Raw genomic sequence first — 103,913 nt, 5'->3', positions numbered from 1 at the left:
GCGCATCAACGACACCCCCAGAAAATGTCTCGACTTCCAAACCCCCGCCGAGGCATTCCTGCGCATCTCAACCGGTGCACTTCAAACGTGAATCCACATTCCCGCCTGCGCGGGAGTGACGAAATTCCATGGTGATCGCTGAATGTCGATCGGTCCTAGTTGTCAGACGAATCTCAGCCGTTGCCTGCAGGACGATGACGGTGCGGCAACTTGATCGAAAACCGCGCTAACTTCGTATACCGCTGCTTGACAAGCGGTAGAGCGGGAACGAGCCTGTGGCCATGTCCGGATTGGCCCTGCTCCTGCTCGCCCAGATCGCCCCGCCTCCGGCAGCGGCCCCCGATGAAATCGTGGTCGTCGGCCACCGTGCCGAAGACGCGCTCGCCGCCTGCCTCGCGCGCGGCTGCCCGCCCGCCGAGGAGGTGGAGGCGTCACTCCAGGCGTCGGTCGAACAATTTGCCGGCGGCCGCTACGGCGTCGCGCGCAAGACGTTGCGGGCGGCGATCCGGCGCAACCGCGACCATGCGGCGGAGCTCCCCGGCCCGGTGTCCAGCCTGTATGCGACGCTGGCCACCGTCGCCGAACATGAGGGCGACCGCGAACTATGGACCGCATCGGCCCGCAACAACCTGCTGATCCTGCGTCGCCATCTCGGCAATGCCAACCTCGCGACCATGACCGAGCAACTGACGTTCGGCGATACGATGCTGGGTATCGGGCAGAGCCACGCGGCCGACGACGCGTATCACACGGTTCAGCGGCTCGCGCTTGCCGCCAACCAACCGGCGTTGGCCGCCGGTGCAGCGCTCCGCCGCGCGGTCGTGGCCTCGACCCGCGGCGATTACCGGACGGCACGCCGCCTCGCCGACGACGCCGTGGCGTTGGCCAGGCCCGGTGACCAGCGGATGGCCGACCTGCGCGCGATGCTCGACGCGCGTATCGCCGTGGCCAAGGGCGATGACGGCGCGATCGACGCGCTGGCCGCCCGGTTGCGTCAGTCGGCCGACGAACAACCGCGCCTGCTCTTTTCCAAACCGGTTTTCGACATCAACTTCGTCGCCAGCGCAAATCCGTGGCATGATTCGGAAATCCGCTTTGCCGATGTCGGATACTGGATTCGCCCAGACGGCCGTACGGCGGGCGTGGAGGTGCTGCGCGACGCCGGTCTGGGCCAATGGCGTTCGGGCATCGCCAAGCAGGTCGCCGAGCGCCGCTATGTACCGCTTAGCGTCGCTCCCGGTCATCCCGGCCTGTATCGCATCGACCGCTTCACGGTACGCGCGACCATTGGCACGCCCACGGGATCGCGGGTCCGGCGCCGCACCGGCACGCTCACCACCCATATCGTCGACCTTACCGAGACCGAGGCGTTGAGCGACCTGCACAAACGTCGCGCGGCACAGGAAACCACGACTGGTTGATCCATCGGCCGTCACCCCGATAATTCCGTCTTTTCGGGGCGACCGCCACCCGCTACCCCGGCATCGGGGAGTGGCAGGCGATGGGTTCGATCAACAGTACCTTGTCCGACCGGCAGGCCGTCTGGGCGTTCGTGCTCGGCTGTGTCGCGGTGACGATCGGGGTCGTCGCGCATCTGCCGATGTTCGCGATGGCGCGGTCGATGGGCTATCGTCTGGCGGGCATGCCGATGGACGGCATGATGATCGGCGGCATGGTGCTGATCGTGCTCGGCACGCTGGTCGCCGCCTATGGCCTGCTTCCGCGCAACCTTGCCGCGCAGCGCGCCGCTGCTGCCGACATCGTCGTCGCCGCGCCCGAGGATGCCGCATTGAGCCCCGCCCATTGGGGCCTGATGGCGGTTCTGGTCGTGGCGCTCGTCATCGACGTGATGAAGCCCGCCTCGCTGGGCTTCACCGTGCCCGGCATGATTTCCGAATATGGCGTGCCCAAACGCACCGTGTCGCTGGTGCCGTTCTTCGCGCTCGCCGGCACCGTCACCGGATCGGTGCTGTGGGGCTGGATCGCCGACGTCTATGGGCGAAAGGCATCGATCCTGTTGTCGGCGGTGATGTTCGTCGGCACCTCGATCTGCGGCGCGATGCCCAGCCTCGCGTGGAACATCGCCATGTGCTTCATGATGGGCGCGGCGGCGGGCGGCATGTTGCCGGTCACCTATGCGCTGCTCGCCGAGATGATGCCCAACCGCCATCGTGGCTGGAGCCTCGTGCTGGTCGGTGGTCTCGGCGCGGTCGGCGGCTATTTCGCCGCCAGCGGCATTTCGGCGATCCTGCAACCGGTCTTCGGCTGGCGCATCCTGTGGCTGGCCAACCTGCCGACCGGGCTGACGCTGGTCCTGCTCGGCGCGCTGATCCCCGAATCCGCCAAGTTCCTGCTGGCACGCGGTCGGGTGCAGGAGGCGGAGGCGGTGATGCGCCGCTTCGGCGCGACCGCCACCCGCGCATCCGTCCGCATCACCGGCCCGCGCGCAGCCGCGCTGACCGGGGTCAAACTCTATGGCAAGCTCGCCGCGCTCAGCATCTGTGCGCTGTCATGGGGCCTCGTCAATTTCGGCCTGTTGCTGTGGCTCCCCGCCGATCTGGTCGCGAAGGGGTATTCGGTCGGCGTGTCGAGCCGGTTGCTGGCCGAAAGCGCGCTGGTCGCCTTTCCCACCGTCTTCCTCGCCGCCTTTCTCTACAGCCGGTGGAGCACGAAATGGTCGCTCGCCGTCATGATCGCGCTGACTCTTGCCGGGTTGCTGCTGGTGTTGCAGCTGGAACTGGCGGGCAGCGGCAGTCCGGTCCTGCCGGTCGCGCTGCTGATCGTCGGCACCAACGGCATCATCGCCATCGTCCTGCCCTATGCCGCCGAAAGTTTCCCGATGCGGGTGCGCGGCCGCGCTACCGGCTGGGTCGCCGCCTGTACCAAGGCCGGCGGCCTGATCGCGCAGGGGCTGACCATCGCCGGCATCGCGCTGTCGATGGGGGCGTCGTCGCTGATGGTCATGGTCCCGACCGCCTTGTCGCTGGTGCTGGTCGCATGGTTCGGCCGCGAAACCCGCGGGCGTGATTTGCGCGATCTGGATGCCGACAACGGCCAGATCGGCCATGCGGGGTAGGGGGGTGCTCAACCAGAGTACCGTCACCCCGGACTTGATCCGGGGTCCCGCTTCTTCTTCGTTAGCGCGCCCCCGAGCTTGGCAACGCGGTTCACCCCCCACAACCTGAATCGCCGCCACGATCACCACACCGCTTGCGGAATGGGAACAAAACGAATACATGCAAATCCAACAGACGCGTTGAACCCTCGACGCGGTTGCTCTACGCGAAAGGCTGGACATGGCGGCAAATCTGAAGGCGGTCGATAGCAAGATGGCGGCGGCAAACGACAAGGCGGCAGGCGAACGGCAAAAGGCGCTCGACGCCGCGCTGGCGCAGATCGATCGTGCATTCGGCAAGGGTTCGGCGATGAAGCTGGGCCAGAAGGAAGCGATGCAGGTCGAGGCGATCTCGACCGGGTCGCTCGGCCTCGACATTGCGCTCGGCGTCGGCGGCCTGCCGCGCGGGCGCGTGATCGAAGTGTACGGCCCGGAAAGCTCAGGGAAAACCACGCTGGCGCTGCATGTGCTGGCAGAGGCGCAGAAGGGCGGCGGCACCGTCGCCTTTGTCGACGCCGAACACGCGCTCGACCCGGTCTATGCGAAGAAGCTGGGCGTCAACATCGACGAACTGATCGTGTCGCAGCCCGATACCGGTGAACAGGCGCTGGAAATCGTCGATACGCTAGTCCGCTCGAACGCGATCGACGTGCTGGTGGTGGATTCGGTCGCGGCGCTGGTGCCGCGGGCCGAAATCGAGGGCGAGATGGGCGACAGCCATGTCGGCCTGCAGGCGCGGCTGATGTCGCAGTCCTTGCGCAAGCTGACCGGATCGATCAGCCGCTCGCGCTGCATGGTGATCTTCATCAACCAGCTGCGCATGAAGATCGGAGTGATGTATGGCAATCCGGAGACGACGACGGGCGGCAACGCGCTGAAATTCTACGCATCGGTCCGCCTCGACATCCGTCGCACCGGACAGATCAAGGATCGCGACGAGATCATCGGCAACACCACCCGCGTGAAGGTTGTGAAGAACAAGGTCGCACCGCCGTTCAAGCAGGTCGAATTCGACATCATGTACGGGCAGGGCATTTCGAAGATCGGCGAGATCCTCGATCTGGGCGTGAAGGCCGGATTGGTCGAGAAATCGGGCGCGTGGTTCAGCTATGACAGCGTTCGGATCGGGCAGGGGCGTGAGAACGCGAAGAACTTCCTGACCGAACATCCCGAACTGCGCGACAAGCTGGAGGCGGCGATCCGCCAGCGCACCGAAAAGGTCGCGGAAGAGATGATGGCCGGTCCCGACGCCGACGATGGTGACGACGATATGTGATCGGGCAGATCGACCGGGCGGCACGGTGCTGCCCGGTCGATCGCTTGTCGTCGATCCATCACCGGGGGAGCGGCGCGTTGGTGAACACGTGGCAAGTGTGACCTTTGTGACTTTTGTGCCGTTGCTTCGATCGCGTGCAACCGACGCCCGCCACCGGCATTGCAGTAGCAATCCGCTGAACCCGTGCAGGAATGTCGCTGATGATCGTCGTCCATCACCTCGAAAACTCCCGCTCGCAACGCGTCCTCTGGCTGCTCGAGGAATTGCGGCTTCCCTATGAGGTGAAGCGCTATGAGCGGAACAAGGCGACGATGCTGGCACCGCCGGAGCTGCGCCGTATTCACCCCTTGGGCAAGTCGCCGGTGATCGAGGATGGCAACGCCGGCAGCAGCGGCGGTCCGCTGGTCGTCGCCGAAACCGGCGCGATCGTCGAATATCTGGTCGAGCGGGCCGATGGCCGATTGGGCACGCCCGCCCATCGCCGCGCCGCGCTCCACTACCGCCACTTCCTCCATTATGCCGAAGGCTCGCTGATGCCGCCGTTGCTGGTGAAGCTCGTGCTCGGTCGCGTGCCGCTGCTGGGAAAGGCGGCGCAGAAGAAGATTCAGCCGATGATCGACGTCCATCTCGACTATGTCGAATCGCATCTCGCCGCGAACGAATGGTTCGCCGGCGACGAGATGACCGCCGCCGACATCATGATGAGCTTTCCCCTCGAAGCCGCACGCAGCCGCGCCGGCCTCGACGCTTCCCGCTCCCGCACCATCGCGTGGCTCGATCGCATCCACGCCCGTCCCGCCTATCAGGCAGCACTGAAGGCGGGCGGCACCTACGCCTATGCCTGACCGATCACGGTAACGCGGCGACCGATCGGGACACCCGCCGGCCGCCCGCGAACGGCAGGCGGGTGTCCGTTCGTCAGAACTTCACCCGCGCGCCGAAATTATACCGCGCGCCCGTCTCCTGCAGCAGCAGGAAGCGGTCTTCGATCGCCGACCATTCGTGGATCCGCTGGTTGGTGACGTTCACCCCCTGCACATAGACCTGCACGTTCGACGTGACGTCATAGCCGACGTTGAAATCGAGCTGCCCATAGGCCGAACGATTGCGCGGGCGACCCTGGTCCGAACGACATGCGCGGAGATATTCGGAGCGCCAATTGTAGGACGTCCGTGCCGAAATGCCGTATTTCTCGAAGAACACGCTGCCATTCGCCGAATGTGGCGACAGGCCGTTATAACCGCATTCGTAATCCGCCAGCGCGGAGTCACGCTCGGCCTTGCTGTCGACATAAGTATAGTTGCCGGCCACACCGAAGCCCGACAACACACTCGGCAACCAGTCGAACGTGTACTGGCCCCCGACTTCGATACCGCGGATATAGCCGGTCTGCCCGTTACGGGTCCGGGTATCCTGGAACGTCCGCCCGAACCGCTGGATCGGCAGCGTCTGGAGTTCGAGGAAGTTATCGAGCTTCTTGTAGAACGCGCCGGCGCTGACATAGCTGATGGAGTTCAGATAATATTCGACCGAGATATCGTAGTTGGTCGACTTGAACGGTTCCAGCGTCGGGTTGCCGCCGCTCGACTGCGGCACGGAAATGCGGCCGCCGAACGAGTTGTCGACGCCAAGGTCAGTCAGCGTCGGCCGCGTCACCGTTTGGGAGAAGGCGGCACGGGTGATAAGCTTGTCGGTGACATTGAACTTGATGTTGGCCGACGGCAGCGCGTTGACATAGCTGTTGCCGACCGAGACCGGCGTCGACGCACCATAGGTGAAGACCAGCGTATCGTCGCCGCGGGTGTTGGTGATGTCGAGTACGGGCTGCGCGAAGCCGCGCGACTCCGTCTGGGTCCGCACGACGCGGACACCGGCATTGCCGCTCCAGTTATCGCCACCGAACGACATGGCGATGTACGTCGCGAGCAGCCGTTCGTTGACGTTCAACTGGCTGCCGGGATTCTCGCGGACCCCGTATGGACCGCCGGGCAATGCCAGCAGCCGTGCAGCCTCCGCAGCCTGTTCGGCCGCCGTCCGCCCCTGACGCGCCCGGGCGAGGTTCGTCGGATTCGACAGGAACGCGATCACCGCATTCGGATCGTAGGTGAAGAATTGCTGCGGCACGTTCTGGCTGCCCGATACGCCGGGCAGGAAGTTGTCGAGCTTGAACGGCGACAGCAGCGACGTATCCATCGGAATGTCGTAGCCGCAGTACGCGCAACCGCCGTCGGAGTTGTTGAAGAAGCGCCGCTGCTTCGTCCGGTCCGAATAGGCCATGCCGATCCGGACCGTCTTCAGGATGCTGTTCTGGATCTGATAGTCGGTATCGAGGTGGAATTCGGAACTGCGGTCGCTGACCCGGTTGTTTTCGACGCCGGTGTAATGCGCCCGCATCAGCGACGCATCGGTGATGTTGCCGAAGTTGGATGCGGTCGGCAGGTCCTCGCCCTTGTTCAGGTCGAAACGCGGGCTGGTCTGTGCGAGCGACCCGACGACGACGAACTGGGTCGGGTTGCGCTGTTTCGCCTTCGACGTCGACGCGTCGAACCGAACCTCGACATCGTCCGCCGGGTTCCATTTCAGGTTGCCGCCGACCTGATAGGTTTCGGTACGGCGATCGTTGTTGTTGACGATATTATCGTTCTGCGACAGCGACACCCGCTGCGACAGCAACGGATTGGCGGCAAGGAACTGCTGTCCGGGGCGGTTGAACCCGGTCGCCGTACCGGTATCGTCGACCTGCAACCCGATATAGGGCGACGAATAAAAATTCGCGAAGATGTTGCGGTGGGTGAAGACGTCGAACTTCGAAAAGATGCCGTCGACGGTCAGCAGCAACTGGTCGCCGAGCTTCGCCTGCAACGCACCGGCCAGATTGATCCGCCTACGCCGGTCCTCCTGCCGTGCGAAGGCGAGGTTCTGGGGGACGTTGACCGTCGCGCCGGTATTGCCGAGCGCGGCGGTGGTCAGCCCGGTCGAATTCGCATTGCCGTTGACGACGTTCTGCGGCCCGAACAGCCAGCCATCGGTCTGCACATAGTCCAGCTGGCTGCGACGGTCGGTGTATGATCCCGACAGGACGATGCCGATCGTCTTGGCATCGTTGGTGAGCGACGTGACCGCCGACAGGTCGGGGCTCAGCTTCTCGCGCAGCGTGTCGTAAATGCCACCGGCCGACGCGGCGAGGTGGAAGCCGCTGCGCCCATCGAGCGGCCGGGCGGTGATGATGTTGACCGTCGCGCCGATGCCGCCTTCCTGCAATTCGGGAACGCTCGACTTGTACACGTCGGTGCGCTGAATCATGTTCGACGACAGGACGTCGAACGAGAATTCACGACCCGGATTGTCGGTCGCCATCACCCGGCCGTTGACCAGCACGGTGTTGAATTCCGGCCCGAGGCCGCGAACGGTGATGAACTGGCCTTCGCCGCCCGACCGGTCGATCGCGACGCCGGTGATCCGTTGCAGCGATTCCGCGATGTTCGCATCGGGGAATTTGCCGACATCCTCGGCGGAGATCGTATCGACGATCTGTTGCGACTCCCGCTTCACCCGTGCCGACGACGCGAGGCTGCTGCGGATGCCGGTAACGACGATATCGTCGGCGACCTCGGGGGTGTCAGGGCCGACCTGTGCGGCAACGGGTGTCGGTTCCTGCACGGTGCCGGCGGGACTGGTCTGCGGTGCGCCCGCTTCGGGCTGCGTGGCGTCCTGCGCGAACACGGGTCCGGCCAGCAGCATTCCGCCTGCGAGCAATACGGTCTTGAATGACATACGCATAGATATCCTCCCCTTGAGAATGATGGTGATCGGGGAGGGGCGAGCCTTCTGGATGGGCTCTGTCCCCTCGGTAGTATCGACTATGTCACGGCGTCGAACACGAAAGCGGACCCCACGAAGTCGCCCCTGAGCGGTGCGCGCAGACCGCGCTCCATCCAGTAGGCACCACTGGCCCGCGCCGGCACACCTTCGGGCAGCTTGCCGCCACCAAGGATGCGGACGGTATAGGTCTGTGCCGGGTCCAGCCCCAGCGGATGTTCGGCGACCGGATTGTCGCGCCACATCGACGAATGCAGCATTTGGAACATCACGCCCTGCCTCCGGTCCTGTCCGACATACATCGTCGCGGACGATGCGTTATCCTTGGTCGGCGGATCGATGCGATAGAGTTGCCCGCGCTGCACGGTCTGACGGATGGTCTTGTAGGCCGCGACCCATTTGGCGGCGGTGGTGAAATCCTCGGCCTGCCATTTGTCGAGATTGGCCCCGATGCCGAGCCCGCCCTGCATCGACGACAGGAAGCGATAGTCGAGCGAGGTCGCGCGGGTGTTCGCCCAGTTCGGACTGTCGGTCACCCACGCCATCATCACCGATACCGGATAGGCCTGGGTAAAGCCGTCCTGGATCATCAACCGGTCGGCCGGATCGGTATTATCCGACGGCCATACTTCGTCGGAAAAACCGAGGATGCCCAGATCGACACGACCGCCGCCGCCCGAGCAGCCTTCGATCTCCAGCTTCGGGTGACGTCGCCGCAGTTCGGACAGGATGTGGTACAGGTTGCGGACATATTCGACATATACGCGCTGTTGATCCTGCACCGGCACCGCCGGCCATCCGGCTTCGGTCCAGTTGCGGTTGTAATCCCATTTCAGGAAGGCGATGTCGTTCTCCGCGACCAGCCTGTCGAGCACTGCCAGCAGATGATCGCGGACATCGGTCCGCGCGAGGTTGAGCACCAGCTGGTTGCGGCCCTCGGTCCGGGGACGATCGGGATACTGCAGCACCCAGTCGGGGTGGGCGCGGTACAGGTCGCTGTCGACATTGACCATTTCCGGTTCGACCCACAGACCGAAATCCATACCGAGCGAATGGACCTTGTCGATCAACGGCTTCAGACCATTGGGGAATTTCGTGCGGTTGACGGTCCAGTCGCCCAACCCTGCCTTGTCGCTGTTGCGCGCACCGAACCAGCCGTCATCAACGACGAAGCGTTCGACGCCGATCTTGGCTGCCTTCTCCGCCAACGCTTCCTGTCCCGCCTCGGTCACGTCGAACGCGGTCGCTTCCCAGCTGTTGTAAACGACCGGGCGCGGCTTGGCGCGTTCGCCACCGGGCAGGATGTGCGCGTTCTGGAAACGGTGGAAGGTGCGGGATGCGCCTCCCATACCGCCGTCCGAATAGCCCGCGTAGAAGACGGGGGTGTCGAGCGTCTCGCCGGGCTTCAGCGACCACGAGAAGTCATAGGGGTTGTAGCCGCCCATGACCCGGACACGACCCAGATTGTCCTGCCCCACGCTGATCCGGAACGATCCCGACCATGCCAGCGCGCCGTACCATACCGGCCCGGCGTCCTCGCTGGTGATCCCTTCGCGACCGATCGCGAAATACGGATTGTTGCCGTGGCCGGTCGAACCGCGCCGGCTTTCCAGCAGTGTCAGCGCCGGCGTGATCGCCACGTCCTTCCTGGTCCATTCCGCAGCATGACGACCGGTCAGATAGTGCAGCCGGTAATCGTCGCCGACCGGCAGGGTGAACACCGCCGAGGCGATCTGGTCGACGCGCACCGCACGCCGATCGCCGTTGCGGACCGATGCCGATCGCGCCAGCACGCCGGTTTCAGGATCGATCGTGTAGCGCAACGTAATGCCGAGCGGCCGCCGGATATCGACCAGTTCGACCAGCAGCGTCTCGCCCTGCACCCGGTGCGACTTGTATTTGAGCACGAGGTCGCGATTGCCGTCGGCAAAAATGGTCTTGATGCCCGGATCGCTGACCAGCCCTTCGCCCTGACCCGGATATTCCTGTAACGTCACCGAACCGGCGGGATCGAAGCCGGACAGTTCGCCAGGGGCCTTTACCAGCACGGGATCGCCGGTCTTCACCGGATCGGTCGCAACCAGCGGATCGCCCGCCGCGAGCGTTGCCCCCCAATAGAGCGGCTGCAGATATCCCTTGTCGTCGACACCGAGCGCATAGGTCACGCCGCCGCCATCGAGGCGAAAAACGCGGGCATCCTGCGGGGCCGTCACCTTCGCAACGGCAGGCGTCGTTGCGGAAACCCCGATCAGTCCGGTGAGAAGCACACGGCTCAGCTTCATCGCAACCCCCTCCTGCCGACCGCCTCGCGTGCAATCGTTTGTTCGTAAATATATGATAATTGTTTCCGAGCAAGGCAATATTGAATTTATTTAATGCCTTGTGCTGTTCGATTCGAATTGTGCGGTGCTGGCAGGGTGTCAGCCAATCTTGGTGTCCAAGCCGCCACGTCAGCGAACGGATTGCCGTACAAGCCTGTCCGATCGGCAACGTCACCCTTGCCACGTTCGGGGATGATGGGTCCGCTCGATGATCGTTGGGGCAGGTCAGTGGGTGTCACCGCGGTCCACCACGTCGGACGAAATGCCGGTCGGTTGTGGCAAAGGACATATGAAAATGGCGCACCCGGAGGGATTCGAACCCCCGACCAAGGAGGTAGAAGCTCCTTGCTCTATCCAGCTGAGCTACGGGTGCCCGCCGCTTCGTTAGCGTGCATTGCGGCAAAGCGGAACCGCTATCATAACGCGGCCATGCCCGAACTGTCCGATACCGCGTTGCCCCGAATCGACGCCGCTACGCTTCCGGCGCGGGGGTTCCGCCATTTCGATATCGTGATGGCGGCGTTCGTCGCCATCCTGTTGCTGTCGAACATCATCGGCGCGGGCAAGGTGGCGGCGATCGACATTGCCGGTACGCCGTTCGTGTTCGGCGCGGGCATCCTGTTCTTTCCGGTATCCTATGTCATCGGTGACGTGCTGACCGAAGTCTATGGCTATGCCCGGGCGCGGCGGTGCATCTGGGTCGGCTTTGCGGCATTGTTGTTCATGGCGTTCATGGCGGCGGTCGTCGTCGCGATGCCGCCCGCGGCCGGTTGGATGGGGCAGGGTGCCTATGAAGCGGTCTTCGGACAGGTGCCGCGCATCGTCTTCGCCTCGATCACCGCGTTCTGGGCGGGGGAATTCGTCAACGCCTATGTCCTCGCCCGCATGAAGATCTGGACCGGCGGGCGGGCGCTGTGGACGCGGACGGTCGGGTCGACCGTGGTGGGCCAGGCGGTCGACAGCGCGATCTTCTACCCGCTGGCGTTCCTAGGCGTCTGGCCGGCCGGGCAGGTGCTGACCGTCCTGGTCACCAACTGGGCGATGAAGGTCGGCTGGGAAATCGTGCTGACGCCGGTCACCTATGCCGTGGTCGGCTGGCTGAAGCGGCGCGAGGGGGTCGATGTGTTCGATGCCGCGACCGACTTCTCCCCCTTCGCGGGAAGCAGGCGGTCGCGCTAGATCAGGCACCGACGCGTGCCAGCAATCCTTCGAACAGGGCGCGACCATCGCGGCCGCCATGTGCCGTTTCGATGCGGCGTTCGGGGTGGGGCATCATGCCGAGCACATTGCCCCCTGCATTGACCAGTCCGGCAATGTCGCGTGCCGAGCCGTTGACCGGCTCCGCATAGCGGAACGCCACCTGACCCTCACCCTCCAGCCGGTCGAGCGTCGCGTCGTCGGCGACGTAATTGCCGTCGTGATGCGCAACGGGCACGCGGATCGTGTCGCCCGCGCGATATCCGCTGGTGAAGGCCGACCTGGCCTCCCCCACGCGCAGCGCCACGTCGCGGCAGACGAAGGACAGGCCCCGGTTGCGCATCAATGCGCCCGGCAGCAGTCCTGCTTCGGTCAGGATCTGGAACCCGTTGCAGATGCCGAGCACCGGCAGGCCCTTGCCCGCCGCATCGACCACGGCGCGCATCACCGGCGACCGTGCGGCAATCGCACCCGATCGCAGATAGTCGCCATAGGAAAAGCCGCCGGGCACGGCGACCAGACCGATATCGTCGGGCAGGTCGGTTTCGCGATGCCAGACCATGGTCGGCGCGGTACCGGTGACCGATTCCAGCGCCACCGCGATGTCGCGGTCGCAGTTCGACCCCGGAAAGACGATGACGGCGGTCTTCATGCGCGTTCGACCCGATAGTTTTCGATGACCGTATTGGCGAGCAGCTTGCGGCACATCGCGTCGATCGTTTCGTCATCGGTGCCGTCGGCGACGTCCAGCTCGATCAGCTTGCCGACCCGTGCCTCGCCGACGCCCGCGAAGCCGAGCGAGGCCAGCGCGTGTTCGATCGCCTTGCCCTGCGGATCGAGTACGCCGTTCTTGAGCGTCACGACGATGCGGAGTTTCATGCAGCTTGCCTCAAGTCCGAATGGGGTTTGTCGCGGGCGCTATGGCCCCGCCCGCGCCCGCGCACAAGAGGCGCGGGGCGATCGCATCGGGATTCGCTTGAGTGCGCCGTATTGCCTGCCTATCACACTGCCATGGACCCTATGCCCCTTTCGCTCGCGCCGCTCGACCGTCGGTTCGTTACCGTGCTGCGCTGGCGGGCGGCGGTCGTCGCGCTGGTCGTGCTGCTGTTGGCGGGCGTGGGTGAGGCGATCCTGTACGGTCAGGATCTGCCGAACGGCATCGCCGCGGGCCTCGCGGTGCTGATCGCAATCTGGCTGGTCGCCATCGCCCCGCCGCGCCGCTTCGCGCATTGGGGCTTCGCACTCGACGAGCGCGAACTGCACATCGGTCATGGCTGGCTGACGCGGGTACATACCATCGTGCCGATCGGCCGCGTCCAGCATATCGACCTGACACAGGGGCCGATCGAGCGCGGCTGCAGCGTCGCGACGCTGGTGCTGCACACCGCCGGCACTGACCATAGTCGGGTCACGGTGCCGGGCCTCGCCCGCGATCAGGCCGAAGCGGTGCGTGACCGTATCCGTGGCGCGATCGAGGCGTCGCCATGGTGACCGAAGGTCCGCGCCGGCTGCACCCCGGCACCATCGCCCTGCGGATCGTCTCGGGCGCGCCACAGCAAATCGCCGGGCTGGTCGCGCTCGCCGCCGCCACATCGCGTAGCGGGGTGTGGCCGATGATCGGCATCGTTTCGGTGCTGATCGTGGGGGCGGCGCTGTTCGCGTGGATACGGTGGCGGGCGTTCACGTACACGATCGGCGACGGCGAACTGGTGATTGCGGACGGGGTGCTGAACCGCAAGCGGCGATCGATCCCGTTCGACCGCATTCAGGACGTTTCGATCGACCAGAAGCTGCTGGCCCGCCCGTTCGGTCTGGCGCGGGTGCGGGTCGAGACCGGTGGTGGCGAGGCGGACGAGGCGAAGCTCGACAGCGTGACGCTGGCCGAGGCGGCCCGGCTGCGCGCGATCTTGCGCGGGGCAGTTCCGCAGACGGGCCCGACCGACGCGGGGCCCCGCGAACCGGCGCGCGACATCGTCTTCGCCATGTCGCCCGGCCGCGTATTGACGATGGGCCTGTTCGGCTTTTCGCTGGTCTGGGTCGGGGTGTTGTTCGCCGGCCTCAATCAGGTCGGCGATCTGATCGGGTGGAACTGGGTCGATGTCCGCGACTGGGCCGGCGTCGCGCGGCGCGAGGCGATCGCATGGGCCACGCCGTTGTTCGCGGCCATGGCGGCCGTCGTCGCGCTGCTGGTCGGCGCGATCAGCGGCGTCCTGCGCACGCTGCTGGTCGAGCATGGATTTCGGTTGGAGCGCGAAGGCGACCGGTTGCGCCGCGTGCGCGGGCTGGCCACCCGGACCGAAATCGCGCTCAGCCTGCGCCGTGTCCAGCTGGCACTGATCGAACGCGGCATGGTCAGCGGACGGCTGGGCTGGGCGGGCCTGCGGTTGCAGACGCTGGGCGGCAGCGACGATGTCGGCGGGCGGCAGAGCGTCGCGCCGTTCGCCCGCGAAGCGGAGATTGCGCAGGTGCTCGCGGCTGCAGGCTACGCGCCGTTCGATCCGCTTCCGCTGCGTCCGGTTGCGTTCGGGCATGTCGTGCGGACCGGCATCGTGCGGGGCGGGGTGCCGCTGATCGCGGTGACCGTCGCCGCGTTCTTCGTGCCGCTGGCGGGGCTGGCGTTGCTGCTGGTCCCGATCCCGGTGGTGCTGGCGATCCTCGCGCGGCGGCGACACCGCTATGCGATCGTCGGCGACACGTTGCAGGTGATGCGCGGGGTGCTGGCCAAGCAGGTGTGGATCGTGCCGCTGGCCCGTATCCAGGCGGTGTCGGTGCGCCGCTCGCCGCTCCAGCGCCTGTTGGGGCTGGCGACGGTGCATGTCGATACCGCCGGTGCCAAGGGGATGGGCCGACCCAACGTCGTCGATGTCGCGGTCGAGGATGCCGACCGACTGTCGGCCGCCCTACTGCGCTGACGGGGCGGGGGCAGGGGCCGGATCACCGCTACGCCGGACGCCGGTGAGCGGCGGCGTATCGCCGCGGACGGTCGCGGCGGGCATTGGCGGCGCGGGGATCGCGCGACGCATGCACGACGAAGCGGGCCGCGATACGAGCTGGCAATTCCACAACTGCTTTTCGACGCCCGCGCCCCGGTCGCGCAGATAGCTGAACGACATCGCGTTCAGCGCGGCCGGTTCCCATGCCAGCCCCGCGCGGGCCGGGACTGCCGCCGGATCGCGCCAGCCGAGGAACTTGCACCGCGTCCGTTCGCCGCAGGTGGCTTGCGCGAAGGCCGGCCATTTGTCGGGCGTCAGCGTATCGAGGGGCACGAGGAAGGTGACCGGATCGTCGCTGCTCGGACGCGGCAGCGCGGCGGACGCGAAATTGCCGGTCAGCACGCCGGCCTCCTGCTCGACCGCCAGTACCTCGGGCAGTTTGTGCGCGGCGGAATAGGGAGCGAGCTGTTCGATGTGCGGTTCGACCGTGCCGACGACGCGGCGGAACGCACCGGGCGTGCCCCACCATCCGGCCCAGCGGAAAAACAGGTGCGTATCGACCGCCGCGATCTTGTCGAGGCTGGACTGCCAATAGGGGACGACCCAGTCGGTATGATAGTGCGTCGCATAGCCGACCGGCGCGAACACGTTGCCCGCCAGTGCCGCCGCCGCGACCTTGCGCGCCCGGTCCCAATAGGCTTGCGGATAGGCGCGCGCCAACGCCCCGTCGCAGGTGAAGGTGAACTGGCAACCGGTGGTGCGTTCCGACCCCTGAAACACCACGCCGCACACGCTTTTGGGAAAGGCCGGGTGGCGCAGTCGGTTCAGCACGACCTGTGCGACGGCGCGCTGCCCCTTCGCATCGTCGCCGGCCTCGTACAGCACGGCGGCGGCGAGGCAGTCGGTCGCGCGGGACCGATTGTCGAGGTCGCCAGCAAAGCGGAACGGTCGCGCCGCCGGGTTGGGGCCGGTAACGAACGGCACCTTGGCATTGAAGGCGCGGGCGTCCTCCGGTTCCAGCGCGCGATACTCGATCGGCTCCACCGGGGGCGGCGGCGCTTCCGGGGCCTGCGCAACGCTCTGGCGGCCCGGTCCGGCGGAATGCGCCGCCGGCCGGATCGGCGGGGTCGACCGGATCAGGATCGCAGGCACGGCGACGGCCGCGACCGACAGTGCCACCAGGACGCCGTCGATCGCGATCGATCCGCTGCCGATCCTGTTCCGTTCGACCACCGCCGGCTCGCTCATTGTTCGGGCAGGAAGTCGGGAACCGACAGATAACGCTCGCCGGTGTCGTAGTTGAAGCCGAGCACGCGCACGCCATCGGGCAGGTCGGGCAGCTTTTGCAGGATCGCCGCCAGCGTCGCGCCCGACGAGATGCCAACCAGCATCCCTTCCTCGCTCGCCGAACGCCGGGCCATGTCCTTGGCAACCGCCGCATCGACCTTGATCACGCCGTCGATCGCGCGGGTGTGCAGGTTGGCGGGGACGAAGCCGGCACCGATCCCCTGGATCGGGTGCGGCCCCGGCTGCCCGCCGGAAATCACCGGCGAGAGGTCGGGTTCGACCGCATAGACCTTCAGCTCCGGCCATTTCTCCTTCAGCGTTTCGGCGACGCCGGTAATGTGACCGCCGGTGCCGACGCCGGTGATGATGACGTCGATCGGCGTATCGGCGAAGTCGTTCAGGATTTCCTGTGCGGTCGTGCGGACATGGACGTCGATGTTCGCGGGGTTTTCGAACTGCTGGGGAATCCACGCATCGGCGGTTTGCGCCGCCAGTTCATGCGCGCGCTCGATCGCGCCCTTCATGCCCTTTTCGCGGGGCGTCAGGTCGAAGGTCGCGCCATAGGCGAGCATCAGCCGGCGACGCTCGATGCTCATGCTTTCGGGCATGACCAGCACCAGCCTGTATCCCTTGACCGCTGCGACCATCGCCAGACCGACGCCGGTATTGCCGCTGGTCGGTTCGATGATCGTGCCGCCGGGCTTCAGGTCGCCCGATGCCTCGGCCGCCTCGATCATGGCAAGGGCAATGCGGTCCTTGATCGACCCGCCGGGGTTGGAACGCTCGGACTTGATCCACACCTCGGCATCGCCGAACAGCCGCTTCACGCGGATATGCGGCGTATTCCCGATCGTTTGCAGGATGGTATCGGCCTTCATGGCTGGGTCTCCTTTGGGATGACTTCGAGGTCTTTGGGCGGCGTGAAGCTACGCGCGGCCCGCAATTCGGGGAACAGGCGCGACCAGAGCATGGTGACGCCGATCGCAAGGATGCCGCCGCCGGCAACCGCGACGACTGGCCCGACCAGCGCGGCGAGGAAGCCCGAGCGTGCCTCGCCCAGTTCGTTCGATCCCGACACGAACAGCGTCGACACCGCGCCGACCCGCCCGCGCATCGCGTCGGGCGTATGCAACTGGATCAGCGACTGGCGGACATAGACCGACACCATGTCGGTCGCACCGACGACGAACAGGGCGGCGAGCGCCAGCAGCACGGCCGGCGCGAAGTCGCTGCCGATCGCGGCTTGCCCGAATATTGGCAGCAGCAGCGGCGCGGACAGCCCGAACAGCGCGGTCGCCGCCCCGAAGCCCATCACCGACAACAGCATCTTGGCACCGACATCCTTCGACAGCGGCTTGACCGCGAACACGGCGGCAACGACCACCGCGCCCAGCGCCGGCGCGGCGCGGAGATGGCCGAGGCCGTCCGCGCCGATTTGGAGAATGTCGCGGGCATAGATCGGCAGCATCGCCGTCGCGCCGCCCAGCAACACCGCGAACAGATCGAGCGAAATCGCGCCGAACACCAATCGGTTGCGGCGGACATAGGATAATCCGTCGAGCATCTGCCGCCACGGATTGGCCTTCCCCGCGATCACCGCACGCGGGATCGGCGGGATCAGGAACAGCATGATCAGCCCGAACAGGAACAGCCCCGCCGACACGGCATAGGGAATGTAATGACCCGCCGCGTACAGATAGCCGCCCATCGCCGGCCCGAGCACCGATCCGCCCTGCCACGCGATCGAACTCATCGCGATCGCGGTGGGCAGGACGGCTGCGGGGACGAGATTGGGGGCGAGCGCCTGCAACGCCGGCCCGGCAAAGGCGCGCGCGACGCCCAGCATCGCCGCGACGAAGAACAGCCATGGCAGGGTGATCGCGCCGCTATAGGTCAGCCATGCCAGCAGCAGCGCGCAGCTACCCTCCAGCGCGACCGACCCGCGCGCGATCCAGCGCCGGTCGATCCGGTCGGCGACCCATCCCGCGACCAGCGACAGGACCAGCAGCGGCAGGAACTGCGCGACGCCGATCAGCCCCAACTGAAACGCAGACTGCCGGATCGTCATCGTCTCGCGCGCGATGTCGTACACCTGCCAGCCGATGACGACGACCATCGCGATCTGCGCCAGCGTGTTCGACAGCCGGGCAAGGAAATAGGCGCGGAACGCGGGGATGGAAAAGGGATGCGGAGAAGCGGACATGAGGTGGGGGTTTAGGTCCGCTGTTGGGCTGGGGCAATGCAGATCGGCTTGGGGGGTATTGTGAAGCGACTTCATGCCGTCCCCCGCGTCACCCCCGCGAAGGCGGGGGTCCATAAACGCTGCGTTGTCGATCGATCGCGACCACGGTGTCTATGGATTCCCGCCTGCGCGGGAATGACGGGGGTAGAGACGTACTGGCTTACCGCCGACCGAGGAACGCCAGCAGGTCGTCGGTCAGCCGGTCGCTCTCGGTCGCGAACAGGCCGTGCGGCGCGCCGTCATATTCGATCAGATCGGCGTTCGGCAGCGCCCTGGCCAAAGCCCGCCCGGTCGCGTCGATCGGCACGGTCTGGTCCGACGTGCCGTGGATGATGAGCGTCGGCACGGTGATCGACGGCAGGTCCGGCCGGAAATCGGTGGTCCCGAACGACTCCGCGCAGGCCAGCGTCGGCTTGAGCCCCGCCAGCATCGCCGTGTTCCACGACAGGTCGAGCACTTCCTCGCTCACCGGGCTGGTGATGAAGCCGACGCCATAGAACTGGTCGAAGAAGGTACGGAAGAACTTCGCGCGATCCGCCTTGATATTGTCGGCGATCTCCTGAAGCTGGTCCTGCGGCACGCCATCGGGATTGTCGTCGGTCTGGAGCATGTACGGCACGACCGACCCGATGAAGCCGACGCGGGTCACGCCCTTGCCGCCATGGCGCGACATGTAGCGCGCGACCTCGCCACCCCCCATCGAGAAACCGATAAGCGCGGCATCGTCGGTCACGCCGGTTTCGGCCATGACATCGGCCAGATCGTCCGACAGCGTGTCATAGTCATAGCCCGACCAGGGCTGGTCCGACCGCCCGAAACCGCGCCGGTCATAGGCAATGACGCGATAGCCAGCATCGGCCAATGCCATCGCCTGCGGGTCCCAGCTGTCGGCTGACAGTGGCCAGCCATGGATCAGTACGACCGGGCGACCCTGTCCCCAATCCTTCACGAACAGGCTGGTACCGTCGCGGGTCTTTACATAGGGCATCGATCGATCCTCGTCGGGAAATTGTCCGACCTGAACGACCGACACGCACGGCGGTTGCCTGCGCTTCGCGACCGTCGGCGCAACCGGTCAATCGCGCGGGACGATGCCCAGCGTCGGGCGGGGCATGCCGCCGTGTTCGGCATCGCGCAGCATGACCGAATAGCGGTCCGCCATCTCGCGATGCACCCGCCGCACTTCGGGCAGTTGCGCGGTTTCCGCCCGCGTGCGCGCCTCGCCCAACCGGCGGCGGTAATATTCGGCGTTGTCGACGATCGACATCTGGTCCTCCTTCCCGTCCGTACGTGGTGGACCTTTCCATACACCGAACCGGTTATCCGGTCGCTGACATACGTTAAGCACAGGTTCAGTCGCGGCGTCTCTTCAGCCCGGCGTGACAAAGCTGTCCAGTACCCGCTTCTGACCGGCGGTTTCGAACAATACCTCCAGCTTGTTGCCTTCGATCGTCTCGATCGTGCCATACCCGAACTTCTGATGGAAGACGCGCTGCCCGGTCGACAGGTCGCTGCGGCCCTTGTTGCCCAGACTGATCGCGCTCGCCCGCGCCTCGACGACGCGTGCCGGGGTCGTGGTGAAGGTCGACCCCTGCGATGCGGCGCGCTGCCAGCCCGGACCCCGCCCGGTACCGCGCGCGACATCGGCGAACGGATCGGCGCGCTCGCTCCAATTCGCCCGCCACAGGCTTTCGCCCCCCGCCATCGTCGTTTCCGTATCGATATGCTCGGCGGGCAATTCGCCGACGAAGCGCGACGGCAGCGAGGAATTCCACTGGCCATAGATGCGGCGATTGGCGGCATGGAACACAACGGCCAGCCGCCGAGCGCGGGTGATCGCGACATAGGCGAGGCGGCGTTCCTCCTCCAACGACGCGGTGCCACCCTCATCGAGCGAGCGTTGTGACGGGAACAATCCTTCCTCCCAGCCTACGCAAAACACCGTGTCGAATTCCAGCCCCTTGGCGGCGTGGATGGTCATGATCGTGACCTTCGGCTCTTCCGCCGACGCCTCGTTGTCCATGACCAGCGACACGTGTTCTAGGAACGCGCCGAGCGACTCATATTCCTCCATCGCCCGGACCAGTTCGGTCAGGTTTTCCAGCCGCCCGGCCGCTTCCGCCGTCTTTTCCGCCTGATACATCGCGGTATAGCCGCTTTCGTCGAGCAACTGCCGCGCCAGCTCGGCATGGGGCAGGCCCTGCGCCATGTCGCGCCAGCGAGCGAAGTCGCCGACCAGCCGCCCGAGCGACTTGCGCGCGGCCCCGGTCAATTCGTCGGTATCGAGGATGCGCGCGGCGGCAGTCATCAACGACGATCCCGTCGCGCGGGCGTATCGATGGATCGTCTGCACCGCCTTGTCGCCCAGACCCCGTTTGGGCACGTTGACGATCCGTTCGAACGCGAGGTCGTCGGAAGGCTGGTTGACGACGCGCAGATAGGCGAGCGCATCGCGGATTTCGGCGCGTTCGTAGAAGCGGAACCCGCCGACGATGCGATACGGCATGCCGATGCCGATGAAGCGTTCCTCGAACTCGCGCGTCTGGTGCTGCGCGCGGACGAGGATCGCACAGTCGTCGAGCGTCTTGCCCGCCCGCTGCACCTGTTCGATCGTGTCGCCGACGCGGCGGGCCTCCTCGGGACCGTCCCACACGCCGATGACGCGGACCTTCTCGCCGACATCGCATTCGGTCCACAGCGTTTTACCCAGCCGTCCGCCATTATGCGCGATCACGCCCGATGCCGCGCCGAGGATATGGGGCGTCGACCGGTAATTCTGTTCGAGGCGGACGATCTTCGCGCCGGGAAAGTCGCGTTCGAAACGCAGGATATTCTCGACCTGCGCGCCCCGCCACGAATAGATCGACTGGTCGTCGTCGCCGACGCAGCACAAATTGCGCCGTTCCTGCGCCAGCAACCGCAGCCACAGATACTGGACACTGTTGGTGTCCTGATATTCGTCGACCATGATGTAGCGGAACCGCTGCTGATACTGCGCCAGCACTTCGCGGTCGGTGCGCAGGATCGTCAGCACGTGCAGCAACAGGTCGCCGAAATCGCAGGCGTTCACCGCCTTCAACCGGTCCTGATATTGCTGATACATCTCGCCGCCGCGGCCATTGGCGAAGCGTTCGCTTTCCCCCGCATCGACATCGGCGGGGGTCATCCCCTTGTTCTTCCATCCGTCGATCAGCCCGGCAAGGCTCCGCGCTGGCCACCTTTTCTCATCGAGATCGGCGGCAAGGATCAGCTGTTTCAGCAGGCGCAACTGATCGTCGGTATCGAGGATGGTGAAATTGGATTGCAGCCCGACCAGTTCGGCATGCCGCCGCAGCATCTTCGCGCCGATCGCGTGGAACGTGCCCAGCCACGGCATCCCCTCGACCAGATCGCCGACCAGCCGCCCGACGCGCTCGCGCATCTCCTTCGCCGCCTTGTTGGTGAAGGTCACCGACAGGATTTCGGATGGATAGGCTTTGCGCGTATACAGGAGATGCGCCAGCCGCGCGGTCAGCGCCGCCGTCTTGCCGGTACCCGCACCCGCCAGCACCAGCACCGGGCCGTCGGTGGTCAGCACCGCGTCACGCTGCGGTTCGTTCAGCCCGCGCAGATAGGGCGGATCGGCAGGGGTAGGGGCAAGCGACATCGTCGAACAGGTAGGGAACGAAGCGTAAAGCGACAAGCAAGGAAATTGTTTCGGAGCCGTCATCGTCCTGCCATCGCCGCTTCGCTGCGTTGCAATAATCGCGCAGTACCAGCGCGGTGCCGGTAGACGGCGGCACCCGAACCGCGGGCGACCGCCGCTGCGACGGGCACCGATTTCGCAGGAGCTACCATCATGAACATCCGTATCATCGCCCTTGCGGCGACCGCTTTCGCGTGCCTGTCGTCGGCCGCGAACGCCGAAGTGCGTGAGCCGGTGTCGGTCCATGTGTCCTATGCCGGGCTGGACCTGACCAAGATCGAACATCGTCGCGTCCTCGACGCCCGCATCGACCGTGCCGCAACGACGGCCTGCCGTTCGGGCGCGTCCGGCCTGCGCCGCTACGCCGACGAAAACCGCTGCCGTGCCGAAATGCGCCGGGACGGCCAGGTTCAGGTCGCACAGCTCCAGCCGGTGGCGGTCGCCAGCGTCAAGTAAGCACGGACGGTACGACGGAAGCAACGCACCTCTGCCGGGGCAGGGGTGCGTTTGCCGTTCGTGGCGATAGTTGCGTCGTAGCGGGCGTCAACGAAACCTTCTTGCGCCCCGGCGGCAACCCGCTAGGCGGGCGCATGGCCCAACCACATCCCATGCGCGCCCATCGCCGTATCCTAATCGCCAGCCTGATCGGCACCTCGGTCGAATTCTACGACTTCTATATCTATGCCACCGCCGCGACGTTGGTGTTCGGGTCGCTGTTCTTTCCACTCGAAAGCACGTCGGCACAGTTGATGGCGAGCTACCTGTCGATCGGCCTCGCTTTCATCGCCCGGCCGCTCGGCGCGGTGGTGTTCGGCCATTTCGGCGACCGGTTGGGCCGGAAATCGACGCTGGTCGCGTCGTTGATGCTGATGGGCGGCTCGACGCTGCTGATCGCGTTCCTGCCGACCTATGCGCAAGTCGGCTGGGTCGCGCCGCTGCTGCTCTGCACCTTGCGGTTCGCGCAGGGGCTGGGGCTGGGTGGCGAATGGGGCGGGGCGGCGTTGCTCGCCGTGGAGAATGCGCCGCCGGGCTGGCGCGGTCGGTTCGGCATGGTGCCGCAACTGGGCGCGCCGGTCGGCTTCATCGCCGCCAACGGGTTGTTCCTGCTGCTGGGGCTGACCCTGTCGGAGGCGGATTTTCTCGCCTGGGGCTGGCGGCTGCCGTTCCTGTTCAGCGTCGCGCTGGTCGGGCTGGGGCTCTGGGTGCGGGTAAAGCTGACCGAAACCCCCGCCTTCGCTAAGGCGCTGGCGCACGAAGCGCCGCCGAGCGTGCCGATCGCCGAACTGGCGGGCAGTCATTTGCGGGCGACGCTGGCCGGGACCTTCGGGGTCGTCGCATGCTTCGCGCTCTATTACATCGCGACGACCTTCGTGCTGGGATATGGCACGAACACGCTCGGCTATACTCGCGGCGCGTTCCTGCAAACCCAATTGATCGCGATCCTGTTCATGGCCGCCGGCATCGCGCTGGCGGGCTGGCTGTCCGACCGGTCGACCCCGGCGCGGGTGCTGGCGGGCGGGTGCATCGGCGTCGTCGTCGCCGGTGGTCTGCTAGGGCCGATGGTCGGGGCGGGGTCGCTGTTTGTCATCGGCGCATGGCTCTCGTTCGCGCTGCTGATGATGGGGTTCGTCTACGGCCCGCTCGGCGCATGGTTGCCGGCGCTGTTCCCGGCGCGGGTCCGCTACACGGGTGCGTCGATGGGCTTCAACGTCGGCGGCGTGATCGGTGGCGGCCTGACCCCCAGCATCGCGCAGGCGCTGTCGATCGATTACGGCCTGTGGTCGGTCGGCGTGGTGCTGGCCGGGGCGGGGGTGGCGAGCCTGATCGGGCTGGCACTGGTTCCGCGCGACCGCTAGAGCGGTTTTCGACCATGTTGCACCATCGTCATCGCCCTGCGGGCGACCGCTACGCGGCGGGCTGCTTCCAGTCCGTGGCAGCGTTGCTCGTCGGTCACGATGCTTTCGCATCGTGCCCTCCCTCGCGCCTTGCCAAGAACCGAAATCGCCACCGTGACGATGATCCAACCTGATCGAAAAACGCTCTAAGCGTTATTCGGCGGTGTTGGCCCACGCGCTGACCGGATCGGGCACCGGCAGGATGCGGTTGCGACCGGCGCGCTTGGCATCATAGGTAGCGCGATCGGCGCGTTCGAGCAGACGGTCGAGATCGTCGTCGGCCGACAATTCCGCCAGTCCGGCACTGATCGTGATCGCCGGCAGGTGGCTGGCAATTTCGGGCAGCGTCGCGCGCACCGACTGTGCGCCCAGCCACGCCCCGCGCAACGTCGTCCGGTCGAGCAGCGCAACGAATTCCTCGCCCCCCAGCCGCGCGATCGCCGCCGATCGCGGCAGGCGGTCGACCAGCAGCCGGGCAAAGGCACGCAGCACCGCATCGCCGGTGGCGTGCCCGTACTGATCGTTGACCCGTTTGAAATGGTCGAGGTCGAACAGGATCGCCGCCAAGGGCTGGTCCCCGGTGCGCGCGTCGGCGATCATCGCCTTCGCCCGCCGGTCGAACCCGCGCCGGTTCGCGATCCCGGTCAGCGGGTCGGTCTCCGCCTCCGCGATCGACCGGCCCAGCGCGGTCTGCACGACCAGCAACAGCGTCAGCAGCCCGACGGACACGATCAGCATCCCGCCGATCGATTGCGAGAACAGTGCATAGCTGCTCGCGGCATATTCCTTTGCCGACGCCCCCGATCCGAACAGCACGGCGAACAGCGGCTTGATCAGGAAATGCAGCGTCATCAATCCGGTGGCGATGCCGAGCGCCAGCCACAATCGCCCACGCCGCCGCCGGACCGCATCGACCGCCAGCGCCGTCGCCAGCGCCGACCCGATCGCGAACGGGGCCTGATAGGCAAATTCATACCAAAGTTCGTTGCGCGGTCCGTTCCAGATCGCGGCGCGTACCCCGATCCCGAACAGCACCAGCAGCGCCGCCCACCGCCATGGCCGCCGTCGCCCCGCCATCGCTGCCATCCCCAATGGCAACAACGCGATACTGCACAGGAACGAGCCATAGCTCAACAGCATGAACGGCGTGGTGAACGGCGTCAGCCGCACGCCGATCTCGCTGATCGGCGTCAGCCCGCCGATCAGATAGGTCAGCACGAACCACGTCACATGACGCTGTCCGGGATAGGACAGGCGGATGATCGCAAAGGCGACTGCGAACAGCCCCGCGACCACGGCATTGACGATCAGAGCGTAGAGCGCGCTGTCCATCGATCCGTTTCCATTCGTTCCGCCATGGCTTCGACCTAGCGAAGCTTCACCGCTAAAAGGTTAATCGTCACTCGGTTTCGTCGGCCAGCCGCAACAGGGTGATCCGCGCCTTGCCATAGACGCGCTCGGCATCGACGGTGAAGCGCGGCAGATCGAGCACCTCGGCCTTCGCGGTCTCGATGCTGACCCAGGTCGCCGGCCCGATCCAGCCGAGCCGCGCCAGCTTGTCCGCCGCCACCGCGCCAGCGCCGCTGCCATAAGGCGGATCCATCATCACGATGTCGAGCGGACGCGGCGCCGGTCCCAGCGCCAGCACCGACGTTGCCCGCACGTCGCCGCCCGCCGCGTCCAGCTTGGTCAGATTGGCACGCAGCGCATCCAGCGCGGCGCGGTCCTGTTCGACGAACAGGCAGGTCGCGGCACCGCGCGACAATGCCTCGATCCCCAGCGCGCCCGATCCGGCGAACAGGTCGGCGACCGCCAGTTCGTCGAAGCTGCCGACCCGGCTGGCCAGCATCGAAAACAATGCCTCGCGTGTGCGATCGGCGGTAGGACGGGTGGCGTCCCCCTTGGGCGCGACGATCGGCCGACCGCGCCACAGCCCCGAAATGACTCGCATCAGCGCTTGCCCCCGCCGGGACGGCCACCGCCCTTCGGCTTGCCCTTGACCGGTTTGGTCGTTGGCGTGGCCTTGGCCCAGCCGGTCGGCTTGCGTTTCGGCCGCTCGACGAAGCTTGCCCGGTCGACATCGGACGCCTGTTCGCGCGTCATCCGCTTTTCGACCGGACCGCGCGGGCCTTCGGTCGTGCGTTCGACCTGCGGCCGGCGCGCGACCCCGTCATAGCCCGGCCGTTCGGCATGGGCCGAGGCGCGGCGGGTGCGCGCATTGTCAGGCCGATCGCCATAGGCGCGGCGGTCGCCCAGCCCCGGTTGCCGCCGCTCGGCAGGCGTCTGCCCGGCCTGCGCCAGCGGATCGAAGCCGTCGCGGCGGTCGACCGGCCGCTCGGTGGCATGGGTGCGGGGGCCGACGCGACGCGCATCGGCGCGCTGCGGACGGTCGCCAAAGCCGGGCCGATCGCCGCCGCCCTGCGGTCGCGCGCCGAAGCTCCGGCGTTCGCCATCGCCCTGTGGCCGTGCGCCGAAGCTGCGTCGTTCGCCATCGGCCTGCGGTCGTGCGCCGAAGCTGCGTCGTTCGCCATCGGCCTGCGGTCGTGCGCCGAAGCTGCGCCGCTCACCATCGCCCTGCGGCCGTGCGCCGAAGCTGCGTCGTTCGCCATCGGCCTGCGGCCGTGCGCCGAAGCTGCGCCGCTCGCCATCGCCCTGCGGCCGCGCGCCGAAGCTGCGCCGTTCGCCATCGCCCTGTGGTCGCGCCCCGAAGCTGCGCCGCTCGCCATCGCCCTGCGGCCGCGCGTCGAAGCTGCGCCGCTCGCCATCGCCCTGTGGTCGCGCCCCGAAACTGTGCCGCTCGCCATCACCCTGCGGGCGTGCGCCGAAGCTGCGCCGCTCACCGTCGCCCTGCGCCCGGTTCGGACCGTCGCGATCGGGACGGCGACCGCTGAAGCCCGAACGCTGCCCGTCCCGCTCGGTGCGCGGACGGCGTTCGTCGAAGCGCGACGTCGCGACCGGTTCGGGACGCGGCAGCGGCGTCGCGCGCCTCCACGCCTTGAGCGCCGCCGGATCGGCGCCTTCCGGCGCAGGCTTGCTGGTCGGCTTGTTGGTCAGCGTCTTGCGGAACGCGACCAGTTCATGCTGCTTGATTTCGTCGACCTCCCCCTCTGGCAGGTCTTCGAGATAGAAGGGGCCATAGCGGGTACGGATCAGGCGCGACACCTTCAGCCCCAGATGTTCGAGAACACGGCGAACCTCGCGGTTCTTGCCCTCGGTCAGCGTCATCTCGATCCACGTATTGGTACCGGTGCGCCGTTCGAGATTGGCGTTGATCGGGCCATAGCGCACCCCCTCGATCTCGATGCCCATCATCAGGTCTTCGAGCTGCTGCTGGCTGATTTCGCCATAGGCGCGCGCGCGATAGGTTCGCTCGACACCCGTAGCGGGCAGTTCCAGACGGCGTTTGAACTCGCCGTCGGTCGTCATCAGCAACAACCCCTCGGTATTCAGATCGAGCCGCCCGACCGGGATCAGCCGCGGCAACCCCTTGGGCAGCCGGTCATAGATCGTCTCGCGCCCGGCACCGTCGCGCTCGGCGGTCAGCGTGCCGGCGGGCTTGTGGAACCGGAACAGCCGGGTCGGTTCAGGGGCGGCGACCGGCGCACCGTCGACGGTCACGCCCTTCAGATTGGGCAGGATGGTCGCGGGCGTTTCGAGGACGACGCCGTCCAGCGCGACGCGCCCGGCGGCGATCATGCGTTCGACATCGCGGCGGGAGGCAACGCCGGCACGCGCCAGCAACTTGGCGATTCGCTGGCCTTCGCGGGGGGATTCGGTCGTGGATTCGGGTGGGGTAACGATGGTCAGGGTTTCCGTTTGCGGCGATGCGACGAAAGTTTCAGCCGAAGCGGTACCTTCGTCGCCTTCGCGAGTTTGTGGGTTCGTATAAGCTGTATGCATCCCGGTGGAAAGCGAGTGGGGCAATGTTGTTCGGGCGCAAGAAGCGGCACATCAACCGGATCCTCGTCGTCGAGGACGAACCCTTGGTCGCGTTCGACACCGAACACTTCCTCGGGGCGTCGGGTTTCGAGATCGCGGCGACGGTCGATACCGTCGCCGGCGCGCTGGCGACGCTACAATCCGGGGTCGACCTCGATCTGGTACTGGTCGACATCAACCTGTCGGACGGCAGCGGGCTGGACGTCGCGCGCGCGGCGCATGAACGCGGCATGCCGGTCCTGTTGGTGACCGGTGCCTGCCCGCTGGACGCCCAGGTATTCGCGGCCGGCTGTCTCGCCAAACCCTACCCGCAAAAGGACCTGCTGAGCGCGATCGAAGCGATCGACGCGGTCATCGGCGGGGCGAAACTGCCGCGGCGCCTGCCGAGCGGGTTCAACCTGTTCCGAACCGCGGCGTAGCTTTCGCCGGCCGATACCTACCCCACACTCCCGCATGGTTCGAGCAGCTTCGAGCCTGTCGAGAAGCATCCGTCGAGAACGTCTGGCCCCAGGCGGTCCAGTCATAGGTCACCCCAGCGGAACCCCGTTCTCGATACGCGCTCTTGACAGGCTCGATCGCTACTCGAACCAAACGGATCGGGTCGGCGGAGGGGTGTAGCCCCCGCCTTGCCGCCATCGCCAACCCCATCTACGGTCGCGCCCCTTCCGGGAGGACTTGAATGACCGAAGCCGCGCCCAAGGGGCTGGCGCTGATCCGTATGGGGCTGGGCAATCGCAAGACGGCGGCGATGTTCGCGTTCGGCCTTGCCGCCGGGCTGCCGTTCACGTTGCTGCTCGGCACGCTCAACGCCTGGCTGGCGGAGGCGAAGATCAACCTCGCCACCATCGGCCTGTTGTCGTGGATCGGGCTGATCGCGGCGTTCAAATTCCTGTGGTCGCCGGTCGTCGACCGGCTGCGCCTGCCGCTGTTCGAACGCTTCGGGCGGCGCAAGTCGTGGCTGCTGCTGTGTCAGGCGGTGCTGGTCGCGACGTTCCTCACCCTGTCGCTCAGCGATCCGGCGGTTGCGATCGGCTGGTTCGCGCTGGTCGCCGTCGTCGGCGCGTTCGCCGCCGCGACGCAGGACACCGTGATCGATGCGTGGCGGATCGACGTCGCCGACGAACGCGCGACGCTCGGCATCCTGTCGTCGATCTATCAGCTTGGCTACCGCCTTGCGACGCTGATCGGCGGGGCGCTGGCGCTGGTGCTGGCCGATGCGATCACATGGCCGATGGTCTATGCGGTGATGGGCCTGTTCATGGCCGCGCTGCTGGTCGCGACGCTGTTCGCCCCCGACACGCCCCGCCCGGTCGTCGAGCAGGCCGTCGAAGGTGCGATCGGCCCCAGCGCCCGCGACAAGCGCACCGGTCTCATCATCGTTGGCCTGTGCTGGGGCTGGGCGATCCTCACCATCGGCGCGTTCATGGTGCGGGTGCTGAACGTCACGCCCGGTGAAACCCCGCCCAGCGTCGGCGATTTCACCCGCCTGACCGGTCCGTGGATCATCGTCATCACCGTCGTCGTGCCCGCGCTGGTTGCGGCATGGCTGAACCGGCAGGCGCAACTGGCCGAATGGCTCGGCTGGAACCGGGACGGGGCGGCGGCACCGACGTCCGGCTTCATCGAACATGGCTATCGCGCGCTGATCCTGCCGCTGTCCGAACTGGTCGGGCGGCTGGGGTTCGGTGCGGTCATCGTGCTGGGGCTAATCCTCAGCTACCGGCTGTGCGATTCGATCTGGGGGCCGTTCGCCTATCCCTTCTATCTGGAGGAACTCCACTACACGAATGCCGAGGTCGCCTTCGCCTCCAAGATCTTCGGCGTCGGCATGACCATCCTCGGCGTGTCGCTGGGTGGCATCCTGTTCGCGGTGCTCGGGCGGATGCCGACGCTGTTGATCGGCGCGATCGTCGCGGCGGCCAGCAACCTGCTCTATGCCGATCTCGCGGCGGGCGCGCCGGTGATCGATGCGGTGGCGGGCGCGACCGGGCTGCTGAACCTCGGCGTCGATGCGCGGATGATGCGGTTGATGGTCGCGATCTCGGGGGAGAATATCGCCGGCGGCTTGGCCGGTGCGGCCTTCGTCGCCTATCTCTCCTCGATCGCCAGCAAGGAACATAGCGCTGTCCAATATGCGCTGCTGTCATCGCTCACCCTGCTGGTCGGCTCGCTCGGCCGGGCGGGGCTGGGCGAGGCGGTCGAACAGATGGGATATGCCCCGGTGTTCCGTTTCACCGCCGCGCTGGGGTTGGTGGCGGTGGTGTTCGTGCTGCTCGAATGGGTGCGGTGGCGGCGCGAGCTTCGGAAGGGTTGATTCACGCGAAGGCGCGGAGACGCGGAGAAGGTTTTTAGCGCGCAAAGGCGCAAAGGACGCTGAGAAGGTGTGTTCCGGGCCGGCGTCATGGTCCCGGCGAAGCCTTTTCGCGCAGGAAAGTATGGGCGAGCCGCTATCGCGGCAAACACTGTTTCTTAGCGTCCTCTGCGCCTCTGCGCGAAAATATCTTCTTCTCCGCGTCTCCGCGCCTCCGCGTGAACAAACCTAAACCGGCACCTCGTCATTCGCCGACAGCACGGTTCCAGCGAGATACAGCGACCCCGCGATCAACACCGCCTCCGGTTCAGACCGCGCCAACAGATCGAGCGCCGCCGCCGGATCGGTCGCGACATTGGCCTGCAACCCCATCGCCCGCGCTTGCCGCGCCAGATCGGCCGGCGCATGATGCGCATGACCCGGCACCGGCACCGCAACGACATGGTCGACCACCTCGCCCAGATGCCGCAGCACCGCGCCGGCATCCTTGTTGGCGAGCATCCCCAGCACCAGCGCCGATCGCTCGCCCCGGCTGATCCGGGGCCAGCCCCGCGCGACTTCGATCGCGGCGGACTCGTTGTGCGCCCCGTCGAGCCACACGCCATGGCGCGGATCGACCCGCCCGGTCAGCGGCCCGCGCGGGCGCAGGCGCTGCATCCGCGCCGGCCAGCGCGCGGTACTGGCGGCGGTGCGGATCGCCGCATCGGAGACCGCCAGCGCCGACTGATGTCGCACCATCGCCGCCGCCAGTGCCAGATTGTCGCGCTGATGCACCCCGGCCAGCGCGGGTTCGGGCAGGTCGAGCGTGCCCATCGCATCCCGGTACCGCCCGTCGATCGATTCCCATGCCGACCCCCGCGCAAGCAGCGTCGCGCCCGCGGCATCGACCGTCGCCTCGATCCGCGCTGCGATCTCGGGCGGATAGGCGAGGGTAACGACCGGCACACCGCGCTTGGCGATCCCCGCCTTCTCGCCGGCAATGTCGACCAGCGACGACCCCAGAAACGCCTCGTGATCGATCCCCAGCGCCGCAATGCCGCAGACGGCCGGTGCCGGCAGGACGTTGGTCGCATCCAGCCGCCCGCCAAGGCCGACCTCGAACACGCACGCATCGGCTGGTGTCCGGGCAAAGGCAAGAAACGCAGCGGCGGTGGTGATCTCGAAGAAACTCGCCCCGATCCCGTCGGCGGCATCGAGCACCTCGCCCAGCAGCGCCGCCAGCGCGACATCGTCGATCAGCGTACCCGCCAGCCGGATGCGTTCGTTGAAGCGCACCAGATGCGGGCTGGCATAGACATGCGCCCGCAACCCCGCCGCCTCGATCGCCGCGCGCAGATAGGCGCAGGTCGAACCCTTCCCATTGGTGCCCGCGACATGGAACACCGGCGGCAAATGGCGATGCGGATCGCCCAGCCGCGCCAGCAGCCGGGTGATGCGGTCGAGGCCGAGAATATCCGCCCCCGGCGACAGCAACGTCAGCCGGTCGAGCTGCGTCTGTACCGCAGGATCGGTCGAGACAGCGAAATCGGGCACTTGCAACTCCTCCCCGCTATGCGGGGAGGGGGACCGCCGCGAAGCGGTGGTGGAGGGTCGTCGCCGCACACGCTCCGCCCATGGCAACCCCCCTCCACCATGCTGCGCATGGTCCCCCTCCCCGCGGAGCGGGGAGGAACGAAAACGTCAAGCCGCGTCTTTGCGCCCCAGAAACTCGATCAACTGCGCCAGTTCGGCCGGCAGGTCGCGCCGGTGCGTCACGCGGTCGATCAACCCATGGTCGCGATAATATTCCGACGTCTGGAAATCGTCGGGCAGCTTTTCGCGGATCGTGCTCTCGATCACGCGCCGTCCGGTGAACGCCAGCGTCGCCTTCGGCTCGGCGATCTGCACGTCGCCCAGCATCGCGTACGCCGCCATCACCCCGCCCGACGTCGGATCGGTCAGCACCACCAGATAGGGCAGTCCGGCATCGTGCAGCATCTCGATCGCCACGGTCGTGCGTGGCATCTGCATCAGGCTCAAAATGCCCTCCTGCATCCGCGCCCCGCCGCTGGCGGTGAAGACGATGTACGGCACGCCGCGTGCGATCGCCGCCTCGACCCCGGCGATGAACGCCTCGCCCACGAACTGGCCCATCGACCCGCCCATGAACGCGAAATTCTGCACGCCGATCACGCACGCCCGGCCGGCGATCGTGCCATAGGCGTTCTGAAAGGCGTCCTGTTCGCCGGTATCGGTCCGTGCCGCCTTCAACCGATCGACATAGCGTTTGCTGTCGCGGAACTTCAGCGGGTCTTCGGCGACCTTCGGATTGGGCAGGATCTCGACGCTGCCGTCATCGAACAACTGCTGGAACCGCTCCCTCGGCCCGATGCGGCCATGATGGTCGCATTGCGGGCAGACATGCAGATTCTCTTCCCATTCCTTGTTGAAGATCATCTGCCCGCACCCCTTGCACTTATGCCAGAGGTGATCGGGCGTTTCCTTGCGCGCGACGAAGGGCAGGGCGTTGCGGACGCGATTGAGCCAGCTCATGCGGGTTCCCTGCTCGCCGTGCGGATCGCAGCGGCGAGGCTTTCGATATAGGATTGGACGGGGGCGGCGGCGGCTGCACCGTGCTGCGCGACGATCTCGACGATCGCCGATCCGACGACGACACCGTCGGCGACGCGGGCGATATTCGCCGCCTGTTCGGGCGTGCGCACGCCGAAGCCGACCGCGATCGGCAGGTCGGTTGCGGCCTTCAGCCGGGCGACGGCATCGTCGATCGATCCCTGCACCGCCTGCTGCTTGCCGGTGATCCCGGCGACCGAGACATAATAGAGAAAGCCGCCGGCCCCCGCCAATACCTGCGGCAGCCGCGCCGCGTCGGTCGTCGGCGTGGCCAGCCGGATCGCGGCGACGCCGTGCTCACGCAACTGTTGGCCAAGGCTGTCGTCTTCCTCGGGTGGGATGTCGACGCAGATCACCCCGTCGACGCCAGCGGCGGCGCAGGCTTGCGCGAACCAGTCGGCCCCGCGCCGGACCATCGGATTGGCATAGCCCATCAGCACCAGCGGTACGTCGGGATGGCGCGTCCGGAAATCCGTGGCGATCCGCAACACATCGGCGGTCCGCGTTCCCGCCGCCAGCGACCGGATATTCGCCGACTGGATCGCGGGGCCATCGGCCATCGGATCGGTGAACGGCATACCCAGTTCGATCACGTCCGCACCCCCCGCGACCAGCGCGTCGAGAATGGCGGGCGTCGCGTCAGGCGTAGGATCGCCGGCGGTGACGAAGCACACGAGCGCGGGCCGGCCTTTCGCGAAGGCAGCAGCAAGGCGGACGGTCAAAGCCCTCTCCCCTTCAGGGGAGAGGGTTGGGAGAGGGGATTGTTCACAACGTCTTCCAACTGTCTCAACACGCCGTCGAGATTGTACATCACATCGGCATTGGTAAACCGCACTACCCGATAGCCGGCTTGCGTCAAATAGGCGGTGCGTTCGGCGTCGTAAGCGGCGGTGTCGCCGTGCAAGTGGCCGTCGAGTTCCAACACCAGCTTCGGAGAGTTAGCCGCAAAGTCTGCTATATACGGCCCGATCACCTTCTGCCGCCGGAACTTCACGCCCGCGAACCCCTCGGCCCGCAACGCGAACCACAGCTTCTGCTCGGCGGGGGTAGGTGCCTTGCGCGCAGCGTTCGCCCGCTCAATCAACAAAGCGTCGCGCAAGACCCCTCTCCCAACCCTCTCCCCTGAAGGGGGAGGGCTTTTAGATCTCTACCCCCAGCGCGCTCGCCACCGTGAAGATATCCTTGTCCCCCCGCCCACACAGGTTGGCGAGGATGATCTGATCCGACCGCATGGTCTTCGCCCGCCGCGCCACCGCCGCGATCGCGTGCGCGGGTTCCAGCGCGGGAATGATCCCCTCGGTCCGGCACAGCATCTGGAACGCATCCAACGCATCGACATCGGTAGCGCTGTCATATTCGACCCGCCCGATATCGCGCAGCCATGCATGTTCCGGTCCGATCCCCGGATAATCGAGGCCCGCAGAGATCGAATGCCCCTCGGCGATCTGCCCGTCCTCATCCTGCAACAGGTACGTCTTGTTCCCATGCAGAATACCCGGGAACCCGCCGGCCAGCGAAGCGGCATGGTCCTTGTCCAGCCCATGGCCCGCCGCCTCGACGCCCAGCATCGCGACGTCCGGATCGTCGAGGAACGGATGGAACAGCCCGATCGCATTCGATCCGCCGCCGATCGCCGCGACCAGCAGGTCGGGCAGGCGGCCGGTCCGCTCCAGCATCTGCGCGCGCGCCTCGCGCCCGATGATGCTCTGGAAGTCGCGCACCATCTCCGGGTAGGGGTGCGGCCCCGCCGCCGTGCCGATGATGTAGAAGGTGTCGTGGACGTTCGCGACCCAGTCGCGCAGACCCTCGTTCATCGCGTCCGACAGCGTCGCCGCACCGCTCGTCACCGGACGCACCTCGGCCCCCAGCAGCTTCATGCGGAACACGTTGGGCTGCTGCCGCTCGACGTCCTTCGCGCCCATGTAAATGACACAGGGCAGGCCGAAACGCGCACAGACCGCCGCCGTCGCCACGCCATGCTGGCCGGCGCCCGTCTCGGCGATGATCCGGGTCTTGCCCATGCGGATCGCCAGCAGGATCTGCCCGATGCAGTTGTTGATCTTGTGCGCGCCGGTATGGTTCAGCTCGTCGCGCTTGAACCACACCTGCGCCCCCATGCCCGGCTCGGCCGATGCGCGCAGCGTCTCCGACAGCCGTTCGGCATGATAGAGCGGGCTGGGCCGGCCGACATAATGCGTCATCAGGTCGTCGAACTGCGCGGCGAACGCCGGATCGACCTTCGCCGCCTTATATTCGCGGTCGAGGTCGAGGATCAGCGGCATCAGCGTCTCGGCGACATACCGGCCGCCAAAGGCTCCGAAATGACCACGATCGTCGGGCTGGGCGCGATAGCTGTTGGGAGCGTTCATACGCCGCTCGTTACGCCCGGCGGCGGGCGCTGTCGAGTATCAGCCGCCGGTCACGCTGCGCACGAACGCCGCGATCCGGCCGGCGTCCTTGACCCCCGGGGCGCTCTCGACGCCCGACGATACATCGACCAGCGGCGCACGCGTCACCCGGATCGCCTCCACGACATTGCCGGCATCCAGCCCGCCCGACAACGCCCATGGCAGCGGATGGACGAACCCGTCGAGCAGGCCCCAGTCGAACCGCAATCCCATGCCTCCGGGGAGCGCCGCCCCCGGCGGCGTCTTCGCATCGTACAGCACCCGGTCGGTGGCCCCGACCAGCGTCCGTGCGGCGTTCAGATCGGCACGCGTCTTGACCGCGACCGCGCCCCAGACCTCCTTGCCGGTCCGCGCCCGGATCGCGGCGATCCGCTGCGGCGCGGTCTTGTGCAGCTGGATCGCGTCGAGCCGCGCCGCCGCCAGCGCCGCATCGATCAGCGCGTCGTCGGGATCGACGAACACGCCGACCTTCGCGACCTGTCCCGGCACCTGCCGCGCCAGGCCCGCCGCCGCATCGAACGCCAGATTGCGGGGGGAGGGGGCAAAGAACACGAAACCGACATGGCTCGCCCCGGCGGTCAGCGCGGCGGCCAGCGTTTCGGGCGTCGACAGGCCGCAGATCTTGATGAGCGTCATGCCGCGCGGCTTAGCGGGCGATCGGGCACGGCGATAGGGGATGCGGTACGCCCCATGTTCGTCTGGAGGGCCGGCCGGGTTTCGTCTACAGCACGAGCATGTATTTCAACCTGATTCAATCGCTCGGCCTGTGCGGCGATCCGGCGGTTCCGAACGACGACCGCGCCGGGGTACGGGCGCGCCACGCCTGGGTGATCGACGGCGCGACCGACCTGTCGCCGCCGGGGCTGTTGGGGGCACAGGGCGGGGCGGCGTGGCTTGCGGCGACGGCCGACGCCGCCTTCGCCGCGATCGAGGGTGGCGACCTGCGTGACACCTGTCATCGGGTGTTCGCCACGGTCGAGGCGGCCTATGCCCGACAGCGGCAGCGCGAACCGCAGGGGCCATGGGAATTGCCCCGCGCCTCCTTTGCCGCCATCCAACTGGTCGATTCCGGATTGGACGTGGCATGGGCCAGCGACTGTTCGATCCTCCACGCCTCAGGTGACAGGGTGGCGTGGCGCACCCCGGTACCCAGCCGAACCAGCGAACGCGCACAGGCCGCCGCGCTCGGCCCCGGCATCGGCGCGGTGAAGCTGCGCAGCGCCGACGTGCTGGCCGATCGGCGCGCATCGCGCTCGCGCGCCGGCCAGCGCGTGCTCGGGGTCGATGCTGCCGCCAGCGCGGCGGTAATGGCCACGGCCCGGTTCGACATCGCGATCGGCGATGAATTGCTGCTGATGACCGACGGCTTCGTGGCGCTGGTCGATTCGTACGGCGTCCATGACGCGGACGGCCTGTTCGCGGCGGTCCGAACCGGCGGCCTCGCAAAGCTCGGCGTCGACCTGCGCCAGATCGAACAGGACGATGCCGCCTGCCTGCGCTTCGCCCGGTTCAAGGTCAGCGACGACGCCACCGCCCTGTGGGTGCGCGTCGGCGGCTGATCGGTTTCCTACAGGGCGGGGCGGTGGCATGGTCGGCGTCGACCGGATCGCCGGCTCGCGCTCTTTGAACCGTTCAAGCCCTTAGCCACGTCCTTGGACCTTACTCCCTCCCTTGTCAGGGAGGGGAGCAATCCGAACGACCGCTCTTATCCGTAACTATCGGCCCCGCATCCGGCAATTTCGTGCAAACTTTCACGACCGAAGTTTACACCGTTGCCCAGTAAGTAATTGGAGGCGAATGTTTTTCTCGAGCGACCACACCGCCCCAACAACTCGATCCGTGTCAACTTCGCAAACTTCGGGCGCGCCGCGGGCAAAGCCCGCGTCGTCGGTCGGCGCTTCTCGCGCCGCCGGCCGGACGCGCCTCGTGGGGCGCGGTCGTGCTTCGCTCGACCTCTGCCGGCGCGTCAGAGCGTCGCTTCGATCGCCCTCGCCGCCTGATCCGGGTTCTCGGCCTGGCTGATCGGTCGTCCGATCACCAGCACCGACGCCCCGCCGTCCAGCGCAGCACGCGGGGTCACCACCCGCTTCTGGTCGCCGACCGGTCCGTTTGCCGGTCGCACCCCCGGCACGACGAAGAACCCCTGCGGCCACGCCTTTTTCGCCGCCGCCACCTCGGCCCCCGAACAGACGACGCCGTCGATCCCGGCGCTCTTCGCCAGTTCGGTCAGCCGCACCACCTGCTCATGCGGATCGGGGGTGAGGCCGATCGACGACAGGTCGTGCGCGTCGAGGCTGGTCAGCATCGTCACCGCCACCACCTTGGTCCCCAGCGGCGCGGCGGCCTTCGCATCCTCCAGCATCGCCCGCCCGCCGGCGGCATGGACGGTCAGGATCGCGGGGTCGAGCGGTCCCAGCGCCTGGATCGCCTTGGCGACCGTGTTCGGAATATCGTGGAATTTCAGGTCGAGAAAGATCGGCAGGCCCAGATCGGCCATCGTCCGAACACCCGCCCGGCCATTGGCCATGAAGAATTCCAGCCCCAGTTTCAGCCCGCCGACATGCCCGCGCACCGCCTGCGCCAGCATCTTGGCCCGGTCCAGATCGGGCGTGTCGATCGCGACATAGATCGGCGAACGGCTCATACGATCCCTCCCGGCGTAACGGTCGGCGCGGGATCGACGGCATGCGTCGGCGTCGCCTCGACCCGGTGCAGGTCGGCCAGCGTCCGGTCGGTCGCCACGATCAGCTGCCGCAGCCGCCAGCGCGTCAGGTGGAGCGCGACGAAGGTCGGCAGGAACCCGGCCAGAAACGTGACGAGCAGCAGCAGCGGCAGGTTCACATCGGCATACAGCGTGCCCCACAGCTTCAGCGGCACCATCGTCATGTTGTTGAGCGCAAAGGCGACGATCACCCCCACCAGCAATGCCCAGAACAGGGTTTTCAGGAACTGCATCGCTCGGGCGGCCTTCGTCGTTGTCGTCGCCCCTTCCTTACGCCCGTCGCGGCGGCTTTTCCAATAGGCGACAGGGTCAGCCGATTTCGGCGCGCAATTCGTCGAACAGCGGCTGGATCGCCTGCAACCGCGGCTGTTCCTCGTCCAGAATGGCGAGGAACGCGGCGCGCTTGTGCCGCGTGATCCAGCCGGGCGGCAGGCGGACCTCGGCGGGCAGCGTCGACAGCGCGATGTCGATCATCCGTTCGGCCCCGTGCAGCCGCCCCCACAGATAGTCGTTCTCGCGGTAGGACCGGCTGAAGAACGCGCCGAAATTGTTGAAACGAATCCCTTTGAGCGTAGCCTCGGCCCCGCCCGCCCGGATCGACGGCGCGTCGTCGGGCGCGATCCGATCGACCCGCACCGGATCGAATTCGTCCAGCCCTTCGCCGCCGAGCAGCGGCAGGGTCGCGATGTCGAAGAACGGAAAGCCGAGATAGGCGAGCAGGATCGGCCGCCGGATGTCGCGCGGGGCGGCGGCCAGCGCCTCCGACAATCGCGCATCGGTCCGCGCGTCGAGCGTGGTCAGGTCCATCGCCTCGGCCATTGCCGCCAGCAATGCACCGGGATCGGCGCGTTTGTCCTCGACCAGCGTCCGCACCCCGGCGAAATGGTCGGCATTCTCGCACGCCAGATACGGCGTCAGGCTGGCAAAGATCGCCTCGCGCACCGGGGCCAGCGCCGCCGCATCCTGCTCGGGTTCCATCGCGGACAGGGTCCGCACCAGCAACCGCAACCGCCGGATGCGAAAAGCGAGGTCGTGCGATCGCAGAAAGGCAATGGCCGCTTCCGACGCGCCGTCGCCGTCGAACCGGCCGGCATCGCTGTCGGCGACGACCTGCGCAAATCCCTCACGCAACCGCCGGACCCGGTCGGGCGACGCATCCTCGGCCAGCGTCGCGACGCGATCGGCCAGCCGGTCGAGCACCTGATCGACCTTCGACAGGCCATAGGCGGCATGACCGTATCCGGCACGCTTCGCCGCCTGTACCTGCGCCCGCTGCCGCCAGCCGGCCAGCCGCGCCGGGGTCGGCCAGTCGAGGAACAGCGTATAGCCGAACAACTGCTCGACCTCCGCTTCGACCCCGGCACGCAGCTTGTCCACGATCGCCAGCATCCGTTCGATCCGTTCGGACCGCCGCTGGATCGCGTCCAGATTGTCGCGGATCGGTTGCTTGCGCGGCAGTTCGGACAGCGCGCCCAGAATCGTCTGGAAGAAGCCGGGTGGCCCGTCGGCGGCGGTGCCGATGCCGAATTTATGGTTGGGTGCCGGGTCGAGATAGACGAACCGCCGGTCGATCTGTCGCCGCGCCGGCCGTTCGCGCAGCGCATCGATCGCGGGCGCGAACGGCGCGTTGGCCAGCACCGACCCGTCGATCAGCGTCGCCTGATCCGCCATGCCCACCGCCGACTGGCGCGGTAGCACCCGCCGCAGAAACGCTTCGCGTCCCGGCCAGTCGACGTCGCGATCGGCCAGCGCCGCATCCAGTTCCCCGACCCGAAACGGCGGAAACGCACCGGGAAAGCTCGACGTCGCCCGTGCCGCGAACACCAGTTCGGCGGCATCGGCCAGCCGGTCGCCGCCATGGTCGTGAAACCCGATGACCAGCCGATGTTCGGTCTCGACCACTTCCTTCGGCGAATTGAGCCGCAGCACCTCGGGATGCCCGGCGAAGTCGGTAACCGTCACGAACAGGTCGAGCGGCTGGCCCGGCGGCAACAGCCGTGGCCCGGCAGGTGCCGCCGCCATAGCGGCAAAGGCATCGAGCAGCATGTCGACCATCGCCCGCCCGCCAAAGGGCGGCTGGAACCAGCGCGCCCGGACGAAGCGATCGAGCTTGGCGCGCAGTTCGTCGCGCGCGGCGATATCGACGCTCGACGCGTCCTCGCCCTCACGGCCCAGCGCCATCCACGCGATCGGCCGCGCCCATGGCCGCGACAAGGCGCTGGCCGGACCCTGTGCCGGATCGATCAGCGCCTCGATATCGGCACCGTTCAGCCACAGGTCGGTCAGCGGATCGAGCGACTGGCCGGTCGACACCGCCTGCGCCAGAAACACGCCGTTGATCCCGCCCGCGCTGGCCCCCGCGACGATATCGACCAGCACGCGCAGCCGGATGCCGGTCAACGCCGCCAGATCGGCCAGCATCGCCTGATACACCCCCGCACTGCCCGTCAGCGGATCGCCATCGTCCTGCACCGCCCGACTGGCGCGGGCGATGTGCCAGATTTCCTTGACCAGCCCATGCATATAGACGGCAAGGCTGATCCCCCCATAGCAGACCAGCGCAAGGCGCAGTTCGCGTTCGTGCAGCGGCGCGTCGCTCATGCCGGTGCGAGCGTCGCCCAGATCGGCAGATGGTCGGACGCCTTGCGCGCCGCCGCACTGTGATGGACGCCGGCATCGACGATCGTCAGTTCGCCCGACACCATGATCCGGTCGAGCCGCCCGACCGGATGGCGCGCGTGAAAGCTGGGGCCGGTCTCGGCAAAGCTATGCGTCCGTCCGAAATCGCGCAGGCAGCCCGACCGCGGCATCCATTCGTTCAGGTCGCCCATCAACACGCTCGGCAGTTTCGGCGTACAGCCATCGACCTCGCTCAGGATCGCATGCGCCTGCTTGCGCCGCCACAGCCCCGACAGGTCGAGATGCATGCCGACCACCCGCAGCGTCACGCCATGGGTGGTCACGTCGGCGCGCACCGCCCCGCGCGGTTCGAGTGCGGGGATCTCGATCCGTCGCTGCCCGCTGACGCTCGCGTCCTTGCGGACCAGCAAAGCGTTGCCATGCCATCCCATCGACTGCGCCCGGATCGCCAGCGGCACCGCGACCCATGGGCTGTGTTCGTCCAGCAGATGGGCCGTAATCACTCCGGCGCGTTCGCCCAGCCGGCGGTCGCATTCCTGCAAGGCGATGATATCGGCATCGATCTCACGCAGCACCTCCAGCGTCCGTTCGGGCATCCGGCGACGGTCGGTGCCGATCGCCTTGCGCATGTTGTAGCTGGCTACTTTGATCATCGTTCAGCGCACAACGTCGCGGTATCGTATTTCGTTTCTCGGGCGATCAGCGCGGCAACCGGATCGTCGCGTTCAGCCCGCCGCCGTCGCGGTTGGCCAGCGCGATCTCGCCACCGGCATCGCGAACGATCGCCCGCGCCAGTGCCAGCCCCAGACCGATCCCGCCGGTATCGCGGTTGCGCGACGTTTCCAGCCGGATGAACGGATCGAACACGGCGTCCAGCCGGTCGACCGGGATGCCCGGTCCCCGATCGGCGACGACGATCGTCACCGCGTGCGCGCCCGTTTCCACCCGCACCTCCGCTGCCCCGGCATATTTGATGGCGTTCTCGATCAGGTTGCGCACCGCCCGCCGCATCAGATTGGGGCGCAGGTGCAGCGGTACGCGCGCCGCCTCGACGAAATCGACGTCGTGGCCAAGGTCGCGGAAATCGTCGACCACCGCGTCGACCAGCGCCGCCATGTCGACATCGGTAGCGGCCTCGCTCGGTCGGCCGAGCCGCGCCAGCGACAGGATATCGTCGAGCGTCGCGTTCATCTCGTCGATCGTTTCCGCCATGCGCGCGCGGTCGGTATCGTCCTCGACCGATTCGATCCGGACGCGCAGCGCGGCCAGCGGCGTGCGCAGATCATGGCCGATCGCGCCCAGCATCCGGTCCTTCTCATCAACCATCGCATTCACCCGCTGCCCCAGATCGATGAAGGCGGAGATCAGCAGCCGCACGTCCTGCGGCCCGGACGGTTCGATCGCGGGCAGGGGGCGGCCCGGATGAAACGCCCGTGCCGCCACCGCCAACTGTCGCAGCGGCTTGGCGATGCGGCGTCCGATCCACAACACCGGCAGCAGGACGATGACGTAGAGGATGAAGGTCTGCGCCAGCAGCTGCCACAACAGCCCGCGCTCGGCCATCGGCCACGCCGTATGCGATACCAGCCAGCCGCGCCCAGGCAGTTCGACCGCCGCGTCGAGCACCGCGCCCATCCGCCGCAACCGATCTGCCCGCCGTCCGCCGATGCCGCGATCGCGGATTTCGGCTTCGTCGATCGGGCGGATGCGGGCGGCGATCCGGCCGACGCGGATGCCGGCTTCCGCGAAATTGCTGCGGATCGTTCGTTCGACATCGGTCTCGACCGCACCGCGCAGCGGCGGCACCCGGTCGGTGACCAGCCGAACGCCGCGCATCCGGTCGTCGCCGGTCCGGCGCGGCGCACCGGTCCGCTCCGCCGCATCGATCAGGCGGGTGACGGCGGGCAGGGTGATCTCGGCAAAGCGGAACGCGCGGCGTTCCCGCAGCAACAGCGTGAAATTGAGTGCCTGCGCCACGAACAGCGCGACCGCGACCAGCAGCGCGATCTGGCCGGGCAGGCTGGTCGGCCCCAAGCGCCTCACAGGCGGGTCACCTCGGCCGCCAGCGTATAGCCGCCGCCCCACACGGTCTTGATGATGTCGGGGTTGCGGACGTCGGTCTCGATCTTCTTGCGCAGCCGACTGACCTGATTGTCGATCGCCCGGTCGAAGGCGGCGGCCTCGCGCCCCTGGGTCAGGTCGAGCAACTGGTCGCGGGTCAACACCTGCCGCGGCCGCGTCACCAGCGCATGGAGCAGATTATATTCGCCGGTCGAAAGCGGCACCGACACGCCCTCACGATCGACCAGCGCCCGCTCGCCGGTCTTCAGCACCCAACCGGCAAAGGCGAACGATCCCGCCTCCGGGGCGTGTTGCCGGACCGTACCGCCGCCGGTCCGCCGCAGCACCACCTTGACCCGCGCCGCCAGTTCGCGCGGGGAAAAGGGTTTCACGACATAATCGTCGGCCCCCATTTCCAGCCCGACGATCCGGTCGGTCTCCTCCGTCCTTGCGGTCAGCAGGATGACCGGCGTCTCGCTGGTCTCGCGGATATGGCGGCACAGCGACAGCCCGTCCTCGCCCTGCATCATGATGTCGAGGATGGCGAGATCGATGGCATAGGCGTTGAGCCGCGCCCGCGCCCCCTCGGCATCGCCCGCCTGGGTCACGCGAAACCCCTGTTTCGTCAGATATTGGGCAAGTGGTTCGCGGATCGATCGTTCGTCGTCGACCAGCAGGAGGTGCGGGATATCGGCCATGTCGGACATGCTATGCGCGGAAGCTCCTGAAAGGAACGCCGGACGGCGGGCGACACCCGCCGTCCGGCGCGGGATCAGCCGGCGACATGCGGCGCGCGCCGCTGCATCCGCTTTTCCCGCACCATGAAGCGTTCGGCCGGATCGATCTGCCCGTCCTTGTTCACGTCCATGCGCTCGAACCGGGCGAGCGCGCGCGCCTGAAACGCGGCGCGGGTGATGGTGCCGCCCTGCTGCCCCCGCCGGCTCATCCGCTGTTCGCGCCCCTGACGGCGTTCGGCCGCATCGACCTTGCCGTCGCGATTGACGTCCTGCCGGTCGAAGCCGGCAGCGGCCATCGCGCGGAACTCGCCGCGGGTGACGACGCCGTCGCGGTTCGCATCGGCCCGTTCGAGCATCCGGCCACCGCCGCGGCGGCGCGGCCCGTCCTCACCCGCGGGACCTGCCGCGACGGCGCGTTCAGTCGCGCTGATTTTGCCATCGCGGTCGGTGTCGAGCGCGTCGAAGCGCTGGTCGGCGCGCGCCATCGCATCGGCGCGGGTGACGGCACGGTCGGGGCCGGGCGGCGGGGTCTGTGCGGCGAACGCCATGCCGGGCATGGCGATGGCGGCCAAAGAAGCGGCGACGATGAACGATCGCATGACGAACCTTTCAAAAACGGGGGCACCCCCGGTGAATGATGCCCCCATATCGCCGCGACTTGTCGTCAGCCTATGTCGCCGCCGCCCCTTTTTGTCGCAGTTTGTCGCACGTCCCGTTCAGCGCGGGGCGGGCGTTCCGAACAGCACGCGACGCTGCTCGTCGGTCATCGGCTGCTCGCGATAGCCGACCGCCTTGCCCTTCTCATAGGCGGCGATGGTCGCCGGACGCGCGCCGATCGTATCGAACCAGCGCTTCAGATGGGGGAAGTCGTCCAGCTTCTGCCCCTGCGCCTCGTGCGGGACGATCCAAGGATAGGCGGCCATGTCGGCGATCGAATAGTCGCCCGCGACGAACGCCCGATCGGCCAGCCGCTTGTCGAGCACCCCGTACAGCCGCGTCGTTTCGCGGATATAGCGGTCCTGTGCGTAGGGAATCTTCTCGGGCGCATAGACGTTGAAATGAAAATTCTGCCCGGCCATCGGCCCCAGCCCGCCCATCTGCCACATCAGCCACTGGATCGCGTCATACCGCCCCGGCAGATCGGCGGGCAGGAACCGGCCGGTCTTTTCCGCCAGATACAACAGGATCGCCCCCGATTCGAAGATCGCCAAAGGACCGCCGCCGCCCGCCGGTTCGTGATCGACGATCGCCGGCATCCGGTTATTGGGGGCAATGGCGAGGAATTCCGGTCGGAACTGCTCGCCATTGGCGATATCGACCGGGTGGATGGTATAGGGCAGCCCCGCTTCCTCAAGGAACAGCGTGATCTTGTGGCCATTGGGCGTCGGCCAGTAGTGCAGGTCGATCATGAAGCAGGCTCCGATTGGTTCGCGCCGCACATGGGGGCCGCTCCCGCCTGCGCCAAGGGTCAGACGCCCAGCCACGCCAACCCGCCGGGAAGCGGCTGCGCGGCGAAATCGACCTGCAACACCCGCCGCCGGGCCGGGCGTTCGGCAGCGTCCGACGCATGCACGATCGGCGTCGCATAGAGCCAGACATCGCCACGTTGGGCGAGAAAGGCATGGACACGGCTGGCACTGACGACCGCCTCCACTGCACTCTCCGCGATCCGTCCGAGCTTGTGCGACCCGAGCGCGACGAGCAGCGGCGCGTTATCGATCGGAACCGGGTCAAGATGAACCCGCAACGTCATCATGGTTTCGAGCAGCGCGAAGGGCGGGGCGACATGCTGCAACCCCTGTTTGACGGTCCACGGACCGAAACCCGGCGCGTCGCGCCGTTCGCGCACCACGATCGTCCGGTCCTGATGCCAGCCGAGCGCCCAGTTGGTCGCCGCCGACTTGTCGAACAGCAGGGCACGGACCGGCCGGGTTTCAGGCCCGAGCACGTCACCCGCAATCGCACCGATCGCGCCGCCCGGTGCCAGCAGGTCGCGCAGCGCCGCAACGCCGTGCAGCCGCACCCCCGCCCGTTCGATTGGTACCGTGCCCAGCGCCGCCTCGATCGTCGGCAGGACGCTCGCCACCGCGCCCGGTATCAGCATCGCGCCGTCGCAATCGAGCGTCGGCGTCGCTTCGCGAACCGTCACTTCGCGAACAATGCCAGCGGCACGGCATCGGCCATCGCCTGATACCCCGCCATCGACGGATGGAGATGGTCGCCCGAATCATAGGCCGGCAAAAGCCGGTCGGGCTGGGTGGGATCGCGGACGATGCGGTCGAAATCGATCACCGCGTCGAAATTGCCGGGCGTACGAATCCACGCATTGACCGCCTGCCGCGAACCCTCGGCCGCTGTATCGGGGTGGTAATAAGTGTTGCTCATGAAGGGCGTCACCGTGCCGCCGATGACCTTCAGCCCCTTGGCACGGGCGCGGGCGACGACCTGCGCATAGCCGGCGATCATCCGGTCGACATGCGCGCGTCGTTCCTCGGCACTGGCCGGCGTTTCGCGCGCCAGCCCGCCCAGGTCGTTGATCCCTTCGAGCAGGATCAGGTACCGCGCACCGGGCTGGCTCAGCACGTCGCTGTCGAACCGCGACAGCGCATTGGGGCCAAGGCATTCGACCAGCAGGCAATTGCCGCCGATCCCGTGGTTCAGCACCGCCACGCCACGCGTCGCCCGGTTCGCCGCCAGCCGTCGGGCAAGGCCATCGGTCCAGCGCTGGTTGCGGCCGTCCTTTACGCCGTACCCGTCGGTGATCGAATCGCCCAGCGCGACGATGGCGCGCGCGGTCGGCGCGGCGTCGACGTCGACCGCCGCGATCTGGAACCATCGCTCGACCGGCGTCGCACCGGCGAAGGCGGCATCGGACAGCCGTTCGCCTTGCGCGATCCAGCTGCGGGTCCGCGCGCCCGGATGGCCGGTCTGTTGCAGCGGCAGGTCGGCGAAGCGGGTGCTGATCGCCAGATCGGCGAGCGCGGTGACCGGCAACGCGACCGGATCGGACCAGAAATCCGCTCCCGCCGGAATCTCGACCATCGCCTTTCCACCGAACGTCAGAGCCCGGTGGCTATCCTCACGGATCGATGCGGCCGCCGGGCCGGTCGCCAGCGCGATGCCGGCACCGGCGATGCGCAACGGCGTCGCGCCGAACCGGTTCGAAAACCGCACCCGCACCGCCCGTCCGCCGATCGACACCCGGACCACTTGCCGCACTGTCGCCTCGCGATATTGCGCGTCGGTCAGGGCCTGTTCGGCACTCGGCCTGATCGGCGACGTCGTCCAGCCCGCGACCCACGGTCCGGCATGCGCCGGCATCGCCATCGTCGCCAACGCGGCAGCCGCGCCGAACCGGTTGAACATCCTCATCCCTACCACCCCCACCGAATCACCGCTCCGATACCGCTATCACAATCGGTCCGATCGGCGGTTGGTCAAGTATCGGGTAGATCGCGTTCCGACTGTTGGCGATCGAGTGCCAACCATGCCTCCGCCGACGATGCGTCGGCCCCTCCCTGCTGGCACACCATGTCCGATCGTCGTCCAGCTAGGACCGATCGACATTCAGAGACCACCACAGAATTTCGTCATTCCCGCGCAGGCGGGAATCCATATACGCCAACGGTTTGGCTGGATTCGCGACGCAGGCGTATTATGGACTCCCGCCTGCGCGGGAGTGACGAACGGGTATGGAACGCCATTGCTGCGCCCAGCGAACTGAATGTCGATCCCGCCTAGTCTCAGTCAAAGACGGATCGACCGGTCCGCCGGTTGGACCGCGTTCGGTCTGCTTGCCGGAATTTGCGGGACGGGGTACGCGCATCGCGCTACCCGCGCGCTGCGATGCGCGCCCATTCCTGACCTGAACGAGTATCGAACGTGACTGCTGCCTCTCGCGCGACGGATTCCAGGCTGTGGTGGCTGGGGGACCGGATGGCGGTCCTCGTGCTCGGTCTGATCGCGGGGTTCGTGGTCGGGCTGTCCTTTGCCGGACATGGCCGGATTGAGTTGCCCGCCATACCCGCGCCGACGATCTCACCGACGCCGCCGCTTGCACCCGGCGCATCATCGACCGGGCGTGATACTGTCGCACCGCCAGCGCCTCTCGCTTCGCCTTCGGCCTCGGCGCGTACCGTCGACGGCGCGCTCGACCCGCGCGTGATCGGCCGGATGCGGCGGGACGGCGTGCTGCGGGTCGGCGTTTTCGGCGACAGTTTCGGCAACGGCATCTGGGACGCACTGTACCGGCAATTGCCGAAGAGCGACGGGTTCGAAGTTCTGAAGTTTGCCAAGGAAGCCACTGGTTTCACGCGGTATCGCACCCTCGACCTCGAACAGCGCGCCCGTGAACAGTTGCGGCAGCAACCCGTCGATGCGGTCGTCATCAGCTTCGGCGCGAATGACAATCAGGCTGTGTTTGCGGACGGGCATCTCCATCCGTTGATGAGCGATGGCTGGGAACAGGTGATCGGCGACCGCATCGACAGTTTCGTGGCGGCGGTCCGTTCGACCGGTGCGGTCGTTTACTGGGTGGGGTTGCCGGTGATGCGGGATGCGCAACTCGATGCCGATATGCAAGCGATGGACGCGTTCTACGAAGAGCGTATGCGTCGTCTGGGCGTGCCGTTCATTGATTCGCGGCCGCTGACACTGGATGCCGGGGGCAAGTACAATGCCTATCTGCCCGACCTGAAAACCGGCAAGCCGGTGCTGATGCGGACCGGGGACGGGCTGCACATGATCGGCGTCGGGTATCAGCGGCTGACGAACGGCGTCGCCACCGACCTGCGGCGCTATGCAGATCGGGTGCGACAGGCCGCCGGCCGTCCGGCACCGACCGCGACGCCGACCGGGAGCGCCAACTGATGTCCGCGCTGCTCGCATGGGCGATGGCGCAGGCCGCCGCGACCGCGACCTGCCAAGGGGCACTGTGCGACGCCGACCGCATCCGCCCGTTCCTGCAAAAGCTGGCCACCGCGCGCAGCAGCCCGGCACCGGTCCGCATCCTTCAGATCGGCGACAGCCACACTGCGGGCGATCAGATCACCGGCAGCTGGCGGACGCTGTTGCAGGATCGCTATGGTCGCGCCGGACGCGGAACCCTTGCTCCCGGAAGGCCTTACGCCGGATACCTGACACGCGACATCACCGCGACCCAGTCGGCCGGCTGGAGCGTCAACGGCATTTTCGGTTCAGCCTATCAATCGGCCGGCAGCGTGCGGATGGGCGTCAGCGCCTATAGCCTCACCAGCTACACGCCGGGTGCCTCGATCACCCTTGGTGCCGATGGCGGGCGGACGTTCGACCGGCTGACCGTCTGCGCGCTGACCGGACCGGGGGCGGGGACGGTGCAACTCGCCATCGGTGCCGCCGTCGTCGACTGGCCGCTGGTTGCGATCGAACCCGGCAGCCGTTGTCGTACGCTCGATGCCGGGGCCGATGCCGCGACCGCGTCGGTCACCGTCGTGTCGGGACCGGTGACGCTGACATCATGGGGCACCGAACGCGCCTGGGGCGGCGGGGTGATCCTGTCGAATCTCGGCACCGTCGGTGCGCAATTCACCCATTTCGACCGTACCGACGACCGCGTCGTCGCGACCGAACTCGCCGCCTATCGCCCCGACCTGATCGTCGTCGCGTTCGGCACCAACGAGGCATTCCGCCCCGGCTTTTCCGCCACCGCCTATGAAGCGACGCTGCGGGCCGACCTGACCCGGTTGCGACAACTGGCACCCGGCGTGCCGATGCTGTTGTTCGGCGCACCCGATTCCGCAACCCGCATCCCCAGCCTGCAGGTCGGCGAGAGCGGCGCGAGCCTGCCCTGCGCTTCTTCCGCGCTGTGGCGTCCGACGGCGGCACTGGCATCGGTTCAGGCGATCCAGCGGCGGCAGGCAAGGGCGTTCGGCATCGCCTATTGGGACTGGGCACAGGCGATGGGCGGGCGCTGCGTCGCCGATGGCTGGACACAGGGGGCGCCGCCGCTGATGCGCGGCGACCATGTGCATTTCACCAGCCGGGGCGGGGCGGAAATCGCGCGGCTGCTGCAAGCCGATCTCGACCTTGCCATGACCAGCCTGACGGCACCCACGGTTCCTGCGCTGACGGTTCGTTAAATGCTGTTTCCCACGCTCAGCTTCGGGCTGTTCTTCCTTATCGTCTACGCGATCACCTGGTCGTTGGGGCGGTCGAACGAGTGGCGCAAGATCGCGCTGCTGCTGGCAAGCTGGTTCTTCTACGAGGCATGGGATGCGCGGTTCGTCGCGCTGCTGTTCGTGTCGGCGTTCGTCAACTGGGCGCTGGCGGCGGCGATCGTGCGCAGCGAGGATCGGCGCGGCCGGGCGCTGGTGACCATCGGCGTCGCTGCCAATCTGGGCGTGCTCGGCTATTTCAAATATGCCGGCTTCTTCCTCGAACAGCTGGCCACGCTGTTGCAGCCCTTGGGGTTCGGCCGCGACCTGCCGCTGTTGCAGGTGGTGTTGCCGGTCGGCGTGTCCTTCTTCACCTTTCAGGCGATATCGTATCTGGTCGACGTGCATCGCCGACGCGTGCCTGCGGCGAGCCTGCTCGACCTGACGCTGCTGATGTCGTTCTTCCCGCATCTGGTCGCCGGGCCGATCGTGCGCGGTGCCGACCTGTTGCCGCAGTTTCGCCGCGTGCCGACGATCGATCGCGGCACCGCCGCCGCCGCCCTGCTGCTGATCCTGTGGGGCCTGTTCAAGAAGGCGGTGATCGCATCGCAGCTGGCCGGGGCGCTGGTCGACCCGGCGTTCTTCGATCCCGTCAGCCGGTCGAGCCTCGACCTGCTGATGGGGGCCTATGGCTATGCGGTGCAGATCTATTGCGACTTCTCCGCCTATTCCGACATGGCGATCGGGCTGGCGGCGCTGCTCGGCTATACCTTTCCGCGCAATTTCGATCAGCCCTATCGTGCCGCCTCGTTGCAGGATTTCTGGCGGCGCTGGCATATCAGCCTGTCGAGCTGGCTGCGCGACTATCTCTACATCCCGCTGGGCGGCAGTCGGAAGGGGCCGGTGCGCACCTATCTGAACCTGTTACTGACCATGTTGCTCGGCGGGCTGTGGCATGGTGCCAGCTGGAGCTTCGTGATCTGGGGCGCGCTGCATGGCGGCTGGCTGGCGATCGAACGATTCTGGTCGCGGCATCGCCCGGCCGGACTGCCGGTGGCACCGCGCTGGGCCGGCATCCTGCTGACCTTCCACATTGTCGTGCTTGGCTGGATATTCTTCCGTGCGCAGGGGGAGGGGGAGGCGTTCGCCTATCTCGGTCAGCTGTTCGCCGGCGATTGGCGCAACACGCTGGTGACGCCGCTGTCGCTGGGGTTGGTCGCGCTGGGGCTGGCGATCCATGCCGTGCCGGTCGGCATCCTGCCGGGCATCGCGGTGCGCGTCCGGGCCCATGCCGCGCCGGTCATAGGGTTGGCGCTGGGCGCCCTGATCCTGATCGTCGACGCGATGCGTCCCGAAGGGGTCGCGCCGTTCATCTATTACCAGTTCTGACGGAGCACGAGGATGACCACCGGTGCCGAACAGGGAGAGATCGCCGAAGTCGGATCGCCGGTGCTGGTGCCGGCGGACCCGATCGACACGGTGCGGCCGTGGCGCTGGATGACCGGCGTCATCGCGACGGCGACGCTGCTGCTGAGCGTCTTCAACGCACACGCGATCGGGGCGTGGTTCGACGAACTGCCGCCGTCGCCGCTCACCGAGCCGCTGCGCGCGCCGATCGCGTCTTGGGTGGCGCTGACGGGGAAGCTCGGGTTCGACGCGCCACGCGCGGCGGTACGCAGGCGCTGGGGAGCGGCGCAGGCGGCACGGTTCGGCGACGAGCAGTCGGGCGAGGATGGCAGCGCGCGCTGAGGACGGGCGGGGGGGGCGTTTCTCTTCCGAAGGCGGCGAACGGTGAGGGCAATGAAAGGGGCTAGGGTCACCGCGCTACCCCACAAACAGCAACGCCCGCGCGAGCGTGGCTCAGCGCGGGCGTTGCGGAAACGCGATCCTGCCGGGGCAGGTGGCGTCGATCAGCGGTAGAAGGTGTGGTCGGCGATCTGGGTGACGCGGGTGCGCTTGGGCATCGACGCGCCGGCCGAATGAAAGAACAGCGCGCCGGGAGCAACGTCTTCACCCTTGCCGCTCAACGTGCGCTTGGCGATGTCGACGGCGTTGTCCCAGCGGCCATTGTTGCGCGGGGGGTCATAGGCGTCGACGTTGAAGAACTGACCGCGCTGCTTGACGACGCCACAGGCGCTGTCGGCGAAGCGGCCGCTGTTGATGCGGGCACGGATGACCTGCGCTACGGCGACCTGTCCACGATGCGGCTGGTTGCCGGCTTCGTGCACGACGACCTTGGCGATGCATTCGACTTCGCGTTTGTCGAGGCTGGAGGTTTCGGTTTCCGTGAGAGCCGGTTCGGCTTCGGGAAGGGCCTGCACCACCGGGGCGGGCGTGGCAAAGGCGACGGGGGCAGGGACGTCGGCAACTGGTGTCGGTTGCAGGGCAACCGCTGGTTCGGAATCCGTGCTCATCGCGACATGGGCACTCGCGACGCCGCTTACTGCGGTCAGGCTCCACAAAACCAGTACGGACCAGCGCTTATTCATTCCCACTCACTGCTAGTGCGCGAGGGTGCCCGCCATCGGCCGCAGAAACGCGGACAAAATAGAGCGGCCGTCAGGAACCCCCACGTCTCGCCGTCCGTTACCTGCTTCTCGAAAGCGCAAATCGCCGGACCGGCTAAACTCGGACCGGCTCTTCGCCGTGATGCGACGACGTGTCAACGCAACCGCCGTTCATCGGCGACGAAGCGTTCGCGGTATCCGATCAATCCATGGCCGAAACGATGAAATCGGCAGGTGTTAATCGATTTAAACCATGACTGGCGTCGCGCGATTGTCGCGAATCGTCTTTAGCCCTGCCGGATCAACCTTCCGTTCAGCTTCGGCGGTATCGGGATCGTTGGGCACGCGGTAGGGTGTCGATCATGGTGCCGCCCGTTTTTCCTGAACCGATGACGCGCCGGATACGGCTGGTGCGGTTCGGCTGGATCGTGCTTGGCTAGTGCTTCGTCCTGTTGGGGGTGATCGGCGCGCTGCTGCCGGTGATGCCGACGACGATCTTCCTGATTCTGGCCGCCGCCTGTTTCGCGCGCGGGTCGCCGCGGCTGGAGCGGTGGCTGCTCGATCATCCGCGCTTCGGGCCGACGCTGACCGCATGGCGGCGGCACGGGGCGGTCGGTCGACGGGCGAAGGCTATGGCGTGTGGCGGCATCGCGATCGGCTATGCGATGTTCCTGTGGAGCGCGCGGCCGGGCCTGCTGCTCGGCGGCGGCGTGGCGGTGCTGATGGCGGGTTGCGCCGCCTACATCCTCTCACGCCCGACCCGGTAGCCGTCGTCCGCCGCCGGTCATGGTCGCCTTTCGGCGGACCGTCGCCGCGCGGACCACCGACCAGATCAGGCCAGTTCGATGATCCGGATCAGGTCCTCGCTGGCCGCGACCGTCGCGGAGAGCGCCGTCAGGCTCGCCTGCAACTCGTCGTTGCGGAACGGTTTGGTCAGGCGCGGGATATCGGAATCGATGCCGTCTTCCTCGGCATAGCCCGATACGATCAGGACCGGCAGCAGCGGATGGGTGACCTTCAGCATCCGGGCGAGTTGCGCGCCGCTGATACCCGGCATCAGGTGATCGGTGACGACGATATCGGGGCACAGCCCGTCGCCCATCATCCGCAACGCATCTTCGGCACTCGCGGCTTCGACCACGCGGTATTCGAGGTCGGACAGCATGTGCGCCGTGCTCATACGGACCAGTTCCTCGTCGTCGATCAGCAGGGCGGTGCCGCGCCGCCCCGATAGCGGCTGGATGTCGACGATCGGTTCGTCGGCGCAGATCGCCGTCTCGCTGACCGGCAGCCACAGGCTGACCACCGTCCCGTGGCCGGGGGTGCTGTCGATCGTCAGCCCGCCGCCCAGCTGCGCGGTCAGGCCATGGACCATCGACAGTCCCAGCCCGGTCCCCTTGCCGACGCCCTTGGTCGAAAAGAACGGTTCGATCGCGCGGCGACGGGTTTCCTCGTCCATGCCGATGCCGCTGTCGCCGACGCTCAACCGGACATACCGGCCCGGCGCGAAATCGCCCCTGGTTGCCGAAACGACGGTTTCGTGTCGCGCGCTGATCGTCAGCGTGCCGCCGTCGGACATCGCGTCGCGCGCGTTCACCGCCAGGTTCAGCAACGCCATTTCGAGCTGATTCAGGTCGGCGCGCGCCGGCGGCAGGTCAGCCAGATCGACACGCATCGCGATCGTCGGCCCCAGCGTCGATCCGATCAGCCCGGCCATACTGTCGATCACCCGTGCGACATCGACCGCGGTCGGTTGCAGCGGTTGGCGGCGGGCAAAGGCCAGCAGGCGCTGGACCAGCGTCTTGGCACGCTCGGCCGATTGCAGGGCACCGCCGATCAGCCGCCGCTCGCGATCGGTGCCGACGCCCTTGCGGACCAGCATGTCGAGCGAGCCGATGATCGGGGTCAGCAGATTGTTGAAATCATGCGCGACGCCGCCGGTCAGGCTGCCCATCGCCTCCATCTTCTGGCTCTGCCGCAATGCTTCGCGGGCCACTTCCAGATCGGCTTCGCGGGCCTTGGCGGTGGTGAGGTCGCGGCCGACCGCGACGAAGTTCCTGCCATCGGCTTCGGGGGCGACGGTCCATTCGATATGCTTCCAGTTGCCGTCGCGGGTCCGGAACCGGTTTTCGAACCGGGTCGGCTGGCGCGTCCTTGCCATGCCGGCGATCGCCGCCGCCGTTTGGGCGATATCGTCGGGATGCATGAAGCTGGCATGACTGCGCGACAGCAGTTCGGCCTCGCTCCACCCCAGGATCTGCGTCCATGCCGGGCTGACCGCCGACATCATGCCCGCGAAATCGGCGCGGGCCAGCATGTCCTGCGACAGGTTCCACAGCCGGTCGCGCTCGGCGGACCGGATCGCGACCTGTTCCTCCAGCGTCTCGTTCAGCCGGCGCAGCCCTTCCTCGGCGCGGGCGCGTTCGACCGCACTCTTGACCCGCTCGCCAACCTCCTGGACCAGATGTTCCTCGGCCGCCGTCCACGAGCGGGGGTGGGCCGACTGGACCGCCAGCACGCCGACGCGATCGGTCTTGTCGAACAGCATGACGTCGACGAACGCCCCGACCTGCCGTTCGGCCAGACCGGCACGGGCTTCGTCGTTCAGGGCCATGTTGCCCGCCACGTCGGCGACGACCAGCGGCACGCCGCTGCGATAGGCGTCGAGCAGACCGGGGCCGAACGCGTCGAGCGAATGGACGCCGGCGAGCGACGGCACGCCGCGACAATAATCGCGTTCGACGACCATCCGCCCATCGACGCCGATCTCGGCATAGAATACCCGCGATGCATCGAGCCATTCGGCGATGCGTTCGGAGGCGACGGTCGTGATGTCCCGGCGCGTCGTTAGCGGCCGGAGCGCGTCGGACAGCGACAGCAGGAACTGGCTGTGGCGGACGCTGGCAAACCGTTCGGTCGTATCGGCAAGGATGCAGAGGACGCCCGCCGGCACCCCCGCTTCGTCGAGTACCGGCGAATAATCGAGGTCCATCCAGACCCGTTCGGGCCGGCCGCTGCGGGCCAGCGTCATTTCCTGATCGCGGTAGCGCAGCGTCCCGCCGGCCAGCACGACGTCCATGACATGGTCGTTGAAGGCGGCGGCTTCCGGCCAGCCTTCCCGGAGGTTCGACCCCAGCAACCGTGGGTGCCGCGTGTCGGCAAAGACCGAATAGGCATCGTTGTACAACATCACCCCGTCCGCGCCCCACAACAGCACGATCGGAACCGGTGAGCGGAGCGCGAGGGCGAGCGTCGTGCGCAGGGGCTGCGGCCACCCATCGATCGGTCCGAGCGGCGTCCGCGACCAGTCATGCGCCGCGATCAGCGCGGCACAGTCCCCGCTACCGGCGAGGAAGCCCGGCAGGGCCTGCGTATCCAGCGCCGACGCGGCGGGAATGTCCAACATGCGGGTAGGTGATCCTGATCTGGGCATGGCCCGCCGGTTTCGCCGGTAAATGCTCGCTATATGTAATGTTCCTACCGTAAATATGATCCGGATTAAATTCTCATTCGCCGGGTTTGCGGTCATGGTATGTCCATCGGCGACGCGGTTCCGTCCACATCCGCGACGCGGGTTGTTATCCCTCCGGCTTTGCGGGTAATCCGGGACCGAGGAAGGAGTGCCCGTGCAACAGGAACTGCCCCGGTCGCTCGTCGACTATCTGTTACAGTCGCGCGTCGCTCTGGCCGTCGCTTCGGCGCATGACGACCACCATCTGTTGATGGTGAACGATCCGTTCTCCGCGCTGACCGGCTATAGCGCCGACGATGTGGTCGGCTGCAACTGCCGCCTGCTCCAGCGCGAGGCGACGAACGTCCAGCCGCGTGCGCGGCTGCGCGAGTTTCTGGCGCAGTCCGACCAGACCAACGTGCGGACGCCGATCGTCAACTTCCGCAAGGATGGGCGGCCATTCGTCAACCTGTTATATATGTCGCGGTTGCGCGGGATCGACGGGCGGTGCGATTTCGTCTTCGCGTCGCAATTCGACGTCAGCCGGTCGCAGCCCGAATTGCTGGCCGAGTATGACGAGCAACTGCGCGCGACGCTGGGCAAGCTGGTCCCGATCGCGGGCGATGCCGGAATCGTGATCGAGGGTACGTTGCTGACCATCGCCAACAGCGCCGCGATCGTGGCACAGGCGAAAATGATGCTCGCCGATCTGGAGTCCGCCCCCGGTGCATGATGTGACGACGTCGCGGCCCGATGCCGCGCCGCAGACGACGGCGGTGCCGATCGTCGGCATCGGTGCGTCGGCCGGCGGGCTGGAGGCCCTGCGCGAGATGCTAGCCCCGGCGACGCTGCCGACCGGGCTGGCCTTCGTCATCGTCCAGCATCTCGACCCCAATCACGAAAGCATGCTGGCGCAACTGCTCGACCGCACCACCGTGCTGCCGGTGCTGCAAAGTGCGGGCGGCGAACGGATCGAGGCCGATACCGTCTACATCATTCCGCCCGGCCGGGGCCTTGCCGTGCGTGACGGCGTGCTGGAGCTGACCGAATTCCAGCAGCCGCGCGGGCTTCGCCGGCCGATCGACGATTTCTTCCTGTCGCTGGCCAGCGACCAGCAATCGAACGCCGCCTGCGTGATCCTGTCGGGCACCGGTGCCGATGGCACCACCGGGCTGCGCGCGATCAAGGAAAATGGCGGCGTCTGCGTCGTGCAACAGCCCGAAAGCGCGCGGTACGACGGAATGCCGCTGTCGGCGGTGGGCACCGGCATGACCGATTTCGTCCGGCCGCCGGGCGAGATCCTCGAATGCCTGCAACGCTTTTTCCAGCGGCGGCGCAGCGATCCGGCCGAGCGCGAGGCCGGTGTCGTCGCCGATCATGTCGACGAACTGTGCCGGGTACTGCGATCGACGATCGGCCATGACTTTTCGGGGTATAAGCGATCGACTTTCGTCCGCCGGGTCGAACGGCGGATGCATGTGCTGGGCATCGATACCGGGCGTGCGTATCTGTCGCGGGTGCGCGGCGATGCCGGCGAATGCGAGGCGCTGTTCCGCGATCTGCTGATCAACGTCACCCGCTTCTTCCGCGATCCCGAAGCGTTCGAGCAATTGCGGGTGCGCGTCATCGAACCATTGATGGCGCAGCGTCCGGGCGACGAGGATCTGCGCGTCTGGGTCCCTGGCTGTTCGAGCGGTGAGGAAGCCTATACCATCGCGATGCTGTTCGCCGAGGCCGCCCGCGCGAGCGGCCAGCCGCTGGCGGTGCAGATCTTCGCGACCGATATCGACGAACAGATGCTGGGCATCGCCCGTACAGGCAATTATCCGATCTCGGCACTGGTCGACCTGCCGCCGGCGCTGCGCGAACGCTACGCGGTGCCGCATACGGACCGGTTCTCGATCACACCGGAAATCCGCGACATGATCCGGTTTTCCAACCACAGCCTGGTCAAGGACCCGCCGTTTTCGCGGATCGACCTGGTGTCGTGTCGCAACCTGCTGATCTATTTCGACGATCGGCTGCAGCAATCGGTCGTGCCACTGTTCCACTTCGCGTTGCGCGAGAGCGGCTATCTGTTCCTCGGGCCATCGGAAAGCGTCGGCCGGTTCGAACATCTGTTCCAGGCGGTCGATCCATCGGCGCGGGTGTTCGTCCGCACAGCGGGCACGACCAGCTATCCCATCGACCTGCCGGCCAACACCTATCCACCCGTCGTCCGGCGCGAACGCGGCGACCGGACCGACAGCCGGTCGCTGGGCAGCGAGGCGACCGCGATCCGGCGCATGGTCGAACGCTATGCACCGCCCAGCCTGATCGTCGATCAGGACGGGGGCATTGTGTCGGCCTATGGCAAGCTTAGCCGCTATTTCGAATTTCCGGTGACGCGAACCGGGGGCAGCAGCGCCGTCAATCTGGCGCGGCCGGGATTGCGCACCGTCATCGGCCCGCTGTTGCGGCAGGCGCGAGACGAAAAGCGGCGCACGGTCGCGCGCGATGTCGCCGTCGAGACCGATTACGGAACGCAGCCGATCGAGGTGATTTGCGACCCGCTGGGCGACGGTACGCTGTTGTTCGTGTTCCGCGAAACCGGTTCGTTCCGCCCGGCCGATGGCGATGACCTGCGCGATCTGGAGGCGGGGCAAGACCATATGGAGGCGCTGGAGGACGATCTGCGCCTCACCCGCCACCGGTTGCGTTCGGCGATCGAGGAACTGGAGACGGCGAACGAGGAGCTGAAAAGCTCCAACGAAGAAATGATGTCGATGAACGAGGAGCTTCAGTCGACGAACGAGGAACTGTCGACCGTCAACGACGAGCTGAAGAGCAAGGTCGATCAGCTGACCGTCGCCAATTCCGACCTGCGCAACTTCTTTGAATCGACCGAACTCGCGGTGGTCGTGCTCGACGCCGAGATGAAGGTGCGCAGCTATACCGACGCGGCGACGACGATCTTCCCGTTGAAACCCACCGATCGCGGCCGGCCGTTGACCGACGTCGCCAGCCGGTTGCAGGGGTCCGATCATTTCGACGATGCCCGCGCGGTCGTTGGCGGTGCCGCGCCTCGTCAGCGGCGGGTCCACACCGTCGATGGCCAGCACGTCTTCTCGATGCGCGTCCTGCCCTATCGCAAACAGAGCGGTGCCGTCGATGGTGCCACGCTGGTGCTGACCGACATCACCGATGCGCTGACGCTGGAACGGCAACTGGCCGCCGAGCGCGAGCGGCTCGACATCGCGATCAAGGCGGCGGGCATCGGCGTGTGGGAATATGCGCCCGAAACCGGCGAACTGGTGCTCGATCCGGTCGAGCGCGCCCTGTTCTCGCTGAACGACGACGATGCCGACGATATCGCGACGCTGCTCGACCGGATCGACGCGGACGACCGGAGCAACGTCGAGGCGGCGCTGCGCCGCGCGATCGAACGCAGCGGCGATTACGAGGCGACCTTTCGCGTCCGTCGACCCGATGGGGAGACGCGCTGGGTAAAGGGGTTCGGGCGGATTGTCGCCGGCAGCGCGCCGAAACGGCTGGTCGGGGTGTCGATCGACGTGACGCCCGAATATGCCGTCGCCGAAACGCGCGAACTGATGCTGCGCGAGATGAACCACCGGGTGAAGAACCTGTTCGCGGTGATCGCGGGCATGATCACGATCGCGTCGCGCAGTTATGACGATGTGCCGGGCTTTGCGGACGATATCCGTCGCCGGATCGCGGCGCTGGGGTCGGCGCATTCGCTGGCTTCGCCGGCGGGCCAGCCGCAGGCGGTGGGGCTCGACGACATCGTCGAAACGACCCTTGCGCCGTATCGCGATCATGCACGGATCGAAATCGATGGTCCGGTCGTTGCACTCAATCGTAATTGCCTTTCGCCGCTGGCGCTCGTTCTACACGAATGGGCAACCAATTCGGTGAAATATGGGGCGTTGGGCAGCGACGGCCTACGGGGCCTGCGGGTCCGGTGGCGGGTTGGGGAAGGGGGAATAGAACTGACATGGACCGAGGAAGCGGACGGCATCGAAAAGCCGGCAGTGGGCAAGCGCGGTTTCGGGTCCGTGCTGGTCGAAACGAGCGTGCGGCAGCTTCGCGGCACGATGCACAACATGGTCGAGGACGGAGTGTTCCGGCTGGAAATCCGCCTGCCGACCGCAGTGTTGCTGCATGACTGATCCGGTCCTGCTCGTCGAAGACGAGCTGTTCATCGCGCTGGACGTACAGGCGACGATCGAAGCGGCGGGTTTCGCGGTCGAAGGGCCTTGCATGACACTGGTCGAGGCGCAGGAGGCGGTCGACCGATTCAACGCTGCGTTCGCGGCTGCGGTGCTCGATGTCCGTCTGGCCGATGGTACGGTGTTCGAGGCGGCCGACCGGCTCCACGCCGCCGGGGTACCGCTGATCTTCCATTCGGGTCATGCCGACGATGCCGATCTGCGGCAACGCTATCCGCAGGCGATGGTGTGTCCGAAGCCCAGCGCACCCGATACGCTGGCAGCGGCAATCCGCCGCGCGGCGATGCGCGATGCCGACCCGTCGCGCCGCATCGCTAACGGTTGATCAATCGGGAGCGGCCGTGAATACGCTGACGATGCTGTGTCCCGCCTGGCGGACAGCGCGCTATTTCGCCCAGAGCGAGCGGATCAGCCAGCCATTTTCGGTGTCCCAGCTTTTCGCACGGTCGCCGATGCTCTCGCCCCGGAACAGATAGGTTTTCGACCAGCGCGGACCCCAGCCCCATGCCGCGCCTCCGACCACTTCCGGCGTGGCGCGGAAGAAGGTGACGATGTCGTCGACCATCGCCTGACACGTCTTCGGCACCGTCTTGGCCCGGCCGAACGCGAATTCGCCGACATACAGCCGCATGCCGAGCTTACGCGCCGCCTTCACGGAATTGCCGAGTGGCCCGGTCGCCGGATAGGGGCGGCATTCCGGCGTCGCGCCGGAGCCGCCACGATTGAAGTAGCGGTGCGGCGACAGCCAGGTACGCTTCAGCGGGTCGAGATCGGCCAGCGTGAAGATACCGCCGCGGTTCAGGCTGCACAGAGCGCTTTCGCAGGCCCGTTTCGGCGGCTCGCCGCGATCGGCCCGGCCGAACCCCGACCATCCGCGCCATTCGAGGATCAGCTGGTTGTCGACCCCCGCCTTGCGCAGTGCATGGATCAGGTCGCGGGCGTCGGGGCCCCAGCTAACCCATGTCCCGCCCTTCGGTTCGTTTTGCAGGTCGAACGCGACCAGCGGCTGGCCGCGATACCGGCGTCCCATCCGCAGCCAGAAGTCGCGGATCTCCGGGTCGCCGATATTGCCATAGCTGTGTTCGTCGATGACCATCAACATGCCGCGTGCCGTCCCGCGCCTGATCAGCGCATCGAGCGCCGCTAGCGTTTCCGGTGTGTCGAGCCGGGCGCGCTTGACGGGCAGGCGGATGCTTTTCGCACCGGCATCGGCGTAGAAATCGATGTCCTGCGGCCTGACCGGCAGCGATTCCTTGAACTCCAGACCGCTGACGTTCACGCCCCACCACCGGCCCTGCTCCAGAAACGCATGGCTGTCGCGGCGTGGTGCCGCGGCGGCCGGTATGGCCGATATCGACAGCGCGAGGAGGAGCGGGGCGATCTTCATGGTCCGGTTCTCCTTGGGCCGCGGGGGCTGTTACTTCACCGCGAACCGCCGCAGACCGGTCAGCGTCACGATCTTGCCCAGCCCGATCGCATCGAACAGATCGATCAGCGCGACACGCGTCGGCCGGACGATCAGGCCAAACGTCAGCGTGCAGACGCCGCCGACCGCAAAGCCGACGATCGACGTGACCGCATCGGACCACAGGAACTGATAGGACAGTAGCAGGCCAAGCGCCGCCCCGGTCGCGGCGACGATGCCGAGCAACAGGCCCGGCAGGCCGGAGCGAAGCTGGTCCCGGCCGCCGACCGGCCCGGTCCGGCCCGATGCGAAGACGCGGACGAACGCCATGAAGATCGACGCCACGCTGAACCCGACCGCCGCGCCGGCGATGCCGAACTGCACGCCGATCAGGATGGCGACGATGCGCACCATCATGTCGACCACGCCCAGCGTCCGAAGCTCGCTCGACCGGTTCTGCGACACGAACAGGTCGCCGGCGGCATAGCCGAACCCGACCGCCGCCAGCGACGGGGCGAGCAGCGCCAGCACCAGCCCGGCATCATGCCAGCGGTCGCCGAGCAGCGTGCGGACCAGCGGCACCGCGACGATGCACAGCGCCGCCGATGCCGGGATCAGGAAGGTACACAGCCGCCGGACGAGCCCCAGATAGGCGGTGCGATATTCGTCGGGATGCGGGCGCATCCGGGCGAGGAAGGGCAGGGTGGCCTGTGCGATCGGCTGCACGATGTTGAGCGTCGGGATCTGGAACAGCGCCTGGGCCCGGTTGAACTGGCCGAGCGGTGCTGCCCCCAGAAACCGGCCGATGATGATCGGGGCGGCGTTGCCGGCAGCGAACAGCGCCAGCGAATAGATCGAGGTATTGGCACCGAATGCCAGCAACTCGCGCAGATTGTCGGGCCTGGCCGGACGATCGGGCTTCCACCGGTTGCTGCCGACATACATGATCGCGCCGCTGACCAGCTGCGCGACGTTGCCCAGCACGATCGCCCAGACGTTGCGGTAGAGATAGGCGAGCACCAGCGTCGACAGGAAGCCGATGAACAGCGATGCGGAATCGATCAGCGCGAGGCGTTTGAATTGCAGGTTGCGCGACAGCATCGCCTTGTACTGCGACGCGATCCCGCTGAACAGGAACCCGACCAGCGACGCCAGGATGGTCCAGACGATGATCGGCTGGCCGTAGAATTCGGCGATCCACGGCGATGCGATCCCGATCGCGACGGTCAGCAGCACGGTGGTCGTCGAATTGAACCAGAAGACGAAGCTCATTTCCGCCTGGCTGATGCTGCCCTTGCGCATCAACGCGTTGGTCATGCCGAAATCGCGCAGCGTGACCGCGAAGGCGAGCATGATGAGCGACATGTTCGCCAGACCATAGTCGGTCGGCGACACCAGCCGGGCGATAGTGAACGTCGATACCAGCGAGATCGTCAGCGTGAAGGCGCGCCGCGCCAGCAAGGCTTTCGGCCCGACCTGAGCCCGCCGTTTGGCTTCAGCGATATCCACCAGTCTGTCTCACTTTCATCGTAATCCGGGCCGGCGACCCGATCGTCGGTCGTCCGGCACTATGCGTCAGCGGTGCAGGATGCGCTTCAGATAGCGTACCGGCCCGTGCGCGCGCACCAGCTGCGCGCTCAGTATCAGTTTTTCGAACCGGCTCTTCGTATGGATACGACGGATGCCGAGCATCGTCGTTTCCAGATCGCGCCACACCTGTTTCGACATGCGCTTGCCATGCCGGTCGAGGAAGAAGCCGATGCCTGCCGCCCGGCGCAGCGACGGCGTGGCGATGCGATCGCCGGGATGGAAACGCCATTCGGCCAGCGGTTCGGGATCTACGGCATAGGTGACGCCCGCGTCGAGCAGGCGGACGAAGAAGTCCCAGTCGTTGAACACCGTCACCGCCGGATCGAACCCGCCGACCCGGGCATAGGCGGCCCGATCGATCACGAAGTTGCTGCCCGTCATCGATCCGTTCTGCAGCAGCGCGGTATCCGCGGTCAGGCCGGTCAGCTGCGCGCGCGGCTTGACGCTATGTTCGTCCTCATGGTGCAACAGGCCGCTGATCACGAGGCCGACCCGCTTCTGTTCGCCCAGCCCGACCAGCCGTTCGAGAAAGGGCGGATGCCAGAGATCATCGTCGTCGAGAAAGCCGACCCACTGGCCGGTGGCCGCCTGCGCGCCCTTGTTACGCGAATGGCAGACGCCGCCCGCATCGTTCGCGATATACCGCACTGCAAAAGGAAACCGGGCATCGGCCTCGGCAACCACCGCCTGCGTCGCCGGATCGTTCGCATCGTCCACGACAAGCAGTTCGACGGGCTGCAGCGTCTGGGCCGCAACGCTGGCGATCGATTCGCGCAACAGGTGGGAACGCAAGTGCGTAGGTGTCACGACGGAAACGGCTTGCATGCTTCGTCGCCTAGCCTACCACGCACCGCAGCGAAAGGGCTTTGCGCCGCGCCCCCCGATAGTTTCCCGATCCGCCGGCACCTTGGGCTGCATTTCGCTATATTCCTGTGCGCGTCTTGGCTGTACCAGCGGGTGGCTGGATTTGGCTTGGCATCGGTTCGCGCTTGCTCCATTGGTTCGCACTTGCAGCATGAATTGTCGGTTCGCTCCGTACCGTGCCGGGGGGCTGGTCGGGATCGGAACTAAAAAGGGAGGTGTTCGACCATGAGTGTGGCTGGATCGAACGAGCGGCTTGCCATTTTGATGATCGCGATCGGCGCACGGCCATGGTCGCGCGTCACCTCCGAACTGTTCCGCGACTATGCGAAGCGGTGCGGGGCAACCTTCATCCTGCAGACCGAAGAACCGTCGGACGAGGACTTTCCGCTGCCGGCGCTGCCCGACAGCCCCGGCCGCGCCCATAAGCGGGTATATGCGCTGAAGGCGTTCCTGCCGTGGCGCCTGCTGGCGATCGAGGGATATGACCGCGTGCTGGTCGTCGACGATTCCTGCTGCGTGAAGCACGATGCGCCCAACGTGTTCGACTTCATCGAACCAGGCGCGGTCGGCCTGACCGAGACCAGCCATGCCCATGCCGAGCTGAGCTTCAAGGAAATCCGCAAATATCTGAAGGCACGCGGCGAGCCGGAAATTCCCTATACTCCCGAGCATTACATGAACTCGGGAGTCATGCTCTATACGCGGGGGATGGCCGATGCCATTTCGCCCGAACGCATCCTGGCGGCACGGGAGATGCTGTTCGCGGCCTATCCGCACCAGACCCTGACTTATTATCTGCTCAACAGTGCCAAGGTGCCGCTGACGATCCTGCCCAAGGCGTTCAACCGGCTGCCGGCGTCGACGCTGCCCGCGGGCGAATGGGCCGACATGACCGATGCGACGCCGTATCTGAGCGATGACGACGATACCTATATCTATCACGTCACCGGCGCGTTCAAACGGCGCGACGTCCTGATCCCGTCGCTGGCGCTGCATCTGCTGGCGAAGACCGATCCGGAGCGCGCACAGGCACTGGCCGCGACCATGCCACCGCCGACCAGCGCCGCGCCGGCACCGGTCGAACGGCCGGGCATCGCGCGGCGGATCGCGCGCAAGCTGCGGTCGCTGGTCGGCTGACCATGGCCCAGCCGATGCGTATCGCCTTCTTCCTCGCCGCCTATCCGGTGCTGTCCGAAACCTTCGTGATCCGCCAGATCCGGGGCATGATCGATCTCGGCCACGAAGTGACCGTCGTGACCGGAAAATATCATCCCGACGTGGCCGATCCGCTGGCGGGAAAGGTGCAGTTGCGCGCGATCCGCACCGCGCGCGATCCGCATCGCTCGATTGCGCAACGGATCGGGCGGGGGGCAACGGCGATCCTCGGCAGTCGTTTCCGCACCACGCTGATCTGCGCGATCAAGGCGGCGAAGGGCGGCTACAACGCGCCACTCGCCGATCTGGCGGGGACGATCGGGCGGCATCTGGGTAGCTATGACGCGATCATCGCGCATTTCGGCCCGCCGGGCGTTCGCGCCGAGTTCCTGCGGTCGGCGGGCGTCATCGACGGGCCGATCGCCACGATCTTCCACGGGCTGGACATCACCGAGATCGCGCTCATCAAACAGATGAAGCCGTTCTACCAGCAATTGTTCGCGCGGACCGAACGGCTGCTGCCGATCAGCAATTTGTGGCGGGAACGGCTGATGGGCTGGGGTGCCGACGATGCCCGGATCACCGTTTTGCGGATGGGGGTCGATATCGACGAGGCGGCGGTGCCGTCGTTCGACGCGCCGATCCAGTCGCCGCTGCGGGTGCTGAGCGTCGCGCGGCTGGTCGAAAAGAAGGGCATCGCCTATGCGATCGACGGCGTCGCCAAGGCGAAGGCCGATATCCGCTATCAGGTGATCGGCACCGGGCCGCTGGAACAGGAATTGCAGGCGACGGCACGGCCGTCGGGCGATGCGATCGCGTTCCTCGGGCCGCAGCCGCACGGACGGGTGTTCGCCGAACTGGAACGGTCGGACGTGTTCCTGCTGCCGTCGGTCACCGCCGCCAATGGCGATATGGAGGGCATTCCGGTGTCGCTGATGGAGGCGATGGCCAACGGCGTCCTCGTCCTCGCCACGCGGCATAGCGGCATTCCCGAACTGATCGAGGATGGCGTCTGCGGGCTGCTCGTCGACGAGCGCGACGGCGATGGCATCGCCGCGACACTCGACCGGATCGCGCGCGGGGAGGTCGATGTGGTGGCGCTGCGTCGTGCCGCGTTCGCCAAGGTCGTGGCGGAATATAACAACCGCAAACTCGACCGGCAGCTCGAAGCCGTCGTCGCCGAGATGCAGGCGGGGCGCTAGGACAGATCGACATTCATCCGTCAGTCGGTGAACTGCTCCCCTCCCTGACAAGGGAGGGGCTGGGGGTGGGTCGGTCTGTGGCTGGCGAGTCGATCCCTCGCTGGCCAACCCACCCCCGACCAGCGTCGGGTAAACTGTGCGCCGCACTGTTTAGGTCATGCCGGGGGCATGACCGGCCCGACGCTCTTGTCAGGGAGGGGAGAAGTCGAAACCTTATTGAATGTCGATCGGCCCTAGGTCAGGCTTGGGCGAAGTTCAGGCTGCACCCTTCGAGAAACGCGCTGACCGTTCGCGCGGCGTAGAAGTCCATGTCGTCGCGTCGCGCCTCGCTGACCGCTGGGAACGCGCCATAGCCGGCGAGCAGGCAATGCCATGACAAGTTGCCGAAATGGCTGCGCTGTCCCTGACGTGCCAGTTCCTCGGCGATGTCGCCGCGCCGGAACCAGCGGTCGAGGATGTGGAGCAGCGGATCGGGTAGCGCCTCGTTCGCGGCGTTGGCGCGCCAATAGTCGGTGTCGGTGCGGGTGTTCAGCTTGTAATGCGCCACGATATAGTCGCGCACGCCGTCCATCCGCTCGGCCGCTACCGTGTTGAACGCGGCGCGGTGCCGGTCGGTGCAGCCGCCGTCGCGATAATGGCGGATGAACTGTTCGACGGTGCCGAGCACCAGATGCAGCGCGGTCGCCTCCAACGGTTCGACGAACCCCTGCGACAGGCCGACCGCGACGCAGTTGCGCTCCCAATGGCGCGCGACCTGTCCGACACGGAAGGTGAGGTGACGCGCCGCTACTTCGTCACCGACCCCCAGCGTCCGGCGCAATTCGGTCTCGGCGGCGTCGGACGACTGGCAATCGCGGGCATAGACATAACCGTTGCCGACGCGATGCCGGAGCGGGATCGACCAGCACCAGCCGTTCGACAGCGCGGTGGCGACGGTTTCGACCGGTGGCCGGCCGGTCATCTCGGTCGGCAGGACGACGGCCGCGTCGTTGAACAGATGGTCCTTGAAGCTGTGGAACGGGACGCCGAGCGTGCGTTCGATCAGCAGACCGTTGAAGCCGCTGCAATCGACGAAGATGTCGCCGGCGATCGTCTCTTCGCGGTCGGTCACCAGTGCGGCGATGTCGCCATTTTCGGCGCGTCGGACCTCGGTCACCTTGGCGGGGCGATGGACGACACCGCGCGCGACCGCCAGCTCGCGCAGATACTGGCCGAGCAGGCCGGCATCGAAGTGATAGCCATATTCGATGCGGAACGGGAAGTTCGGCGGCGCGACCGGCGCGAGGCCCTTGGCCGACAGCACGCCGTTCAGCAGGAAGTCGTCGGGCCTGACCGGTACGTCATGGCCGAGGCGCCGGTTGCGGCAATTGAGGACGAACGCGTCCTCGGTATGGACGTCGATCTGCGTCGTGAACGGGTGGCGATAGTCGCGCCACGGGGCGGCGGGGCTCCAGTCGACGAAGCGGATACCGGCCTTGTAGGTCGCGCCACAGCGCGGCATCCAGTCGGCCTCCGCCGCGCCGATGATCTCGAAGAAACGCTTGAGCGAGGGCGTCGACCCCTCGCCGACGCCGATCGTGCCGATCTCGGGCGATTCGACGACGGTGATCGCCGCATCGGGCCATGCGCGCTCAAACAGGTGCGCGGCGATCCACCCCGCCGTGCCGCCGCCCAGGATGACGATGCTCGGGCTCACCCGGCCGCCCCGCCGAACCCGCTCAGCCAGCGATCATGGGCGGGCATATTGGGCACCGGTTCGCGCTTCATCGCGGCCAGCTGCCGCAGTTGCTCGGCCAGTTCGGCATCGGTCGGTCCGTCGGCCAGCGGGTGATAGTCGGCCGGCTCGATGCCTTGGCCCATCAGCACCTGTACCCAGGACGGTTCCATGAAGATGTCGAGCGGGTCCTGCGTCAACGTGCCGGTCGCGCGGAACAACGCGATCTTGTCCGCCAGCCGGTCGGGCAGGGCCATGGTCCGGACATGCCGCCAGAAGTCGGAATCGTCGCGCCGGGTCGCGTGGTAATGAAGGATGATGAAGTCGCGCACCGTTTCGAACTCGATCCGCGACTGGCGATTATATTCGGCTATCTGGCGGTCGTCGAAGCCGGCATGGGGGAACAGGTGGAGCAGCCGGACGATCGCCGACTGGATCAGATAGATGCTGGTCGATTCCAGCGGTTCGAGGAACCCGCTCGACAGCCCGATCGCGACGACATTATGGTCCCATTGCCGGCGGGCGCGGCCGGTGCGGAACGGGATGATGCGCGGGTCGGCCAGCACCTCGCCATCGAGATTGCTGAGCAGCAGGTCGGCGGCCTGATCGTCGGTCAGATGCCGGCTGCTATAGACCAGCCCGTTGCCGACCCGGTGCTGCAACGGGATGCGCCATTGCCATCCGGCGCTGCGGGCGGTCGAGCGGGTATAGGGCGGCGTGTCGTCGTGACGCGTGGTCGGTACCGCCATGGCGCGGTCGCAGGGTAGCCAGTGGCCCCAATCCTCATAGCCGACATTCAGCTGCCGCTGGATCAGCAGGCCGCGCCCGCCCGAACAGTCGATGAAGAGATCGCCCGCGACCTCGCGCCCGCCACGCAGCGTCAGCGCGGTGACGTTGCCGCTTTCCCCATCGCGCGCGACCTGTTCGACCAGCCCCTCGATCCGCTCGACGCCGCGCGCTTCGCTGTAGCGGCGCAGATATTGGCCGTAGAGGCCGGAATCGAAATGATAGGCATAGGGCAAATGCCAGAGCGGATCGTCGACCTGGATCTTCGCGAACTTGCCCTCGCGCGCGCACAGATAGTTGAGGTCATAGTCCCAGTAATCGGCGGCGATGCCGGCGCGCTTCGCCCGGTTCCAGTAATGGTGGAACGAGCAGAAGGCGGTGTTGCGACCCGCCGCGCCGAACGTATGGTAATAGGATTCCCCGATCGCGCCCCAATCGTCGAAGCGGATCGCGAGTTTGATCGTCGCGCGGGTCTCGCGCAGGAATTCGGCTTCGTCGATGCCCAGCACCGCGTTGACGTGCTGGATCGGCGGAATGGTCGCCTCGCCCACGCCGATGATGCCGATGTCGTCGGATTCGATCAGCGTGATGCGGACCTGTGGGCCGATGACCTTGGCGATCAGCGCCGCCGTCATCCAGCCCGCCGTCCCGCCGCCGACGATGACGACCCCGTTGATCGCAGCGGCCATGCGTCTCTCCTTCGTGCCGGCACGACCTATCCCCGCCGGACGCCGCCGGCGAGGATATTGTCGCGACCCGTGCTTAAAAGATAGCGTAGGTCAGGTTCGCCATGAAGTTGCGCCCGAACTGTTCGTTGCGCAGGAACAGACCGGTCCCCGAGTCGCGATAGGTGTCGCGTTCGTTGGTCAGGTTCATCGCCTGCAGCGAAATCCGCAGCCCTTCGAGATAGCGGACCCCCGATCCGGCAAAGTCATAGCCGATCTGCGCATCGACCAGCGTCTGCCCGGCGCGGTTGAGCGGCCCCAGCGTGTTGCTGCCGCCGCGATCCTCCGACAGCCAGCTCGACCGGTTGTTCGCAGAGACGCGCGCCGAGAAGCCGTATTTCTCGAAATAGGCCGTGCCCTGGAACACCCGCGCCGACAGGCCCGGAATGTCGCTGCCATTGTCCAGCTGACCATCGGTAAACGCCGCCGACCCGGTAAGGCCGAACCCGTCCAGCGCCCCGGTCAGCAGCCGCAGCGGCACCGATCCCTGCACCTCCACGCCCTTCACATCGCCCTTCAGCCCGCCGGTATAGGTCGTATCCACGCCGAGGAAGGTGGCGGGGGTGAAGACCGTCTGACCGTCGCTGCTGACCGCGCGGTGATAGCCGGGAATGTAGAATTCGGTGTAGTCGCGGATCGTGCTGTTCTGGACGTTCCAGTTGGTCAACTTCTTGTAGAAGGTCGAGACCGACACGAAGCCGTCGCTGGCGAAATAATATTCATAGGACAGATCGGCTTGATTGGCCTCGTACGGGCGCAGCCGGGCATTGCCGCCGGTCGACAGCCATGGCCCGCGTTCGGGATCGGTGCTGGTCACTTCGGCGACATTGTTGCGGAATTTGACCGACGAGCCGGGGTTCAGGAAGTCGATGCGCGGCCGGCTGACGACCTTCGATGCCGCGAAGCGCAGGGTGTGGCCGCTGCCCAGATCGAAGTTCACGTTCATGCTCGGCAGGATGCGGGTATATTTCGCCCCGTCGGAAATCGGCGTCGCCTGCACCCGCAGGTTCGACGCGATCAGCGAGGTGAAGCCGGTCCCGCGCTGATCGGTAATCAGGCCCTGCACGCCGACGTTACCAAACACGCGGGCGAAGTCGGTCTGCAGCTCGAAATCGGCCTTGATCGAAGGCTGCCACACTTTCTCGCGGATCGAATAGGTATCGCCCAGACGATCGGGTTCCAGCGCGCCGGCATCCCAGCGGCGATAGAAGCTGCTGTTGATCAGCCCCAGCGCGTCATAGGCGACGACGTTGCCCAGACCGGCCCAACCCAGATCGGCGACGCCGCGACGGGCGTCTTCCGGAATCGGGCCATCGGACGGATAGGTTTCGGCGGTGAGGAAGAAGCCCTGATTGGTCTTGGACTTCTCATGATCCGAATAGCGCAGCGCGATATTGATCGATTTCAGGAAGCTGTCGTCGAAGCGATAGGTCGCATCGATCCGCGCCGAGTTCAGATATTCGTCGAACAGCGCCGAGTTGACGAAGCCGTCCTGCGCCTGTGCGAAGCCGATGCCGGCGGCACGGGCGGCGGCGGTGTCGAGTTCGGTGATCGGCGCGAGGCTGCCGCCCCATGACTGCGGTCCGGCCAGCTTGACCGCGGCATAATTGTCGAACGACTGGCTGTTGTTCGCGAACATCAGCCCGCGATCGGTATAGGTCCATTCGCGGATCGTGTTCGGCCCCTGCGAGCGCAAACCGGCACGGCCGAGGCCCGAATAGCTTTCGCCACGGGTGTCGTTCTTGCTGCTGGTCGAGTGCGACACGTCGAACTTCAGGTCGAGATTGTCGGTCGCGGCATAGTCGAAATTACCGCCGACGACGAACAGATTGCCCTGCTTGTCGAGCGGATCGCTGCGCAACACCGAATTATAGCCGCTGGTCCGGGCCGAGGTGACCAGATCGCCATCGGCGCTCAGCACGCCGCTGCCGTCGGCGGCGACCGGCAGCTGTTCGATGAAGCCACGCGAAATGCCGGTGTCGGCGAAATCGATATAAAGCGCGTCGACGGTGGCGGTGAACTTTTCGTCCGGGCGCCACTGGACGACGCCGGCCACAGTATTGCGCTTCAGGACGCGCGAGCGCGCCGCCGCTTCGTACCCCGACACGACCTGCTTGCCGGCATTCGGACCGGACGTGATCGCGCCGTCGTCATAGCCCCAGACGCTGGAAAATTCATTCTGCACCGGCGAAGACGTGGTGGCAGCGGTCAGCGCGACGCCGATCGTGTCGTCGGCGAACTTGTCGCTGTACGACAGGGCGAAGCGATAGCCGCGGTTGCTGAAATCGGGGTTGCGCGACGGCTGGCCATTCTGTTCGAAGCTGCCATTGGCGATCAGCGCGCGCTTGCGCTCCAGCGGGCGGACGGTGCGGATGTCGACGGTGCCGCCGACGCCCATCGCGGTCAGTGCGGCGTCGGGCGTCTTGTAGACGACGGCGGCGCTGACGATTTCGGCGGGGTACAGGTCGTATTCGACGCCGCGATTGTCGCCGATGCCGATCAGCTCGCGGCCGTTCAGCGTGGTGCCGACAAAGTCTTCACGGAAGCCGCGGACCGAGATGCCGCTGATGCGGCCCGACCGGCGCTCCCCCGCCAGACCGGCAAGGCGGCCGAGCGAGTCGGCAACGCTCGATTGCGGCAGCTTGCCGATATCCTCGGCCGAGATTGCTTCGACGACCGAGCTGTTGTTGCGCTTGAGCGACTGGGCGCGTTCGAGGCTGGCGCGCAGGCCGGTGACGACGATGTCCTCCGACGGTGCTTCCTCCGTCACGGCAGCGGGGTCGGTTTGCGCGCCGATCGGGGGCTGCGTCGCCGGTGCGGCGGGATCGACCGGCGGGACGACCGTGGTGCCGGCGGTCTGCGCCAGCGAGGGCGTCGCCACCAGCAGCGCGAGCGCGGCGGTCGAGCAAGCAAGCGTATGCCGTGAAGTCATCTGTAATCCTCTCCTGACGTCTTTTTTATGCGGTCTTTTGCCAAGGCGACTTCCCGCGTTCCGGATCGGATATGCAATACCGCAATCGTTTGCAATCACGGATTTACGCATACGTATTCGTAACCTTGTGTAGCTGTTGCAAATACGTCACGCGTATAACACCGGTTGCAGCAATCGATTGCACACTGTATCCGTCGGGTAACGAGGAGAGGAAATAATATGCGCAACAGCATAAGCGTCGCGGCGTTGCTTGCGGCGACGGTTCTGCCGTCGACCGGCGTGTCGGCACAGGAACCGCCGGCGGTATCCGCTACGGCCACGACCGCACCGACGGCCGAGCCATGGTGGCAGCACGCGACGATCTACGAAATCTACCCGCGCAGTTTTCAGGACAGCAACGGCGACGGCATCGGCGATCTGCGCGGCATCACGTCGCGGCTCGATTACCTCCAGTCGCTGGGACTCGACGCGATCTGGATCACGCCGTTCTTCAAATCGCCGAACGCCGATTTCGGCTATGACGTGTCCGATTACACCGCGATCGATCCGCAATATGGCACCATGGCGGACTGGGACATGCTGGTCGCCGAAGCCCGCAAGCGCGGCATCCGGGTGCTGGTCGATCTGGTCGTCAACCACAGTTCGGCAGAACATGCGTGGTTCAAGGAATCACGCAGCTCGCGCACGAATGCCAAGGCCGACTGGTATGTCTGGCGCGACGGTACGCCGGACAAGCCGCCGACCAACTGGAAATCGATCTTCGGCGGCCCCAGCTGGACATGGGACCCGACCCCCAAGCAATGGTATTACCATATCTTCCTGTCGCAGCAGCCCGATCTGAACTGGTCGAATCCGCAGCTGAAGCAGGCGATGTTCGACGTCGTGCGCTTCTGGCTGGACCATGGCGCGTCGGGCTTCCGTCTCGATGCGACGCCCTATCTGTTCGAGGACAGCAACTGGCCGCAGGACCCGAACCCCGCCGCCGATCCGGTCTGGCTGAAACCGTACAACTCGCAATTGCCCGGCACCAATCAGGTGCTGCGCGAGATGCGCAAGGTCGTCGATTCCTATCCCGGCAATCCGATCCTGCTGGGCGAATCCTCGACCCGGTCGATCGAACAGCTGCGCGCCGTGTATGGGAAGGACAAGGACGAGATCCACCTGCCGATGAACTTCCTCGTCGGCAACATCACCAAACTGGACGCCGGCGAACTGAAGCGCCGCTATGACGAGGCCGCGACCAAGCTCGACGGGCTGACGCCGGTCGAATTCTTCAGCAACCACGACCAGTCGCGCCAGTGGAGCGAGTTCGGCGACGGGGTGAACAACGACCGGATCGCCAAGCTGTCGGCGGCGCTGACCCTGCTCAATCCGGGTGTCGCGCTGCTCTATTACGGCGAGGAGATCGGCATGGGCGACGCTGACAAGGCGACGCTGGCGCAGGCACCGATCGGGCCGAAACGCCCGCGCACCGACGAACGCGACCGGGCGCGGACGCCGATGCAGTGGAGTGCCGCGCCGGCCGCCGGTTTCACCACCGGCACGCCATGGCTGCCGGCCGCGCAAGGCTATCGGACGCGCAACGTCGCGGCCGAGGAGCGCGATCCGCAGTCGCTGCTCCACTGGTATCGCCGCCTGACCGGACTGCGCCGTACCGATCCGACCTTCCGCACCGGCCGCTATGTTCCGCTCGAAAGCGGCGATCCGGCCGTCTTCGCCTTTGCCCGCGTCAATCCCGACGGCAGCGGCGCGCTGGTGATGGCCAACATCAGCGCGACGGCGCGGACGGCGGCTCCGGGCGGCTGGGCGGGGCCCGCGCCGACCTATGGCGAACGCATCTGTGCCGCCGGCACCGGGCAGGGCGCGATGGTGCTGGCCCCGTGGGACAGCTGTATCGTTCGCTTCCGCTCGGCCCCGTAACGGCGCACGGCAAGGGGATCGCGCCGGACCGTCTGCCGGTGTGGATCGTTTGGGGGCGATGGCTGTCGTCCCCCTCCCGCCGTTACAGGCACCAATGGCATGGCGACCGCGCCGGTTGCTCGTCACCCGATCGTCGATGGCGTTCGCCCATGGCCGCGCCATCGCCGACCGCGCGGCGGCGCAGGGGGTGGAGGTCGTGCTGCTGCCCGGCGACCGGCTCGCGCTCGACCTGCCCGACGATCCACGTCGCGCCTATGCCGCGGCGAAGGCGACGCTGGCGGTAGTGGTCGCGCCGCCGTCCAAGCGCCGGCTGCAACCGATCGCGCCCAGTGCCGACTGGCGGGTCGATCTGGCGGAGGGGTGTCCGGCACATTGCGGCTATTGCTATCTTGCCGGCTCGCTGAAGGGGCCGCCGATCACGCGGGTCTATGCCAATCTCGATGAGATACTGGGCGGACTGCCCGATTATCTGGGGCAGGGCAGCGTGACGTCGCGTCAGCGCGATCGCGCCGGGGAGGGCACGACGTTTGAGGCGTCCTGTTATACCGACCCGCTCGCGCTGGAACCGATCACCGGTGCCTTGTCGGCGACGATCGCGTGGTTCGGCCGGTGGGATGCGCCGGTGCAACTGCGCTTCACGACCAAGTTCGCCGGCGTCGATCCGTTGATCGACCTGAACCATCGCGGTCGAACGCGGATGCGCGCCTCGATCAACCCGCGGGCCTTTGCCCGGTTCGAAGGGGGCACCGATCCGGTCGCCGCGCGGCTGGCGGGGTTGGCGCGGATGGCGATGGCCGGATATCCGGTTGGCCTCACGATCGCACCGATCATCGCGGCCGAAGGGTGGCGCGAGGCCTATGGGGCGTTGCTGGCCGACGCGGCGGCCGCGCTGGGGGCGGTGCCCGATCTCGACCTGACGATCGAACTCATCACCCATCGCTTCACCGCCGGTTCGAAAGCGGTGCTGGACCGCTGGTATCCCGGATCGTCGCTCGACATGGGGTTGGCGAACCGGACCACGAAGCGGACGAAGTTCGGCGGCGAGAAGCAGGTGTACGACGCGGAAACGATGCGGGCGCTGCGGGACTTTTTTGCCGAAGCGATCGCCACGACGCTGCCGGCGGCGCGGGTCTTGTACTGGACGTGACGGTAGTCTTCGCCGGCGACACGCCGGTTCGGTCGTTGCTGGCAGCGTGGCATGGCGGTTGACGCCGCCCGACCTCAGCCGGGTGGCGGGGCTGTCGACTGGCGTTCGACCAGGACGTGCTCGAGCACGCGCAACCGTTCCCCGGCGGGCAGCGGCATACCGGTGCGCATCTCGCGGATCAGCAGTTGCAGCGCCTCGGCGGCAAGCTGTTGTACCGGTTGCCGGATCGTGGTGAGCGGCGGCCACAGCGTGACCGCTGCCGTGCTGTCGTCGAAACCGGTGACGGTCAGATCGGCAGGGATGTCGAGGTGGCGGCGGTGCGCGACCGAAACCACCGCCGCCGCCATGTCGTCGTTGCTGGCAAAGATGGCCGTCGGGCGATCGTCCGACCCTAGCAGTTGCTCGCCCGCGATCAGGCCCGACGCATAGCTGAAATCGCCATGCACGATCGTCGCCGTGACGTCGCCCGCATCGGCGATGGCGGCGCGGAACCCGTCGATCCGGGCAATGCTCGCCTGCTGCCCGCGATTGCCGACAACGAAGCCGATCCGGCGGTGGCCCAGCGCGATCAGGTGGCGGGTCATGTCGCGCGCTGCGCCATGATCGTCGATCCCGACCGAGATCGCGTCGCTGGCGACCGCGCCGACCACCGCCACCGGCAATGCGGCATCATGCAGCATCCTGCGCAAGCCTACTGCCTCGCCAAGCGGTGGGGCCAGGATCACGCCGCCGATCCCGGAGCCGAGCAACCGCCCGACCGCGTCGGCGGTCGGCGCGCTGCCGGCCTGCCCCTTCAGCAGGATCAACTGTGCCGCACGGTTCGATGCCTCCTCGAAAACGCCGGCGAGGAAATCGCTCATAAACGCGGCGCTGGGGTTGGAATAGATCACGCCAATGCGGATCTCCTGCAACGTCACCAGACTGCGCGCCATCAGATTGGGGGTGTAGTTCAGTTCGCGGATCGCATCGTCGACGATCGCTCGCGTCTCCTTGCGCACGCCGCTGTCGCCGTTGATGACCCGCGACACCGACATCGGCGACACCCCGGCGTGTTTCGCGACATCGATGATCGTCACGCTGCGACGTCGGCGCGGGGGGTGGGTCAAGCGTTTCTCTGCTGTGGATTGCGGATGGCGACGGCCGATCGACGCCGCGCGATACGCGGTCGTCTGTCGACGCACCGTATCGCTGCCGGACTACGCCCGGCAAGCGCCGATATCGGGCTTGCGCTACCCGACAGGAAGCGCCTACGAAAAGATGGTAACGTTACCGGGAGGGGTAAGTTGGCGCGATTCAAATCGGTGCGCTGGACCATCATCGCGCTGTTCGTCGGCGCGATGGTCATTAATTACCTGACCCGCAGTATCCTCGGCGTCGCCGCGCCCGCGATCATGACCGAACAGGGAATATCATCCGCGCAATATTCGTGGATCACCGGTGCGTTCCAGTTCGGGATCATGTTCCAGCCGGTGGCGGGCTATCTGCTCGACCTGATCGGGTTGAAGATCGGCTTCACCCTGTTCGTCGCGGTCTGGTCGCTCATCACCATGGGCCATGGGCTGGCGGCGGGATGGTTCGGCTTCGCCGCGCTGCGCGGTGCGCTGGGCCTGGTCGAGGGATCGGCGCAGCCGGCGGGGATGAAGGTCGTCGCCGAATGGTTTCCCGCGCGCGAACGCGGCGTGGCGGGCGGCATCTATCAGATCGGCGCGTCGTTCGGCGCGGTGCTGGCACCGGTCCTCGTCGCATGGGCGGTGTTCAACCATAGCTGGCGGGCGGCGTTCTTCGTCGCCGGTGGGCTGGGGCTGGTCTGGGTCTGCGCATGGCTGGCATGGTATGCCCCGCCGCGCCAGCATCGCGCGGTATCGGCGGAGGAACGCGATCTGATCCTCGGCGGACAGGAGCCGGCACTGGCGCAACAGCGCCGCCGCCCGCCGCTGCGCGACCTGCTGCGCCGGCGCAACCTGTGGACGATCGCTGCCGCGCGCTTTCTCGCGGACCCGGTATGGGGAATGCTGTCGCTGTGGATGCCGCTGTATCTGGTGCAGGTACGGCAGTTCGACCTGACGCAGATCGCGATGTTCGCATGGCTGCCGTTCCTCGCCGCCGATCTCGGCTGCCTGTTCGGTCCGGCGGTCGTCGCATGGTTGCAGCGGCGCGGGGTCGACCTGATCGATGCCCGCCGCTGGGCGTTCACGCTGGGCGCGGTGTTGATGACCGGCATGATGTTCGTCGGCACGGTCGGCAGCCCGTTGGCGGCGGTCGCGCTGCTCTGTCTCGGCGGGTTCGCGCACCAGACGTTGTCGGTGACCGTCATCACCATGACATCGGACCTGTTCCCGCAGGATCAGGTGGCGACCGCCACCGGCGTATCGGGCACCGCCGCCAATCTCGGCGTGCTGATCTTCACGCTGGTGCTGGGTTCGATGGTCGACAGCGTCGGCTATCAACCCTTCTTCGTCCTGCTCGGGCTGCTCGACCTGGTCGGTGCCGCGCTGCTGTGGACCCTGATACGAAAGTCCGTATGACCATCCGCAATCCCATCCTGCGCGGGTTCAATCCCGACCCGTCGATCGTCCGCGCCGGCGAGGATTATTATATCGCCACCTCGACCTTCGAATGGTTTCCGGGCGTGCAGATCCATCATTCGCGCGACCTCGCCAACTGGCGGCTCGTCGCCCGGCCGCTGCGCCGCCCCGGCCAGCTCGACATGCGCGGCAACCCCGATTCCTGCGGCGTCTGGGCACCCGACCTCAGCTATGCCGACGGCCGCTTCCACCTGATCTTCACCGACGTGAAGCGATATGGCCGCACCACCGTGAACGGCGCGAAGGGCGCGTCGCTGCGCGATTTCCACAATTACTGGGCGTGGAGCGACCGGATCGACGGCGACTGGTCCGATCCGGTGCATCTGAACAGCAGCGGCTTCGACCCCGCCCTGTTCCATGACGACGACGGGCGCAGCTGGCTGCTCAACATGCTGTGGGATCACCGCCCCGACCGCAAACGCTTCGCCGGCATCGTGGTGCAGCAGATGGACCTCGCCACCGGGCGGTTGACCGGCGAACGCCGCACCATCTTCGAAGGGACATCGCTCGGTTTTACCGAAGGGCCGCACCTCTACAAACGGGACGGCTGGTATCACCTGCTGGTCGCGGAAGGCGGTACCGAGCGTAACCATGCCGTGGTCATGGCCCGTTCGCGCGACCTGTTCGGCCCCTATGACGTCCATCCCGACGGCCCGGTCCTGACCGCGCGCGGCCGGCCCGACCTGCCGCTGCAACGCACCGGTCATGGCGATCTGGTCGAGACACCGGCGGGCGAGACATGGCTCGCCTATCTATGCGGCCGTCCGCTGCCCGATAGCGACCGCTGCGTGCTGGGCCGCGAAACGGCGATCCAGCCGATGACATGGGGCGCGGACGGCTGGCTGCGTCCCGCGCTGCCAGAGGCGGCGGTGCCGGGCGTCGCAACCGAAGCGCCCGCCATCGACCGGTGCAATAGGTTCGACGGCCCGGACCTGCCCGAACCGTTCCAGTGGCTGCGCACCCCCTATCCCGACCGCCTGTTCAGCCTGACCGAACGGCCCGGCCACCTCCGCCTCCACGGCCGCGAAACGATTGGCAGCCATTTCGAACAGGCGCTGGTCGCCCGCCGGCAACAGGCCTTTTGCTACACCGCCGAGACCGAGGTCGACTTCACCCCGACCGATTTTCAGCAGGCGGCCGGGCTGGTCTGCTACTACAACTCGACCAAATTCCATTTCCTGCACCTGACCGCCGACGATGCCGGACAGCGCCGGTTGCAGGTCCTGTCAGTCGAACCGATCGGCGAGGGCCGCAGCCGCACCTCCGTGCCGATCGCCATACCCGCCGGCCCGATCGAACTGCGTGCCGAGGTCGACCACGAAACGCTGCGCTTCGCCTTCCGCGCGACGGGACTGGCCGACTGGCAATGGCTGGACGACGTGTTCGACGCCAGCCTCCTGTCCGACGAAGCAACGATCACCGGCCTGCCGAACTTCACCGGCACGTTCGTCGGCATGGCGTGTCAGGATATGTCGGGGCAGGGCACGCCCGCCGATTTCCGCTACTTCGCCTATCGCGAGAACGCGCTAAACCGGCATCTGTAACACCCGCGTCACGCCGACGTCGCTGGAGCTTCATCAACCGTCGCCAAGGGTCTGCCCACTTCAACAGGGGCATCCATGGTTTCGGTTTCGCTTGGCTCACTCGACGCGCGCCTGCCGGTCTTCGGCTCGCTGACCGGCGCAGGCACTGCCTTCGCCGGCGCAGCCACGCCGGCCAAAGCCGTGCCAGGCGAACGGACCGGCACCGACCCCGCTCTCGCTGCCCCGAGATCGAACTTCGACGCCGCCCGTCTGCCCGACGCCGGCAATACCGGCGGCGGCTTCGGTATTCCAACCTTCATCCCCGGTGAACCGCGCCTCTACGGCGCGCAACTCACCGCGCGCTTCTGATCCCCTTTACGAACAGGAACCTTCACATGACGACGATCGGACGGCGCGGGGCGCTGGCACTGCTGGGCAGCGGCGCGGGACTGGCGCTGCCGGGGTTCGCCACGGCGGCGACCGCGCGCACGGCGCGGTTCGACCATGGCGTCGCCAGTGGCGATCCGGCGGCGGACGGGGCGGTATTGTGGACCCGCGCCACGGTCGCGGACGGGGCAGGCGACGTCGCGCTGGAATGGCATGTCGCCGACGGCCCCGATGCGAAGCCCCTCCGCTCGGGTAAAGTCATCGCGCGGGCGGCGGCCGACCATACGGCGAAGGTCGAGGTGTCGGGACTGGCAGCGGGGCGCGATTATTGGTTCTGGTTCGCCGGTCCGGACCGGGCGCGTTCGCCGGTCGGGCGGTTCCGGACACTGCCCAGGGGGCGCGTCGAGCGGCTGACGATCGCGGTGGCGTCGTGTCAGCTATATCCGGGCGGGCTGTTCAACGCCTATGCCGACATGGCGGCGCTGCCGCGGCTCGACGCGGTCGTCCATCTCGGCGACTATATCTATGAATATGGCGCGGACGGCTATGGCGCGGACATCGGGCGCAAGCTCGACCGGTTGCCCGATCCGTCGCACGAGATCCTGACGCTCGACGATTATCGCCGCCGCCATGCGCAGGTGAAGCACGATCCCGATATGCAGGCGGCCCATGCCCGCGCCGCCTTCATCTGCGTGTGGGACGATCATGAAGTCGCCAATGACGGCTGGGTCGGCGGTGCCGAGAACCACGATCCCGCGACCGAGGGCGACTGGGGCGCGCGCAAGGCCGTGGCGATGCAGGCCTATTTCGAATGGATGCCGATCCGCGAATCACGCCGCGGATTGGGGCGCGAGGCGATCTATCGGAGCTTCGAATTCGGCGACCTCGCCACGCTGGCGATGGTCGAAACGCGGTTGCTCGCCCGGTCGCAGCAGGTGGCGTTCAAGGGCGACACCCGCGAACCCGACGAGGTCGCGGCGGTCCTTGCCGCGCGTGCCCGGCCCGACCGCGAATTGCTGGGCGCGACCCAGCAACGCTGGCTGGAGGAGACCATGACCCGGTCGGTGCAGGCCGGCAAGCCGTGGCAGTTGCTCGGCAATCAGGTGGTGATGGCGCGGATCGACGGACCGGACCTGCCGAAGCTGATGGGAGCCGAACGGTTCGCGGCAACCATGGCGAAGCTGTCCGATGCGTGGCGGGCGCGGATGACGGCAGCGATTGCGGGTTATCGTGCGGGCGCGCCGTTCAACCTCGATTCGTGGGATGGCTATCCGCCGGCGCGCGAACGGCTGTACCAGTCGTTCCGTCGGGCGGGCAGCCGGCCGATCGTGCTGGCGGGCGACAGCCATGCCGCATGGTCGAACGATCTGTACGACGATGGTGGGCAGCTGGTCGCAGCAGAATTCGGCTGCACCGCGATCTCCAGCCCGTCGTTCGGCGCGGTGCTGCCGGGTATCGGCGAGTATATCGCCGAGGCGAACCGCGAGGTCGTGTTCTGCGATCAGGACCATAAGGGCTATACGCTGTTGACGCTCACCCCCGATGCCGCAGTCGCGGAGCATGTTGCGGTGTCGACGGTCATGGCCAAACCGTTCGACCGGCAGGTCGTCGCCCGCCACCGCGTCACCCTCGACCGGGCGCTGGGGATCGAGACTGCCTGACGATCGGCGGCGCCCCGCCCCGGAGCGCCGCTGACGGATCAGGGCGGATTGCCGATCGACGGCGGTTTGTCGGCACCCGTCGATCGGGGCTCCCCTTGCGCAACGGCCCGAATAGAATATGTACCGTCCGTTATGGAAAAGACGTTGACGATTGCCGCCAAGGGGCGGCCCCGCGAATTCTGCGTCGACAAAGCGCTGGCGGCCGCGCTCGGCGTCTTCTGGTCGAAGGGGTATGAAGGCGCTTCGATGAGCGACCTGACGGAGGCGATGGGGATCACCAAACCCAGCCTGTACGCGGCGTTCGGCAACAAGGAAGCGTTGTTCCACAAGGCGCTCGAACTCTACGAATCCGAAAAGCTGGAATATATGCGCGAGGCGCTGCGACAGCCGACCGCGCGTGGCGTGGCCGAACGGCTGATGCGCGGCGCAATCGCTGCGCAGATGAGCAGTTGCGATCCGAAAGGGTGCCTCGGCGTCATCAGCGCGACCGCGTGCGGTGCCGAAGCGGCGTCGATCAAGGCCGACGTGATGCAGCGCCGCGCCTCGTCGCAGGCGGCGTTGGTCGAGCGGTTCGAACAGGCCAAGCGCGACGGCGACCTGCCCGGTCACGTCGATATCGATGGACTGACCAGCTATCTCTACGCGATTGTGCAGGGGATGGCGGTACAGGCCGGATCGGGTGCGAGCCGCGCCGATCTTGAGCGGATCGTCGACACCAGCCTGCTGATGTGGCCGGCTTCGTAGAATTATTCTACCGACCGGTACAAAAGGCGTTGACGGACCGATCGCCGCTTAATATACCGGTCAGTATAGAAGAGGGCATCGCACTGGTGTCCCGGCGCTCGCAAGGATGCCGCTATGCCCGAACCTGACGTCGCGTCGTGACCGCCCCGTAATTCGGCGGTACGTGTAACCTTCATCAACTTTACGACCCGCAGACTGCTTCCGCTCGACCTCCGCGTCGCAGGCGTCGGCGATCTGCGTCCCCGCACCAGCGTCTCGGCTCCGAAAGGGGGCTTTGGCGGTCGCCCCCGTGCGCCCGCTGCTGGATGCCTTTGAACGCAAGGGAGGATTTCTCATGGCCTATGTCGATTTCTCCGGCGACACGCTGTTCGCCACCCCCGCCGCCGCACCTGCCATTGCCGCGCCCGTCGTCGTCGAACCGACCCCGACCGGCCTGACCGCACTGGAATGGTCGGTCGTCGCCCTGGCGCAACGCGACCGGATGGCGTCGTTGCGCGAACCGTCGCCGCTGTCGATCGCGCTCGGCCGGGTCTTCGGCACTCGCCGCCGCGATCCCAATCTCGCCGACCCGAAGCTGGAGGCGTTGCGCCGCATGGCGGTGCTCAGTTGGCATCGCGGCTATGCCGTACCGGTTCACGAACTCGCGGCATTCTTCGACGCCGGCTTCAACACCGATCAATATGAAACGATGCTCGCCAGCATCAGCACGGCACAGGCGTCGCGAACCACCCGCGGCTGAACGGTTCTCCACCGTTGCGTGAGCGTCTGACGTCACCCCGCCCGTGGCGAGGTCAGCCGGAGCAGACGCCCGTCGCTTCCATCCTCCAGCAGCCATAGCGCGCCGTCCGGCCCTGCCATGACCGCCCGGATGCGTGCGCCCATGTCCCAGCGTTCCGCCTCGCGCGCGGTCGTGCCGTCGAACGCGATCCGGACCAGCGCGGTCGCGGCCAGCCCGCCGACAAAGGCGGAGCCGCGCCACTGCGGGAACATGCGGCCGTCATAAAAGGCGAGCCCCGCCGGCGCGATCACCGGCGTCCAGTAGAGCGCGGGCTGATGGAACTTACCGTTGCCGGCGGGCGAGGCGATCGGCGTATCGTCGTAATTCTTGCCATAGGACACCACCGGCCAGCCGTAATTACCGCCGGCGTCGATCAGGTTCAGTTCGTCGCCGCCCTGCGGTCCCATCTCCGTCTCCCACAACCGCCCCTGTGCGTCGAAGGCGAGACCATAGGGATTGCGATGGCCGGTCGACCATGTTTCGGCCGGCGTCAGATTGGGGGCCGGCATCTGCGCCTTGCGCACCGGCGCCTTTGCCGCCGCCCCGGTGTTTTCGGGCGGATCGATGATGCCGATCGTCGTCGCGCCAGCCTTGCCCACCAGCGGGTTGCCCGGGGCCGGCTTGCCGTCCAGCGTCAGGCGCAGGATTTTGCCCAGCGCCTGATCGGGGTCCTGCGCCGGGGTGAAACGCTGCCGCTCGCCCGAGGTCAGGAACAGATACTGCCCGTCCGGCGAGAAGGCGATATAGCCGCCGAACTGCCCGCCGGCCCCGCGCGGCAATTGTCGCCACAGCAGCTGCACGTCGCGCAACGCCGGCTGCGCGCCGGTCACGTCCAGCGTCGCCCGCGCCAGCGCCAATCCGTCGCCGCCTTCGCCCGGTTCGGAATAGGTCAGATAGACCTGCCGGTTCTGTGCGAAGGTCGGCGAGGTCGCGACGAACAACAGTCCGCCCTGTCCCTCGAAATGGACCTTCGGCACGCCGGCGACCGGAGCCTTGGCACCCGCCGCGGTTACCAGCCAGAGCCGACCGGGTTTTTCGGTGACCAGCATCCGCTGATCGGGCAGGAACGCCAGCGCCCATGGATTGTCGAACGTCGCGACGGTGCTGGTCTTGAACGGCTTCGTCGTGGCCGGCGTCGACCCGCCATAATTGACCGGCGCGGCCGCGGGGGGCGTCGAGGCGGTCGCATTCTGGACGGAGTCCGTAGCGCCGCAACCGGTCAACAGCGCGGTGCCGAGGCATAGCAGGGAAAATCGCAGCACAAATCGCCTTTCGAACAAGGGAGCGGGCACGACCGCGCCGGGACGGAGAGGGCGACGTAGCCCGTTCAAAGTCAACGACCTACGTCGCGATCCCGATCAATGCGTTTTGCACTTTGCGCTTGCGGTCATGCAGATCCTTGTAGGAGTAAAGGTAACTTGAAGCAAAGCCCGCAAGAGACGGGTCGCGCGAAATCGTACAGGGGAGAGGGCCATGATCCGTTTCGTCGCACCGACGGCTTTGGCCGCAGCAGGGCTGTCCGCCACGGTCGCCATGGCGCAGCCGCGACCGGCGGACGCCACTGCGCCCGTGCCGGTCCGCGACGTTTCGGTCACCGTCGACGCCCGCAAGTCCCTGGGGCCGCTGCCGCCGGCGTGGCGTTTCTTCGGCGCGGACGAGCCCAATTACGCAACGATGAAGGACGGGCGCAAATTGCTGGTCGAACTGGGCGACCTGAAGCGCGGCGAGGTGTTCTTCCGGGCGCACAACCTGCTCAGCACCGGCGACGGCACGGCAGCGTTCAAATGGGGCAGCACCAACGCCTATACCGAGGGGCCGGACGGCAAGCCGGTCTATGACTGGACGATCGTCGACAACATCATCGACACCTATCTGGCGCGCGGCGTCCGCCCCTATCTCCAGATCGGGTTCATGCCCGAGGCATTGTCGACCGCGCCGAAGGGCACGCCTTACCAGCATAGCTGGCGACCGGGGTTCGATTATCGGCTGATCGCGACCGGATGGACCTATCCGCCGGACGGTTACGACAAATGGGCCGAACTGGTCTATCAATGGACCCGGCATAACGTCGAACGGTATGGCGCGGATGAGGTGAACCGCTGGTATTTCGAAGTCTGGAACGAACCGGATTCGAAATTCTATTGGCAGGCGTCGCCGGAGGAATTCAACAAGCTCCACGACTTCGCAATCGACGCCGTCCGGCGCGCACTGCCGACCGCGAAAGTCGGCGGCCCCGATGTCGCGGTGGCGGGCGAGTTCATGGACGGCTTCCTGCGCCACGTCGCCTCCGGCCGGAATTACGTCACCGGCCGGACCGGGACTTCGACCGATTTCCTGTCTTTCCATGCCAAGGGCGCGCCGAGCTTCGTCGACGGCCATGTCCGCATGGGGCTGTCGACCCATTTGCGCAACGTCGATCGGGGCTTTGCCAAGGTCGCCGGTTTCCCGGCACTGGCCGCCAAACCGATCGTGATCGGCGAAAGCGATCCGGAGGGATGCGCCGCCTGCCCGGGTCCGCAAAACGCCTATCGCAACGGCACGATGTATTCGAGCTACACCGCCGCCAGCTTCGCGCGCATCTGGGACCTTGCCGCCAGGCGGAAGGTGAATATCGAAGGCATCCTGTCCTGGTCGTTCGAATTCGAGGATCAACCGTGGTTCGCCGGGTATCGACAATTGTCGACCAACGGGGTCGACCTGCCGGTGCTCAACATTTTTCGCATGTTCGCAAAGATGGGTCCGGAACGCATCGCCGCGACCAGCAGCGCGCAGGTGCCGCTGGATGCGGTCGTCAAGGATGGGGTACGCGGGCAGGCCGATATCGGCACGCTGGCGACGCGGACGCCCGACGGGCGGATCGCGGTGCTGCTATGGCATTATCACGACGACGACGTCGCAGGTCCGGTCGCGCAGGTGAAGCTCGACATCGCCGGTGCGAAGGCGGGACCGGTACGGCTATGGCGGGTCGATGGCAGCCACGCCAACGCCTTCACCGCGTGGCAGCGAATGGGTTCGCCGCAGTCGCCCGACGAGAAGCAATATGCCCGGTTGGAATCCGCTTCGAAGATGCAGGAAGAGGCGGTGTCGTCGAGCGCCAACGGCCGGGGCGGGCGGTCGATCACCGTCCAGCTACCCCGGCAGGGCGTCGCGTTGCTGACGCTGGACGGGCGCTGAGCGCAACGACGCCGCTCCTGTTCGGCCGGGATCGCCCGTGCGACGTTATGCCGCATCGCACGTTGCATGGGTATGGATCGAACGGGCGGGAGAACGGACGGGATGACGGCAACGGCGACAGACGGTCGGGGCAGGGCACGCCGCTGGTGGTCGATGTGGGTGGTCGGCGGCGTGGATCACGACGCGGTGCTTCGACAGATCGCCGAGGATTCCGGCTGGACGGGGCGATACGCGTTCCTGATCGTGATATCGGCGGCGATCTCGCTGCTGGGCCTGTTGATGCCGTCGGTCGCGGTGTTGATCGGCGCGATGCTGTTGTCGCCGCTGATGATGCCGATCATCGGCCTGGGGTTCGGGATCGCCACGCTCGACACCCGCGAAATCCGGCGGGCGGCGATCGCGCTGGCGGCGGGTGCGGCGATCGCGGTGGCGCTGTCGGTGGTGCTGGTCAGCCTGTCCCCGATCCAGACGATTACCAGCGAGATCGCCGGGCGGACCCGTCCGACCCTGTTCGACCTGCTCGTCGCGTTGCTGTCGGCCGTCGCGGGCGCCTATGCACTCATCCGTGGCCGGGGCGGCGCGGTGGTCGGTGTCGCGATCGCCATTGCGCTGATGCCGCCGCTGGCGGTCGTCGGTTTCGGCATCGCGACATGGAACTGGACGGTGTTCTCCGGGGCGCTGTTGCTGTTCCTGACCAACGCCATCACCATCGCCCTGACCGCCGCGCTGGTCGCGCGCGTCTATGGCTTCGGCAGCCATTTGTCGCCGCAGCATACCGGCTGGCAGTTGTTGTTGTTCGTCGTCGCGTTGGGCGTCCTGTCGGTTCCGCTCGGTACCGGCCTGCGCCAGATCGCGTTCGAAGCCGTCGCACAGCGGCAAGTCCGCGATACGATCCGCGATCGGTTTCCCGACGCCTCGCGACTGGGACAGCTCGATATCGATTATGCCGCGACCCCGATCCGGGTCCGCGCGGTCGTGCTAACCCCGAAGGTCGACCCGCAGGCCGATCGCGTCCTGGCCGCCGATCTGCAACAACGTCTGGGGCGACAGATCGACCTGCACGTCGACCAGTTGCGAGTCGACCCCGACGCGGGCGGCGTCGAGGCAGCGCAGATCGCCCGTGCCGGAACGTCGACGCCCGATCCCGACCGCGACCGGCAGCGTGCGCTCGCCGACCTTGCGCTGATTGCGGGTAGCGACGCCGCGTCGGCGCGGATCGATCCGGCGAGCCGCACGATCGAGGCCGTTGCCGCAACGCTGCCGGGGCTCGGCATGGCCGGGTACCGGGCGCTGGAGACCCGCGCCGGACGGACGCTCGCGGCATGGCAGGTACGGCTCGCCCCGCCGCCCGATACCCCGTTACCGACCGTGGCGATCGATGCGGGCGTGATCGACAGCGTCCCGCTCGATTCGGCGGCATGGGGCTCGGCCCGGTTGGCGCGGGAGATATCGGTCGAGGGCGGTAACGCCAGCCAGCGTCGCGCGGTTGCACAGGGGATCGTCGACCGTGGGGGTATTGCGGTGGCCGGCAGTCCCGGCGGTGCGCTTCGCCTTGGCTGGGCGGCGACGACCTGACTGGTCGTCGGCTGCTGCCGATCGAGCAACGGAAAAGGCAACGTTCCCGAACGGCGTCCGTAACGATGTAACCGGAGGATGGCGTCGTCCCGGTGCCACAGCCGGGGCGGGGATCACGTTCCGGAAAAGCTAACCGCGATCCCCTTCTATCTGCTCCAGCAGCCGGTTCGGATCGAACGGTTTCCGCAGGAACGTAGCCTGAAGTGGCAGCTGGTCTTCGGGGATGCGGACGTGCCCGGAGACGACGAACAGCATCGTTGGGGGGAAGCGATTGCGGACATGATGTGCAAGCTTCAGCCCGTCCATCGATCCGGGCATCTGCACGTCGGTCAGCACCACGCCGATTTCCTGATGGCGGTCGAGGATGTCGATCGCGGCATCCGCGTGCTCGGCGTCGAAGACCCGCCAGCCGGCATCCTCGAAGAAGTCCATGAGGTCGAAGCGGATCAGTGCCTCGTCCTCGACGATGAGAATGGTTTTCGTGCCGATCGGCAGATCCTGGCCCACGCTTAGTTCCCGGTCACGAGCGCGGCATCACCAAGCCGGGCATGTAATTGGAATACCAATCCTTCCGGGCGGTATTCGGTTGCGGCCTGCCCCCGAAAATAGGAGCGGAGCGAGCGTTCGATCAGCGTGCTGCCGAACCCCTTGCGCTGCGGCAACGAAACTTCGGGGCCACCGCGTTCCTCCCAGCGCATCGAAAAGTTCGCGTCCTCGTCGCTGCCATCGATATCCCATGACAGCGACACCGAACCATTGTCGTTGGAAAGCGAACCATATTTCACGGCGTTGGTGGCCAGTTCGTGTAGCGCAAGGACGAACGCGACCGAAACTTCCGGCTTCAGCGTCACCCGCGGACCATCGATCCGAATGCGGTCGCCCAGTGCGGCGTGCGGGGCCAGGGTCCGCTCGATCAGCTGCTTCAGATCGGCCGAGCGCCACGATTTGCTGACCAGCACGTCGGTCGCCGCACCGAGTGCCGCGAGGCGGGATGTGAGATCTCGGCTCGCGGTTTCGGTATCGCGGGCATTGCGCAGCGTCTGGCTGGCGATCGACTGGACGATCGCTAGGACATTCTTGAGGCGATGCGCCAGTTCGCCGTTCATCATCGCCAGATCGTCCTCGGCGCGCTTGCGGTCGCGGAAGTCCCGGGTGACCGTACCATAGCCGACCATCGCACCATTCGCGTCGGTGATCGCGAACACCGAATAAAGCGCCGGAATGGCCTCCCCGGTCTGGAAGTCGCGCAACGCGATCTCACCGCTCCAATGCCCGTCCCGCGCGACCGCCGGCAACGCCACTTCAATGACTCTCGCGGCTTCATCGGGCGCGAAGAAGTCGGCGATCGTGAAATCGGTGGCGTCCACATCGCCGACGCCGACCATCCGCCGCGCCGCATCGTTCAGGTAGAAGACCCTGCCATCGGCCCATGCCATGCCGACGAAGTCGTTGCTGTTCTCCACCAGCCGGACGAAGCGGTCGCGCTCCTCCTCGCTCGCGCGAAGATCGCTGATGTCGCGCGATACCGACAGGATGCGCTCGGGCTGTCCGTCCGCCCCCGGGATCGGGCTGACGGCGACATGCCACCATTTGGGCGTGCCGGCCATCGTGTCGGCCTGCCCCATGAAACTGCGCGCTTCCCCCAGTCGGGCCGCTTCCAGCGCGGCGACCGCCGCATCGTTGCCGGCACCGCGCCAGAAGTCGGGCCAGGGACAGCCGACGATGGCGTTGAAGTCCGACACCTCCATCACCCGCTGGCCGCCTTCGGTCATGAAGGTCAGGCGGCCATCGAGATCGAGGATCTTGATGCAGTCGGTCGAACTGGCGAACACGCTGCGGATGAACGCCTCGCTCGTGGTCAGGTCTTTCAACGCAGCGTCCCGCTCGCGCTGCGCGATGACGCGCGAGGTGCTGTCCGATGTCACGTTGAGCAGCCCGACGACCTCGCCGTCTTCGCCGTGGATCGGCGAATAGGCAAAATCCCACCATGTATGTTCGGCGAAACCGTTGCGCGTCATCGTCAGCGGCTGTTCGCGAAAAACGCAGGATTCACCGGCAAAGGTGGCATCCACCAAAGGCTTGAGTTCATTCCAGATTTCCGGCCACACGTCGGCAGTGGGCCGGCCGAGCGCGTCGGGATGTCGCGCACCCAGCAGCGGGGCATAGGCATCGTTGTACAGGAGCACCCGCTCCGGTCCCCCCAAGATGCACATCGCATGACCCGACGAGGCCATCATGCCGACCGCGGTTCGCAGACTGTGCGGCCATGTCGCGTAAGCACCGAGCGAGCTGTTCTCCCACGGATGCGTCCGTATCCGCTCCCCCATCATCCCGCCGCCGGCGAAACATCCCGAACCAGACTTCATGTCGCCGTTTCCGTCCTGCTCGATGGTGAACGCGATGCCGCACCGGTCTGGCGCGGTTGGCATTCCACCTCGTACCCGAATAGCGAACCAGAAATATTTGTCGTCAGGTTTGTCGTCGTCGCCCTGATCTGAAGCGGCGACGGCTACCGGATGATGGCATCGATGTCCTGCTTGGCCGGAAGCGATGCAGAACGGCCGGGATCACGGCGATCGTACCGCGTCTATTCCCGAAATATCAGATAGGGTTGCGCCGGCACAGCGGCTAAGGAAGGCGTGTGTACGACAATCCTGCTTCGAACGGCCCGGACCCTGCATCGCTGCTGATCGCCGCCAGTGCGGCCTTGGCCGGCGCGCATTCGGTCGATGAAGTCGTGGATGTGCTGCGCCGAACCGCGCGGGCAGTAGTCGATGCGGACGGGATCGCCGTCATCATTCGCGACCGCGACCAGTGCCATTACATTGCCGAGGACGCGATCGGGCCGCTGTGGCGCGGTCGTCGGTTCCAGTCGGCGGATTGCATCTCCGGCGCGGCGATGCGGTCGGGCGAGACGATCGCCATCGCCGATATCCGGGTCGACGGGCGGGTGCCGCAGGACCTTTACAGCAGCACGTTCGTGCGCAGCCTCGCCATCGCTCCGATCGGCCAGCCCGAGCCGATCGCGGCGCTCGGCGCGTACTGGTCGGACGTGAATGCTGCGGATGCCGCGACGATCGGGCGGCTCGAGGGCCTTGCGAAGCTGGCGACGGTCGCGATCCAGAATGTCCGCCTGATCGAGGCGCGGGACCGTGCCGCCGCGCTGGCAGCCGCACAGAGCGACATCCTCGAACGGATCGTCCGCAACGAACCGCTTGGCGACACGCTGGATGCGATCATCGCGCAGGTCGAGCGGCTATCGACGTCGGGCGTGCTGGGGTCGGTGCTGCTGCTCAGCGAGGATGGCGAAACCCTGCGTCATGGTGCCGGGCCAAGCCTCCCGGCCGCCTATAACGAAGCGGTCGACGGCATCGCGGTCGGCCCGGCGGTCGGGTCGTGCGGCAGCGCCATCGATCGTGGCGAACCCGTCTTCGTCACTGATATCGCCACCGACCCGCTCTGGGTGGATTTTCGCGATCTCGCGCTGGCCCATGACCTGCGCGCGTGCTGGTCGACGCCGATCCGATCGGCGGCGGGGGCGATCCTCGGCACCTTCGCCATGTATCACCGCGAGCCACGCGACCCGGCACCGGCGGACCTCGAAATCGTCGACTTCGTCGTCCATACCGCGGGCCTCGTCATCGAACGCGCGCTGGCCTAGGCGGCCGCCCGGTCGGTCGAGGCGTCGTCGCGCACGCGCGAGCGCGAACTGCATTTCGCGCTCAAGGCGGGGCGGTTCGGGGCCTGGCATCTCGACCTCGTCAGCGGCGAACTGACGGCATCGGAGACGTGCCGCACGAATTTCGGCCGCGATCCGGGTGCCGAATTCCCCTATTCCGAATTGGTCACAGCGGTGCATCCCGACGACAGCGAAGCGATGCAGGCCGCCGTGGCCGCGTCGATCGCGACGGGCGGCGATTACGACATCGAATACCGGATCATCACGCCGTCGGGGGAAATGCGCTGGGTGCAGATACGCGCGCAGCCGGCCTATGCCGAAAACGGCGATCCCATCGCCATGACCGGGGTGTCGCTCGACATCACCCAACGTCGCGCGGCGGACGATCGCTTACGCGAATGGAACGATACGCTCGAGAGCCAGGTCGCCGAGCGGACGGCGGAGTTGCGGTTCCACCGTGACATCATCGAAGCGACCATCTCGCCCATCTGCGCCTTCGATCACGATTACCGGCTGATCGCCTTCAACAAGGCGCATAGCGACGAATTCTTTCGTATCTTCGCTCATCGCGTCCAGATCGGCGAGGTGTTCCCCGACCTCTTTCCGCCCGATCAGGCCATGGTCATGCGCGGCTTCATGGCCCGTGCGCTGGCCGGTGAGAGCTATATGACGGTCGAGGAGTTCGGCGATCCCGACCTCGCCAAGCCGCATTGGGAAGTCATCTACACGCCGCTTCTCGATGAAGCCGGCGGGGTGATGGGCGCCTTCCACGTCGCGAATGACGTTTCGCACCGGCTGCGATCGGAATCCGAGTTGCGGGCGACGCAGGACGCGCTTCGGCAGGCGCAGAAGATGGAGGCGATGGGCCAGCTGACCGGCGGCGTCGCGCACGACTTCAACAATCTGCTGACGCCGATCGTCGGCAGCCTCGACATGCTTCAGCGCAAAGGGATCGGCAACGAGCGCGAGCAGCGCCTGATCGCAGGCGCGATGCAGTCGGCCGAACGGGCGCGGACGCTGGTGCAGCGATTGCTTGCGTTCGCACGACGCCAGCCGCTGCAGGCAGTGCCGGTTGATGTTGCCACACTGGTTGCGGGCATGGGCGATCTCGTCTCCAGTACCACCGGTCCGCAAATCAGGGTCTTCGTGGCGACCGAACCCGATCTACCGCCTGCGCTGGCCGATCCCAATCAGCTGGAAATGGCGTTGCTCAATCTCAGCGTGAATGCCCGCGACGCAATGCCCGAAGGCGGCACGTTGCGGATCACGGCGAGCGCAAGGCGCGTGGATCGGCCAAACGAGGCAGCGGTGGCACCCGGCAACTATGTCTGCCTGTCCGTTGCCGATACCGGTATCGGCATGGACGAAGCGACGCTGGCCCGTGCCGTCGAGCCTTTCTTCTCCACCAAGGGGGTCGGTCAGGGAACCGGCCTTGGCCTTTCGATGGTCCACGGTCTCGCCTCACAGCTCGGTGGTGCGCTCGTCATCCGCAGCCGGCTCGGCATGGGCACGAACATGGAGCTTTGGCTGCCGCAGAGCGCCGAGGCGGCCACGCAGGTCGATGCCGCCGACCATCATGGTCCGACGTCGTTCAGCGGTCGCGTGCTGCTGGTCGATGACGAGGAACTGGTCCGATTGAGTACCGCCGATATGCTGGCGGACCTCGGGTACGACGTGGTCGAGGCCGCCTCCGGAGAACAGGCCCTCCGCGTTCTGAACGAAACGCCGATCGATCTTCTCGTCACGGACCATCTGATGCCCGGCATGACCGGCGTCGATCTGGCGCAGGAAGTCCGCCGTCGATCGCCGCAAATGCCGGTTCTGCTCGTCTCGGGCTTTGCCGAGGTCTGCGGGCTGGACGCAGCCCTGCCTCGTTTGGTCAAACCGTTCCGCAAGGACGAACTCGCCGCCATCATCGAACGGGTGTCGTGCCCCGACCGTTCGCTCGACGCATCGTCGAAGAATGGCTGAAACGCTGTCGGGATGGCCCGGCGGAAATGGAAAATGCCGGTGCAAGATTTTGTTTGATCGCAGGTCCGTGCGGATCGCGTTGCGCGCACCCTTTACACCCCTGGATGGGTAGGGCTTCGATGGAAACCGCCAACCGCGCAACTCCGCCATTCTGGCAGGCGCTGGTGACCCCTACGGGAGGTGCAGGCAGTTGCTGCACGGCGGCAAAATCAGATACTTAAAAGGCGCGCGCCCAATCGATCGTAGCGGTTTCGTAGCACTTTGCCGTTCCACCTCAAAGGCGAAACGTGCCTAGTTGGGACCAGGCAAGCGAGGTTGTCGATCACGTAAATTTCTTGCCTGCGTGAACCCTCGTCCCTATCGTTGTGAGACGCCTCGCCGCAGCCGATCGCCAGATTTGAGCGCAGCCTGATGTCCGCCAGCCGTCATGCCGAACGTCGGGTCTTGGAATTAATAACCAAGGGCCGACCGACATCCCGTGCTTTTCACGCATGGATGAACTGACAAGGTTGCAGAAGAACGGCTCTCTCTACGTAGCCGCAGCCCACGTCCGCGATCTCGTCACTCGGCATAGGAAATGGCAGCCGAGGGGTATCGGCTGCCTTTCCCATGCACCCTGCGACGCGTCAGCAGCGCGCTTTGCGCCTCGCGCGGACGCCAGCGGCTGCTGCATCGCGCGCGATGTCGTCGAGGGCTGCTGCCACCGCAACCGCGCCTGTCTGGTAGCCGAGCAGCACGATCGCACCGATCTCTTTGCAGTTGCGATCGGCGTCGAACCAGGTGCAGAAGCGCCGGCGGGCGGCGGCGGACGTGAAGCGGTGCCGATGCAGTACTTCCTGCCGCGTGCCGTTTGGACCGTCGAGCACCTCGCCGAGCAGGATCTCGCAAGGATCCTCAGCGATGTGCACGAACGTCCCGCTAACAGTCTCGAACGGGTCGGCGGCGATGAGTGCCCGCATGTGCCGGTCGAACGTCGCGTGGCCGACAGCCTTAGCAAGGGCACCCCATGCCTGCCAGTGGTCGCGGCGCCGCACGAACCACCGGATCCCCGCTTCGAGCGTGTTCCGATCCGACATCTCCGCCACCCAGTGCGGCGTGAACGGCCGGCCCAGCCCGACATCGTGCGTATCCGCGAAGAGAAGGTAGAAGCCGTTGCGATCATCGATGAGCACCTGATGGCGGTCGTGCGCATCGATCGTTTGAAGAAACATGGTAGTATCCTTGGCGTAAGCTCGGCGTGGGCAGCCGCTGCCGAATTTCATCCGTCGAATGACCTTCGAGCGCACCGCTCCAACCGCTTGCGCATCGTCGCCTGCTGGCGACGCGGGCACGTTCCTCGTGCCCGTGAGCCCCGTCACGCTGTTAACGACGAACTCGTCTTGACAACTATTCGGGGCTCGATACACTCGGCCTTCGCCGCTCTTGATTTCATCCTTCGGATTACATTCACTCGAGCGAACGAAGTTCTCTTCAACCGTCGCTTATGCGACGGCCGCGAACCGCTTGGACCGCTGCGCCAAGCGCGCGCCATTACTGCCGGGATCACCTCGACTTCGATCGGCGCGATCGTTCGGATCCGCCTCCGAATTGTTTGGTGTAGGCCAGCACGATCTCTCCCTGGGAAAGGCTGCGCGGGCCCGAGACATTCTGGTAGAAGGGCGAGAAGTCGACACGCTCCATTCTGCTGCGCACCCGACCACGAATGAAGTAATGCCCCTCCGGCTTCGCGAGGTCCTTGTCGCACACGCGACCGGCATGAGAGCCGTTGCGCTGGATCGCGAAGTTCGCGTCCGCTTGGTCAGTGAAGCAGAAATCCGGATGGATCTTTGGCAGGATGGGGACCGTACGAGGCGTCGCCTTGCGCTCCCAGATCTGGAAGACGGTCGGTACATCGTGATCCCGGCCCCGGAAGACATACGAATTCGCCGGCAGGCGTCGATCGCACACGAGATCGAAGTTGGCGTCGATGTGTTTCTGGATTCCAGCCTTGCGGATCGAGAGCGGCAGGATGAATGCGATCACCTCGACGTCGGGGCAGCACGCGGCATGTTTGATGAATTTGAGGGCAATGCTGGCGGCTCGCCCGAATGGCGGGTTACCGATAACCGCGACCGGTTTGCCTCGATCGAGCCATGAGGACAGACTCCGCTCGAGGAAGTCGGCGGCAAAAACCCCGGCACATTTCGGGTCGAGGTCGATACCGAGCCTTCCGAATGGCATGAGCGAATAGAAGGCTCCACCGCCAGCGCACGGATCGATCATCTGATGCCGCAGGGTGCCGTAGCGGGCGCGAAAGACGCTGTAGCAAAGCTCGGCTGTATCGGCCTTCGTGTAGAATTGATCCAGTTCGTCGCTGCGGTCGACATTGCCGATGGTCGCGATACGACAGGACGGGCTGAGGTAGCGGTGACGAAAGAAGCCGGGAACAACCAGTTGATCGTTTGCCGCCCACGCAGTGACACGGCAGTCCGCGTAGCCGTCACCAGCCAGTTCGCGCAGGCGCTCGAACAGTTCGTCTGGCTGGCTACCAATGCGGAAGGCATCCCACAGCCACCGTTCGAACGCTCGCCGCCGCTGCGGATTAGTCCGGGCCGAAACGAGGGAGGCATGGCTCGCTGAGCCTGGACCGTAGCGTCCTTCCCACGAGACGAGATTATTGCGCGTTTGGTCGGTGCCCTTGATTTCGATCGCGGCTATGGCGCCGTCGACCATCTTGCCGCTGCCGATGTCCCCCTCGGTCCACGTTTCCGCGCCGAGTTCCGCGAGTGCCCGCTCTCTTAGCTTCGGCTTGTATCCTTCCCAACCGTCCGCGGCGCCTGACGTGAAGCTGGTGAACGGGCCATCGTTGAAGAACCGATAAGTCGAGCCGCTGAAGGCCTCAAACTCGCGTTCAAAGTGCGGAACGTCGAACGTCACTTGCCAAATTCCTTGAGATCAGTCCCTGACGGCAGGTAATCTGTGCTCTGATGAACAAACGTCCGCAAGTGGGAGCGGCCTGACGCGAGTTGAACGACCGTTTCTGGGTCCTCACCACGGGCGGGAAGGGCCCCGCCTTCACCCATCAACTGGACGATTTCAGGAGGTAGCGCGCTGCCGACCTCAGCCTCTTGTTGACCCGCGCCCCGGCTCCAAACGCCTCAATGTCACGGACATGCGAAGGGTTTCACCGGTGCCGAACACGCTGCAGCTCGGCGACGAGGAACGCCACGGACCATCTGAGAAGCAGAACACCATTAATGCCCTCGATCGCTCCCACGATTCGCCACGGCACCGCGAGCGGCGCGTCCGAGAAGCCGATGGCGCCAAAGGTGATCGTAGAGAAGTAGAGCGTGTCCTGGAGCGTGGCAGTCGCACCGATCAGGAGATAGACGACGGCGTAGAACCAGATCTCGAGACCAGACAGCGTGAACAAACCGAGCGCAACCGCGCTCGTTTAGGCGTCGTTATACAGGAGCCACTGCTCCGCCCCCAGTATAAGGCCGCAATGCCTTTGGTGTTGAGGACCAGCGACAGCGAAGAGCGGAGCGACTGGGGCCAGTCCGCGTAAGCGCCCAACGGCGTGGCCGACCAGTCGGTGTCGCGGACCAGCTGGCCCATCTCACCGCCTCCGATAAGGGGCATAGCGTTCACAGCGGCGCTAGCGAACATGGGTCTGGCTTTCCTGGAAACGCGCATCCGCTTCGTTCATGAGAAGGCGCAGCGCGGATCGGACGACCTCGCTCGAGCTGCTGTACCGGCCCGACAAAACCTGTGCCTTGATGAAGGCATCCAGCTCGGTCGTAAGGGCGATATTACGGGTTGGCGTTGGCATGCCACGACTTCGTCAGGACCAGGCCGATTGTCAATGTTGGCCAATCGCGTCAGCGGCATAGCGGGATGTGATCGCCTCGGGAGCGCATGATAGGCAACTTGGTCAGGATGCTGCCCACGCTGCTACGCGATGGTGCGGCACCACCGTATCCGCCGATTTGCAGCGCCGGATCGCGTTGGCGGATGCGATGCAGGCGTAAAAAGAGTCGCGGAAAGATGCTCGCGACACAACCCGTGCGGCCCAGCCGACTCAAGCGTGAAGGAACCCCCGGATACGCTCGACGAGCACCTCCGATGACCACGGCTTGCGGACGAATTTGCCCCGGTCCGGCATGTCCGCGCTTTGCAACGGATGGTGGCCCGAGGTCAGCAGAAGATGGATATGGGGCCAGCGCTCATGCACCAGGCGGGCAAGGTCCAAGCCATCCATGCTGCCGGGCATGTCAACATCCGAGAAGAGCACATGTACATCCCGCTGCTCGTTCAGGATCGTTAGCGCCTCGTCGGCATTCGCTGCTTCGAAGACTTCGTATCCGGCATCTTCCAGGATGTCCGTGCCGTGCATCCGCACCAGCGTATCATCCTCGACGACCAGCACGGTCGCAATAAAATTGGTATCTGGCATTCCCGGCTCTCCGCCCGGGTCTGCCCGGTCATGATCATTGCTCCACAACGCTGGAGCACAGGTGAAAGGTGCACGTCAGTCCGAGCAATGATTCCGACGTAGCAGCGGCATGGTAAAGATGAATGTTGTAGCAATCGTATCCGACCGCGCGACCAGCGTGCCGTCGTGCGCGCGAGCGATCTCCGACGCGATGTGGAGCCCTAGGCCCAGACCCTGCCGCACCCGGTCATGGCCGCGAAAGAAAGGCTGGATCAACCGCTCGATCGCATCGGGCGGGATCGGTTCGCCCCCGTTCGATACGGCGATGGTCAGTTCATCGTCAGTCGTCGTCGCTTCGATCCGCACCGACTGCTCCCTTGCACCATGCGTGAGGGCGTTGCCGAGGAGATTGGACAGCAATTGACCGACGCGGATATGATCGCAGTCGACCAGCTCATCGAGCGTATAGTGGGCGGTGATCTCCCGGCCGGGCGTGACCGATTGCAGTTCGGCAACCACCTGACGCAGGACGGGCTCCAGCGGCTCATTGGTGTTGCGGGTCAGCGCTATGCCTCCGCCAAGGCGCCCACGCGCAAAATCGAGCACGTTGTCGATCAGCCCGCTGGCGCGCACCACGCTTCCCGCCATCAGCGCCACCACCTTCTTGCCGCGCGCGGTGAAGCTCTCCTTGTCGAGCATATGGATGCCGCTTGAGATCGACGCGAGCGGGTTGCGCAGATCGTGGCCCAGCACCGCGATGAATTGCTCGCGCAACTCGGCGTCGGCCCTTTGGGTGGCGACGGCGGCCTCCGCCTTGTTGCGCGCCTCCAGCAAGCCGCGCTCGTATCCGCGACGTTCCGCCGCGAGGAACATGGCGAACCGAAGTCGCGGCTGCGCCTCGTCGCCGCTGTGGCTCGCCACGGCGTTGACCAGCATGGGGATGCGCTTGCCGTCCTGCCGGACGAGTTCGATCGCAACCTCGTTCAGGCGGCCTTGCATGTGCAGCGTCGGCGCGAAGTGGGTCTCGTAGAAGATTTTGCCGGTGATTGGCATCAGGTCGGAGAGCCGCTTGCCGACCAGCGCGTCGTCGGCATGGCCAAGCCAACCGAGCAGCGTCCGGTTCGTGCGGGTGATACGCCCGTCCCGATCGGCCAGCACGTAGCCGCATGGCGCGGTCTCGAACAGATCCTCAAAGTCGAGCGCCACCGCCTGGGCCGCGACGGTCTCGTTCACCGTGTCAGACAAAGGCTTTGATCGCAGCGATCGTCGCCTCCGGTGCACTCATGTTCGGGCAATGACCGGTTGAGTCCAGCACCACAAACTCACTGCCGGGAATGGCGTTGTGGACATACTCACCGACCACCTGTGGCGCGATGACATCATCCCGACTTTGCAGGATCAGTACCTCTGCGTCGATCGGGCCAAGATCGCCGCGGCTATCCGACATGAAGGTCACGCGCGCGAACCGCTTCGCGATCTCGGGATCCGTGCGGCAGAAGCTCGCCGTCAGTTCCTCGCCAAGCTCCGGCCGATCAGCGTTGCCCATGATGACCGGCGCCATCGCCTCGGACCAGCCAAGATGGTTGCTGTCGAGGAACTCCAGCAGTTCGGTGATCTGATCGCGCGTGAAGCCACCCGTGTAATCCGCGTCATCGATATAACAGGGCGATGGCCCAACCAGTATCAGCGTCGAGAACAGCTCCGGGGCGCGTCGGGCGGCGACAAAGCCGATCATCGCGCTCACGGAATGACCGACGAACACCCCACCCGTGATGCCGAGCGCCCGCGCCAGTTCGATTACATCATCCGCATAGCCGTCGATCGACGAATATCGGTCAGGGTCGAAGGCGGACAGGTCGGAGCCGCCGGCACCGACATAGTCGAACAGTACCGTCCGGAACCCGTCCTCGAACGCCGGTGCGACAAAGCGCCACATATTTTGGTCGCAGCCGAAGCCGTGCGCGAACATCATCGTGCGCTTGCCAGCACCACGCGTGTGAGCATTCAACCGCCTTTGGACCGTGGCGTTGAAGTCGCGGGTGTTGGTCATCTCGGAGGCGAGCATCGGCAGGCGCAATCCCATCAGCGGTAAGAACAAAACGCTCAGGCCAGGCGGCAACGCGAGCAGCGAGCCGATAGGTTAGCACGGCATTATCGATCACGACACAGGTCAGACCCGGTTGAAAGCCCACGGTGTCACAGCCGACCGGTTGTGACACTACCCGCATTCTCAAAAAGGATGCTGTTTTGAGAAACGTTCGGTTCGCCCGACCTGACCGCTCGTCAGCTATGCGATCCACTAGCTAAAATCAGAATGTCAGAGCAAACCTTTGCCCGTCTAAGTTGGCGGTGTCGCTTCTCGCCGCATGAAGGTCCAGTCGATCAGAGCTTCGATCGATGGTCCGAGCGCCAGACCTATCTCACTCAGCGCGTATTCGACTCTGGGAGGAACCTGCGGATAGATCGTACGGGTCACAATCCGATCCTTTTCCAAGTCCTTGAGCTGTTGAATCAGCATCTTCTGATTCACGCCTTCGACACGTCGTTCGAGTTCTGAAAAGCGCAGCGGTGCCCTTGCTGCAAATAGCTGGAAGATGATCACCATCTTCCACTTGCCCTCCAGGACGCGGAGGGCTTCGCTCGTGGCAGCAGCCCAGACAAGCTGCTGCTGTGGGTCCTCGCATTGCCAGTCACGCTGCAAGGCTCACTTACCTTTAGGTGGGTAGCCCACCTTTTAGTGGGTTCTTGTCGCTTCCGGCACTTGACCATAATTCCCGGTGCGACGCAACGATCGCAGAGGGACGACACATGAAGATCGGCATTCTTGGGACAGGGCACATCGGCAAGACACTCGTCATCAGGTTGAGCGCGGCGGGCCATGAGGTGAAGGTCGCCAACTCGCGCGGGCCCGAGACGATCGATCCCGAGCTCCTGTCAGCCGGCGCCCGCGCCGTGACGACGGAGGACGCGCTAACCGACGTTGAGGTCGTCATCCTCTCGATACCTCTCAACCGTATCGCCGAAATTGCACCGTCGGTGGCTCGCCTGCCTGACGAGACGGTCGTGATCGACACCTCCAACTATTACCCGTTCCGGGACTCCAAGATCCAGGCGATCGAAGACGGAAAGGTCGAAAGCGTGTGGGTGGCTGAGCAACTTGGCCGCCCGGTCGCAAAGGCATGGAATGCGATTGGCTCCGCGTCGCTCGCGAAGAAGGGCAAGCCGGCAGGTACACCGGACCGGATCGCCATTCCCGTTGCAGCAGATCGTGAGCGCGATCGGCAGATCACGATGGCGCTGGTCAGCGATACGGGCCTGGATGCCTTTGATGCCGGCTCGCTAGCGGCCTCGTGGCGTCAACAGGCCGGCGCGCCAGTCTATTGCACCGACCTGACCCTCGCCGAAATTCCTGCGGCTCTCGACGCTGCGGAGAAGGACAGGCTTCCTAAGCGCCGGGACTTGGCGGTTGCGGTTATGCAGGAACGCTTGGGTGACGGAACCACGAACCCTGACGAGGACTGGGGCGTCCGCCTCGTCCGCGCCATTAATATGTAAACGCCGCCCGAACCGCTCCATTCCAATAGCCATTCACCTACCAGAGGATCAGACCATGACCCGCGTTGTACGCTTTCACGAATACGGCCCCGCAGACGTGCTGCGCATCGATGACATCGACGTTCCTGCACCTGCCGCTGATGAGGTGCAGATTGCAGTCAGAGCGATCGGCCTGAACCGCGCAGAGGTAATGTTCCGCAACGGCGCTTACCTTCAGGAAGCGGAGTTCCCCTCGCGGCTCGGCTACGAGGCCGCAGGCACGGTAAAGACCACCGGCAGCGATGTGTCGGGCTTCGCGAATGGCGACGCCGTGAGCGTCATCCCAACGCTCGATATGTCGCGCTGGTCTACCTATGGCGAGATCATCAACATCCCGGCGCGCTACGTCGTCAAGCATCCCACCGCCCTCTCGTTCGAGAAGGCAGCCGCCTCCTGGATGCAGTATGTCACGGCCTGGGGTGCGCTTATCGATCAGGCGAAGGTCACCGCAGCGGACTTCGTAATCGTGTCGGCCGCATCGAGCAGCGTCGGCATCGCGGCGATCCAGGTGGCTCGCAGCGTCGGGGCGACGGTGATTGCGACCACCCGTACGAATGCTAAGGCGCGGGCGCTGACCGATGCCGGTGCGCATCATGTGATCGCCACCGCCGATGGCGACTTAGCGGCGCGTGTGAACGAGATCACCGGCGGCAAGGGCGCTCGAGTGGTGTTTGATCCGATCGGCGGTCCTGCCATCGCCCAATTTGCCGAGGTAATGGCTGTGGGCGGCATCCTGCTGGAGTATGGCGCCCTCAGCCCTGACGACGGGCCGTTCCCGCAGTTCACGGTGCTGGGCAAAAGCCTGACGATCAAGGGCTACCTTTACACCGAGATCGTCGGCGATGACCAAGCGCTTGCGCGAGCAAAGGCGTTCATCACGGAAGGGCTGGAAACGGGCAAGCTCGATCCGCTGGTTTCGCAGATTTTCCCGTTCGACCAAATCCAGGAAGCAACCCGTTTCCTGGAATCCAACGAGCAGATCGGCAAGATTGTTGTAACTATCTGATCTCTAGCGGGGGAGCGGCTGACGCGCTCCCCCGCCCGAAAAGGAAGGTCAAACAGGACAACGCCGTTGATACACGCGCTGCGCGTCTCTTCCAGGTTACGCTTTCCCGAAATCTGTTCCCGATTGGATTTTCCCGAATTTGCCGGTCGGACATGAGAAAACGGGAATTGACGAGCGGTTTGAACGGACGGTTTCAGGAACACATGCCGATCAAGTGAACAGCCGAAATGGGGCGCGATCGGCCATGATGCCCGGTGTCACAACCGAACGGTTGTGACACCACGTACCGGCGGCTTTTGACCGTTCCAATCCTGAAAGCTGACTGGCAGGAAAGTCCCCAGATCTCGCCGTTTAGCACCGCGAGTGGCGTGAGCTTCCGGCCCCGAGTTGAACATGAATAAATGGCAGAACTTGGGGAGTGGAGGGGGCACTCTGGATGTCTGCAACTGGGTCTCTTTGATCCGGTGGGATATGCAATCGGTCACCTTTGAAGGAGAGACGGCAGTCGAGGAACGTAAGGCGGGGCTAGCCTCGTGCTTCGTAACCGTTAATATGGAGAGCATGTTGCTTACCGCTGCGCTTCTGATCGTGGCCGTTTCTGGCCAATCCGCTCCCAATTCAGGGTCTGACGACCGTTGTGCGAAGGCCCTACAGGCTGCGGCAAAGGAAAGCCGGGCTGCCTCCGACGGCCTCGCAGCAGATTCCCGGTACGCCGAAACCCACAACGGCAGCTTTTCACCAAGCATGACGCAGGATTTCCTAGGCCGGTACGACAAAGCCCGAAGCGGACGGCCAAGAGACTATCCCCCCCTTACGGCCACCGTTTTGAGCTCCGCCGAGCAAGCACAACGGCAGTCTGCCGTAAATGAATTCCTTCGATTCCGAACGGCAAGGTTCGAACGGGAAGCGACAGACAGGCTTGAGCGAACCATAGCTGCTTGCCCCCATCGAGCCGATGAGCTGCGAGCGATGATGGCGGGAGCGCGTCACCGCGAATAGGTCTTGGCCCTATAAACCGCTGCAGCCGCGGAAGAAGTCCCAGCCATTTGCCTGCCCCTGATGCGTTTGGGCCGGAGCATGTAGGCGCTTCTTGGTGTCGGCTCCAAGCCCTGCTCATTCGCCGACCGAAATGAACGAGTGGCCGAAGTTGGGAAGCCGACACCGTGCCCAGAATGGCCATATCTGGGTCGTCGCTTCATGATGGCAAGAACCGGGTTTCGACGGAGCAGGCGAGTGCCTGACGGCATGACTGGGTGTCAGCCAAGCGGTCTCAATTCACCCGCGATAGTCAGGAGTGCCCGCAAGCCCGCAGGCACTTGCCGGCGTCCAGAATAATAAAGGTAGAAGCCAGGTCCAGTTGTTGCCCAGTTGGTCAGCACAAGCCGAAGGCTGCCGTCGGCAACATGCCTCGCAAACAGGGCCTCAAGGCCGAACGTCAAACCTGCGCCGTTCAGCGCCATCGCCAGGGTCGATCGGCTGTCGTCAGCGATCATCGAACTTTTGATGGACACATCGAAGTCGCCGTCCGGCCCCTCGAACTCCCAGCGGTAGATGCTGTCGTCACCGAGCCGTACCCCCAAGCAGCGGTGCTTCTTCAAGTCGTCTGGATGAACTGGCGTGCCGTGCTCTTCAAGATAGCCAGGGGAGGCAGCCACAGCCCATCGGAGATCAGCTGAAAGACGCTGCGCGATCATATCTTCAGGAACGGTCCCGCCATAGCGCACGCCGGCGTCGAACCCCTCACCGACGACATCGACGATACGGTTGCTGGAGACGAGATCGACTTCGATGTCGGGGTGACGGCGAGACAACTCAGCCAGCACGGGGCCGAGCACCAGCGTTACCGCATCGACCACGGCGTTGATG

Annotated in this window: 86 protein-coding genes and 1 tRNA gene (1 of these 87 running past the window's edge); 36 read left to right on the top strand and 51 right to left on the bottom strand. The window is 66.2% G+C overall.

Features of this window, described 5'->3' with window-relative positions; all coding sequences use genetic code 11:
• Positions 1–281: 281 nt before the first annotated feature.
• The 4 genes from ASE50_RS18020 (at position 282) to ASE50_RS18005 (ending at position 5,236) form a co-directional block, all read left to right on the top strand.
• On the top strand, positions 282–1,421 hold the full coding sequence (locus ASE50_RS18020) for a hypothetical protein (protein ID WP_056403895.1): 1,140 nt from the start codon (positions 282–284) through the stop codon (positions 1,419–1,421).
• An 80-nt stretch (positions 1,422–1,501) separates the two neighbouring features.
• On the top strand, positions 1,502–3,076 hold the full coding sequence (locus ASE50_RS18015; protein WP_056403892.1) for an MFS transporter: 1,575 nt from the start codon (positions 1,502–1,504) through the stop codon (positions 3,074–3,076).
• A gap of 220 nt (positions 3,077–3,296) precedes the next feature.
• A complete protein-coding gene (gene recA, locus ASE50_RS18010; RefSeq protein WP_200909460.1) occupies positions 3,297–4,391 on the top strand; it encodes a recombinase RecA in 1,095 nt (364 codons plus the stop codon).
• 197 nt (positions 4,392–4,588) lie between these two features.
• The gene (locus tag ASE50_RS18005; protein WP_200909472.1) at positions 4,589–5,236 is read left to right on the top strand and encodes a glutathione S-transferase family protein; all 648 of its coding nucleotides are present in this window, start codon (positions 4,589–4,591) and stop codon (positions 5,234–5,236) included.
• A 73-nt stretch (positions 5,237–5,309) separates the two neighbouring features.
• Here ASE50_RS18005 and ASE50_RS18000 read toward each other — a convergent pair whose 3' ends face one another.
• From ASE50_RS18000 to ASE50_RS17990, 3 genes are all read right to left on the bottom strand, one after another.
• Positions 5,310–8,171 (bottom strand): TonB-dependent receptor, encoded by a 2,862-nt coding sequence (locus ASE50_RS18000; RefSeq protein ID WP_082439118.1) that lies wholly within the window; start codon positions 8,169–8,171, stop codon positions 5,310–5,312.
• Positions 8,172–8,251: 80 nt separating this feature from the next.
• The gene (locus tag ASE50_RS17995; protein WP_082439117.1) at positions 8,252–10,492 is read right to left on the bottom strand and encodes an alpha-galactosidase; all 2,241 of its coding nucleotides are present in this window, start codon (positions 10,490–10,492) and stop codon (positions 8,252–8,254) included.
• A gap of 335 nt (positions 10,493–10,827) precedes the next feature.
• Positions 10,828–10,904 (bottom strand) — tRNA-Arg (locus tag ASE50_RS17990).
• Positions 10,905–10,960: 56 nt separating this feature from the next.
• Here ASE50_RS17990 and ASE50_RS17985 point away from each other — a divergent pair.
• The gene (locus tag ASE50_RS17985; protein WP_056403887.1) at positions 10,961–11,710 is read left to right on the top strand and encodes a queuosine precursor transporter; all 750 of its coding nucleotides are present in this window, start codon (positions 10,961–10,963) and stop codon (positions 11,708–11,710) included.
• Position 11,711: 1 nt separating this feature from the next.
• Here ASE50_RS17985 and purQ read toward each other — a convergent pair whose 3' ends face one another.
• Positions 11,712–12,380, bottom strand: a complete 669-nt coding sequence (purQ, locus tag ASE50_RS17980) for a phosphoribosylformylglycinamidine synthase subunit PurQ (RefSeq protein ID WP_056403884.1) — start codon at positions 12,378–12,380, stop codon at positions 11,712–11,714.
• Complete coding sequence (purS, locus tag ASE50_RS17975; RefSeq protein ID WP_055999839.1) at positions 12,377–12,607, bottom strand: phosphoribosylformylglycinamidine synthase subunit PurS; 231 nt, start codon at positions 12,605–12,607, stop codon at positions 12,377–12,379. The genes purQ and purS overlap by 4 nt, the downstream gene beginning before the upstream one ends.
• 141 nt (positions 12,608–12,748) lie before the next feature.
• Between purS and ASE50_RS17970 the strand changes: the two genes are divergently transcribed.
• Positions 12,749–13,219 (top strand): PH domain-containing protein, encoded by a 471-nt coding sequence (locus ASE50_RS17970; protein ID WP_056403881.1) that lies wholly within the window; start codon positions 12,749–12,751, stop codon positions 13,217–13,219.
• Positions 13,213–14,640 carry a PH domain-containing protein gene (locus ASE50_RS17965; protein ID WP_056403878.1) on the top strand — a complete coding sequence of 476 codons (1,428 nt, stop codon included), beginning with the start codon at positions 13,213–13,215 and terminating at the stop codon, positions 14,638–14,640. The genes ASE50_RS17970 and ASE50_RS17965 overlap by 7 nt, the downstream gene beginning before the upstream one ends.
• On the opposite strand, the gene ASE50_RS17960 is transcribed toward ASE50_RS17965, so the two are convergent.
• The 6 genes from ASE50_RS17960 to ASE50_RS17935 all read right to left on the bottom strand — a co-directional run bounded on the left by ASE50_RS17960 (position 14,629) and on the right by ASE50_RS17935 (position 21,836).
• A complete protein-coding gene (locus ASE50_RS17960) occupies positions 14,629–15,909 on the bottom strand; it encodes a cell wall hydrolase (protein ID WP_056403874.1) in 1,281 nt (426 codons plus the stop codon). The genes ASE50_RS17965 and ASE50_RS17960 overlap by 12 nt on opposite strands.
• On the bottom strand, positions 15,906–16,826 hold the full coding sequence (gene cysK / locus ASE50_RS17955; protein ID WP_056403872.1) for a cysteine synthase A: 921 nt from the start codon (positions 16,824–16,826) through the stop codon (positions 15,906–15,908). The genes ASE50_RS17960 and cysK overlap by 4 nt, the downstream gene beginning before the upstream one ends.
• The gene (locus ASE50_RS17950) at positions 16,823–18,151 is read right to left on the bottom strand and encodes an MFS transporter (protein ID WP_056403869.1); all 1,329 of its coding nucleotides are present in this window, start codon (positions 18,149–18,151) and stop codon (positions 16,823–16,825) included. Before ASE50_RS17950 ends, cysK begins: the two co-directional genes overlap by 4 nt.
• 199 nt (positions 18,152–18,350) lie before the next feature.
• Complete coding sequence (locus tag ASE50_RS17945; protein ID WP_056403958.1) at positions 18,351–19,178, bottom strand: alpha/beta fold hydrolase; 828 nt, start codon at positions 19,176–19,178, stop codon at positions 18,351–18,353.
• 87 nt (positions 19,179–19,265) lie between these two features.
• Complete coding sequence (locus ASE50_RS17940) at positions 19,266–19,457, bottom strand: hypothetical protein (protein WP_056403865.1); 192 nt, start codon at positions 19,455–19,457, stop codon at positions 19,266–19,268.
• 102 nt (positions 19,458–19,559) lie between these two features.
• A complete protein-coding gene (locus tag ASE50_RS17935) occupies positions 19,560–21,836 on the bottom strand; it encodes an ATP-dependent helicase (RefSeq protein WP_056403862.1) in 2,277 nt (758 codons plus the stop codon).
• A gap of 192 nt (positions 21,837–22,028) precedes the next feature.
• Between ASE50_RS17935 and ASE50_RS17930 the strand changes: the two genes are divergently transcribed.
• Positions 22,029–22,331, top strand: coding sequence for a UrcA family protein (locus ASE50_RS17930; protein ID WP_056403859.1), 303 nt, complete (start codon positions 22,029–22,031; stop codon positions 22,329–22,331).
• Between the two features lie 152 nt (positions 22,332–22,483).
• Positions 22,484–23,731 carry an MFS transporter gene (locus ASE50_RS17925; RefSeq protein ID WP_082439115.1) on the top strand — a complete coding sequence of 416 codons (1,248 nt, stop codon included), beginning with the start codon at positions 22,484–22,486 and terminating at the stop codon, positions 23,729–23,731.
• 192 nt (positions 23,732–23,923) lie between these two features.
• Here the strand turns inward: ASE50_RS17925 and ASE50_RS17920 are convergent, their stop codons facing one another.
• The 3 genes from ASE50_RS17920 to ASE50_RS19715 all read right to left on the bottom strand — a co-directional run bounded on the left by ASE50_RS17920 (position 23,924) and on the right by ASE50_RS19715 (position 27,511).
• A complete protein-coding gene (locus ASE50_RS17920; RefSeq protein WP_056403854.1) occupies positions 23,924–25,102 on the bottom strand; it encodes a sensor domain-containing diguanylate cyclase in 1,179 nt (392 codons plus the stop codon).
• Positions 25,103–25,169: 67 nt separating this feature from the next.
• Positions 25,170–25,721 (bottom strand): 16S rRNA (guanine(966)-N(2))-methyltransferase RsmD, encoded by a 552-nt coding sequence (gene rsmD / locus ASE50_RS17915; RefSeq protein WP_056403851.1) that lies wholly within the window; start codon positions 25,719–25,721, stop codon positions 25,170–25,172.
• Positions 25,721–27,511, bottom strand: coding sequence for a pseudouridine synthase (locus tag ASE50_RS19715; RefSeq protein WP_414882441.1), 1,791 nt, complete (start codon positions 27,509–27,511; stop codon positions 25,721–25,723). Before ASE50_RS19715 ends, rsmD begins: the two co-directional genes overlap by 1 nt.
• Positions 27,512–27,693: 182 nt before the next feature.
• On the opposite strand from ASE50_RS19715, the gene ASE50_RS17905 reads away from it, so the two are divergent.
• Together ASE50_RS17905 and ASE50_RS17900 are read left to right on the top strand one after the other, a co-directional pair.
• The gene (locus ASE50_RS17905; protein ID WP_056403845.1) at positions 27,694–28,128 is read left to right on the top strand and encodes a response regulator; all 435 of its coding nucleotides are present in this window, start codon (positions 27,694–27,696) and stop codon (positions 28,126–28,128) included.
• Positions 28,129–28,388: 260 nt separating this feature from the next.
• Positions 28,389–30,023, top strand: coding sequence for an AmpG family muropeptide MFS transporter (locus tag ASE50_RS17900; protein WP_056403842.1), 1,635 nt, complete (start codon positions 28,389–28,391; stop codon positions 30,021–30,023).
• Positions 30,024–30,248: 225 nt separating this feature from the next.
• Here ASE50_RS17900 and ASE50_RS17895 read toward each other — a convergent pair whose 3' ends face one another.
• The 6 genes from ASE50_RS17895 to ASE50_RS17870 all read right to left on the bottom strand — a co-directional run bounded on the left by ASE50_RS17895 (position 30,249) and on the right by ASE50_RS17870 (position 35,674).
• Positions 30,249–31,553 (bottom strand): bifunctional folylpolyglutamate synthase/dihydrofolate synthase, encoded by a 1,305-nt coding sequence (locus tag ASE50_RS17895; protein ID WP_056403838.1) that lies wholly within the window; start codon positions 31,551–31,553, stop codon positions 30,249–30,251.
• A gap of 147 nt (positions 31,554–31,700) precedes the next feature.
• On the bottom strand, positions 31,701–32,552 hold the full coding sequence (accD, locus tag ASE50_RS17890; RefSeq protein ID WP_056403835.1) for an acetyl-CoA carboxylase, carboxyltransferase subunit beta: 852 nt from the start codon (positions 32,550–32,552) through the stop codon (positions 31,701–31,703).
• A complete protein-coding gene (gene trpA, locus ASE50_RS17885) occupies positions 32,549–33,352 on the bottom strand; it encodes a tryptophan synthase subunit alpha (RefSeq protein ID WP_056403955.1) in 804 nt (267 codons plus the stop codon). Before trpA ends, accD begins: the two co-directional genes overlap by 4 nt.
• Entirely contained in the window at positions 33,349–33,729 is a 381-nt protein-coding gene (locus ASE50_RS17880; protein ID WP_156347283.1) for an endonuclease domain-containing protein, read from the bottom strand. Before ASE50_RS17880 ends, trpA begins: the two co-directional genes overlap by 4 nt.
• 40 nt (positions 33,730–33,769) lie before the next feature.
• Positions 33,770–34,999, bottom strand: coding sequence for a tryptophan synthase subunit beta (gene trpB, locus ASE50_RS17875; RefSeq protein ID WP_056403833.1), 1,230 nt, complete (start codon positions 34,997–34,999; stop codon positions 33,770–33,772).
• Positions 35,000–35,038: 39 nt separating this feature from the next.
• Positions 35,039–35,674 carry a phosphoribosylanthranilate isomerase gene (locus tag ASE50_RS17870; RefSeq protein ID WP_056403831.1) on the bottom strand — a complete coding sequence of 212 codons (636 nt, stop codon included), beginning with the start codon at positions 35,672–35,674 and terminating at the stop codon, positions 35,039–35,041.
• A gap of 98 nt (positions 35,675–35,772) precedes the next feature.
• On the opposite strand from ASE50_RS17870, the gene ASE50_RS17865 reads away from it, so the two are divergent.
• Complete coding sequence (locus ASE50_RS17865; RefSeq protein ID WP_056403828.1) at positions 35,773–36,597, top strand: hypothetical protein; 825 nt, start codon at positions 35,773–35,775, stop codon at positions 36,595–36,597.
• A 407-nt stretch (positions 36,598–37,004) separates the two neighbouring features.
• Here the strand turns inward: ASE50_RS17865 and pyrF are convergent, their stop codons facing one another.
• From pyrF to ASE50_RS17815, 10 genes are all read right to left on the bottom strand, one after another.
• A complete protein-coding gene (pyrF, locus tag ASE50_RS17860; RefSeq protein WP_056403823.1) occupies positions 37,005–37,682 on the bottom strand; it encodes an orotidine-5'-phosphate decarboxylase in 678 nt (225 codons plus the stop codon).
• On the bottom strand, positions 37,679–37,993 hold the full coding sequence (locus ASE50_RS17855) for a lipopolysaccharide assembly protein LapA domain-containing protein (protein ID WP_056403820.1): 315 nt from the start codon (positions 37,991–37,993) through the stop codon (positions 37,679–37,681). The genes pyrF and ASE50_RS17855 overlap by 4 nt, the downstream gene beginning before the upstream one ends.
• Positions 37,994–38,069: 76 nt before the next feature.
• On the bottom strand, positions 38,070–40,361 hold the full coding sequence (locus tag ASE50_RS17850; protein ID WP_056403818.1) for a patatin-like protein: 2,292 nt from the start codon (positions 40,359–40,361) through the stop codon (positions 38,070–38,072).
• Positions 40,358–41,053, bottom strand: coding sequence for an endonuclease/exonuclease/phosphatase family protein (locus tag ASE50_RS17845; protein ID WP_056403814.1), 696 nt, complete (start codon positions 41,051–41,053; stop codon positions 40,358–40,360). Before ASE50_RS17845 ends, ASE50_RS17850 begins: the two co-directional genes overlap by 4 nt.
• A 46-nt stretch (positions 41,054–41,099) precedes the next feature.
• Complete coding sequence (locus ASE50_RS17840) at positions 41,100–42,443, bottom strand: sensor histidine kinase (RefSeq protein ID WP_056403812.1); 1,344 nt, start codon at positions 42,441–42,443, stop codon at positions 41,100–41,102.
• Complete coding sequence (locus tag ASE50_RS17835; protein WP_056403809.1) at positions 42,440–43,159, bottom strand: response regulator; 720 nt, start codon at positions 43,157–43,159, stop codon at positions 42,440–42,442. Before ASE50_RS17835 ends, ASE50_RS17840 begins: the two co-directional genes overlap by 4 nt.
• A gap of 74 nt (positions 43,160–43,233) precedes the next feature.
• Positions 43,234–43,797, bottom strand: coding sequence for a hypothetical protein (locus ASE50_RS17830; protein ID WP_056403806.1), 564 nt, complete (start codon positions 43,795–43,797; stop codon positions 43,234–43,236).
• Between the two features lie 117 nt (positions 43,798–43,914).
• Positions 43,915–44,607 carry a glutathione binding-like protein gene (locus ASE50_RS17825; protein ID WP_056403803.1) on the bottom strand — a complete coding sequence of 231 codons (693 nt, stop codon included), beginning with the start codon at positions 44,605–44,607 and terminating at the stop codon, positions 43,915–43,917.
• A 59-nt stretch (positions 44,608–44,666) separates the two neighbouring features.
• Positions 44,667–45,347, bottom strand: coding sequence for a phytanoyl-CoA dioxygenase family protein (locus ASE50_RS17820; RefSeq protein WP_321163385.1), 681 nt, complete (start codon positions 45,345–45,347; stop codon positions 44,667–44,669).
• Positions 45,344–46,570 (bottom strand): SGNH/GDSL hydrolase family protein, encoded by a 1,227-nt coding sequence (locus ASE50_RS17815; protein ID WP_056403799.1) that lies wholly within the window; start codon positions 46,568–46,570, stop codon positions 45,344–45,346. The genes ASE50_RS17820 and ASE50_RS17815 overlap by 4 nt, the downstream gene beginning before the upstream one ends.
• A 510-nt stretch (positions 46,571–47,080) precedes the next feature.
• Between ASE50_RS17815 and ASE50_RS17810 the strand changes: the two genes are divergently transcribed.
• Genes ASE50_RS17810 through ASE50_RS17795 form a run of 4 tightly spaced genes read left to right on the top strand, consistent with a single transcriptional unit; the run spans position 47,081 to position 51,078 of the window.
• Positions 47,081–48,067, top strand: coding sequence for a DUF459 domain-containing protein (locus ASE50_RS17810; RefSeq protein WP_156347282.1), 987 nt, complete (start codon positions 47,081–47,083; stop codon positions 48,065–48,067).
• A complete protein-coding gene (locus ASE50_RS17805; protein WP_056403793.1) occupies positions 48,067–49,314 on the top strand; it encodes a GDSL-type esterase/lipase family protein in 1,248 nt (415 codons plus the stop codon). Before ASE50_RS17810 ends, ASE50_RS17805 begins: the two co-directional genes overlap by 1 nt.
• On the top strand, positions 49,315–50,718 hold the full coding sequence (locus ASE50_RS17800) for an MBOAT family O-acyltransferase (protein WP_056403792.1): 1,404 nt from the start codon (positions 49,315–49,317) through the stop codon (positions 50,716–50,718).
• 12 nt (positions 50,719–50,730) lie between these two features.
• Positions 50,731–51,078: a hypothetical protein gene (locus ASE50_RS17795; protein WP_056403789.1), complete on the top strand. Its 348-nt coding sequence runs from the start codon at positions 50,731–50,733 to the stop codon at positions 51,076–51,078.
• 161 nt (positions 51,079–51,239) lie between these two features.
• On the opposite strand, the gene ASE50_RS17790 is transcribed toward ASE50_RS17795, so the two are convergent.
• Complete coding sequence (locus ASE50_RS17790; protein WP_082439111.1) at positions 51,240–51,818, bottom strand: cell wall hydrolase; 579 nt, start codon at positions 51,816–51,818, stop codon at positions 51,240–51,242.
• A gap of 470 nt (positions 51,819–52,288) precedes the next feature.
• Here ASE50_RS17790 and ASE50_RS17785 point away from each other — a divergent pair, with 470 nt between their 5' ends.
• Complete coding sequence (locus tag ASE50_RS17785; protein WP_321163384.1) at positions 52,289–52,603, top strand: YbaN family protein; 315 nt, start codon at positions 52,289–52,291, stop codon at positions 52,601–52,603.
• A 65-nt stretch (positions 52,604–52,668) separates the two neighbouring features.
• Here ASE50_RS17785 and ASE50_RS17780 read toward each other — a convergent pair whose 3' ends face one another.
• Positions 52,669–55,242, bottom strand: a complete 2,574-nt coding sequence (locus ASE50_RS17780; RefSeq protein ID WP_056403783.1) for a PAS domain S-box protein — start codon at positions 55,240–55,242, stop codon at positions 52,669–52,671.
• Positions 55,243–55,462: 220 nt separating this feature from the next.
• Between ASE50_RS17780 and ASE50_RS17775 the strand changes: the two genes are divergently transcribed.
• From ASE50_RS17775 to ASE50_RS17765, 3 genes are read left to right on the top strand one after another with little or no spacing between them, the layout of a single operon-like run.
• Positions 55,463–56,020: a PAS domain-containing protein gene (locus ASE50_RS17775; RefSeq protein WP_056403780.1), complete on the top strand. Its 558-nt coding sequence runs from the start codon at positions 55,463–55,465 to the stop codon at positions 56,018–56,020.
• On the top strand, positions 56,013–59,456 hold the full coding sequence (locus tag ASE50_RS17770; protein WP_268794950.1) for a CheR family methyltransferase: 3,444 nt from the start codon (positions 56,013–56,015) through the stop codon (positions 59,454–59,456). Before ASE50_RS17775 ends, ASE50_RS17770 begins: the two co-directional genes overlap by 8 nt.
• Positions 59,449–59,841: a response regulator gene (locus ASE50_RS17765; RefSeq protein ID WP_056403777.1), complete on the top strand. Its 393-nt coding sequence runs from the start codon at positions 59,449–59,451 to the stop codon at positions 59,839–59,841. The genes ASE50_RS17770 and ASE50_RS17765 overlap by 8 nt, the downstream gene beginning before the upstream one ends.
• Positions 59,842–59,901: 60 nt before the next feature.
• Here the strand turns inward: ASE50_RS17765 and ASE50_RS17760 are convergent, their stop codons facing one another.
• From ASE50_RS17760 to ASE50_RS17750, 3 genes are all read right to left on the bottom strand, one after another.
• A complete protein-coding gene (locus ASE50_RS17760; protein WP_056403774.1) occupies positions 59,902–60,903 on the bottom strand; it encodes a glycoside hydrolase family 5 protein in 1,002 nt (333 codons plus the stop codon).
• Between the two features lie 30 nt (positions 60,904–60,933).
• Positions 60,934–62,430: a lipopolysaccharide biosynthesis protein gene (locus tag ASE50_RS17755; protein WP_056403771.1), complete on the bottom strand. Its 1,497-nt coding sequence runs from the start codon at positions 62,428–62,430 to the stop codon at positions 60,934–60,936.
• 66 nt (positions 62,431–62,496) lie between these two features.
• Positions 62,497–63,336 carry a glycosyltransferase family 2 protein gene (locus ASE50_RS17750; protein ID WP_082439110.1) on the bottom strand — a complete coding sequence of 280 codons (840 nt, stop codon included), beginning with the start codon at positions 63,334–63,336 and terminating at the stop codon, positions 62,497–62,499.
• Between the two features lie 264 nt (positions 63,337–63,600).
• Here ASE50_RS17750 and ASE50_RS17745 point away from each other — a divergent pair, with 264 nt between their 5' ends.
• Together ASE50_RS17745 and ASE50_RS17740 are read left to right on the top strand one after the other, a co-directional pair.
• The gene (locus tag ASE50_RS17745) at positions 63,601–64,512 is read left to right on the top strand and encodes a hypothetical protein (protein WP_156347281.1); all 912 of its coding nucleotides are present in this window, start codon (positions 63,601–63,603) and stop codon (positions 64,510–64,512) included.
• 14 nt (positions 64,513–64,526) lie between these two features.
• Entirely contained in the window at positions 64,527–65,732 is a 1,206-nt protein-coding gene (locus ASE50_RS17740; protein WP_162236204.1) for a glycosyltransferase, read from the top strand.
• Between the two features lie 238 nt (positions 65,733–65,970).
• On the opposite strand, the gene ASE50_RS17735 is transcribed toward ASE50_RS17740, so the two are convergent.
• The 3 genes from ASE50_RS17735 to ASE50_RS17725 all read right to left on the bottom strand — a co-directional run bounded on the left by ASE50_RS17735 (position 65,971) and on the right by ASE50_RS17725 (position 71,889).
• The gene (locus ASE50_RS17735) at positions 65,971–67,428 is read right to left on the bottom strand and encodes a tryptophan halogenase family protein (RefSeq protein WP_056403761.1); all 1,458 of its coding nucleotides are present in this window, start codon (positions 67,426–67,428) and stop codon (positions 65,971–65,973) included.
• On the bottom strand, positions 67,425–68,921 hold the full coding sequence (locus ASE50_RS17730; RefSeq protein ID WP_056403758.1) for a tryptophan halogenase family protein: 1,497 nt from the start codon (positions 68,919–68,921) through the stop codon (positions 67,425–67,427). Before ASE50_RS17730 ends, ASE50_RS17735 begins: the two co-directional genes overlap by 4 nt.
• A 73-nt stretch (positions 68,922–68,994) precedes the next feature.
• Positions 68,995–71,889, bottom strand: a complete 2,895-nt coding sequence (locus ASE50_RS17725) for a TonB-dependent receptor (protein ID WP_056403756.1) — start codon at positions 71,887–71,889, stop codon at positions 68,995–68,997.
• Between the two features lie 219 nt (positions 71,890–72,108).
• Between ASE50_RS17725 and ASE50_RS17720 the strand changes: the two genes are divergently transcribed.
• Both ASE50_RS17720 and ASE50_RS17715 read left to right on the top strand, forming a co-directional pair.
• A complete protein-coding gene (locus ASE50_RS17720) occupies positions 72,109–73,809 on the top strand; it encodes an alpha-glucosidase (protein ID WP_056403753.1) in 1,701 nt (566 codons plus the stop codon).
• A gap of 58 nt (positions 73,810–73,867) precedes the next feature.
• Positions 73,868–74,956: an SPL family radical SAM protein gene (locus ASE50_RS17715; protein WP_056403751.1), complete on the top strand. Its 1,089-nt coding sequence runs from the start codon at positions 73,868–73,870 to the stop codon at positions 74,954–74,956.
• A gap of 74 nt (positions 74,957–75,030) precedes the next feature.
• Here the strand turns inward: ASE50_RS17715 and ASE50_RS17710 are convergent, their stop codons facing one another.
• Positions 75,031–76,032: a LacI family DNA-binding transcriptional regulator gene (locus ASE50_RS17710; RefSeq protein WP_268794949.1), complete on the bottom strand. Its 1,002-nt coding sequence runs from the start codon at positions 76,030–76,032 to the stop codon at positions 75,031–75,033.
• Between the two features lie 207 nt (positions 76,033–76,239).
• Here ASE50_RS17710 and ASE50_RS17705 point away from each other — a divergent pair, with 207 nt between their 5' ends.
• The 6 genes from ASE50_RS17705 (at position 76,240) to ASE50_RS17680 (ending at position 82,595) form a co-directional block, all read left to right on the top strand.
• A complete protein-coding gene (locus ASE50_RS17705) occupies positions 76,240–77,481 on the top strand; it encodes an MFS transporter (RefSeq protein ID WP_235512428.1) in 1,242 nt (413 codons plus the stop codon).
• Positions 77,478–79,085 carry a glycoside hydrolase family 43 protein gene (locus tag ASE50_RS17700; RefSeq protein WP_056403748.1) on the top strand — a complete coding sequence of 536 codons (1,608 nt, stop codon included), beginning with the start codon at positions 77,478–77,480 and terminating at the stop codon, positions 79,083–79,085. The genes ASE50_RS17705 and ASE50_RS17700 overlap by 4 nt, the downstream gene beginning before the upstream one ends.
• A 75-nt stretch (positions 79,086–79,160) precedes the next feature.
• Positions 79,161–79,433: a hypothetical protein gene (locus ASE50_RS17695; RefSeq protein WP_056403746.1), complete on the top strand. Its 273-nt coding sequence runs from the start codon at positions 79,161–79,163 to the stop codon at positions 79,431–79,433.
• A gap of 26 nt (positions 79,434–79,459) precedes the next feature.
• Positions 79,460–81,112 carry an alkaline phosphatase D family protein gene (locus ASE50_RS17690; RefSeq protein ID WP_056403743.1) on the top strand — a complete coding sequence of 551 codons (1,653 nt, stop codon included), beginning with the start codon at positions 79,460–79,462 and terminating at the stop codon, positions 81,110–81,112.
• A gap of 132 nt (positions 81,113–81,244) precedes the next feature.
• Positions 81,245–81,856 carry a TetR/AcrR family transcriptional regulator gene (locus ASE50_RS17685; RefSeq protein WP_056403740.1) on the top strand — a complete coding sequence of 204 codons (612 nt, stop codon included), beginning with the start codon at positions 81,245–81,247 and terminating at the stop codon, positions 81,854–81,856.
• 334 nt (positions 81,857–82,190) lie between these two features.
• Positions 82,191–82,595, top strand: a complete 405-nt coding sequence (locus tag ASE50_RS17680; protein ID WP_056403938.1) for a hypothetical protein — start codon at positions 82,191–82,193, stop codon at positions 82,593–82,595.
• Positions 82,596–82,627: 32 nt separating this feature from the next.
• Here the strand turns inward: ASE50_RS17680 and ASE50_RS17675 are convergent, their stop codons facing one another.
• Positions 82,628–83,896, bottom strand: coding sequence for a PQQ-dependent sugar dehydrogenase (locus ASE50_RS17675; protein WP_235512427.1), 1,269 nt, complete (start codon positions 83,894–83,896; stop codon positions 82,628–82,630).
• A gap of 211 nt (positions 83,897–84,107) precedes the next feature.
• On the opposite strand from ASE50_RS17675, the gene ASE50_RS17670 reads away from it, so the two are divergent.
• Together ASE50_RS17670 and ASE50_RS17665 are read left to right on the top strand one after the other, a co-directional pair.
• The gene (locus tag ASE50_RS17670; RefSeq protein WP_056403737.1) at positions 84,108–85,808 is read left to right on the top strand and encodes a GH39 family glycosyl hydrolase; all 1,701 of its coding nucleotides are present in this window, start codon (positions 84,108–84,110) and stop codon (positions 85,806–85,808) included.
• A gap of 102 nt (positions 85,809–85,910) precedes the next feature.
• The gene (locus tag ASE50_RS17665) at positions 85,911–87,383 is read left to right on the top strand and encodes a DUF389 domain-containing protein (protein ID WP_235512426.1); all 1,473 of its coding nucleotides are present in this window, start codon (positions 85,911–85,913) and stop codon (positions 87,381–87,383) included.
• Between the two features lie 129 nt (positions 87,384–87,512).
• Here ASE50_RS17665 and ASE50_RS17660 read toward each other — a convergent pair whose 3' ends face one another.
• Positions 87,513–87,890 (bottom strand): response regulator, encoded by a 378-nt coding sequence (locus ASE50_RS17660; protein ID WP_082439105.1) that lies wholly within the window; start codon positions 87,888–87,890, stop codon positions 87,513–87,515.
• Positions 87,891–87,892: 2 nt separating this feature from the next.
• Positions 87,893–89,812, bottom strand: coding sequence for a PAS domain-containing sensor histidine kinase (locus ASE50_RS17655; protein WP_056403734.1), 1,920 nt, complete (start codon positions 89,810–89,812; stop codon positions 87,893–87,895).
• A gap of 212 nt (positions 89,813–90,024) precedes the next feature.
• Between ASE50_RS17655 and ASE50_RS17650 the strand changes: the two genes are divergently transcribed.
• Both ASE50_RS17650 and ASE50_RS17645 read left to right on the top strand, forming a co-directional pair.
• On the top strand, positions 90,025–91,044 hold the full coding sequence (locus ASE50_RS17650; protein WP_056403730.1) for a GAF domain-containing protein: 1,020 nt from the start codon (positions 90,025–90,027) through the stop codon (positions 91,042–91,044).
• Between the two features lie 48 nt (positions 91,045–91,092).
• Complete coding sequence (locus ASE50_RS17645; protein WP_200909464.1) at positions 91,093–93,033, top strand: PAS domain-containing sensor histidine kinase; 1,941 nt, start codon at positions 91,093–91,095, stop codon at positions 93,031–93,033.
• Between the two features lie 626 nt (positions 93,034–93,659).
• On the opposite strand, the gene ASE50_RS17640 is transcribed toward ASE50_RS17645, so the two are convergent.
• The 8 genes from ASE50_RS17640 to ASE50_RS17610 all read right to left on the bottom strand — a co-directional run bounded on the left by ASE50_RS17640 (position 93,660) and on the right by ASE50_RS17610 (position 100,148).
• On the bottom strand, positions 93,660–94,244 hold the full coding sequence (locus ASE50_RS17640) for a hypothetical protein (protein ID WP_056403727.1): 585 nt from the start codon (positions 94,242–94,244) through the stop codon (positions 93,660–93,662).
• Between the two features lie 331 nt (positions 94,245–94,575).
• Positions 94,576–95,949, bottom strand: a complete 1,374-nt coding sequence (locus tag ASE50_RS17635) for a hypothetical protein (protein WP_056403724.1) — start codon at positions 95,947–95,949, stop codon at positions 94,576–94,578.
• Positions 95,950–96,196: 247 nt separating this feature from the next.
• Positions 96,197–96,445 carry an ion channel gene (locus ASE50_RS17630; protein WP_056403721.1) on the bottom strand — a complete coding sequence of 83 codons (249 nt, stop codon included), beginning with the start codon at positions 96,443–96,445 and terminating at the stop codon, positions 96,197–96,199.
• Positions 96,446–96,670: 225 nt separating this feature from the next.
• The gene (locus ASE50_RS18400; RefSeq protein ID WP_082439104.1) at positions 96,671–96,844 is read right to left on the bottom strand and encodes a type II toxin-antitoxin system ParD family antitoxin; all 174 of its coding nucleotides are present in this window, start codon (positions 96,842–96,844) and stop codon (positions 96,671–96,673) included.
• A gap of 249 nt (positions 96,845–97,093) precedes the next feature.
• The gene (locus tag ASE50_RS17625; RefSeq protein WP_056403718.1) at positions 97,094–97,468 is read right to left on the bottom strand and encodes a response regulator; all 375 of its coding nucleotides are present in this window, start codon (positions 97,466–97,468) and stop codon (positions 97,094–97,096) included.
• Between the two features lie 75 nt (positions 97,469–97,543).
• Entirely contained in the window at positions 97,544–98,680 is a 1,137-nt protein-coding gene (locus ASE50_RS17620; protein WP_056403715.1) for a PAS domain-containing sensor histidine kinase, read from the bottom strand.
• Positions 98,681–98,684: 4 nt separating this feature from the next.
• Complete coding sequence (locus tag ASE50_RS17615) at positions 98,685–99,530, bottom strand: alpha/beta fold hydrolase (RefSeq protein ID WP_235512425.1); 846 nt, start codon at positions 99,528–99,530, stop codon at positions 98,685–98,687.
• A 255-nt stretch (positions 99,531–99,785) separates the two neighbouring features.
• Entirely contained in the window at positions 99,786–100,148 is a 363-nt protein-coding gene (locus ASE50_RS17610) for a winged helix-turn-helix transcriptional regulator (protein ID WP_056403711.1), read from the bottom strand.
• Between the two features lie 17 nt (positions 100,149–100,165).
• Here ASE50_RS17610 and ASE50_RS17605 point away from each other — a divergent pair, with 17 nt between their 5' ends.
• Together ASE50_RS17605 and ASE50_RS17600 are read left to right on the top strand one after the other, a co-directional pair.
• On the top strand, positions 100,166–101,002 hold the full coding sequence (locus tag ASE50_RS17605; protein WP_082439103.1) for an NADPH-dependent F420 reductase: 837 nt from the start codon (positions 100,166–100,168) through the stop codon (positions 101,000–101,002).
• 55 nt (positions 101,003–101,057) lie between these two features.
• Positions 101,058–102,047, top strand: a complete 990-nt coding sequence (locus ASE50_RS17600; protein WP_056403705.1) for a zinc-dependent alcohol dehydrogenase family protein — start codon at positions 101,058–101,060, stop codon at positions 102,045–102,047.
• A 1,256-nt stretch (positions 102,048–103,303) separates the two neighbouring features.
• On the opposite strand, the gene ASE50_RS17595 is transcribed toward ASE50_RS17600, so the two are convergent.
• Positions 103,304–103,913 carry the 3' portion of a LysR family transcriptional regulator gene (locus tag ASE50_RS17595; protein WP_056403702.1) on the bottom strand. Its footprint extends 296 nt past the window's final position, so 610 of the gene's 906 nt are visible here — the last part of the coding sequence; the start codon falls outside the window, past its right edge; it ends in the stop codon at positions 103,304–103,306.

It is taken from the genome of Sphingomonas sp. Leaf5 (assembly GCF_001421155.1).
In the GTDB taxonomy this organism is placed as follows: Bacteria; Pseudomonadota; Alphaproteobacteria; order Sphingomonadales; family Sphingomonadaceae; genus Sphingomonas.
The sequence above is the reverse complement of the archived record's forward strand: the minus strand, read 5'-3'. Positions and strand labels throughout refer to the sequence as shown.

Excerpts from the sequence above, each read along its gene's own strand:
- purQ (WP_056403884.1), bottom strand. The coding sequence starts at position 12,380 with ATGAAGACCGCCGTCATCGTCTTTCCGGGGTCGAACTGCGACCGCGAC.
- ASE50_RS17865 (WP_056403828.1), top strand. The coding sequence starts at position 35,773 with ATGTATTTCAACCTGATTCAATCGCTCGGCCTGTGCGGCGATCCGGCG.
- ASE50_RS17850 (WP_056403818.1), bottom strand. The coding sequence starts at position 40,361 with ATGAGCGACGCGCCGCTGCACGAACGCGAACTGCGCCTTGCGCTGGTC.
- ASE50_RS17680 (WP_056403938.1), top strand. The coding sequence starts at position 82,191 with ATGGCCTATGTCGATTTCTCCGGCGACACGCTGTTCGCCACCCCCGCC.
- ASE50_RS17970 (WP_056403881.1), top strand. The coding sequence starts at position 12,749 with ATGCCCCTTTCGCTCGCGCCGCTCGACCGTCGGTTCGTTACCGTGCTG.
- ASE50_RS18400 (WP_082439104.1), bottom strand. The coding sequence starts at position 96,844 with ATGCCAACGCCAACCCGTAATATCGCCCTTACGACCGAGCTGGATGCC.
- ASE50_RS17655 (WP_056403734.1), bottom strand. The coding sequence starts at position 89,812 with ATGCCAACCGCGCCAGACCGGTGCGGCATCGCGTTCACCATCGAGCAG.
- ASE50_RS17780 (WP_056403783.1), bottom strand. The coding sequence starts at position 55,242 with ATGTTGGACATTCCCGCCGCGTCGGCGCTGGATACGCAGGCCCTGCCG.
- ASE50_RS17985 (WP_056403887.1), top strand. The coding sequence starts at position 10,961 with ATGCCCGAACTGTCCGATACCGCGTTGCCCCGAATCGACGCCGCTACG.
- ASE50_RS17950 (WP_056403869.1), bottom strand. The coding sequence starts at position 18,151 with ATGTCCGCTTCTCCGCATCCCTTTTCCATCCCCGCGTTCCGCGCCTAT.
- ASE50_RS17940 (WP_056403865.1), bottom strand. The coding sequence starts at position 19,457 with ATGTCGATCGTCGACAACGCCGAATATTACCGCCGCCGGTTGGGCGAG.
- ASE50_RS17790 (WP_082439111.1), bottom strand. The coding sequence starts at position 51,818 with ATGAATAAGCGCTGGTCCGTACTGGTTTTGTGGAGCCTGACCGCAGTA.
- ASE50_RS17805 (WP_056403793.1), top strand. The coding sequence starts at position 48,067 with ATGTCCGCGCTGCTCGCATGGGCGATGGCGCAGGCCGCCGCGACCGCG.
- ASE50_RS17870 (WP_056403831.1), bottom strand. The coding sequence starts at position 35,674 with ATGACGCTCATCAAGATCTGCGGCCTGTCGACGCCCGAAACGCTGGCC.
- ASE50_RS17670 (WP_056403737.1), top strand. The coding sequence starts at position 84,108 with ATGATCCGTTTCGTCGCACCGACGGCTTTGGCCGCAGCAGGGCTGTCC.
- recA (WP_200909460.1), top strand. The coding sequence starts at position 3,297 with ATGGCGGCAAATCTGAAGGCGGTCGATAGCAAGATGGCGGCGGCAAAC.
- ASE50_RS17960 (WP_056403874.1), bottom strand. The coding sequence starts at position 15,909 with ATGAGCGAGCCGGCGGTGGTCGAACGGAACAGGATCGGCAGCGGATCG.
- ASE50_RS17855 (WP_056403820.1), bottom strand. The coding sequence starts at position 37,993 with ATGCAGTTCCTGAAAACCCTGTTCTGGGCATTGCTGGTGGGGGTGATC.
- accD (WP_056403835.1), bottom strand. The coding sequence starts at position 32,552 with ATGAGCTGGCTCAATCGCGTCCGCAACGCCCTGCCCTTCGTCGCGCGC.
- ASE50_RS17830 (WP_056403806.1), bottom strand. The coding sequence starts at position 43,797 with ATGCGATCGTTCATCGTCGCCGCTTCTTTGGCCGCCATCGCCATGCCC.
- ASE50_RS17945 (WP_056403958.1), bottom strand. The coding sequence starts at position 19,178 with ATGCCCTATGTAAAGACCCGCGACGGTACCAGCCTGTTCGTGAAGGAT.
- ASE50_RS17995 (WP_082439117.1), bottom strand. The coding sequence starts at position 10,492 with ATGAAGCTGAGCCGTGTGCTTCTCACCGGACTGATCGGGGTTTCCGCA.
- ASE50_RS17665 (WP_235512426.1), top strand. The coding sequence starts at position 85,911 with ATGACGGCAACGGCGACAGACGGTCGGGGCAGGGCACGCCGCTGGTGG.
- ASE50_RS17615 (WP_235512425.1), bottom strand. The coding sequence starts at position 99,530 with ATGGGATTGCGCCTGCCGATGCTCGCCTCCGAGATGACCAACACCCGC.
- ASE50_RS18020 (WP_056403895.1), top strand. The coding sequence starts at position 282 with ATGTCCGGATTGGCCCTGCTCCTGCTCGCCCAGATCGCCCCGCCTCCG.
- rsmD (WP_056403851.1), bottom strand. The coding sequence starts at position 25,721 with ATGCGAGTCATTTCGGGGCTGTGGCGCGGTCGGCCGATCGTCGCGCCC.
- ASE50_RS17845 (WP_056403814.1), bottom strand. The coding sequence starts at position 41,053 with ATGATCAAAGTAGCCAGCTACAACATGCGCAAGGCGATCGGCACCGAC.
- ASE50_RS17800 (WP_056403792.1), top strand. The coding sequence starts at position 49,315 with ATGCTGTTTCCCACGCTCAGCTTCGGGCTGTTCTTCCTTATCGTCTAC.
- ASE50_RS17600 (WP_056403705.1), top strand. The coding sequence starts at position 101,058 with ATGACCCGCGTTGTACGCTTTCACGAATACGGCCCCGCAGACGTGCTG.
- ASE50_RS17765 (WP_056403777.1), top strand. The coding sequence starts at position 59,449 with ATGACTGATCCGGTCCTGCTCGTCGAAGACGAGCTGTTCATCGCGCTG.
- ASE50_RS17760 (WP_056403774.1), bottom strand. The coding sequence starts at position 60,903 with ATGAAGATCGCCCCGCTCCTCCTCGCGCTGTCGATATCGGCCATACCG.
- ASE50_RS17700 (WP_056403748.1), top strand. The coding sequence starts at position 77,478 with ATGACCATCCGCAATCCCATCCTGCGCGGGTTCAATCCCGACCCGTCG.
- ASE50_RS17725 (WP_056403756.1), bottom strand. The coding sequence starts at position 71,889 with ATGACTTCACGGCATACGCTTGCTTGCTCGACCGCCGCGCTCGCGCTG.
- ASE50_RS17750 (WP_082439110.1), bottom strand. The coding sequence starts at position 63,336 with ATGCAAGCCGTTTCCGTCGTGACACCTACGCACTTGCGTTCCCACCTG.
- ASE50_RS17695 (WP_056403746.1), top strand. The coding sequence starts at position 79,161 with ATGGTTTCGGTTTCGCTTGGCTCACTCGACGCGCGCCTGCCGGTCTTC.
- ASE50_RS17625 (WP_056403718.1), bottom strand. The coding sequence starts at position 97,468 with ATGCCAGATACCAATTTTATTGCGACCGTGCTGGTCGTCGAGGATGAT.
- ASE50_RS17905 (WP_056403845.1), top strand. The coding sequence starts at position 27,694 with ATGTTGTTCGGGCGCAAGAAGCGGCACATCAACCGGATCCTCGTCGTC.
- pyrF (WP_056403823.1), bottom strand. The coding sequence starts at position 37,682 with ATGAGCCGTTCGCCGATCTATGTCGCGATCGACACGCCCGATCTGGAC.
- ASE50_RS17690 (WP_056403743.1), top strand. The coding sequence starts at position 79,460 with ATGACGACGATCGGACGGCGCGGGGCGCTGGCACTGCTGGGCAGCGGC.
- ASE50_RS17685 (WP_056403740.1), top strand. The coding sequence starts at position 81,245 with ATGGAAAAGACGTTGACGATTGCCGCCAAGGGGCGGCCCCGCGAATTC.
- purS (WP_055999839.1), bottom strand. The coding sequence starts at position 12,607 with ATGAAACTCCGCATCGTCGTGACGCTCAAGAACGGCGTACTCGATCCG.
- ASE50_RS17965 (WP_056403878.1), top strand. The coding sequence starts at position 13,213 with ATGGTGACCGAAGGTCCGCGCCGGCTGCACCCCGGCACCATCGCCCTG.
- ASE50_RS17640 (WP_056403727.1), bottom strand. The coding sequence starts at position 94,244 with ATGTTTCTTCAAACGATCGATGCGCACGACCGCCATCAGGTGCTCATC.
- ASE50_RS17920 (WP_056403854.1), bottom strand. The coding sequence starts at position 25,102 with ATGGACAGCGCGCTCTACGCTCTGATCGTCAATGCCGTGGTCGCGGGG.
- ASE50_RS17935 (WP_056403862.1), bottom strand. The coding sequence starts at position 21,836 with ATGTCGCTTGCCCCTACCCCTGCCGATCCGCCCTATCTGCGCGGGCTG.
- ASE50_RS17815 (WP_056403799.1), bottom strand. The coding sequence starts at position 46,570 with ATGAGGATGTTCAACCGGTTCGGCGCGGCTGCCGCGTTGGCGACGATG.
- ASE50_RS17720 (WP_056403753.1), top strand. The coding sequence starts at position 72,109 with ATGCGCAACAGCATAAGCGTCGCGGCGTTGCTTGCGGCGACGGTTCTG.
- trpB (WP_056403833.1), bottom strand. The coding sequence starts at position 34,999 with ATGAACGCTCCCAACAGCTATCGCGCCCAGCCCGACGATCGTGGTCAT.
- ASE50_RS17795 (WP_056403789.1), top strand. The coding sequence starts at position 50,731 with ATGACCACCGGTGCCGAACAGGGAGAGATCGCCGAAGTCGGATCGCCG.
- ASE50_RS17730 (WP_056403758.1), bottom strand. The coding sequence starts at position 68,921 with ATGGCCGCTGCGATCAACGGGGTCGTCATCGTCGGCGGCGGGACGGCG.
- ASE50_RS17715 (WP_056403751.1), top strand. The coding sequence starts at position 73,868 with ATGGCTGTCGTCCCCCTCCCGCCGTTACAGGCACCAATGGCATGGCGA.
- ASE50_RS17925 (WP_082439115.1), top strand. The coding sequence starts at position 22,484 with ATGCGCGCCCATCGCCGTATCCTAATCGCCAGCCTGATCGGCACCTCG.
- ASE50_RS18015 (WP_056403892.1), top strand. The coding sequence starts at position 1,502 with ATGGGTTCGATCAACAGTACCTTGTCCGACCGGCAGGCCGTCTGGGCG.
- ASE50_RS17825 (WP_056403803.1), bottom strand. The coding sequence starts at position 44,607 with ATGATCGACCTGCACTACTGGCCGACGCCCAATGGCCACAAGATCACG.
- ASE50_RS17900 (WP_056403842.1), top strand. The coding sequence starts at position 28,389 with ATGACCGAAGCCGCGCCCAAGGGGCTGGCGCTGATCCGTATGGGGCTG.
- ASE50_RS18000 (WP_082439118.1), bottom strand. The coding sequence starts at position 8,171 with ATGCGTATGTCATTCAAGACCGTATTGCTCGCAGGCGGAATGCTGCTG.
- ASE50_RS17835 (WP_056403809.1), bottom strand. The coding sequence starts at position 43,159 with ATGGCCGATATCCCGCACCTCCTGCTGGTCGACGACGAACGATCGATC.
- cysK (WP_056403872.1), bottom strand. The coding sequence starts at position 16,826 with ATGAAGGCCGATACCATCCTGCAAACGATCGGGAATACGCCGCATATC.
- ASE50_RS17745 (WP_156347281.1), top strand. The coding sequence starts at position 63,601 with ATGAGTGTGGCTGGATCGAACGAGCGGCTTGCCATTTTGATGATCGCG.
- ASE50_RS17740 (WP_162236204.1), top strand. The coding sequence starts at position 64,527 with ATGCGTATCGCCTTCTTCCTCGCCGCCTATCCGGTGCTGTCCGAAACC.
- ASE50_RS17930 (WP_056403859.1), top strand. The coding sequence starts at position 22,029 with ATGAACATCCGTATCATCGCCCTTGCGGCGACCGCTTTCGCGTGCCTG.